Raw genomic sequence first — 115,343 nt, 5'->3', positions numbered from 1 at the left:
TCGTCAAGAAGCTGTATCAGAGCAGGCAAAAAAAGCGGACTTAACCATTGTTGTCGGTGATCCGAAAAGCAATAACTCCAACAGACTGGCGCAAGTGTCAGAAGAAATCGCCGGAACAAAAGCCTACCGAATCGGAGACATCAGTGAACTGAAGCTCGAATGGCTGAAAGACGTCAATACCGTCGCCATTACCGCAGGCGCATCAACACCGACACCGATTACAAAGGAAGTCATCCGCTTTTTAGAGCAGTTTGACCACAACGATGAATCGACATGGCAGCTTGAACACAGTGTGCCGCTTAAAAAAATCCTTCCGAAAGTAAAAATAAAAAACTGAGGCCCGGGGCCTCAGTTTTTTTATAAGAAGGTAAATGGGTTTGTATCTGTTTCGGAAGCGAAAATGCGCACGTCATAGTTTTTCTCTCCGGCCATTGCCGTAAGCTTCTCAGCCGTGCCTTTTCTCATGATCTTTTCAGCATAATGCCCAGGGTCCACAACGTTTAATCCCATCATCATCGCATCATGCGCTACATGGAAATAAAGATCGCCCGTCACGTAAACATCTGCACCCTTCCGCTTTGCCTGATAAATATATTTATTTCCGTCACCGCCAAGAACCGCGACTTTTTTCACCTTGCTGTTTCGCTCTCCGACCATCCGGACTCCGTTAACGTCAAACTTTTCTTTCACAAACAGAGCAAACTCTTCAAGCGTCATGTCTTGCTGAAGTTTTCCGATGCGGCCGAGCCCTTTTTCAAGCGGAGACTGCTCCACCGGATAAATATCATATGCCACTTCTTCATACGGATGGCTTTTTTTCAGCGCTTTTACGACGGTTTTCTCCATACTTGCCGGAAAAACGGTCTCAAGTCTCACTTCATGGACGAGCTCCAGTTCTCCCGTCTGCCCGATAAACGGTTCTGCCCCGTCCAGCGGCTTAAAGCTGCCGATTCCCTCAGAGGAGAACGCGCAATGGCTGTAATTGCCGATATGTCCCGCTCCGGCGTTGCCGAGTGCGGTTCTTACAGCTTCTTCATAGTCTTTCGGAACATATACGGCAAGCTTTTTCAGCGGGTCCGAATATGTCGGGACGAGCACTTCTGTGTCTGTCAGACCGAGAGCTTCGGCAAGCAGGTCATTAACACCGCCGTCCGCTACATCAAGATTCGTATGAGCCGCATATACGGCAATATCATGCTTTATACATTTCTCAATCAGTCTTCCGCCAGGCTGATCAGTGGTGATCTGTTTAAGCGGCCGAAAAATCGGCGGATGGTGGGCGATAATTAAGTCAACTTTTTTCTCAATGGCTTCATCTACCGTTTGTTCCAGAACATCCAGTGTCACCATGACATTTTTCACCGGCTTATTCAATGTACCGATCTGCAGGCCGATTTTGTCTCCTTCCACCGCAAAAGCCTTCGGTGAAAATTGTTCAAACAGCTGGATGATTTCCTGTCCGTTCACATGTTTAGGCATGTCCGATTACCTCCTTCAGCAGAGAGATCCGCTCTTTCAATTCAGCTAATTTTTCATGATTTTCATGCTTTGCGCTGCGGCTGATCTGTTCATAAATTTGTTCAGTATGCTTAAGTTCCTGGCTCCATTTCCGAAGAAACACTTCATTCCTCTCTTTTAATAAAAACGGACCCGCAAGCATTCCGGCAGCCATCGGCACGTCCCGATAAGGCGCATCACGGTCGCCAGTTTCCGCAACGAGGATTTCATAACACTTTCCGTCTTCTTCGAGAATCACTTCATCAAGCAGTTCATAGCCTTCCTGATACAGCCACTCTCTTATATGAACGGCATGAATATTCGGCTGCAGAATCAGCCGTTCACGCCCCGTCAATTTCGTTTTCCCCGATTCCAAAATATGAGCGATCAGTGCTCCGCCCATGCCGGCGATTGTAATGGCGCCGGCTTCTCCTTTTTCAAGGACGCTCAGCCCGTCACCTTTCCTTACGGAGATAAGAGTGCTTAAGTCCAGTTTTTCCACCTGCTGTTTGGCGGATAGATACGGCCCGTCTGTAATTTCACCGGCGATTGCCCGGCTTGCCAAATGATTCAAAACGGCATAGCAAGGAAGATACGCGTGGTCCGACCCGATATCAGCAACCAGGGCACCCGGAGGGATATATTCCGCCACAGACTGCAATCTTTTAGATAACTTCATTTCATTCACAATATCACAACTTTTCTCAGGTTCTTTTTCCTTTACTATCATATAAAAAAACCGCCCGGAATCCAAGCGGCGGATAGAGTTTTTCATATGTCTTTTATATAGGGACCGGTAAAGCTTTATTTAATGTCAGAAACCCATTTTGCCATGTCATCCAGCTTTTCGGCCGGCACAAGGCCCGCGGGCATCCCGTTGCCGCCTTTTTCAATTTTTGTTTTAATCTCAGCGACATCTTTTCTTTTGCCGACGCCTTTTAAGTTCGGCCCTGACACACCTTCATAGTTTTCCCCGTGACAGGTGATGCAGTTCGCTTTATAAATCTCTTCAGGTGAAGCGTTTGCAGTTTCCTTCTCGGCATTTTTGCTTTCACCGCCGCTTGCGATCTGATGCGCATCTCCGTTGCCTTTTACAGCTAAAAAGAAAGTCAGCCCTATTCCCAGCACTGCAATGAGCAAAAAAGGAATCAGCGGATTCCACTTCATATCTCCATCCCCCTTTTTCATTCTCCCCCTATGTAAACACTTCTAATTCTAACTTATTTTTACAAAAAGTAAATGGTCTTGCTCAGCAATTTCATTGATTTCACAATTTATACAAAAAGCAAAAATAACTGTTTTGTTTATCACAAAATTATCTTTATTCTATTGTATAATGAATTGTATACGCTTACAATAAAGAATATAAATAAACTTATCTCATTTTCCCCCTTTCAGGACATGCCGCATTTTTTCCGAACTCATTTGCAAAACATATGCTTATCCAGTAAAATAAAGGTATATTATCCATATATCTTATACATAAAAAAGAACGGATCAAAAAGACCCGTTCCATTCTATTCGAGAAAATCCTTCAGACGTTTGCTTCTGCTCGGATGTCTCAATTTGCGAAGCGCTTTTGCTTCAATTTGGCGAATACGCTCTCTCGTTACTCCAAACACTTTGCCGACTTCTTCCAAAGTTCTTGTGCGTCCGTCATCCAGACCGAAACGGAGACGCAGCACGTTTTCTTCACGATCTGTCAACGTATCCAGCACATCTTCCAGCTGTTCTTTTAAAAGCTCATATGCCGCATGATCCGACGGAGATGTCGCTTCCTGGTCTTCGATGAAGTCACCGAGATGTGAGTCGTCTTCTTCACCGATCGGCGTTTCTAAAGAAACAGGCTCTTGAGCAATTTTTAATATTTCACGGACTTTTTCAGGCGTAAGATCCATGTCTTCAGCAATCTCTTCCGGTGTCGGCTCTCTGCCAAGATCCTGAAGAAGCTGACGCTGCACCCGGATTAATTTGTTGATGGTTTCCACCATGTGAACCGGGATACGGATTGTTCTCGCCTGGTCAGCGATGGCGCGTGTAATCGCCTGTCTGATCCACCAAGTCGCATACGTACTGAATTTATATCCTTTACGGTAGTCAAACTTCTCGACGGCTTTCATGAGACCCATATTTCCTTCTTGGATCAAGTCTAAGAAAAGCATGCCGCGGCCGACATACCGTTTAGCAATGCTGACAACTAAACGAAGGTTTGCTTCAGCCAGTCTGCGTTTAGATTCCTCGTCACCCTCTTCAATTTTTTGAGCGTAGGTGATTTCTTCTTTAGCAGAAAGAAGATTTACCCGTCCGATTTCCTTAAGGTACATGCGGACTGGATCATTGATCTTTACGCCAGGCGGTACGCTGAGGTCATTAAGGTCAAATTCTTCTTCGGCTTTGGCAAGCTGTTGAATATTAGGATCTTCCGTTTCTTCATTTTCACTAATTAATTCAACACCTTGTTCTCCTAAAAATTCATAATACTCATCCATTTGGTCTGATTCAATTTCAAAGCTGGACATGCGTTCAGCAATTTCTTCATATGTTAAAACGCCACGTTTTTTTCCAGTTTCAGTAAGCTGTTCTTTTACCTGGTCTAATGTAAGTTCTGTTTCTGTTTCGTGGGTTTGTTTATCAGCCATTATGGATCCCTCCTTCCAAAGCTTGCAACGAATTCTAAAAGCGGTATGTTTCTTATCCGACCCGGAAGCCTTCTCTCTTTTTCAGCATGCAGGGCTGCGGATAATAAATGACAATTCATGATGAGGTTAAGCGATCTATTTGCTCCTCCGCAAGGAATCATTGCCAATCAGAACGCAAGCCTCTTTTTGGTGTTACTTTAATGATCGGTTCAATGCAACAATTTCTTGAGCCAGAGACGCAGCTTTCACGAAGTCTTTCTGCCTCTCCGCATCCGCTCTTTCTGCTTCTTTTTCCTTTATCATTGACCATTTTCGGTGATCCAACACTTTTTTTACGTAATCGGATAACTCGGCCTCTGAGAGCTCCTCGTTTACTTGGAGCATCCCTATATCTGAAAGCAGCTGGCTGATTTCCTCATCCTGCATTCTCGCCATAAGATGCTGCGGCGTCATGTCAGCACCCTCTTCATAAACAGCGTACAGGTATGCTGCCAGCGCACGATGTCCGTCAATGTTAAATTCAAAGCCGACACGCTCAATCACTTTCTTTATGACGTTTCGGTCTCTCAGCATATGAGCGAGCAGAAGTCTTTCCGCGTTCTCATAGGCGGGACGGAGACGGCGCCGTTTCGCTTTTGTCGTCACCCGGGCCCGTCTTGTCTGCGGTTCAGCGTTTTTGTCGCCGGGGGCGTTTTGTCTGGCGTAGATGGAAAGCTGTTCCGTCAAAGATTCTACCGAAAGAGAAAATTCCGAGGCGAGCTGCTTCACATACATTTCCTGCTCAAGCGACCCGGAAAGAGCGCTGATTTCTTTCAGCACTTCTTTCATGTAAGCGAGCCGGTCTCCTTCGTCAGATAAGTTTTTCCCTTTGCGGAAATATTGCATTTTAAAAGCCATGACCGTAACGCTTGCATCAATGATATCGGTCCGGAATTTTTCTCCGCCCCGGGTTCTGATATAATCATCAGGATCAAGCCCGTCAGGCAGCATGCTTACTCTTACCTTACAATCGGCTTTCTGGAGCAGGCCGGCCGCTTTCAGCGTAGCTTCGTACCCGGCTTTATCCGAATCGTAACAGAGAATGACCTCCTGAACATTTCTCCTGAGGATTTTCACATGTTCTTCGGTGAGCGACGTCCCCATTGTGGCGATACTTTCTTTTACGCCTGAGCTGACGGCGGATATGACGTCAGCGAAGCCTTCAAACAGAACGGCTCTCTCCTCTTTCCTGATCGGCAGGCGCGCCTTATGAAAGTTATACAGCAGCTTAGATTTATGAAACAGCGGCGTTTCCGGGCTGTTCATATATTTCGGCTGCTGGCTTCCGAGCGCCCTTCCTGAAAAAGCCGCCACGGCTCCGTGGTGATCATGAATGGGAAACATAATTCTGTTTCTGAAACGGTCAAAATACCCGCTGCCGTCTTCCCTTCTGATCAGCAGACCCGCTTTTTCCATCAGTTCTTCCTCAAAACCGCGCTTTTTCAAGAATTTCGTCATGAAATCCCAGGAATCCAGCGCGTAGCCGATTTCAAACTCATCTATGAGCTCTTTCGTAAAACCCCTTGATAAAAGGTAATCTAACGCTTCCTGGCCTTCCTTTGTATTTATTAGCAAATGATGGTAAAATTTCTTCAGAAGCTCGTGGGCTTCCGCCATCTTCTGCTCTCCGGAAGATTCCGGCCTGGATGCAGAGTGAATCGTTATATCATCAGGGAAATCAATCTGATATTTATCCGCAAGGTGAGAAACAGCTTCCGTAAATGAATAGCCTTCCATCTGCCGTAAGAAAGAGAAAACGTTCCCGCCCGCACCGCATCCGAAGCAATGAAAGATCTGCTTATCGCTGGAGACGGAAAACGAGGGCGTGTTTTCCCCGTGAAACGGACAGAGCCCAAAGTAGTTGCGGCCTTGCTTTTTCAATTGGACATAATCACCTATGACTTCAACAATGTCTGCTGACTGCTGCACCTGATTAACTACTTCATCTGGTATGCGGTTTCCCATCTTATAACACTCCGTCGTACATTATTCGATGTTTTGATTTGAAATCCCTTCATCATTCGACAGGATTTTTTTAAGCAGGGTAACAAATCGATTCCGATCTTCTTTATTTAATTTTTTAGGTCCTTTGGAATGAATGCCGCTTCTTCTCATTTTGCCTGACATATGACGGCTCATCAGAGCGAAGTCAATCGTGTCTTCAGTATAAGAACGGCCCCTTTCCGATAAGACGGCAATATTTCTGTTCAGCAAAAGAGAGGCTAAACCGATATCCTGCGTGACTACGACGTCTCCCGATCTCACATGGTTTGCGATATATAAATCCGCCGCTTCTTTATGAGGATCAACGTATACCCAGTTCTCGTCTTTGCTTCTGGAAAGCTGGTAGTGTTCAAATGATGCGACGAAAATAACCCGAACGCTGAATTGCGATGCAATGAGCATTATTTCCTCTTTTACGGGGCATGCGTCTGCATCGACAAAAATCGTCTTTTCTTTTTCATTTAGAAGACTAATTCTCCATCCCTCCATCAATCTCCTGCATAAAAACAAGCGAAATCGCATATGCTCCATGACTGCGGATCTATTTTGAGCTTTGTCGAAAAATTTCCGGGAGTTATTCTTGACATCTTACCCATAATAGTTTATTCGTATCACACGAAGCTTAAACCTAAAAATAAACATTTTATCACAATTTTTTATTATAATACAAACTTCGCGAAGATGCCATCCTTTTTGTTTATTCCCTATTTGCATACCCAAAAACCCAGGATAAAGCGTCCTGAGTTATCGGCCCTTTGTTTTGAGATGATGAATGATGTTCGCTGTTTCCTCGACCGCTTTATTCGAAACGTCAACGACTTGGCAGCCGATCCGGTCCACGATTTTCTCAAAATACTCCAGCTCTTCTTTAATTCTGTTGATATTGGCGTAAATGGCTTTGTCATTTAAGCCGAGAGATTTTAACCGTTCTTTTCGTATATGGTTCAGTTTATCAGGGCTGATTTTTAAGCCGATGCATTTTTTCGGATCAACGCTGAACAGTTCTTCCGGCGGATCGACCTCAGGAACGATCGGCACATTGGCCACTTTCAGACGCTTATGGGCAAGATATTGTGATAATGGGGTTTTAGACGTTCTGGATACTCCGAGCAGGATGATATCGGCTTTTAAAATGCCTCTTGGATCTCTGCCATCGTCATATTTGACGGCAAACTCGATCGCCTCGACCTTTTTGAAATAATCTTCATCAAGCTGGCGGACGCGGCCCGGTTCATATTTGGCGGTCAGACCGTAAGCCGATTCCATTGTATCGATGAGCGGACCGATAATATCGTAATACAGCACATTCGCTTTTTCCGCTTGTTCAACCAGGTATTTGCGTATTTCAGGAACAACGAGCGTAAAACAAATAATGCCGCCGTCCGCTTTGGCGAGAGACACGACTTCATTAATGGTGCCGATATCTTCCACATAAGGTATTCTTCTGATATGCGTATCATCGGCTGAGCCGTTAAACTGGCTGAGCGAGGCTTTTACAACGAGTTCGGCGGTTTCTCCGACTGAGTCTGATACTACATAAATGATGCGATTGTCCATGTTATCCCCCCGTTAGTTTTCAAGCTTATATGATTTCATTTTCTGATAAACTGACAAGTATCTTAGTCATATTCGTTTTGGTAAACCGGCCGATGACCTCAAAGCCTTTATCCGTATCTTTAATAACGGGCAGGGCATCGATCTGTTTTTCAATTAAATACTTGGCGATGTCCATCACATAATCGTCACGCCGGCAGACGGCGATATTCGGCATTCTTGTCATGATAATATGAACCGGTATTGAGGCAAGTTCCTGCTGGCCGATGCTCGCCCGCAGCAAATCTTTGCGTGACAGCACACCGACTAAGACAGCATCACGATCTACGACAAATAACGTGCCGACATCTTCTAAAAACATGGTGCAGATGGCATCGTATACCGAGACATTTTCATTGATGACAACAGGGATCGATTGAAAATCTTTCACTTGCAGCTTTTTCAGTTTATCCGCAAGCAGCTGATTTCCCGTTTTCCCCGTATAAAAATAACCGACCCGCGGACGGGCCTCTAAGAAGCCTGACATGGTGAGTATGGCCAAGTCCGGCCGCAGCGTGGCCCTCGTTAAATTGAGCTGTTCTGCGATATGCTCGCCGGTAATCGGGCCGTTTTCCTTTACAATCTGTAAAATTTGTTCTTGCCGTTTATTTAATTCGATCGTACTCACCACCTTTATGGAAGGGTTTCTTTATCTATGTTTTCATTCTGTGATGTTTATGTAAAAGGGGAAAAGACGATTGCCGATCACACAGCAACCGTCTTTTTCTTTATTTTACAATAAGATGATTCATATTAGCAAAAGACTTGATCACATCTGCAAGAGCGGTCATTTGCGCTAAACGGTTGGTTTTTAATGCTTCATCGTCCGCATTTACCATCGTGTGATTAAAGTAGTCTTCAATCGGCTCCTTTAATCCGCTGAGCACATCAAGCGCCTGTTCATAGTTTTTGGAGGCAAAGCTTTCCGCGACACTGTCTTTTGTTTTTTGATAAGCGTCAAACAGCTTTTTCTCCTGTTCATTTTCAAACAGATCCGGCTTGATATCCCGGCTCTCGCCTTTTTTGCTGATAGAGATAACCCGGCCGAGTGATTCAGCCGTTTCTTTAAAGCCGGGTGTGCCGAGGTGCTTCTCAAGCACTCTTGCCTTATGAACGGCTGCATACGGCTCAAGCTCTGTGCTGTCCAGAACGGCTTCAATAACGTCATGACGGATGTCTTCAGCGTTTAAGACGTATTTCAGACGCTGTGTAAAGAAATCGAGGAGCTCATTTTCTTTTTCCGTTTCTGTCAATGACAGAAGCTCTTTAAACGAAATGCCCCAATTGCGGTCGATCAGAATGGAAACGATGCCGCTTGCCTGACGGCGCAATCCGTACGGATCCTGGGAACCTGTCGGAATTACGTCAATGCTGAAGAAGGAAGCAATCGTATCCAGTTTATCAGCTAACGCCACGACCGCGCCGGTAAAGGTTGAAGGCACTTCTCCCCCGGCCGCTCTCGGCATATAGTGCTCATTGACAGCGGCAGCGACGGCATCATCTTCACCGAGCATGCGCGCATATTTTTCTCCCATTACGCCTTGAAGCTCAGGGAACTCATAGATCATATGTGTAACCAGGTCAAATTTAGAAATCTCTGCGGCGCGCTTCACAAGTTTTTGCGTCTGTTCATCCGCTTTCAGGCGGACGGCAAGTTTGCCCGCAATGGCGGCCACTCTTCTTACTTTATCTCCAAGGGAGCCGAGCTCTTCATGGAAAACGATATTTTCCAGTTTCTTCACGTTTTCATCAATGTTCAGCTTTTGGTCTTCTTTGTAGAAGAACGCAGCATCTGAAAGCCTTGCTCTCAGCACTTTCTCGTTTCCGCGGGCAACATTTTCAATTGCATGGCTGTTCCCGTTTCTTACCGTAATAAAATGAGGCAGCAGATTCCCGTTTTCATCTTTTACCGGGAAGTAGCGCTGATGCTCTTTCATTGTTGTCACGAGCACTTCTTCAGGGATAGAAAGAAACTCGGATTCAAAAGATCCGTAAAGCGCCGTCGGGTATTCCACCAGATGGTTGACTTCGTTCAGCAGGTCCTCATCGATCGGAATGTTCCATTTCTTCTCAGCCGCAAGCGCATCCAGCTGGCTTTGGATCATTTGTTTGCGTTCTTTCGGGTCAGCAATGACGCTTTGTTCTTTCAGCAGCTTTTCGTATGATGACGGCGCATCAACAGATACTTCTTGGCCGAGAAAGCGGTGTCCCTGCGTGTTCCGGCCCGTCTCGACATTTGTGATTTCAAACGGAATGACGTCTTTTCCAAAGAGGGCGGCAATCCATTTGATCGGACGGATATAGCGCAAATCCTGCGTGCCCCAGCGCATGTTTTTCGGAAAATGCATTCCGGCAATCAAATTTTCCAGCTGCGGTAAAAGTGTCTTCGTCTCTTGTCCCGCCTGGAATTTTTGAACGAAGACATATTCCGTGCCGTTTACATCTTTTATATACAGGTCATCCACTCCGGCGCCTTGGCCTTTTGAAAATCCGATAGCGGCTTTTGTCCAGTTTCCGTCAGCATCCAGAGCGATTTTTTTCGCAGGGCCTTTTGCTTCTTCCTGAATATCAGCCTGTTTTTCTGCTACGTCTTTTATATATACTGCCAGACGTCTCGGTGTATTAAAAAGTTTCACTTCGCCATGGGCGATATTTTTTTCAGCCAGCCAGCCGGTCAGCTTTTCACCGAGCTGCACCATGCTGTCATGTAAAAACCGCGCCGGCATTTCCTCGAGTCCGATCTCTAAAAGCAAGTCTTGTTTACTCATGGGAAGAGCCCTCCTCTTTAAGCATTGGGAACCCTAATTTTTCCCGTTCTTCATAATACGTTTTTGCCACTTTTCTCGCTAAGTTGCGGACACGGCCGATATAACCCGTCCGCTCCGTCACCGAGATCGCGCCTTTTGCATCGAGCAGATTAAATGTGTGAGAGCATTTCAGCACATAATCATAGGCCGGATGCACGAGCCCGTTATCCATTTGTCTGATCGCTTCTTTTTCATAGGTGCTGAACAAATGGAAAAGCATATCCACGTCAGATGTTTCAAAAGTATAAACGGAATGCTCATATTCAGCCATCATAAATAAATCTTTCACAGTAAATCCTGACGTCCATTCAAGATCAAAGACGTTTTCTTTATCCTGAATATATGACGCGAGACGTTCAATACCATATGTGATCTCAACGGATACCGGTTTACATTCAATTCCGCCCACCTGCTGGAAGTATGTAAACTGTGTAATTTCCATCCCGTCAAGCCATACTTCCCAGCCGAGACCTGCACAGCCTAAAGACGGGTTTTCCCAGTTGTCTTCTACGAAACGGATATCATGTTCAAGCGGGTCAATGCCGAGCGCACGCAATGAATCAAGGTAAAGCTCTTGAATGTTATCAGGCGACGGCTTGATAATGACTTGGAATTGGTGATGCTGATAGAGCCTGTTCGGGTTTTCACCGTACCGTCCGTCCGCAGGCCGTCTGGACGGCTCAACGTAAGCCACTCTCCACGGTTCCGGCCCGATGCTTCGTAAAAATGTATACGGGCTCATTGTGCCTGCGCCTTTCTCCACATCATACGACTGCATGAGCACACAGCCTTCATTCGACCAGTGCTTCTGCAAGGTTAAAATCATATCTTGAATGTTCATTTCAAGCACCTCCACTTTCTCCATTCTTTTACAAGTGCGGCGGCAACCAAAAAACTCCCGTCTCTATGCTTGCCGGCCGCAAACATAGGGACGAGAGTTCTCCCGCGGTTCCACCCTAGTTGCTGAGGATGTGAATCACTCAGCCTCTTTTTAAAGGGTTGCTCGAGAATGCCTTTCGTTGCGCGCTCATCCTTAGCTTACACTGCCCTAAGGTCGCTTGTATGAGTTGGACGCAAGTACTTCTTTCTGTCACTGCAACATATTTTATAATAAATGATCATATAAAAAGATGGGCAGAATGTCAACTTTTGTTTTCATCCAAAAGGTTCTTCATGCTTTCCATCTGATCTAAAAACCGTTTTGACTTTAAATAAAGTCCTGAATATTCCTCGTAATACAGATCAATGACCCGTTTAATTTCGTTTTTGGTTTCCTGTTTTAACGAGACGCTGCCGAGCCTTCCGATATCAAAGTAATAAAAAAGCCTTAGCAGCCTTGCCGTTTGCGGCGAAATCGGAACTCTGTACGGATCCTTTTCAAAGCAGCGGTGGCAGATAAACCCGTTATCTCTTATCGAAAAATGAAACGTCCCTTCCCCGCTTTTGCAGTGGACACAATGATTCAGCTCCGGATACAGCCCCATGACGCCGAGCATTTTCATCTGCACGATGAAGGTGATCACGTCCGGGTCAGTCCCGTCATTCAGCCTCTTAAAGGATTCGAGAATCAATTCGAATAAATAGGGGTTCGGTTTCTTCTCTTCCGTTCCTTTGTCAGTGAGTTCAGCGATAAAAGCGGCATACGCCGTCAAAAATAAATCTTCTCTGATCGTTCTCATGCTGAGAATCATTTCACCCTGCTGGAGCGTGCCGAGTCCGGATGTTCTTTGCATTAAAAATGACCCGTACAAAAACGGCTGGCTGACTGCTGACAGCCGGCTGGCTGACTTCCTGGCGCCCCTTGCCATGACGCCGATTTTGCCGTGTTCCCTCGTCAGCAATGTCACGATTTTATTCGTCTCCCCGTAGTCATTCGTACGGAGCACGATTCCTTCACATTTAGTCAGCATTTCCGCACCTTCCAACAACGGGAGGGGCCAAGAGGTTTACAAAATTGGAAAATCAATTCGGGCTAGCTCATCTTCCGGTTCTTCGGGTCTTTCCAGGTTCTCTTTTTCCAGTTCTTTAAAAAGAAGGTACGTATCAACACTTCCTGTTTGAGAAAATACGTTCCAGGTAAAATTCAACACAAAAAACCCACCTTTCATCATTAAACTAGCTTTGCAATCCAAATTCTTACCCTTATCTTGACCTGATGTCCTCCTTTTCATGTTAAACAAATTTTGCTAACGAATCCCTGCTTCTGTGAGGTAATCTCACACCTCAGGCATGCGCCTTAGATGAATTAATATTCATCCTCTTTGAAGCCGAAATCACGCAGCTGAGACATTTTATTCCGCCAGTCCTTCTGCACCTTCACCCATAATTCCAGGTAAACGCGTGAGCCCAAAAGAGCTTCAATATCAGCCCGCGCTCTTTTGCCGACTTCTTTCAGAAGCGCTCCTTTTTTGCCGATGACGATGCCTTTTTGAGAATCCCGCTCGACCACAATCGTGGCGGCGACATGGACAGAGCCGTTTTCCTGCCCTTTAATGGACTCGATAGCGACAGCGATGCTGTGCGGCACTTCTTCCCTTGTCAGATGGAGCACCTTTTCCCTGATCAGTTCAGAAATAATGAACCGCTCGGGATGGTCAGTCACCTGATCGCTCGGATAGAACTGAGGCCCTTCCGGTAAATACGCTTCAATCTGCGCGAGAAGGGTTTCGACGTTGTTCCCTTCCAAAGCTGAGATCGGCACGATTTCCTTAAACGGATAGCGCGTACGGTACTCATCAATTAAAAGAAGCAGCTGGTCGGGGTGGATCTTATCAATTTTGTTTACGATCAGAAAGACCGGCGTGGACGTCTGTCCGAGCTTTTCAATGATAAACTCGTCGCCTTTTCCGTACCCTTCTTCGGCGTTAATCATAAATAACACCAAGTCAACTTCTTTCAGCGTATTCTGGGCCACTTTCATCATAAAGTCGCCAAGCTTGTGCTTTGGTTTGTGAATGCCCGGTGTATCAATAAAAATGGTCTGCGACGTGCCGGTTGTCAGCACCCCTTGGACTTTATTTCTTGTCGTCTGGGGTTTGTCGCTCATGATGGCGATCTTTTGACCGATGACCCTGTTTAAAAAGGTAGACTTCCCTACATTCGGCCTTCCGATGATAGATACAAATCCTGATTTAAAGCTTTCGTTCGTCATGTAAATCCTCCGATGAAAATGCGCCCGGCAATAATTCTTCCGCAGTCATTTCTTTTATTTGTCCTTGTAAGTTGGTCAGAATAACAAGCATATCCTTTGAGCACAGCTCGGAAATTACTTGTCTGCAGGCTCCGCACGGCGAAACCGGTCCCGGAGTATCCGCAGCCACGGCGAGCATCGCAAATTCCGTATCCCCCTCGGAAACAGCTTTGAATATCGCCGTGCGTTCAGCACAGTTGCACATGCTGTATGCCGCATTTTCAATGTTGCAGCCTCTGTACACTTTTCCGTCTTTGGTAAGAAGAGCGGCTCCCACTCTGAAATTTGAATACGGCACATACGCTGTGTCCCGCGCTTTTAATGCTTCTGCAATCAATTCTTGTCTGTTCATGTGTACTTAATTCCTCTCTTACCTTTATCCTGTATGATACCGCTGTCACTTTTATTTTACATAATTATGATTGGTTTTTCACGCCCATTTTTGGCAATGTAAAATAATTGTAAGAATCTTCTGCTAACATATCTTCGGCAAGAAGATGAGTAAACCAATGATACACGATATCACGGCAAAGACGCAAACGGCTCCGGCGGCCGCGTCCTTTGCCGCTTTTGCGAGCGGGTGATACTGATCGGTAACTAAATCCACAACATGCTCTATCGCCGTATTTAAAAGCTCCAAAGCAAGCATCCCTCCGATCAGCACCAAAACAACGGCCCATTCGGCTGTGCTCAGCCCGGTGAGAAAACCGCAAACGATAACGGCGCAGGCCGCGGTAATATGAAATTGAAAATTCCGCTCTGACCGCGCCGTTTTCCAGATTCCCCTCCATGCATGGACAAAGCTCTTCAGGAACCTGCTCCACTCGTTTTTATGATCTCGTGAGTCCATACTCATCCAGCAAATCCTTTTGCTTTGAAAACATTTCTTCCTCTTCTTCTTTTGTCATGTGATCATAGCCAAGCAAATGCAAAAAGCCGTGCACGGCCAGAAAACCGAGCTCTCTCATAAACGAATGGCCGTACTCTTCCGCCTGCTCTTCCGTTCTGTCTGCGCTGATGATAATATCTCCTAAAACAGGCGGCATGTCGGCGCCTACGATTTCAACCTCGTCTTCGCCTTCTTCTTCAAGCGCAAACGAAATGACGTCAGTCGGAGTGTCTTTTCCCCGGTAGTCTCTGTTGATTTCTCTGATTTCTTCATTTGTCACAATCGTGACCGATACTTCAGCCTGATCCTGAACGCCTTCTTTTTCCGCCGCGAATTGGAGCAGCTTCTCCACTTCTTGGAGCGCATCAGCTGAGACGCTGTTCGTTTCATCAACAATATCTATGAGTAAACCCATTTATTTCACCTTCTTCGTAGCCTCCGGATATTCAATCCGGGAGTGGAAAATTCCTTTTAAAGTCGCACATAGTGTTTTTGCGATCGTATCCAGTTCTCGGAACGTGAGATCACATTCTGAGAATTGTCCGTCCTGAAGCTTATCGGATATAATTCCCCGCACCAGTTTTTCGATCCGCTCGGGATTGGGATTATGCATGGAACGGACGGCGGCTTCAACGCTGTCGGCCACTGAGATAATAGCCGCTTCTTTCGATTGCGGCTTCGGCCCCGGGTAGCGGAACTCTTTCTCTGTAATCTGGTCGCCCTTTTCTTTCGCTTTATAATAAAAGAATTTCAAAAGGGACGTTCCGTGATGCTGCTCCGCGATATCCACAAGCTCTTTCGGAAACTTATAGCTTCTGAGCATATTCGCACCGTCTGTCGTATGTGCGATAATGATATTTTTGCTGAGCTGCGGAGACAGCTTGTCATGCGGATTATCCATATTCATCTGATTTTCAATAAAATATTGCGGACGTTTCGTTTTGCCGAGATCGTGATAATACGCTCCGACCCGTGCTAAAAGACCGTTTGCCCCTACGGCTTCACAAGCCGCTTCCGACAGATTTGCCACCATGACGCTGTGATGATATGTACCGGGTGTTTCCGTTAAAATCTTTCGAAGCAGGGGATGATTCGGATTAGACAGTTCAATCAGCCTCATCGTTGAAAGAATGCCGAATCCCGTCTCAAAAAACGGCATCAGACCGATAATCAGAACGGATGAAGCAAGTCCCGAGACGGCCCCCATCAGCATCAGCGTTCCGATTTCAACCGGTGACAGCGCCGTATTTTGTATTAATAAAAGCGACAGCACGATAATCATATTAATAAATGAGACGAACAGTCCCGCCTGCAATATTTTTGATCTCGCATTATGTTTTCCCAGAAACAGAATGCCTGAAATGCTGCTGATTAAATAGTAAATGCCGATGACGTAATTAAATGTTCCCGTCACACCCTGATTAAACATCATACTGCCGCAGATCGCCAGAATGATGCTTCCTAAAATGGCGAGCCTTTCATTGAGCAGCAGCCTGATTAAAATCGCGCCGGCGGCGATCGGCACAAGATAGCCGATATTGGTGTATTCAATCTTCTGAAAGAGACTGACGACTTCCATAATGACGAGAATAAGCGTTGTAATGATAGAAAACAGCAAAAGAGATTTATTTTTCAGCTTAAGCTCCTGCTGCTGTTTCTCAAAATAGTAGACAAGCGTGGCAATAAACAGCCCGATCATCAGAAGGAGACCGCTGATCGGTTTTAACAGGTTGGAATTATTCAAAAGCCCCGTCAGTTCGAGCTTCCTGTATACTTCCCGGTCGATCAGATCATTCTCTTCCACGAGAACCTGTCCTTGTTTGATCTGTACCGGCTGGACGCTGTCTGACGCTTCCTGGCGTTTTTCATCCGTCGCTTTCGGATCAAATACATAATTCGGGATGACTGCGTATTTTCCGATTTCAGTCGCAGCCGCTAAATATTTTGACGGCACAGAAGCGCTTTTCAGCTCTTTTGCGACCTTATCCTTCGCTTCGGCAAGCTTTTCAGAAGGAATTTCACTGCTCATCACCGTATTCACCGCGGTAATGACGGAATCCCTCACAAATGAGAAATCTTCATTGTTTGCATGGAGAAGCGATTTAATGGCATCTTCCGAGACGGATTCATTGACATCCTGTGTCAGCTTGTTTTTCACCGATTTTACCAGTGATTTTTCCGAAGGTGACTTTTTATCTTTTTCCGCATCTTTTTTCACTTCGCCGATGCTGTCAAAAATGGAAGTGATCAGGTCAAGCCGGTTGTCGGTATAGCCTTTTTTCAGAGTGTATTGATCTTCCACCGCATCTTCGGCCGCCTGCTTTTTCGATTCCGTCGCCTGCTGATCTTCCACTGTGGCGGGCGCGTAAATCGTCTTATCACTGACTGAAAACAAATCCAAATTAAGTGATTCAGGTTTTACATGAATAAAGAGCAAACCAAACATGATCGCTGAAAGCAGCAGGTACAGCAGCACATGGGCTGAGCGGGCATGTCTGAAACTGCGGAACCGTTCCCGGGCGCTTTTGCCCTTTCCCTTCTTTTTCAAAACAAGAACCTCCTCCCTGAAACATCAGGAACACATCATATAAAAATGACCCGATAACGGGAGATCGGGTCATTTTTGCATTACTTTTGCTTATCATAAGCTTCAATAATTTTTGCAACAAGCGGATGCCTGACCACATCTGTCTGGTCAAGTTCAATCACGGAGATGCCGTTTACGTCCTTCAGCATGTCCTTCGCTACTGCAAGTCCCGATGTGACGCCTTTCGGCAGGTCAATTTGGCTTACGTCGCCCGTAATGATCATTTTAGAGCCAAAACCCAATCTCGTCAAAAACATTTTCATTTGAGCGGGAGTGGTATTCTGGGCTTCATCAAGAATCACATACGCGTCGTCAAGCGTCCGCCCTCTCATATAGGCAAGCGGGGCGATTTCGATAACCCCTCTTTCCATAAGACGCTCAGTATGATCGCTTCCGAGCACATCATGGAGCGCGTCATACAGCGGGCGCAGATAAGGATCTACTTTTTCCTTTAAATCTCCGGGCAGAAAGCCGAGGCTCTCGCCGGCTTCCACAGCGGGTCTTGTTAAAATGATTTTTTTAATGTGGCCGTTTTTTAAAGCGTGCACCGCTTTTACGACCGCCAAATAAGTTTTGCCGGTTCCCGCCGGCCCGATGCCGAACACCATGTCGTTTTTCTTCATCGCCGCCACATATTCTCTTTGGCCGATGGTTTTGACACGGATCGGTTTGCCTTTTGCCGTTTTCGTTATTTCCTCTTCATACATGCTTTCAAAATAGTCCAGTTCATCTTTTTTTGCCATTTTCACGGCATACAGCACATCACGTTCCGAAATCTCGATCCCCTTGCGAATTAAAGTAAGGAGCGAGCCCAATAATCTGTCAGCGATCTCAAATGTTTCATCATTCCCGGAAACGTAAATGGTTTCACCGCGTGTGATGAGGCTAATGCCCAGATCCTTCTCCATTAAATGTAAAAAAGCATCTTGGCTGCCGAACAAAGAAAGTGCTTCGTCCGGGCTTTTCAGTTTGTGATTAATCGCAAGTAAATGTTCTGCCATTCTTTAGTCTCCCTGAACAATAGGTGTGGTTTGAACGATATCTTCTATAACTTGGTAGAGAATAATCAACTTTACTTTACCATTCTCAACGGATTGGTGCAAAACTTTTTCACTTTCCACCTCTCCGCTGCCGTTTAATCGCTTTTCTACATCTTGTCTTCCCATTTTGATACCGGCCTGAACCGCTTCGCCTTTCGTATAAGTCCGCACGGATGTTTCACTTTCTCTTGTCTGTTCTTGAACGTAAGAAACCGGAAGCTTCATCCCCAGAAATTGAAACCGATGCTTTTCTTCCTCTGTTTTCGGATGTTTCAGCGGCTTCTCATTAAATTCAAAGCCCCAAAAAGGCACGCCCCATGATCCGAAAGACAGCTTGTGCTTCGTCCTTACTTTACCCGTATATAGCGTAAATGATGTTTCAAGAGGCACGGTTACTTCTGACTTGTACCATGTTTCTCCGTAAATTTCCGCTTTTGAGGCGACTTTCCGGTCTTCATTTCCGATCAGTCCTGAGACGAGGAGCTGTCCTTTGTCAACATGATCGTTCACAAAAGCCATCGGCTGCCCCTTTTGCACGAACATCCTTTTGATGACCGCCTTCTTTTTGGCAACGATATGGCGGGGGCTCACGTACTTTTCTTTTGTCGGTTCGTTTTTTTCGACCACTTTCATATGAAGGGCTGTCCCGTTCAATTCCACACCGACCCACGTAATATTATCGATACCGTTTGTTAATGATTTTTGAATTTTCTCCGGCGTCATCATTAAAAATTGCAAACGGCCTTTTTTCACACCGATTTCTTCAAGGTGCTTTACCATCTGATGCTCGGTTTCGGGCTTGGCCCCTTTAATATCAATTTCCCAAATCATGTTGGACAAAAGAAACAATATAACAAAAAATATCACAAATCCCGCAGTGAAGCCCAGGTTTAATTTTGATTTGAGAAGCAGAAAGGGAAGACCCTTTCTTTTTGTAAAGCTTGCTTTGCATTCATGTTTTCTGATGACTCTTCTGAAAGCATGTACATCCTGAAGCTGAATCATCAGCAGGACACAGTCTTGCTTTTTTTTCACCGCAAAGATGGCGATTCCGTTTCTCGTGCATTCATTCAGCAGCCGTTCAATCCCTTTTCCTTTGACTTCTACTTGGACTTTACCCGAAAAAAATGACAGCCATTTGTTTTTCACATTATTTCCCCCCGGCTTTATGAATCGACATATCGTACGTGATCTATCGTGCCTTCCAAAAGAATTTCCTCAGGAAGGATTGCCTTAATGACCAAGTTTTTTCCTGATATGATACATTGCCCCTGCTTGAGCATCAGCCTGACTTCTTCTTCGCTGAACAGCAGGAGGCCTCTGTGATTCTCTATGTAGATATGAAGTCTGCCGACCATCGTAATACGAGGCAGATCCATCATAACGTCCGGGGGAATTTCCAATGCTCTTGTCAGCCATGCCTTTACACGATTCTTTCTTTGCCCCATAAAAAAAGAACCCCCTTTCATCTCATATGTATGATTTGAAAAGGGGTTCTAACACTTTATTTTTTACCGATGTTCCGCATGGTCCGGTGCGGTTTTTTTGCACGGGGCGGACCCAAAACCTCACTGAATATAATGCCTTGGACCGCAGTTTCTTTATTTATTTTGAGGGCTGATTTCTTCAGAGACGCGTTTCGTGCGCGTGCGGATGTCAGCTTATGTTCAATCCCGTTAAACATCTGCTCCGTCTCCGCTAGGCGCTTTTCAGCTTCCCTTCTTTTTTGCTCAAAAGGGTTCTCTTTTGAAACGGCAGGCAATTCTTCCGCTTCCGGCTTATGCTCTTTCTGCGGCTGTTTTTGATCCTGCTTTTTTGCCTGATTTCCGGGACGTGTACCCGGCGGACGTTTTTCATCCTTGTTTTTCTTGCCGAATATTGCCGATATAATGCCGATGACGGCGGCAATGACGAGCGGATTTGTCAGAATCTCGTGCATATAGCGGCTCCCTCCTTAATAGAGAGGTTATTGTTGGTCTTCATCTTGCTGGTCATTCGTCAGCTTGCCGATAGAATCCCTCATGTCCGTATCCGCGTCGATATTTTTTATGTTCATATAGTCCATGACGCCGATGTTTCCTTCACGCAACGCTTCTGCCATCGCAAGCGGCACTTCGGCTTCTGCTTCCACGACTTTTGCACGCATTTCTTCTACGCGAGCGCGCATTTCCTGCTCTTGGGCGACCGCCATGGCGCGGCGCTCTTCGGCTTTGGCCTGCGCAATGTTTTTGTCTGCTTCTGCCTGATCCGTCTGAAGAATCGCTCCGATGTTTTTGCCGATATCAACGTCGGCAATGTCAATCGAAAGAATTTCAAATGCGGTGCCTGAATCCAGCCCTTTGCCAAGTACGGTCTGCGAAATCATATCAGGATTTTCAAGCACTTTTTTATGATTGTGTGAAGAACCGATTGTCGAGACAATCCCTTCTCCGACACGGGCGACAACCGTCTCTTCTCCCGCTCCTCCGACAAGGCGCTCGATATTGGCTCTTACCGTGATTCTGGCTTTTGCCTTTACTTCAATTCCGTCCATGGCGACACCCGCGATAAACGGTGTTTCAATGACCTTCGGATTGACGCTCATCTGTACGGCTTCCAATACGTCACGCCCGGCCAGGTCAATGGCTGCGCAGCGTTCAAATGTCAGCTCAATATTGGCGCGCTGTGCCGCAATCAGGGCATTGACCACCCTGTCGACATTACCTCCGGCCAGATAATGGCTTTCGAGCTGATTTGTTGTTGCGGATAGGCCGGCTTTGTGCGCTTTAATTAACGGATTGACAACGCGGCTTGGTATGACGCGCCGCAGCCTCATCCCGACCAAAGTAAAAATGCTGATTCTGACTCCTGCCGCAAGCGCCGAAATCCATAGCATCACCGGTACAAAGGTGAAGAATATGGCTAACACAATAATGGCAGCAGCAACTAATGCTAAAATCGCCAAACTTGACAGTTCCATCTAATTCCTCCTCAAGGTTGTCATCTATATTTCTCTCACGACAATGCGTGAGCCTTCCGCTTTCACTACTTTCACCTGTCTGTCTTTTTCAGTGAATGATCCTTCCGAGACGACATCCAGACGTTCATCATCAATAATGACGGTGCCTGACGGTCTGAGGGCTGTAGCGGTAATGCCGACTTTTCCCAACAGCTCCGTCCGGTTCTGATTTGAAACATAACCGCTCTCCGTGCTTGTTGAATCAGTTAATATTAATTTTTTAAAGAATTTCATTCGTTTCCCCAACACCCTTGTTAATATGATAAAGGCTGTAATAGATACAGCAAAGGCGATCAAGAGAGAAACCGCCATTACGGTAAAGCTGCCCGCAGCGAGAAAGAGGCTCGCGATGACGCCTGCAATACCGATAAGACCGATTATGCCTCCGGGCAGAAATATCTCTAAAAGGATAAAAACCAAGCCCGCGCAAAATAAGAATACGCTGTCATAGCCGGCAAATCCGGCAGCGATATGCCCGGTGAAAAACAGCAGCATGGCCGTCAGTCCGACGGCACCCGGTATTCCGAGGCCCGGCGAGAACAATTCAATGGTCAAACCAAGCAAAGCAAGCGTTAATAAGACGGGGACAACAAACGGATTTGTCAGCCATCTGCCCAGTTTGCCGACGAAACCTTCTTCTGCATGGTGAACATCCGCTTTGTCAAAACCGAGCTTTGTATATAAAGCATCAAGGTCTGAAACCGTGCCCTCCGAATATCCGACTTCCTTGGCTTTTTCAGCTGTCAGTGTCAGCAGTTTTCCCTTTGGGGCGCCCGCTTCCTTTGCATTGATGGCGGGATCTGCCATGGCCAGGGCGTATTTCGGATTTCGGTTGTTTTTAACCGCTGCGTCCTCCATTTCTGCATGCCACAGTGATTGAGCCTTTTTGTCCGCCGCGTTCCCTTTTCCGTCGATGATGGCTGCGGCACCCATTTTTCCGCCCGGCGCTATATAGATTTCATCTGCCTGAAGCGCTATATACGCTCCGGCAGAAAGCGCCCGTTTATTAACGTAAGCGGTAACAGGCACATCCGCGCGGCCGATGATATCCGCAATATCCAAGGCTGATTGTACCGCGCCTCCCGGTGTATTGATGTCAAGAATAATGTGTGACGCGCCGGACTCCTTCGCTTCTTTGAAAGAACGCGATAAAAACGAGGCGAGCCCCTGTTCGACATTTTTCTCAACCGGGATGACATAAACCGATGGATGATCAGCTTTCGCGTTCAATTGAACCCCTAATAAAGATAATACAAATAAGCCCAATAGAGCAACAGCAATTCCGGTTTTTTTTCGGAACAAGGCAAATATACCCTCCTTCCCGTTTCGTTCTTCTTTATATACGTAACAAATGTACTTTAGTTTCATTTTTTTATGTATAAAAAAAGACATCTCTCTAGGAAAGATGTCTTTTTTCTTGTCAATTAAGATAATTGACTGCTGACAAGTCTGTTAATTACGCTGCCGTCAGCTTTACCTTTTACTTTAGGCATAATAGCACTCATCACTTTGCCCATGTCCGCTTTGGAGCTCGCACCGACTTCAGCGATGGTTTCATTTACGATTGTCTGCAGCTCTTCTTCAGAAAGCTGCTTCGGTAAATAAACTTCTAAAATGTCCAGCTCTTTTTGAACTTTATCTACTAAATCTAAACGATTAGCGTTTGAAAATTCATGGAGGGAGTCTTTACGTTGCTTAAGTTCACGAGATAGGACAGTAAGTTCCTCATCCTCGGTCAAACTGTCTTTCTTAAGCTTAATTGCTTCGTTTTGAAGTGAAGCTTTCACCATTCGAACGACAGTCAGTTTGTCTTTCTCACGGCTTTTCATATACAGCTTCATATCTTGGTTAAGTCGCTCAAGAAGACTCATAAATCCACCCTCTTTTAGAATTTGCGTTTTCTAGCAGCTTCTGACTTTTTCTTGCGCTTTACGCTAGGTTTTTCATAAAATTCGCGCTTTCTTGCTTCTTGCAAAGTACCTGTCTTTGATACACTGCGTTTGAAGCGACGAAGAGCATCTTCAAGCGATTCGTTTTTTCTAACGACCGTTTTTGACATTCTCTTTCCCTCCCTCCGAATACACCAATCGACTACCTTTAAAAAGATACATATATAAACATGTACTTTGACATTATAATATAAGCCATCAGTCAGGTCAACTAAGCGAGCTCACTTTTCCGTCATGAATAAGGCTGCTTGTCTATATAATGATGGAAAGGGGTGTTTCATTTGATGATACTGATTCTCTTTACCGCTCTTATCCTGATTTTTTTACTCGGAATGAGCCTGCTCAGACAGGGGCTGATCGCATTAACTTATGCAAAAATTGAGAAGAGCCTGCTCTTATTTACCGACCACCCTTTGAAAGCTTTTCTCATAAGCATCGTATTCACTGGTTTTCTTCAGAGCAGCTCAGCCTTCATGGTCATTGTCATCGGCTTTGTCAGCGCAGGCGCTTTATCTTTTAAACGGACCATTCCGATGATTCTCGGCACGAATGTCGGCTCCACGTTTACGACGGAGTTTTTAGCCATAAAAATGGATGTGCTCATTTGGGTGCTTTTTATCGGAGGCCTTGTGTTTATCCTCATCCGTAAATATCCGTTCAGACAGATCGGCATAAGCTTCCTCGGTCTCGGCATCATCTTTTTTTGCATCACATGCTTCAGCCGGCTCGCCGTTCCGCTGACAGAAATGAAGGCGGGGGCGGAGGTTTTGCGACATGTGAATGATTCGAGCTGGTCCGCTCTTTTTATCGGTATGATATTGACGGCAATCATTCATTCAAGCTCCGTCTGCATCGGCATTTTGATGAGTTTTATGAACGAAGGGGTGATCGGCATTGAACAAGCGGTCAGCGTCGTTCTGGGATCTAATATCGGGACATGCGTCACGGCCGTCATGGCTGCTGTTTCAGGCGGTTATGCCGCCAGACAGACCGCCGGTGCTCACGTTGTGTTTAATATTCTCGGCGTGCTGCTCGTATTTCCCTTCCTGTCCGCATCAGCAGGTTTTACGGAGCGCCTGTCTGATGATCCCGCGCAGATGATTGCGCATTTCAGCCTGTTATTTAACGTAGTCACCGCCTTATTGTTTCTGCCGTTCACACATTTGTTTTACCGGCTGATTGACAGGCTGATTCCTCCGAAACCGTAAAAAAACCGATGCGGGAAGGCACCGGTTTTTTTATCTGTTATGAAGACATGCGCATGTTCCGGGTCATTTCATCCTCAACGACGCGGACGAATTGTCCTTCGTTATACGGATAGCCCGCTTTTTGAATTTTGACTTTGACAAGTTTGCCGATTACATCTTCCGTGCCTTTGAAGACGACTTTCATGTAATTGTCCGTATAGCCGACGAACATGCCGTCTTCATCAGACTCTTTAAACGCCTCTTCCGGAATGATTTCCAGAACCTCTCCTTCATAATCGGAGGCGTATTCTTTTGCAAGCTGGTCAGACAGCGCGATCAGCTTATGCACCCGTTCGTTTTTCACGTTCTCGTCAACCTGGTCTTCCATTCTGGCCGCAGGTGTTCCGGTGCGTTTGCTGTAAGGGAATACGTGAAGCTCTGAAAACTTATGTTCTTTAATGAACCGGTATGTTTCCATAAATTCTTCTTCCGTTTCTCCCGGGAAACCGACGATGACATCAGATGTGACGGCCAGGCCCGGCAGCGCTTCTTTCAGCTTATTTAAACGGTCCGCGAAAAATTCCATCGTATATTTGCGTCTCATCCGTTTCAGAACGGTGTTTGATCCTGACTGAATCGGAATATGAAGGTGGCGGACGATTTTATCAGACGCATCCAGCACTTCAATCACTTCATCAGTGATTTGGCTTGCTTCAATAGATGAAATTCTGATCCGCTTCAGTCCTTCTACACGTGTATCAAGCTCGCGGAGAAGCTTGGCGAAATTATAATCTTTCATATCTTCGCCGTAGCCGCCCGTATGAATCCCCGTCAGGACGATTTCTTTATAGCCGGCATCCACCAGCTGCTGCGCCTGTTTAATGACTTCTTCCGGATCGCGGGAACGAAGCAGGCCGCGCGCCCAAGGGATAATGCAGAACGTACAGAAGTTGTTGCAGCCCTCTTGGATTTTTAACGACGCTCTTGTGCGGTCAGTAAAAGCGGGAACATCCAGCTCTTCAAACACGCGTGCTTTCATAATATTGCCGACGCCGTTGATCGGCTGGCGCTCTTCCCTGTACTGCTCAATGTAACCGAGCATTTTTTCACGATCCTGCGTGCCGACGACGATGTCAACACCCGGGATGGCCATAATTTCTGCCGGAGAGGTTTGCGCATAGCACCCTGTTACGCAGATGACGCCGTCAGGATTTTGGCGGATCGCCCGTCTGATGACTTGACGGCTTTTTTTATCTCCCGTGTTTGTTACCGTACATGTATTAATGACATATACATCTGCTGTCTGTTCGAATTCTTTTCGTTCATAACCCGCATCTTTAAACAGCTGCCAGATTGCTTCTGTTTCATAATGGTTGACCTTGCAGCCAAGGGTATGAAAAGCAACAGTTGCCATTACTGATCACCTCTTAATAACTCTGTATGATAGGAAACTGCGCTTAACGCGTAAAGAGGCGCAGTTTCAGTCCGTAAAATTCTCGGTCCGAGGCCGCATAAGACGGCGCCTTTTTCTGAAAGCTGATGAACTTCAGACTCAGTCAGACCGCCTTCAGGGCCGAATACGATTAAAAGAGACGAACCTTGCGGAAGGCTTTTGAGCTCCGCGGCGAAAGCGCCCGTTTCTCCCTGCTTTGATGACTCCTCGTATGCAACGACACATTTATCGACATTCTCCGCCATTTCAAGCAGCTGCCGGAACGTATAAACGGTTTTCACTTCGGGAATTTCATTGCGGTACGATTGCTCCGCCGCTTCCTTCGCGATTTTCGCCCATCTCTCCCGTTTTTTCTTTGCCTTTTTGTCGTCAAGCTTAACGACGGATCTGGCGCCTTGAAAAGGGATGAACATACTTGCCCCCAGCTCGGTCCCTTTTTGGATAATCCATTCAAGCTTATCGCCTTTCGGGAGGCCGCTTGCGATCCTGATCTTCAAAGGCAGTTCACGGTTTTCACCCGTCCACTCAGCAATGCTGCATGATATATGATCTTTAGAAACCTCTTTAAGCAGGCATAACGCTTCATGGCCGTCTTTCGAACAGCAGATAATCCGGTCTCCCGCACTCATTCTCATGACGTTCGCTATATGGTGGACGTCTTCCCCCGTGATTTGAAAATCAGGAGTTTCGTCCATCTCCTGCTTCGTGAGCTCGATAAAATATCGTTGCATACGCTGTGACACCTACTAACTGTTATTTTTTCGCGATGATGCTGACCCAATCTTCCATAGACAGAATTTCTATGATGGTAAAGCCGGCTTTTTCCAACGCTTCTTTTACTTCCTGTTTTTTCTGGCCGATAATGCCTGAAGTAATAAAATGGCCTCCGTCTTTGAGCAGGTCGTACGCCTGTGATGTAAAGCGGAGAATCACTTCCGCCAAAATATTTGCGACAATGACATCATGTTCGCCCGTGATGCCGTCTAACAAATTGTTCTGCTTCACTTCGGCCGTATCACTCACTTTGTTCAATTTCACATTCAGACGCGCGCTTTCAACAGCGACCGGATCAAGGTCATACGCATGAACCGATTCGGCCTCAAGCATGGCGGCCGCGATGCTTAAAATTCCTGAACCGGTGCCGACATCAATGATACGGTCGCCTTTTTGAACGATACGCTCAAGCGCCTGAATGCACAGAACTGTTGTCGGATGCGTTCCCGTACCGAATGCCATACCCGGGTCCATTTCGATAATCAGTTCATCTGTATGAACAGGTGTATACGTTTCCCATGTGGGAACGATCGTGAACTTTTCAGAAATTTTCACAGGATGATAATACTTTTTCCAAGCGGTCGCCCATTCTTCTTCATTGACTTCAGAAATGGTGATTTTGTTTCTGCCCAAATCAATGTCGTACAAAAGCAGATTGTTAATCGTCTCTTTAATGCCGTCCACCGTTTCGCCGAGGAAACTGTTGATCGGCAGATACGCTTTGACAATGACACCCTCATCGGGGTAATCATTGGGGTCGAGCTGGTAGATTTCCCCGTAAACATTCTCACGCTCTTTCATTAAATCAAGCGGATCTTCGATGACAACCCCGCTCGCACCAGCTTCATGCAAAATATTTGAGATGGGTTCGACCGCTTCATGTGTTGTGTGAATGCTGATTTCGGACCATTTCAAAACTACCAACTCCTATCCAATCATTACTCGCCTTTAAATGCGCGTTTTACTTTGTCAAAGAAACTCATTTCTTGTTCATCCGGCAGGTTTCCGCTGACTTCAGCGAATTCGCGGATGATGTCTTTTTGTTTATCTGTCAGATTCGTCGGTGTGACGACGCGGACGACAATGTGCTGGTCGCCTTGTCCGTAGCCCCGGACGTTCTGAACGCCTTTGCCTCTTAATCTGAATTTCGTGCCGGTTTGTGTGCCGGCAGGTATTTTCAATTTCACTTTTCCGTGAAGCGTCGGCACTTCCACTTCGTCTCCGAGTGCCGCTTGGGCAAACGTTAACGGCATTTCGCAATAAATATCGTCTCCGTCGCGCTCAAAGAACTCGTGGGCGCGCACATGGAATACGACAAACAGATCTCCCGCCGGCCCTCCGTTTACGCCCGGTTCACCTTGGCCCGGAACGCGCAGCTGCTGTCCGTCGTCCACACCGGCAGGAATCGTGACATTGATTTTTTTCCGTTTTTTCACTTTGCCCGTGCCGCCGCAGTCAGAACACTTGTTTTTGATGATTTTTCCTGTTCCTTCACAGTGGTGGCAGACTCTTCGGTTAACCACTTTGCCAAACGGCGTGTTCTGTTCGACGTTCAGCTGGCCTGAACCTCCGCAGTGCGAGCACGTATCCGGCTTTGTTCCCGGCTTCGCGCCAGACCCTTTACATGTTTCGCAATTCTCTTCGCGCGGAATTTCAATGATCGTTTCTTTTCCGAAAGCCGCGTCTTCAAATGACAGGGTCATTGTATACTGCAGATCCGCGCCTTGCCGCGGCGCATTCGGGTCACGGCGTCTCGTGCCGCCTCCGAAGATGCTTGAGAAGATGTCATCGAAACCGAAGCCGCCGAAATCTCCGCCGCCTCCGAAACCGCCGCCGAATCCCTGGTTAGGGTCTGTATGGCCGAATTGGTCATATTGAGCGCGTTTTTGGTCGTCTGAGAGCGCTTCGTACGCTTCTTTTACCTCTTTGAATTTTTCATCTGCTCCGGATTCTTTATTGATATCAGGATGATATTTTTTTGAAAGCTTCCGATAGGCTTTTTTGATTTCATCCTTTGAAGCGCTCTTACTTACCCCAAGCACTTCATAGTAATCACGCTTACTCATCTCGCTTCACTCTCCCGAATTTCTCACATAAATTAGATTGTATCATTTTGAATTATGTTTTTTCAATTCCTTTTATCCCGGGCAAGAAAAAAAGTCAAAGCCAAGAGATGCCTGACTTTGACTTTCTGTCTGTTGAATCAGAATATGCTGTGTGTTCTTCCGCCTATAGCCACGCGGGAAAGAACTTATTTTTTCGTTTCGTCGTCTTTTACTTCTTCGTATTCCGCATCGACAACGTTGTCGTCCGCTTTTTTGCCTTCAGCGTTTGCTCCGCCTTCAGCCTGCTGCGCTTTTGCAGCTTCTTCATAAAGCTTCATAGAAAGCTCTTGAACGATTGTTTGAAGCTCATCTTTTTTCGCTTTGATGTCTTCAATTTCGTTTTTCTCGATAGCGGCTTTCAGCGCGTCTTTCGCGTCGTTTGCTTTTTTCACTTGCTCTTCGTCCACTTTGCCTTCCAGATCTTTTAATGTTTTTTCCGTTTGGAACACAAGCTGGTCAGCTTCGTTGCGGACTTCGATTTCTTCTTTTCTCTTCGCATCAGCGTCAGCGTTTTCTTCCGCTTCTTTTACCATGCGTTCGATCTCATCATCAGAAAGACCTGAAGAAGATTTGATAGTAATGTTTTGTTCTTTTCCTGTGCCTAAGTCTTTCGCTCTTACGTTTACGATACCGTTTTTGTCAATATCGAAAGAAACTTCGATTTGCGGTACGCCGCGCGGTGCCGGCGGGATATCAGTAAGCTGGAAGCGGCCGAGCGTTTTGTTGTCGGCAGACATCGGGCGCTCACCTTGAAGCACGTGAATGTCAACAGCCGTTTGGTTGTCGGCAGCGGTTGAGAATACTTGAGACTTGCTCGTCGGAATTGTCGTGTTGCGGTCGATCAGTTTCGTGAACACGCCGCCCATTGTTTCAATACCGAGAGAAAGCGGTGTAACGTCAAGAAGAACAACGTCTTTTACGTCTCCCGTGATGACGCCGCCTTGAATCGCTGCACCCAGCGCTACAACTTCATCAGGGTTTACGCCTTTATGCGCTTCTTTACCCGTTTCTTTTTTGATTGCTTCCTGTACGGCAGGAATACGTGTTGATCCGCCGACAAGGATAACTTTGTCGATTTCGCTTGCAGAAAGATCCGCATCTTGAAGAGCCTGACGGACAGGAGCCATTGTGCGCTCAACAAGGTGAGCGGAAAGCTCTTCGAATTTAGCGCGGGTCAGGGTCAGCTCAAGGTGAAGCGGACCTGCTTCTCCCGCCGTGATAAACGGTAAAGAAATTTGTGTGGATGATACGCCGGAAAGATCTTTTTTCGCTTTCTCAGCCGCATCTTTCAAACGCTGAAGCGCCATTTTGTCTTTTGAAAGATCAATGCCGTTTTCTTTTTTGAATTCTGCTACGAGATGATCGATGATGACTTGGTCAAAGTCGTCCCCGCCAAGACGGTTGTCACCGGCAGTTGAACGGACTTCAAACACGCCGTCGCCAAGTTCAAGAACAGATACGTCAAACGTACCGCCGCCAAGGTCGTAAACAAGAATTGTTTGGTCTTCGTCCGTTTTATCAAGTCCGTATGCAAGCGCTGCTGCAGTCGGCTCGTTGATAATACGCTCTACTTCAAGACCGGCGATTTTACCGGCATCTTTTGTCGCTTGGCGCTCTGCATCGTTGAAGTATGCAGGAACCGTGATAACGGCTTTTGAAACTGTTTCGCCGAGGTAGCTTTCAGCATATGCTTTCAGATGCTGAAGGATAATAGCTGACACTTCTTGAGGCGTGTAGTCTTTTCCTTCGATTTCCACTTTATAGTCAGTACCCATATGGCGTTTAACAGACATGATTGTGTTAGGATTTGTGATTGATTGGCGTTTCGCCACTTCCCCTACTTGGCGCTCGCCGTTTTTAAATGCAACGACTGACGGAGTCGTACGGTTTCCTTCAGCGTTGGCGATGACTGTAGGCTCTCCGCCTTCAAGCACTGCCACACATGAGTTTGTCGTACCCAAGTCAATTCCGATTACTTTACTCACTTTGAATTACCTCCTGCTATGTAGTTATTGATTCACTTTTACCATTGAAGGACGGATGACGCGATCCTTCAGTTTGTAGCCTTTTTGCAGTTCTTCGATAACAATATTGCTGCCGAAGTTTTCATCTTCCACCTGCATGACGGCTTGGTGAAGGTTCGGATCAAATTCCTGACCGACAGCTTCGATGGCTTCAACGCCTTCTTTTTCAAGTGCGTCCATCAGCTGGCGGCGGACCATTTCCATACCTTGCAGCAAGCTTTTTGTCTGCTCGCTTTCAGCTTCTACCTGTAACGCCCGTTCAAAGTTGTCGAGAGCCGGAAGGATTTCCGTTACGACGTTTTGAGAACGGTATTTCTGAGCAGCTTCCATTTCAAGGCGGCTGCGTCGTTTATAGTTTTCAAAGTCTGCTTGAACACGCAAAAGTTTGTTTTCTTTTTCATCAAGCAAACCCTGCAATTCATCAATTTGGTGCTGAAGGGCTTCTTCCTGACCTGCCGTTTCTTCATGCTGCTCTTGTGAAGCGGCTTGTTCTGCCTGTTCTGTCACTTCTTCTTGTTCTGCTGCTTCAACCTGTTCTGCGGTTTGTTTTTCTTCTGACATTGTGTTCACCTCCCTCAAATGCTGTAAAAAGATGACTGAAAATGATTGCCAAAATTCCCTTATTCATCATACAAACTTGTGAATGCTTTTGACAAGTCCGAAGTCACGTGCTGCAGCAGGCTGACGACTCTTGAATAATTCATGCGCGTCGGCCCGATAATGGCGATTGATCCGATCTGTTTCGTATCAACTGTATAGGTGGCCGTGATTAAACTGCAGTTTTCCATTTCTTCGTAGTCATTTTCTTTGCCGATTTTGATTGAAATCCCGGCTTTTGATGACTGAAACAGCTTCAGAACATCCTGCTCTTTTTCAATTAAAGATAAGAGCGAGCGGACCCTTTCAATATCATGGAACTCCGGCTGATTCAGCATGTTGATCTTTCCGCCGAAAAATAATTTCTCAACGTGGGCCGCCGGATGGAATGTGGAGCGGAGCGATTCAAGTATGCTGTCATAGTTGGCGATATGCTGCCTTAAATATGTGACAACCTCTTTGAAAATGCGCTCATTCAGTTCGTCCATCGGCACGCCCGCTAATCGATCGTTTAATATATTGACCAGTTTTTCAATATCGGCCAGATCCACTTTAGCCGGGAAATTGATAGTGCGGTTTTCGACATGCCCCGTGTTCGTGACGAGGATGGCGACCGCCTTATCCGGCTGGATCGGAACGATTTGAATCTGTTTAAGATAGTTCTCGCTCAGCGTCGGCCCGAGGACAATCGATGTGTAGTTTGTCAGATCGGACAAGATTTGCGCTGATTTTTGGACTGTTTTTTCCAGCTCGAAGATTTTTTCTTTAAATATCGAGTGAATTAAATCCAGATCGGTTTTTGTCAGCTTGACGGGTGACAGCAAATGATCGACATAATACCTGTACCCTTTTTCCGACGGAATCCGTCCTGAGGATGAATGGGTTTTTTCAATAAAGCCCAATTCCTCCAAGTCAGCCATCTCGTTTCTGATCGTTGCAGAGCTGAATGTAATCTCGTCTTTTTTTGAAAGAGTTCTTGATCCTACAGGCTGCGCTGATTGTATAAAATCATTAATAATCACTTGCAGGATCAACAGCTGACGATTTGTTAACATCATCATCACCCCTGTTAGCACTCAAGGTCAGCGAGTGCTAATTCTATATCAAAAGTAACAAACCAAAAGAAAAATGTCAATTATAACTCACCCAAAAAAGCGCCAAAAACCTCATTTCCTAATAATTTGCCCTCATGCGTTAATGCAACCGATTCTTCCGTGTCACAGATCAGGCCTTTTTCGGTTAAATCTTTGAGAACATCGGGAAACAGTTCGTCGACCGAGCGTCCGAATTTATCGAGAAAAGCTTGCTTTTGTACGCCGGACATTTTTCTGAGACCGAGGAACATTTCTTCTTCAATCTGCTCCTCACGTGTCACCTCGTGCGTGTCACGGTAAGGCAGCCCCTTTTCTTCGATGAGCTGCATGTAATGTTTCACAGGCCCGGCGTTGACGGTGCGCGTACCGCTGATATATCCGTGAGCGCCAGCGCCAAAACCGAAATACTCTTCATTGCTCCAATACGTCAGATTATGCTGCGATTCGTATCCGGGCTTTGCAAAGTTACTGATCTCGTATTGACGGATGCCCGCTTCACTCATCTGCCTCATGACCGTTTCATACATCTCGGCCTCTTGTTCTTGCGCCGGGAGATGCAGGCGGCCTTTTTGCATTAAATTATAAAACACCGTTTTCGGCTCTACGATCAGCGAGTAAACGGAATAGTGCTCCGCATCAAGAGACAAAGCCGTTTTGACGGAATTGTCAAGATCGGCCAGCGTCTGACCCGGCAGGCCGAACATCAAATCGAGACTGATGTTGTCGAAGCCGAGAGCCCTCGCACGTTCAAAGGAAGTGAATACGTCCTTTTGTTTATGCACTCTGCCGATTTTTTGTAAAAGCTCATCTTCAAAGGTTTGAACACCGAAGCTCAGCCGGTTGACACCGGCATTTTTCATGATTTTTAATTTTTCCGGGGACAAATCATCCGGATTCGCTTCCGCGGCAAATTCTATGAGTCCGTCAGAAGGCTTCAGCACGCGGTGAATGGAATCCATCAATTTTTCCAGCTGGACGGGTGAGAGCGATGTCGGCGTGCCTCCCCCGATAAAAATCGTACGGAGATCAGAGCGTCCCGTCCGTTCTATTGTATTTATCATTTCCTTTTCGAGTGAGTTTAAGTACTCATCGACAGGCTGGCTCTGAATAAAATATTTATTGAAATCGCAATAGTGGCAGATATGCTCACAAAACGGGATATGAATATAAGCTGATTTCATTTTGAAACACCTTCTTCTTTACAGAAAGAAGCCGCAGTGCGGGACTGCGGCGGCTTCCGTTATTTTTTCGGGCTGTCATCCATTTTAAGAACGGCCATAAACGCTTCCTGCGGCACTTCTACTGAGCCGACCTGCTTCATCCGGCGTTTTCCTTCTTTTTGTTTTTCAAGAAGCTTCCGTTTCCGCGAGATGTCTCCTCCGTAACATTTTGCAAGGACGTTTTTCCGCATGGCCTTAATGGTCGAGCGGGCCACGATTTTCTGTCCGATCGCTGCTTGAATCGGTACTTCAAAGTGCTGGCGCGGAATAAGCTCTTTCAGTTTTTCCACAATTACTTTTCCGCGTTCGTACGCGTAATCGCGATGCACGATAAATGAAAGGGCGTCGATTTTTTCTCCGTTCAGCATAATGTCCATCTTGACAAGTTTAGACGGTTTGTAGCCGATCAGTTCGTAATCAAAGGACGCGTAGCCTTTTGTGCTTGATTTCAGCTGATCAAAAAACTCATAGACGATTTCCGCTAATGGCATGTCATAGACAATGCTGACACGATTTGCGTCTAAATATTGCATGTCGATAAAATTGCCGCGTTTTCCTTGGCAAAGCTCCATCACCGCACCGACATAATCGTTCGGCACCATCATTGTCGCTTTTACATACGGCTCCTCGATTCTTTCGATCTTTTGCGGGTCAGGCATGTTGGACGGGTTGTCGACAACAACCTTTTCGCCGTCTGTCATATACACATCATAGATAACACTCGGTGCCGTTGTGATCAGGTCGATTTTAAACTCACGCTCAATCCGCTCCTGAATGATTTCCATGTGAAGCATACCTAAAAATCCGCAGCGGAAACCGAATCCGAGCGCTTGGGATGTCTCTGCTTCATATTGAAGCGATGAGTCATTCAGTTCAAGCTTCTCAAGAGCTTCCCTTAAATCGTTGTATTTGGCCGTATCGATCGGATACAAACCGCAATACACCATCGGGTTCAGCTTGCGATATCCAGGCAATGCTTCGGCAGCCTGATTGGCCGCGCTTGTTATCGTGTCACCGACGCGTGTGTCACCGACATTTTTGATCGCAGCAGTTAAAAAGCCGACATCGCCGACGGTCAGTTCATCTGTCGGAGTTGCTTTCGGCGTGAACACACCGACTTCTGTCACTTCAAACTCTTTTCCGGTTGCCATCATTTTAATTTTCTGGCCCGGTTTGACCGTTCCTTCTACGACTCTGATATACGCGACGACTCCTCGGTACGCGTCATAAAGCGAGTCAAAGATGAGCGCTTTCAGCGGAGCTTCCGGATCTCCCGCAGGAGCCGGCACTTTTTCTACGATCTGCTCTAAAATGTCTTCGATGCCGATGCCCGCTTTCGCTGAAGCGAGGACAGCGTCTGAAGCGTCAAGGCCGATAACGTCCTCAACCTCTTGACGCACACGTTCTGGCTCTGCGCTCGGAAGATCGATTTTATTAATGACAGGAAGAATCTCAAGATCATTATCAAGCGCCAGATAGACGTTCGCCAATGTCTGCGCTTCTATTCCCTGAGCCGCATCAACAACGAGAATCGCGCCTTCGCAGGCAGCCAGGCTTCGCGATACTTCATATGTAAAGTCGACGTGTCCGGGCGTGTCGATGAGATGGAATATATATTCTTCTCCGTCTTTTGCTTTGTATTTCAGCTGAACGGAATTTAATTTGATGGTAATTCCCCGTTCGCGTTCAAGGTCCATTGAATCAAGCAATTGTTCTTTCATTTCCCGCTGGGTGATCGCCGATGTTTTTTCTAAAATCCGATCCGCCAAGGTCGATTTGCCGTGGTCTATGTGGGCGATGATGGAGAAATTCCGGATTCTTGACTGCCTCTCTAAACGCTTTTCTTTATCTGTCACAATCTATCACTCCTACTATTAAACGCAAAATACACTAGCTTAGATTATATCAATAGGATTGTAAACATTCAATTAAAACAAGAAAGAGAAAAGCTTCCTTTAAGGAATCATCCGCTTTTCTCTTCATCAATGCTAACGGTTCAGTTTCGAAACCCACTCATACATCGCCTGCGCCGAGTCCGTCACGGTATTTGAAAGGGTTTCTCCGGCTTTTGAAAACAGGTTGAAGGTTTCCGCCTGTTCCAGCTGTTTTTGTTTTTCTTCCAGATCTTTCGCCGTAACGGTTTGTCCCAAAATGGAAGCTTCTTTTTCCTGTCCTTCTCCGCCGCCGAGCGTGAATGCTCCTTTTAAGGAGGGATCTTTGTATCCTTTCATATCAAGCATTCCGCTGTTTGCCTGCTGCATACCGAACAAAACGCCGAAAAACATGACAATGGCGATCAGCAGGCATTTGCCGGTAAAACGGATCATTTGAATCACCTGATTTCTATTGTTTTTTCTTCTCTCCTGATTGCGAGCTGACCTTTTCTGCATCCCAGTACAGTTCGCTGAACACATCGGCCACGGCATCTGATGCGCGCCTCAGTTCTTCAAGATTGTTATCCACGCCCCCGAATTCCAGCAGAAGCGACCGGTCGTTTAAATCTTGGTTGTATACTCCATTATCTCCCGGAGAGCCTTTTGATAAAACACCGACGCTTAAGCCGGGGTATTTTTTCTCCATCAGCTTATGAAGTTCACTTGCGAGTTTATAGTTTTCTTCAAAATTAGCGCTTTTTTTGCCGACGACGATGGCGACTCTGGCATAGCTTTTTCCTTTAATATCGGCTGTCGTATTTTTCTTGCGGCGGGAATCCCGGTGAATGTCTATGGTATATTGCAGGTTTTTATTTTTGGCGAGCGCGCTTTTTACGACCGGCCTTGATTCGTCGTAGCTTCGCGCATAATTTAAGCCGTCTTTGTTCAGGCGGGCCTGAATGTCGGTTTTATCTACGGTCGCTCCTACACCTTGCGCTTCAAGCGCTTTTCCGAACATATCTCCGACAAGCGTGACATTGGCCTTCGAATGGCGGGCGTTATCCGGATTTGTTTCCCCCTTTAACAGAGGAAGATAGGATTCGGTATTATGAGTGTGGTAAATAAAGACGACTTTTTTGCTGCCTGTTGAATGTTTCGGCGGCGCCGTTTCCTCTTTTTTCGTTTTGTTTTCGATTTCTGCCAGATTCACTTCTTTTTCTTTTTCCATCACCTTTGACGGCGGCGGAGATTCAGCCGGCATATTCGTATAATCCGTCCCCTGCCCCGCCAGAAGGATCTCCGTATCGTATTGGGCAAATCCCGGCAGCTCACGTCCCAAGAAACTCCGCGGGTCTTCCATATTAATGCTTGTCGCCAGTTTTAAGGAAAGCCGGGACAGCTGAAAAGAGTCTTTTTCAGGAAGCTCTGAGGCGAAATAATGATTTTCCATGCCGAGGAGGTGTGCAAACGCGTCACCCGGAAGTTCTCCGGCAATTCCGTGAAGAGAATCCGAAGAAAGCCTCAGTTCAGGGCGAAGCGATGTGAGCACACCCGATAATACGAAAATAACGATAAGGCTTGTCATAAACAAAAACATGCCCTTGAGCGCATTTCCACCGTTTACTGCAACGACAATTTGACGGTTTCTGCGTTTTTTTCTCATGATTTGAATCCCTCCAGCGCTTGTCTAGTAATTACTCTATGAACAAGCTAGAGGAGGTAGAACCATTTTAATGATTATAAGAACCTTTGTTATCTTGTGACACTTTTTCATGAAGGGCGGTGTTTAACCCGTTTGCAAGCACATTCGCCATATCATCAATAAAGGTGTCAATCTCCTTCGGCGTGACCATCAGATTATGGCCGAGCGGAGAAAGTACTTCGTGAATCAGCTGGCGTTTTTCGTTTTCGTCCAGCGTGCCGACAATACCGAGAAAGGATTGGCGTTCTTTTTCTCCGGGAAGGTCTTCGTCTGTCAGCACCTTCTTTTTGCCGAAGTTCATTCCGGCGGGCACCAGAGATCTTGACGGGCTGTCATCTTTCATCTCTCTGCCGAAATGTTTTAAAATATAATCCACCGTATCGCTTGCGATCGTAACCGCATCAACGACAGTCGGTACCCCGATTGCGATGACGGGGATGCCGAGCGTCTCCTTGCTTAATTCTTTTCTCTTATTGCCGACGCCTGATCCCGGGTGAATGCCCGTATCAGAAAATTGGATGGTCGTGTTCACCCTTTCAACGGCTCTTGCCGCAAGAGCGTCTACCGCGATCACAAAATCCGGCTTTGATTCTTTGATCACACCTTGAATAATATCGCTCGTTTCAATTCCCGTTAAACCCATCACACCGGGAGCAAGCGCGCTGACCGGCCTGTACCCTTCCTGTACATTTTCCGGCTGAAGCCTGAACAAATGCCTTGTCACAAGAAGGTTTTCGGTCACGAGAGGGCCGAGCGCATCCGGCGTCACATTCCAGTTGCCCAGACCGACGATCAAACAGCTTGCATCCTTTGGAATCTTTAATGCCGACAGATAGGCGGAAAATTCCTCGGCAAACACTTCCGTTACTTTTTCCTGCATCTCAGAGTCGTGTTCCCGAACCCCTTGAGCCTCGATCGTGACATAGCGCCCCTGCTTTTTCCCCGATAGCTCGGCGCCTTCTTTGGTAATATCGACGGTTCTGACTTTAATGCCGCCCTTGTCGCGTTCTTTTTCAATAAACCCGTTTATTTCTTTTTTCTGACCGGCTTGTCCGTCTTTTACCGCCTGTTTCGTTTCTACCGCTAAATCCGTCCGTATCAGAAATTGATTGACATCCAGTTCGTTGTTTTTCACAGGGAAGACCTCCTTCAATCATCGTGGTACATAGTGTGGCCATTTACAAAACGAATCATGCGAATTTACCCATCAACGAAAAATACTTTACATTTATATTGCAATCTAAAGTTCTGTTTGATAGAATACAATTTGTTCTATTGTGAAGAAGATTTAACCTTAAGACACTGTGCTACAGGTTGTATCTTAGGAGGTGAAACACATGCCAAACATTAAATCAGCGATTAAACGTACAAAAACAAACAACGAACGCCGCGCTCATAACGCGACAATCAAATCTGCTATGCGTACTGCAATCAAACAAGTTGAAGCTTCTGTTGCTAATAACGAAGCGGATAAAGCGAAAACTGCTCTTTCTGAAGCAGCGAAACGCATTGATAAAGCAGTGAAAACAGGTCTTGTACACAAAAATGCCGCAGCTCGATACAAATCTAGACTTGCGAAACAAGTGAACGGACTTTCTGCATAATACAAAAACGATCCCTTTAACGGGGATCGTTTTTTTCATTCAGTCCGGAGAAGCTCAAGGAGAAAGAGCTCCAGCAAGAGCTGCTTGTCCTTTTTCCCCGTTTTCATTTCATAATCCATCACTGCGAGTCTTTCTATAATACGCCGCAGCTCTTCTTCAGAAAAAAGCCTCGCCTGATCCATCGCCAGCTTTACCCGGAAGGGGTGCACCTTTAAGTTGGAAGCGATTTGCTTTTGGCCGTATCCTTGTCCTGCAAAATACTTCGTCTGCATAATCAGACGGAATTGGTTGGCGATCAGCGCCATAATTTTGATCGGTTCTTCGTTTTGTTTTAAAAGATCATAAAATATTTGAAGACTTTCCGTCCGTTTTCGGTTCACGATTTTGTTGATCAGCTCAAAAATATTCTGCTCCAAACTTCTTGCGACGAGCTCCCGGACATCTTCAAGTGTGATCTCATGTCTGTCACCGGTGTAGGCGGAGAGTTTTTGTATTTCCTGATATATGGAAGACAGATGGCCGTTTGCAAGCAGAACCAAATGCTCGGCAGCTTCTGTATCGATCATTTTATTTTCGGATTTCGCCAGATTAATCGTAAAATCAGTCGTCTCCTTTGCATTCAGCTCCTTAGCTTCAATCATAAGGGCTTTTTGCTTCAGCGCTTTCGTCAGCTTTTTCCGTTCGTCCAGCTTCTCATACGGAGCCACAATCACAAAGACCGTGTAAGGTGCAGGCTCCTTCAGATAAGTCTCCAGAGCGGCTGTATTATGCTCTATTTTTTCTTTCTTTTTTTCCCCTGTTAAAAAAGACGGATTTTTTACGATGACCAGCCGCTTCTCTCCCATAAACGGAAACGTTTCCGCATCGGTTACGGCCTGGTCAAGCGGATCTTCTTCAAGATCAAAAACAGACAGGTTAAAATCCTTTGTCTCCTCATCAACGACAGCTTGTCTGATCCGGCTGACAGTTTCTTGGAGCAGATACGTTTCTTTTCCGTATAAACAATAAACGGAGCGGACATCCCCTTTTTTCAGGGCTTTCCAAACATCAAATACCATGATCGTATGACTTCCTCTCTTTCTTGATCCCCTTCTATCCTAAATTGAGTTCGGCAAATAGTAAAGAGGAAGCTTTAAGGACAGCTTCCTCATTTATAATAAACGCCTGATTCACAAGCTCCCGGGTCTGCTTGTAAAAAGGCGATAATCACAAGAACAGAAAACGTTACCATCACTTCTAGATTTTTCAAAACAATTCCAGTATACTTAGGGAAGTCAGGAGGGATGAAATTGAATGATTTTGAAAAAAACGTTCAAAGCAAACGAAATGATGCTGTTGACTCAGCTGTCGGTTTTGTCGTGTCCTTCGGATTTTTCGCCTTTTTGTTCGTGATGGCAACAGCCATCCATCTTATCGGCTCTTAGCCGCATTCCGGGCTGCTGTCAATCGGCAGTCTTTTTTACTTCTTGCGCCCTGATTTCTTCTATATCATATGGAGGGAAGACGGAAAACGTTCCGGCGCCTTTTTTAAATCTGTATTGAATCGTTCCGCTGATATCGGTGCGAAGCACATTGACAGAGTACGCCTTCAAACGATCCAGCACTTCTTCATGCGGATGATGGTATCGATTCTCTTTTCCTGCTGAAATCAGCGCCGCTTCCGGCTGAAGCTGTTTCAAAAAGGCTTCACTCGTTGAGCTTTTGCTGCCGTGATGACCCGCCTTCAATATATCAGCCTTCAGATTCGGATACGTTTTCAGCACTTCCGTTTCGCCGTCCGATTCTAAATCTCCCGTCAAAAGCCAGCTCACTCCGCTTAAAACCGTCCAAAGCACCAGTGACGAATCATTTTTACTCCTTCCGTCAGACGACTCCGGAGACAGCACCTGAAACTGAAGATCACCGGCTGTAATGGTGTCGCCCCGCTTTGCTTCGGCAACGGGAATGTTGTTTTCTTTCGCCATATTTAATATGTTCTGATCCTTCGGTTCTTTTACGAATCCCACGGGGACAATTAACCGTTTGACTCTATGATTTTTGATTAACACTCCGGCTTCTCCGATGTGATCTTGATCCGCATGGGTTAAAATCAGCGCATCCAGCTTTTTCACCCCTTTTCCGTTTAAAAACGGAATCAAAACCTTCTCGCCGATAGAATACGGGTGGCGTTTTTCTTTCCATGATTCTCCGGGATAAGCAATCACTCCCCCTGTATCAACCATTACGGTCCCTTTGCGGTGCGGCGCGCTTATAAACAGTGAGTCTCCCTGCCCGATATCAAGCATATCCGCTTCTCCCCATGGACTGAAATACGGACGGCATATTAAATAAGCCAAAACCGCGCAGAAAAAAAGAACCGATTTCCTGAGTTTTAAAAAACCTCCCTTTTCCAAAGCCGCAAAAAGAGTAAAAACGGAAACCGCAAGCAGAAGAAGGGAAAGAAAGTCAGGCTTTGACACAATCATAGTAAATAAATCAACGGATGCCGCATATGTAATGAAATCATGCACAGGCTTCATCACAAGGTCGAACATATCAAACAAACATTCTCCCATCTGCCTTGAAAGTAAAAGAAGAAGGAAACCGATGACAGAAACCGGAATGACAAATACCGTATAAAATGGCACCATCACCATATTCATCGGAAAACTGACAAGTGAAATTTGCTGAAAATGATAGAGAAGAAACGGAAGTGAGCTGAGCTCCGCAATGAATGAAGCCATCGCAAGCCCGGCAAGTCTGCTTTTCCCCGCTTTCTTTAAAATGGAGGATGACAGAATTAAAGAGGCGCTTACCGCAAAGGAAAGCTGGAAGCCCGCCTGCCAAAGGAAGTAAGGATTAAACAGCAGGAGCAGCAGATAAGACAGGGACAATGCAGCGGAGGAATGAATGCCGCGTTTAACAAGAGTTCCGGCGATATAAAATCCCAGCATGAGGGATGCGCGCAATACGGATGGGGCGGCACCGCTCAGCAGCGTATACACCGGCAAAAACAACAGCAGCAAAATTCCCGCTTTTTCTCTTGTCAGCCCGATTCTGATCAGAGCATAAAATAATCCCGCCGTAATAAGACCGACATGCATTCCGGAAATCGCCATTAAATGAACGACTCCCAAATTTTGATATGCACTCAGTATATCGTCCTCTATAGAAAATCTTTCACCTAAGGTCAGCGCTTCAACAATTCCGGCGGAAGATTCAGGCACGTGATTCCGAATGATCGAAATCAAATTTTTTCTGATGTTCAGCAGTTTAAACAGCGGCTGTTTGGATTTTTCACACTGCTGAATGGAAGTCACGGAAAATAACCAGTGAATCTGCTGAGAGTAAAGATATTCCTTATAATCAAAACCTCCGGGAACCGTCGCATGTGCAGGCTGCTCCAGAGAACCTGTAAACGTGCAGCGCATCCCCGGTTCAAGCTGTTCAATGAGTCTCTTTTCCTCAAGAGACCGGATTTTGTACGAAGCCGTCCATTTTTCCTTGTCATGTGTACGGATAACGGCTGACATTTTCGCTCCGTCAACCTTCGGAATGTTAGTGATGACGGCCTGTTCAGTATAACTGCCGGCCTGATACCGCGTTACATTCGCAGCGTCACAAACCGTATAAAGAAAGAAATAAAGACAAAAAGAAACGAGGCAGACAATAACCGGAGCATGCTGCTTTGTTTTTACAATAATAAAGAGAAGATACAGAAGAAAAAGGAGCAGAACCCAGAAGACATGAGCGGCGGCAATTCCCGCAGTTGCAGAAACCGCCGCCAGAGGCAGAAGAAGGTATTTATATTTCATTTATACGTAACTGGTAAACAGCTCATTGGCCTGTTCATGAATTTTTTTCAGTTCATCTGCCTTAACCCCCGCATCAGATAATTGCTGAATCAGACCTGCTACAAAAGACAATTTTTCGCGGTTTTTCAGATCGATGATCATTTCATCAAGTTCGACCTGCTCCACCTTGACTCCGGCTTGGCTGAACAGCTCTTTTGCATAAGGCTGTGTTTTGTAATCTTCGGCATAATAAACCGTTTTGATACCTGCCTGAATAATTGATTTACAGCATTGAATACAAGGATAATGCGTCACATAAATTTCGGCGCCCTCCGTCGGAACACCGAACTTAGAACATTGCAGAATCGCATTCATCTCTGCATGTATGGTCCGCTGGCAATGATTATCTATTAAAAGGCATCCTTCATCAGCGCAATGGACGCCTCCGGCAATTGAGCCGTTGTATCCGCCGGCGATCATCCGCTTGTCTCTGACTACGGTTGCCCCGACTGACAGTCTCGGACATGTGCTTCTCAGCGCCAGCAAATGGCTTTGCGCCATAAAATATTGATTCCATGAGATTCGTTCCACAAGTGTTCCCTCCAAAAAGTCTTGTTGCTTTTCTAAGTTTACATAGATTTAAGCAAAACCGTCAATTCACTTTACCGTAATGGAAGTTTTTATCCGCTCAAATGACTTTTCTCCAAAGCCTGATACATTCATCAAATCTTCAGCAGTCTGAAACCGTCCGTTTTCTTCTCGGTAGGCGATAATCGCTTCCGCTTTTTTCTGCCCCACCCCGGAAACCGCCTGAAGTTCGTCCAGAGATGCCGTATTGATATTGACAGCTGCATTCTCCTTTTCACCCGCTGTTGTTTTCGGGCGATTCTCCTCTTCGCCTTCACTCGGAATATAAACAATCGTCCCGTCCTGCAGCTGCTCTGCTAAATTAACATTCAATTCATCCGCCTTTTTCTTCAGGCCGCCGGCTTTTTCAATGGCTTGCGTCACTCTGTCTCCCGCTTCCATTTCATACACGCCGGGATTTCGGACCGCGCCTTTCACATCAATCATAATCTTATCGTCTGCGGTGTCTTTTTTGTCCGCGACGGATGCTGAGGCTGTTTGGCCGAGCACGGACTGCTGTTTGACCGGCTCTTCCTTTTCAGAACGAAACAGCCAAATACAGATAAAAACCGCTCCTGCAGCAAGACAAGCGCCCAGAATTTTCAGGTTCCGCCGCAGCCGCTCCGTCATCATCGCTTTCGTCATATTGCATTGCCTCCCCGCATAAGGTTTAGAGGATTAAGAGAAAAAGGAGGGGAATTCATTGAAAATAGGCTTTATCGGCACCGGAAACATGGGAACGATCCTGATTGAATCGTTTATCGAATCAAACGCTGCCGATCCCTCACATATCACCATCACAAACAGAACAATCGAAAAAGCATTAAAACTAAAAGAACGTTTCAGCGGCATCCATGTCACCGAGGATCAGGAAAAGCTCGTACAGGAAAATGAAATAATATTCATTTGTGTAAAACCGCTGGATATATATCCTTTGCTGAAGAAACTCACACCGCATTTACGGAAAGATCACATTTTAATCTCCATTACCAGTCCCGTTCAGACGGATCAGATTGAACATACGGTTCCGTGTCAGACGGTCCGCGTCATTCCGAGCATTACGAACCGCGCCTTGGCCGGCGTCTCGCTTGTTACGTTCGGCAAAAGCTGCAGCGAGTCTGCAAAAGCGGATATTCAAACGCTGTTCACTCATATCTCAAAACCTGTAGAAATCAGCAGCGGCATTACAAGAGCGGCGTCAGACATTGTCAGCTGCGGGCCCGCTTTTATGAGTTATCTCGTTCAGCGCTTTATTGACGCGGCAGTGGAAGAAACGGACATCACCAAAGAAGAAGCAGTAATTATGTCGACGGAAATGCTTGTCGGTCTCGGAAAGCTTCTTGAAACAGGGCGTTACACGCTTCCCGCCTTGCAGGAAAAAGTATGCGTAAAAGGCGGCGTCACCGGGGAAGGGCTGAAGGCTCTCGAAAGCGGTGTTCAGGATATGTTCAACCGTGTCTTTCAGCGTACACATGACAAATACGATGAAGATATATCGTTAGTGAAGAAGCAATTTCACGTGTAACTGAGTATGCCATAAAGTGCTTTATCGCGCCAATCGCAAAAAATGCATTTTAAAAACCATCGTTCCGTTTAAACGATGGTTTTTGGTTTGCCTGCCGTGAAGAAAAGACGTTCAGACTCTGTTGAAGGAGGCCGGTCTGTAAAATCAGCCGTCACCTTCTTCAGTTCAAATCCGGTCTCTGCAAGCATTTGTTCATATTCTTCAATGTAAAATGTTTTTTGCTCATGCGTCTCGTCGTAGCGGTCATAAGATTGTCCGTTCCATACGAAAAAGGACATATCATGGATGACAGAAAGCTCTTCATCGCCGGCAAAGCTTTGCCAGATATAGCTGATCTGCTCATCCTGATCCGCATGGGTGCTGTCCGGAAAAAGCTCCGTCATTTTAAATGGGGAATGGACGTCAAACAGAAGCAGGCCGCCCTCCTTCAAAACTTGAAAAACACTTTTGAAGGTGCTTAAGACATCATTTTTCGTTTTTAAGTAATTTAGGGAATCACAGCAGATGACTACAGCATCAAACTGTTCTTCAAAACCGGAAAGCTTTCTCATATCCTGCTGGAGAAAAAGAATCGGCTTTCCCGTTTTTTTCTGCTGGGCACAGCTCAGCATATCTTCACTCAAATCAATCCCCGTGACTTCGCAGCCTTTTTCAGCAAGCCTGATGGATATTTCTCCGGTTCCGCAGGCAAGATCAAGCACCCTTCCCTTTTCCGGAAGAGACGCTTCGATCCAGCCCGCCCATTCATCATACGGCGCATGTGACATTAACTCGTCATATACGCCGGCGAAGCCTTGGTAAATCATGAGTTCAAGCCGAGCTCAAGCTCTGCGAGCGGCGCGTCGCCCCATAGCTTTTCAAGATTGTAGTAGCTTCTTTCATCTTTATGGAAAACGTGGACAATGACGTCGCCGAGATCAACTAAAATCCAGCGGGCCTCATCAAACCCTTCCATCTTTTTGACATCAATGCCGTTTTCTTCTGCCTGATCTTTAATTTCACGCGCAATTGCCTGAACCTGCTTATCAGAATTCCCGTGGCAGATTAAAAAGTAATCCGCTATAAGTGAGATTCCTTCCATGTCCAGCGCTAAAATATCTTCTGCACGTTTATCGTCGCATGCTTTTGCCGCGATTTTTAATACGGAAGCTTGATTCATTCTTCAAATTCCTCCTGTCAATTTTGAGACACCAGCCAGTTATAGGTTGCAAACGTCTCCGGAAAGACCGGCTGGTTTTTTTTCATCAGAAATATCATTGTATTTTTCATTGCTTGTATGAGCGCTTCGTTCAGATCCGTTTCCGCCAGACGGCGCACCTCTTCCACTCCGGGAAAATGGCGGCCGGGTTCAATGTAATCCGCAACGTAAATGACTTTGTCTAAAAGGGTCATTCCGGGACGCCCTGACGTGTGATAGCGGATTGCATCCAAGATCTCAGGATCAGTGATCCCCGCTTCTTTCTCAGCCAGATACGCTCCCACAGGGGCATGCCACAGTTCGGCATTGTAATCCAAGAGCTCAGCCGGCATTTTTTCCCGCACGATGATCTGCTTCATTTCTTCTTTCGGCCGGAATTTCGCATAATCATGAAAAATAGCAGCCATTTCCGCTTTTTTCGGATCTGCTCCGAACCGGCCTGCGAGAATAACCGCCGTATCTGTCACGCCGATTGTGTGGATGTAGCGATGCTCGGTCAGCTGTTCTTTGACGCAGGCAAGTGCTTCCTCACGATTCATATAAATCATTCTCCTCTATATACTGCCTCACTTTATCCGGCATTAAGTATTGCGTCGGCTTTTTTGCTTTGAGACGTTCTCTCAGCATCGTTGACGAAACGTCAAATTCCGGAACGTCGGCAAAAAGCAGCGGGTACGGGGTCTCAATATGATACCCCGGGCGCCGCACTCCGATAAATTGAATGAGCGTGAGCAGTTCGTCCAGTTTGTACCATTTCGGCAGATATTCAATCATATCCGCCCCGATAATAAAGAAAAGCTTGTCGTTCGGGTGCCGCTCCTTCAGTAAACGGACGGTATCATAGGTATAAGAAGGGCCTTTCCGGTCCATTTCCGCAAGCTCAAGCTTAAAGCCGGAATTCGAGCTGATGGCAAGCTTCAGCATCTCCACCCGGTGCCGGCTGTCTGTAAAGTCTTCATTCTGCTTATGCGGAGGGATTTTATTGGGCATAAACCAAATTTCATCGAGCTCCGCCTGATGAAGGACTTCATTAGCCATCAGAAGATGTCCGTTGTGCGGTGGGTCAAATGTGCCCCCGAATATTCCGATTTTCTTCATGTCAACCACCTTACGGAAGCTCGATTTGTTTATTTTCCTTTGATTCCTTATACAGTACGATCGTATTTCCGATCGTCTGCACCAATTGTGAGCGGCTGCCTTTCACAAGGGCTTCTGCGACATCATTTTTATCGTCTTCGCAGTTTTGAAGCACGCTGACTTTAATCAGCTCTCTTGCTTCTAAAGCCTCGGCAATCTGTTTCACCATGTTTTCGTTGACTCCGCCTTTTCCCACTTGAAAAATAGGCGTTAAGTGATGCGCTTTTGAACGCAAAAACCGTTTTTGTTTTCCTGTTAACATTGTGTTCCTCCTAGTTTTCCTTCAACAATCGCTCTCATTAAGCCGCTGTCAGGCTCTTGTTCCGTCCACAGCTTGAAAGACAGTGCGGCCTGTTCCACAAACATGCCGACACCGTCAAGGGTTGTTAAACCTCTTTTTTCAGCTTCTTTTAAGAACGCCGTTTGAATCGGGTTGTATACAATATCACAAACGATGGCGCCCGTTTTGGCCCGTTCCAATGAGAGCGGCACGGCATCCGTTTTCGGATACATGCCGACAGATGTTGTATGAATAATGACGTCATATTGTTCAAGCTGATTTTCAGCTTCTTTTAAAGTAAGGGCGCGTTTCTGCTGAAAAGAGGGAGCAGCCGCAATCAGACTTTCTGCTTTTTCCGGCGTGCGGTTGCAAACGTCAAATTGTTTCGGCTCTCTGCGGACGATCGTTGTAAAAATCGCTCTTGCCGCTCCTCCCGCCCCAATCATGAGGATGGAGAGCTCTGATATCGGTTTGTCCAATACTTTGACTAAGGATTTATAAAACCCATCTCCGTCAGTATTATACCCGATGAGCCTGTCTCCCTCTCTTTTGACGGTATTTACGGCCCCGAGTACTTTCGCGCTTTCATGTATTTCATCCAGATGCTCCATGATCGCGACTTTATGCGGGACTGTGACGTTCACTCCGCAGATGCCAAGCGCCTTAATTCCGTTAACGGCGTCCTTGAGATGATGAGGTTCCACCTGAAACGCAAAATACTGCCCGTTGATGTTCTTATCTTGCAAAGCCGCGTTATGAATATCGGGTGACATTGAATGCCCGATCGGATTTCCGATTACTCCGTACAATTGTTTCATGCTCCCTCTCCCCTTCTCTCTATATTAATGAACGGCGGACAAATACGTGTACGCCTTTCGGAGCGTATGCCGTTATTTTTTTATCTGCTTGCTGCACCGTGACCCAGCCGAGACCGGAAAAAACGATATCCGTCTTTCCTTCTTTAATCGTAAACGTGTGGGGCGTAAGCTCCGGAAATTCATCCAAATGATCTTTTCCGGGCGGGGTAAGCAGTTCTCCCGCATGCTTTTCGTATAAGGCATCAGCATTTTCAAGCTTTGTTCTGTGAATCATCAATTCATTCGGCATATAGCAGACAAACGCCGTTTTATCGCCTGATACATAGTCAAACCGGGCAAGCCCGCCGAAATAAAGCGTTTGTTTTTCATTCAGCTGAAAAGTGCGCGGCTTCAGTTCTTTTTTCGGTGTCAGCACCTTTAAGTCACGCTTGTCCACGTAATGCGCCATCTGGTGATGGTTAATGATTCCCGGCGTATCATAAAGCGCAGATCCGTCATCGAGCGGGATTTCAATCGCGTCAAGCGTCGTGCCCGGAAATTGAGAGGTGGTGATAATATTCTCTTCCCCTGAAACCTCTTTAATAATCCGGTTGATAAATGTGGATTTGCCGACATTGGTACAGCCCACCACATACACATCGCGGCCTTCGCGGTAATGTTCAATGGCGTCAATGACTTCCTTCATCCCTTGTCCGCGGGAAGCGCTGATTAAAAAGACATCAAGGGGTTTTAAGCCGTATTCTTTCGCTTCGCGTTTCATCCATTGAACGAGGCGTTCCCGTTTTACGGATTTTGGCAGGATATCGGCCTTATTACCGACAAGAATAATCGGATTACCGCCGACAAAGCGGTTCAGCCCGTTTATCCAGCTTCCGTTAAAATCAAAAATATCAACGACTTTGACAATAAGAGAGTCAGTATCGCCGATTGTGTGCAAGATATTTAAAAAGTCATCATCCGTTAATGAAACATCTTGAATTTCATTGTAATTTTTCAGTCTGAAACAGCGCTGGCAGATGACATTCTCTTTCGTGAGCGATGCCTTTGGCGCGTATCCGAGACCTTGTTTATCCTCGGTCTGGATCGCTACTCCGCAGCCGATGCAAACAACCTTTTCCATTTCTAATCCTCCCACTGAATATGGCCTTTACGTTTCAAAGAACTCAATATTCTCCGTTCAATCCGGCGGTTAAAGCGCGTCATGACTCCGTCAGAGGAAGCGACAGGCACGACGAGGATCGTATGATACCCGTTTCTGTTTCCGCCGAGAACATCAGTAAGCAGCTGATCGCCGATGACCACACAGTCTTCTTTTTTCAGATCCATGCTGCTGACGGCTCTTTTAAAGGCGCGCCCCATCGGTTTTCTTGCCTTATAAATAAACGGTATGCCAAGCGGCTCCGAGAATAATTTCACTCTTCGTTCATTATTATTGGAGACGATCGTGACTTTAATGCCGTGCTCCTTCATTTCTTCAAACCACTCGATTAATCGAGGTGTCGCACTCGGTCTGTCCCACTCCACAAGCGTGTTGTCAAGGTCTGTAATAATCCCTTTCACATTGCGTTCTTTGAGCTTTTCCGGTGTGATATGAAATATATTTTTCACAAATTCGTCAGGTAAAAAAAACTTTTTTAACAAAACCCGCACCCTTCCTTTTCTTTCTATCATCTATATGTCGAAACCTGTCAGATTTAAAAACAAAGTCGGACTCAGTAAAAAAATTTCGACAAAAATTGGGTTTCTTCACCAGTTGTGGATAAAATTACACACATTATCCACTCTTATTACATCCGGATTTATCCAGATTATAAACAAGATACTAACAAGTTATCCACTTACGAGTGTGGATAACAGAACGATTGTTCTTATTTGTATTTCATGGTAGATTAAAGATAACCTCACCATGATTGAAACGCAACCTTCCATCATATGCTTGCGTCTGATGATTGATTACAATTGTAAGGAGGTGCCACTCCCATTAATTGGGTCCCCGGCATGAGAAAGCTTTCTGATGAATTACTAATAGAATCTTATTTCAAAGCCACTGAAATGAATTTGAGCCGTGAATTTATCGAGTTAATTGAAAACGAAATCAAAAGAAGATCGCTCGGACACATTATTTCCGTTTCCTCTTAAACAGAAAAAAATTTCCGGGCGAATTTCCTTTTTTTACTCAGATGACTGATATTATATCACTTCGGTTATGCGCATTACTACCACTTTCAACAAAAAACACCCCTAAAATAGAGGTGTTTAAGAGGACGGCTGCTATATATTGAACCAATACAGACCGCCCAGGACGAGAATGACGACGAGCAGCACAACAAAAAATGCGTACCAGTACCCCGCATTCACCCGAGGAGGCGGGCATACAGGATATTGCAGAGGGAAACCGCGGTTCATAGCAATCGCCTCCAAAAAGATGTTTTTTCTACAGCCTATGAAGCAGAAGCAAAACGGTTTAGGCAGCTGACGGCGTCAGCGTTCCAAAACCCGCCCATTTTTTATGCCTTCAATTAAGATTCTGGCGCCTTTTGGCGTCATATGATTTCCGGAGGGATCTATCAGTCCGGATTGGATCAGCGCCCGGTCTGTATCTTTGCCGCCGTCCGCGCGTATAAAGTGTTTCCAGTTATCCACCAGCGGCACTTTCAACTCAGCTGCAACCTGCCTCGTAACGCCGTTATAGGAATTATGCCATTTTCTCGCGCCGCCTTTTTCTTTAAAGGCTGAGGCTTTATATCTCGAATAGTAATAGAGATGATGCGTTCCGTTTCCTTCTATAACCGGGATGCACGTCATTAAAATCGGCTTTATGCCGTGATTTCTGCTTTCGTTTATGAAATAAGTCAGGTTTTCTTTAAACCGTTTCTTTGATACCCGCGGCTGATCGCCCGTCAAAATGCCCGCATCATTTGTTCCGAACATGATAAATAAATATTGGGGCTTACGGTTCAGCACGTCGCTTTGAAAGCGCAGGCGCGCATCCTCAGTCGTCTGGCCGCCTATTCCCGCATTTATAACCGTAAGACGGCCGCGTTCCGCTGTTTTTAACATGTTTACCCACTGCTGCGCCTTCGGATAATCACGATAATCCCAGTTGGAACCGCGCGTATTGCTGTCGCCGAACGCGACAACACTTTTCTCTTTGCCCGCGGCGCATCCTGATAACAGACAGATTATCGTAATAAAAAGAACAGCAAACTTCATTTTCTCTCCCCCCAAACCTTACCTCCTATGGTACACATCTCTTTGGCGGCTTTCAACGCGGCGCTCTCTTTACTGGATATGAAAAGGGCCGGAATCCTGTCCGATCAAATCCGAAACCTTAACAAACGTGTAGCCCTGCTTTTTCAGCTTGGGAATGATTTCTTTCAAAGCCTCAACCGTCTGGCGCCGGTTTCCTCCGCCGTCATGCAGAAGAACGATATCTCCATCTCTGGCATGTGAAACAACGTGCCTGACGATTTTCCCTTTCCCGGGCCTTTTCCAGTCTCTCGGGTCTTGGTTCCATGACCACATGATGATATGATAGCCCTCTTTTAAGATGCTTTTGAAAGCCGTATGATTCAGCGACCCTCCCGGCGGGCGGAATAACTTGTCCCCTGCCGGCTGCAGCGATGTGATATGATGCGCGGAGCTGTGAAGCTCTTGTAAAATGTCTTTGCGTTTCAGACGGTGAAAATAAACATGGTTCATCGTATGGTTGCCGATTTCATGCCCTTCTTCAACGATGCGTTTTGCCGTTATGGGGTATTTGTCTATACGGCTCCCGACACAAAAAAAGGTTGCTTTCACATTGTGCTGTTTCAGCACGTCTAACACTGCCTCCGTATAGACAGGATGGGGGCCGTCATCGAAGGTTAAAGATAGTTTCTTTTTTTCAGACCTTATATCCCAGTACACGTTTCCCGTCTTCTCCATGTCACTTCTTTTTAAAGATTTCGCATCGGCGGACACGGCAGTGAGACTCGTGAGGACGCATATCATGATGATCAGATGAAAGCATCTCAACGTTTACACCTCCAGTAAACACTACTGTTAACGTGTCCCCTTTTATAAAAAATCATTCTCTGCATCAAATGATGCACATCACCCGCTTCCCGCTTGTTTTTGTCCAAATCCGGGTGCAGCCGTTTCTCATCAAACGGCAAATGCTGATAAACAAATGAGCTTATCGGACAGCTTATTTTAATAGAAGGAGATAGATTTGTGCTGTATACTAATTGAAAAGAGGTGAACGTGCAGATGATAAAAAAGGGATTCAGTCTTGCCGTCATCATTGCTGTCGTGATGATCGGCTTTATGCAAAAAGACGTCTGGCTCAGCATGATTCGCGCGGGCGGCATGTACGCCGTGCTTATGAGTATCCTTCTGGTCGCAGCTGACGTATTTTTTCCGATCGTTCCATTCGCCATTATCGCGGCCTTAAACGGAGCGGTTTTCGGGATTGTAAACGGGGTGTGGATTACATTGTCAGGCGCAATGCTCGGAACAATGGCATTGTTTTTTCTCGTCCGGTACGGATTCAGAGACTGGGCCAGAAAAAAGCTGCTGGCTTACCCGGCCGCGGCCCAATATGAAGATTCATTTCATCAGCACGCGTTTACGGCGGTGCTTTTCGGACGGCTGATTCCGATTATACCGTCGCTTGCCATGAATACCGTCTGCGGGCTGAGTCATATCCGATGGCCGATCTTTTTTTCTGCGTCGGTGCTCGGCAAAATTCCGAACATTGTGATCGTGACAGTCGCAGGCGCTTCATTTACAAGCAACAAACTGCTGTCTTTCGGGATTTACGGAATGTATATGCTCGTCTTAATGGCGGTCATTTATAAGAAGTTTCCCGGCCTTTTAAAAACAACGAAAAAATGAAGCGCGTACCGCCCCCTATTCCGGCGGTACGGCTCCTCTCATTCTGAGAACTTTTCCGTTACATTCTGAACCGATCACTCCATGTTTTTCTTTCTGTAAAATGACAGAGCCGCTTTATTGCCCCCGAAACTCTCAGGTGATATTCCGAAACACCCTTCGCTCTGAAAAGCTGACGAAAAACGAATCCTCACGAAATGAAACGGCCGTCTCTTTATGTTTGTTTACATTGATCCGCTTGAAATACATCAGGAGTCCTCCTTTTTGCGGCCGCAAATAAGAACGAGCATAAAACGGCTGCCAACGCCAGCATAACAGCAGCGCCTGCGATGACGATGCCGCGGACGGACGAACTGACAGAAGCCGCTCCGAAAACCGCCGTTACCACTATAATGAAGACAGCTTCGACTAATGAATAAAAGCTCCCCACTCTCCCCATGATGTCCACCGGAACATTCTTTTGATAAAACGTCAGAAAGCCTGTATTGGCAAACGCCAGAAAAAAAGCGAGAAGGAAAAATCCGAAAGCAGCCGTCCAAAAAACGTCAGAAAACGCATAAATCATATATCCGGCCGCTGTGAATAAAGAGCCCATTCCCATCAATAAAGAAGCCGGCATTTTTTTATTAAAGAACACATTGACAAGCGCCCCCGCAATAATGCCTGCCCCTGAGACACTGACGAGAAAACCGTAATCGGCATCAGTCAGCTGAAGAACCTCTTTTGCAAAAGCGGCTTCAAGCGAATCAAGCGCGGATGGCATAACGGTCATGACCAGACTGAATAAAAAATAAATGATCATGACGTTTCGCGCCGTTCGGCTGAAGCGATAGACGAGCTTCCAATCTTCTTTGTACACTGCCAAAGAAAGCTTCTGTCTGGGAGAATGTACGTGAGGCTCATTTTCAAGGTTCGGCAGCATCATCGTGATGAACCCGGACAGCACTAAAGCCGCCGCATTCACCCAAATCGCAAAAATCGGCGTGCCGGCGATAAAAAGCAGCCCGGCCGCAGCCGGACCGAGGAGAAAAGCCCCTGATTCCGACAAAGCCCTTAGTGAATTGAATCGTTTTCTCCTTTCAGCCGGGATAAGCATCGTCACATACGCCATGGAACACGGACGAAACATCGCATTGGCCATTTGAATCAAAAATACAATACAATAAACGGAAAATAAAGACCGTGCAGTAAACATCAGCGGCAGAACGGCAATGAATGCAGCCCGGATGAAATCAAGCGACATCATCATATTCCGTTTGTTGCACCGGTCGATGATGCTGCCCGCCCACCCATTTGTCATCAAAACAGCCGCAGGCCTGATTAAATAAAGGATGGAAACCGCAAAAGCAGACCCCGTTTCTTTTAAGACAATAAGATTAAGAGACAAAAAATAAATCCATTCACCAATATTTGCTATCCCGATTCCGGTTAACAGAAACATCGGGTACCGCCAAGACTTCAGGTTTTTCATCTTATCCCTCCCTTAGAAATAAAAAACGCCCTCAAGACAATAAAGTCTTGAGGACGGGAAACAGCCCGCTATGCCACCTCAATTCGGTTTGGTGCCGGCCATGCCGGGTACAAAGCTTACTCGGTAACAGGAGTATCCGCCGCATCATCCTCGTGTTGCATGATTCCGATGCGAAGCTAAGAGGTTTGTTTCAACACATCCATTCATACTCCTTCACAGCTCCCGGAGCTCTCTGTCATGAATGATATCTGTCTACTCGTCTCTTCAGCGCTTTTCGGTTATATTGTTTTTACCCTTACTTTTTTTAACAATATACAGGCTCAATCAGCAAAAATCAAGAGGCTGTGAGAAATAAAACCCGATTTTGATTAATTTCCCTGTACAGACACAAACAGCCCTACCGACACATACAGTTACATATAGGCGATTGCCTACATAACTTTGTGGAGGTGAGGACGGTGACAGGTGTTTTTGCAGCGCTCGGGTTTATTGTGAAAGAACTTGTGTTTTTAGTATCATACGTGAAAAATAATGCCTTTCCACAACCGCTCTCAAATAATGAGGAGAAAAAATACTTAGACCTTATGGCTGAAGGAGATGAACACGCCCGCAACATGCTGATCGAACATAATCTCCGTTTAGTCGCCCATATTGTGAAAAAATTCGAAAACACGGGAGAGGACGCAGAAGATCTGATCTCCATCGGTACAATCGGGCTGATCAAAGGAATTGAAAGCTATTCAGCCGGAAAAGGCACGAAGCTTGCCACATATGCCGCACGATGTATTGAAAATGAGATTTTAATGCATCTGCGCGCATTGAAAAAAACGAAAAAAGACGTCTCCCTTCATGATCCGATCGGCCAGGATAAAGAAGGGAATGAAATAAGCCTGATCGATGTCCTCAAGTCGGAAAGCGAAGATGTGATCGACACTATTCAGCTCAACATGGAACTTGAAAAGGTCAAAAAATATATCGACATTTTAGACGACCGCGAAAAAGAAGTCATCGTCGGCCGCTTCGGGCTTGATCTAAAAAAAGAAAAAACGCAGCGCGAAATCGCAAAGGAGCTCGGCATTTCAAGGAGTTATGTGTCGCGGATTGAAAAACGCGCATTGATGAAGATGTTTCATGAGTTTTACCGGGCGGAGAAGGAGAAGCGGAAGAAGTCGAAGGGAAAGTGAGCGAAAAGCCGGATCTGACATCCCGGCTTTTTCTGCATTTTAGGACATCGCTCTTCAAGTATAACTTCAGGATTTAAAAATAAAACATAACAAATGAATAGAATTGGTACAATCGTTAACCTTTTTAATAATTTTTTATTGATATTTAACCCCTTCAACATAGCCCTCCCTTTTTAACAATCCATTTCATTTGGGCTACACCTCCATCATTGAATGTATTTCCTATGAAAAATGATTTTGAACCTCGTAGTAACCCTTACATGACAGGGTTTTTGTTGTTTTTTCATGTTTATCAAGACCTAAAGCAAAAGAACTTGCTAATTCTCAAATACATCCACCAAATGTTCAATGTTAGTTTGTTCTTCATACATACTAATAATAAAAATAAAACCTAGTTGAAACTTTACAAGACAAGCTGAATTGACTATAGTCTAATTAGACTAAAATATTGATGTAAAGAAGTGAAAAATTAGATGATAAAGTCTTTTTTAATGTTGGGGCAGTCGAATATGGCGGGCCGTGGATTTTTGAATGAAGTAGACCCTATCTATAATGAAAAAATAAAAATGCTGCGCAATGGACAGTGGCAGATGATGACAGAGCCGATTAATTACGACCGTCCGGTTTCCGGCGTTGGCCTGGCGGCATCTTTTGCAGATGCATGGTCGAAAGCTCATCCCGATGAAGAAATTGGCTTGATCCCCTGTGCGGAAGGCGGCAGTTCATTGAATGACTGGCATCCGGAAGGCATCCTTTTTCAGCATGCTTTGTCCGAAGCCCGCTTCGCCCTCCAGTCCAGTCAAATTTGTGGAATCCTTTGGCACCAAGGTGAGAGTGACAGTTATCGTTCGCTGCATGAAACTTATTACGAGAAATTAACTCTTATCATCGAAACGCTAAGAAACGAGTTGAAACTTGATGAGGTACCGTTGATTATTGGAGGGCTTGGTGACTTTCTTGGGAAGACCGGTTTTGGACAGCACGCGACTGAATTTCGACAGGTTAATGAACAATTGCTGCGTTTTGCTAATGAACAACAGAATTGTTATTTTGTTACTGCGGCAGGTCTGACTGCGAATCCTGATGGCATTCATTTAGACGCAGCTTCACAACGCAAATTCGGTTACCGCTATTTCGAGGCTTTTTCGAAAAAGCACCATATCCTGAAACCCATTTCGGGAGAGGAGCAATCACTGAAAGTGAATGGTGGCTATTCTAAAACAGAACAGATTTACCTTCATAGTATGGATTTGGCTTCGGGTAAAATCACGCACGCGGAATTTGAGGCGCGGATGGCGAAGGTGATGAAACCATGATTCCCTTACTTATCCTTGGCTTGCTCATCCAAAACCCCGGAGCTCACGGCTATGAACTTCTGGCTTTAATGGAAAAACGTCATTACAAATACATTGTTAACTTCACGAAAGGTTCATTTTATTACAATCTGCAGCAACTTGAAGAAAAGTGTTTGATTGAACAGATTCAGCAGAAACCCTCAACCAGCGGGCGTGAAATCCGTAACTTTAAAGTCACAGATTCGGGAAAGGCAGAATTCGAAAAATTAATGATCAAATACGGCACCAAATCGGAATATGTGAACCTGCAATTTTATGGGGCGTTACTCTTTGCCGATGAATTCGACAAAAATAAATTACTGGATCTGATCCAATCACAAATCGATCAGACTAGAACTCGAATCGAGCTCCTTGATGAATACCTGTCCATCACTCAAGAAATTCCCAGCACAATCAATTACTTTCGCCGTATGAATGAAAATTCCCGTTCACATCACTTGGTTAATTTAGAGTGGTTCGAAAAATTGAAAGCAGAAATAGAGTGAACTATTGCATAATAAAAAAATGCAATGTTACATATATCAGAATATTAGTTACCTACATATAAAACCTGTGTCGCAGATATCTAGTAACACCATTGATACAGGTTTTATACTCCTTCTTTAATTAAACCAGTATAGGGTTGTCAACACTTGCCCCCAACAAGAGCAAGTGAATCTGCTGCGTGTTCTTCTTTTTCAATCAGTATGAATAACCGCTTTTTTACACCTATTTAGTATTCAATTAAGTCAACTGATTTTTCTCCTTCGTCCGCTAAACTGCTGCTTTCGTCGAATAAGTAAAAGTGATCTCCCTTAAAGAGGAATCACTTCCTCTTTCTTTTCAATAGAGAAAGTTTTGTTAAAGGTAATTGATAAAACAATGATAACTTCTTTCATCTTATGAAACCCAAGCAGTTATTAGGTGGTTTTCTTTATCTGTACAAATACAGGTGAATCACTTAATTTATTACATATAAGTTATCCTGCAAAACTGTGCACGAAATGTCGGGTAGATACATTTCGCTCCTGTTATTCTTTTGTTAAAGGAGGTCAAATAAATGGATTCGCTTAAAAGGATGAACAGCGCATTAACGTATATCGAAGAAAACCTCACGAACGATATTGATTTCAAAGAAGCAGCAAGGCTTGCTTTCTGCTCTGAATATCATTTTAAAAGGATGTTTTCCTTCCTTACAGGTATTTCATTATCGGAATATATTCGCCGCAGACGTCTTACTCTTGCAGCTTTTGAACTTAAAGACAGCCGCGTAAAGGTGATTGATCTTGCAATAAAATACGGTTATCACTCACCAGATTCTTTTGCACGAGCATTTCAAAATCTGCATGGCATAAGACCATCAGAAGCTAGACATAATGGCCATTCACTTAAAGCTTATCCGCGAATGACCTTCCAGTTATCAATCAAAGGAGGAAATGAAATGAACTATCGCATTGAAGAAAAAGAGGCATTTCGCATCGTCGGCATTAAAAAAAGAGTCCCTATTTTGTTTAAAGGCGTGAATCCTGACATTGCATCGATGTGGGAAAGTTTAGATGAAGCAGCAATCAATCAACTAAAAGAGCTTTCTAATGTAGCGCCTGTAGGACTTATTAGTGCATCCACGAACTTTTCTGAAGGCCGGACAGAGGAAAACGGAGAGCTTGATCACTATATTGGCGCAGCCACAACGAAACATTGCCCAAATCACCTATCACAGCTTGAAGTCCCTGCCTCAACGTGGGCTGTATTCGAAGCAGCCGGATCATTTCCGGATGCACTGCAGGAAGTATGGGGGCGGATTTATTCCGAATGGTTTCCATCGTCACATTATGAACAAATTGAAGGCCCAGAAATCCTGTGGAACGAGCATAAAGATGTAACATCGCCATCTTTTAAAAGTGAAATTTGGATACCCATTTCAAAAAAATAATATATCTTACAATGAAATTAGAGGAATTGAAGGTTTTAAGGGAGGGGCCTCATCCCTTCCTCTTTTTGCACCGACTCGAAGACTTTAATGAACATCGACTATAAAGTCTGAGTTCTTTTCCATAATTCCGCATGTTTTTTTACGATATTTATAAATTCAGCCATCGCTAAGGAAAGCCATCTTTTTTTATGATAAGCCATCTGCGTTAAAATACGTGTTTCATTCAAAATCAATCCACTTAATTTGTTTTCTTTCAACTCTTTTTGTACAGTGATCAACGGTAATAACGAAATTCCTAATCCGCACATCACACACTGCTTAATTGCCTCAACACTCCAGAATTCAAAGGTATTCTCCGAAACCGGTCCTTGGTGTTTCATATACTCTTCAAAGTAAGTACGGTAGCTGCACCCATGTTCTGTATATAAAATCACTTCATCAGATGAAAAATAAAAATCATCAAATGGAGTATTTTGCAGCCTATGCTTTTTAGGGAATATCAATATCATTGGTTCAGTTATCAATTTTTCTATATATAAATCAGCTTCCTCTTGTTCGTGCTCCAAAAGAAACGCTAAATCCACCTTCCCATTTCGGAGATCATTTTTTAATTCCCAGCATGTCGATGATTTTAATGTTATTTTCACTTTAGGAAAGAGCTTTTTGAATTCGTGAATAATCGGAGGTAAACGGTAAACCGTTAAAGATTCCGGAGCACCAATAACGAGAGTCCCCATCGGTTCATCGTTTGATTGTATTTGTTTTACTTTTTCAGATATCCTGATCATTTCGTTTGCATAAGGAAACAAAAGTTCCCCCGCTTCAGTTAACAGCATTTTCTTCCCAAAACGATTAAATAACGGTTTTCCTATTTCTTGCTCAATATCTTTAATATGTGAAGTTATAGTCGATTGGGCATAACCCAAATATTCAGCTGCCTTTGTAAATCCTCCCTTTTCCACAATTGTTATAAATGTTTTTAAGTGCCGTATTTCCATCATGTCTCCCCCCCTTTGAACATCACTAATTCCGATGGAACAGTTCATATATATCTATTTTACCGATGAAAGGAAACAAATTACAATTAGAATATGATCATAAAACACGTTTAGGAAAGGATGGAATGGAAAGTGAGAGAAAGAAAACTCGGCCCCGTACTTTTAAGCGGATTAATTGTTGGTCCTATTTTAGGATCGGGAATTATATTGCTTCCACCAATCATTTATGGTAAGACTGGAGATTATGCCATACTAGCATGGTTTATAATGATGATCATTAGTTTTCTATTTGCTTCATTGTTTGGAAAATTGAGTGTTTTATTTCCGAATGAATCTGGTGTTGCGCATACAGTCGAACTTGCATTTGGACAACATATAAAACAATTAACTTCTGTATTTTTTATTATTGCGGGCAGTGTGGGGCCAGTTGCCGTTCTCATGACAGCCAGTCAATACCTAAAGGCTTTGTTCAAAAGTAATGGTTGGCCGCTAGAGACATATGGAATCATTCTGATGATGATTTGTTTATTCGTTCTATTATTGAATATCTCTTCTGTAGGAAAAGTGTCATTTATGTTCTCCACAGTTGCCACAGCAGTATTGTTAAGTGGCGGAATTAGTTCAATTCCCTTTATGAGGGATAAAGCTTTTATTAAAACACCATTTCATCTTGATGATTTTGGTTATAGTATTCTATTACTTTTTTGGGCTCTAGTAGGTTGGGAAATTATAGGTAATTATAGTTTGGATGTCAAAAACAGAAAAAGAACGATTCCCCAAGCAATAGTAATAAGCTCGGTGGTCATCACAACGGTTTGTATCGTTGTAGCTGCTTCTTATCAATGGATTGATTTACATCACACACACTCATTAACGATTATTTTAACTCCATTGCTTGGAACGTTTGCTTCACCGACAATGGCTTTCATCACAACAATATTATGTATGAGCACATATTTATTGGTTACTGGCGGAGTATCACGTCTAATAGCCTCAGAGAATAAAAAAACAACCTTGATTTCTTTCCGCTCCAAAACAAACATACCAATTGGAGCCCTAGGCTTATTAACAATAATTCATACAATCGTTTTTATTCTTTTATTTATAAACTTCATTAATGTTGAACAAATTGTCGGCATAGCAAATGCTTTCTTTATTAGTAATGCGATTTGCGGTATTTTGTCTGCATATAAACTGCTACCTGGTAAGTTTTCAAAGAGTTTATCATTAATGCTTATTATCAGCTTTTTGATTATCCTTTCTTTCTCATCCATATGGATTTTATTAATGATTGCCCTTATAACTGCTTTTTATTTGATCCGACACTTTATTTGGATGCGTCAATTAGCAAAATCCGCTACGAATTCTCAAGACAAATTACGATTTTAAGAAGTCATGAAATTTCTCACCCATGCTTGGATGTATAAACAAGAACGGGAGATTTTACAGTTCGTATAGGACATAGTTATTTCTTTTACAATGATTACTTACGGACACCTTCCGCTCATTTACATCATTTTATATTCATTTTGACCAGAAAAAGGGCACTGTTTTCAGTCTGTCCAAGTAAAAAAGGAAGGGTTCTTCCCTTCCTTTAGCCCCAACTTGATCCCCTGCCATTTTGAAACCAACATTTGAAGCACTGTCTGCATCAACAAAGTGAGTAAAAGGTAAGATGCTACTTGATCCATACTGTCTGTCAATGAAATTCGACTAATCATTATTTATTAAGAATTTTAATCTCTTCCTTGTAAAATAAAGAAGCAATCTCATTTCCAGACAGTTCATGTCATGTCCTTGGGACAAGTACCGATATCAATTTTTTTATTCTGTTCCAGCTCTCATTCACAATTAGGGACATTTTAGTGGCGTATCGGTATAAAGTGAACTAATTTATTAATGTTCAACAACAGAATTTCGTCTATTGACAATAAAGAATGCACAAATCATTGCAAGAATGGCCATCGCCCACCAGAACGTTGAGATCGCCTGATCATGATCGATGATAATCAAACGAATGACAGCCGTGATGCCAATATAAATAAAGTAGCGAAGCGGGAAATGAAAGTCTGATTTGAAGTATTTGATAATCAAAGCAATGAACTCAAAGTACATGAAGAATATAAGCAGTTCCCCAAGCATCTCATAATAGCTGTCCACTTTGTTGAACAGTGACTTGTATACGAATTGCACGATGTACCATGTCTCGCTGATCAGAAGTCCGCTTAAGGCTATCGTCAGGAAGAACAGACAGACATTGAGAAGCGCTTGTAACAGGTAAGGCGCCTTTTTAAAATTGTTGGAAAATCTCATCTTGTTGTCTCCTATTACAATATTTTCGTCGTTTTGATTCGCAGCCTACATCTTTCTGTTCCAAAATCGCAGCACGATGCAGTACTTGGAATTCTTTTGTATACTGTGAAACTGCCCCTGCATGCGGGACATCATTCGCGCAATGCTTCTTTCACCGAGTCCGTTGCTGTCCGGTGTTACATCCGCAAGTTTAATCGTATTGCTAACATGAATCTCAAATATTTCTTGATCCGATATAAACGTGATGCTGATTTCTTCTTCCGGATCTGCGTATTTAAATAAGTTTGACAACACATTATCAAATACACGCCCAAGCTCCTCCAAATTCACGTTAATATAGGTTTCCGGCAGCTCGCCTGAAATATGGACCCGGAAATGCTCCTGATGAAGGATAGCAATCTGATCTGATATTAGATCGTAGATCACTTCTTTCACTGCAACGGTCTCCAGATCGGCCTCATATTCCTTGTCCAGCAGGAAATACGCAAACAGATTGTCAGACAAGCTTTTTAATTGCAGTGCTTTACCATAAGCATTGGCTACATACCGATCTTTGTTGGAACCCGCTTCGCCTCCCTCTTTTTTGGCAAACTCCAGATTCATGATCAGCGACGTCAGCGGTGTGCGCATATCGTGCGACATTTCGGTAACCAGGCTGCGGCTCTCAGCTTGCAATTCCTCGATAGCTTTAAGTTTATCCAGGAAAGCTTTCCGCAGATCCTCAATGCTCTTTGCAATCATCGCTAATTCATCATGCCCTTTTATCGTCATCTCGTAGTCCAGCTGGCCCCCTTCAAGAATATGAATCTCTTGGTGAAGCGTTTTAAGGTAGCGAAGACTTTGGCGAATGCCCAAGAGAACAATGATTAAAAAGATGAGGGTTGCACCGAGCAAATCCAAAGTAAAGGCCAGATCATAATATCGGGAAGAGTAGAAACCGTCGATAATGACTCGTCCTTCACCATCGCTGAACTTGACCGGATGTGAATGATTTTGAGCATACTGAGTCAGCTTTTCCTTTCCATAATCCGATTCAGAATAAACGGAATCATATTGCAGCTCCTGATCCTTGAATATGGTGAGGTTAATATAATTTTCTTTTTTGACCCACTCGCCAAACGCTTTTCTATCCGATGTAGACAACTCATTTTCTGAAACGTACTGACTGAATTTTTGAATGTATCTCGCTGACTCCTTGTGGTAATACTCATCCGAACTCAGGTATCCCTCGATCAGATCATCTGTGATCTTTTGCAACGTCAGAAAGATCACACCGCTCACAATCGCAGCAACCATGATCAGCAAAGCCAGTTTTTTGGTTAGCGTAAATTTACGATGCGCCAAATCGATATCCTCTTCCCCATTCAGTTTTTATATAAACCGGACGTGCCGGATCATCCTCAATTTTGGAGCGCAGCTTCCGAATATGCACCATCACCGTATTGTTGGAACAGTAAAAGTAAGGCTGTCCCCACACACTCTCATATATATTTTGAGCAGAAAATATTTTGTTGCGTTTGCTCATCAGCAGTTTCAGGATACGATATTCCAGATCTGACAGCTTGATTTGCTGCTCCTCTTTCCAAACCTCATTAAATTCTTCGCTCACTCTCAGTTTGCCCCCGATAAGAAATGTTTCTTCCTGTTCCTTCTTTTCCTGATAGATTGTATATCTGCGTAATTGAGCAATCACTCTGGCGTGAAGTTCCTCTTCCGAGAAGGGTTTAGTCATATAATCATCGCCGCCGGCGAGTAATCCCTCAGTTTTATCGAGTGTACTCGATCTGGCCGTCAGAAACAGAATCGGGACGTTAGAGGTTTCCCTGATGTGCTGACAGGTTTCGATTCCCGAAATGCCTGGCATCATAATATCCAAAATAACCAAATCAAGCGAATCATTCACAAGTTGCAATGCTCGTTTTCCATCCTTGGCTCTTAGCACCTCGTAGCCTGCTCGCATAAGGGACTCCTCCAAAAGATCACCAATATCATGGTCATCCTCTACGACTAATATTCGATGGGTCATGCCTCTTTCACCTCATGATTCTTGATGTTATTTCTGTCACCTTACTATATATCATTCATAAGTAACGTACGTTATAAGATACTACGGAAATCTTAACAGTTTATGAAAGCTGATGTCCGCCACAATTTTGTCACATTTTCTAAAAAAATGATGAACCTTCATAAATTGTTAAGATTCTGTCTTTATATTTATCCATTGTAAGGCTCAAGTTTTTCAGATCCGCACTGCACATTGCAATGGTAAATGGGAAAGGAGTATTGATATGATTGTACAAAAAGAAGGACGCGGGCAACCAGTGAGTCTGCGGGAACGGGTTCATTTTCTGGACATCGTACGTGGATTTGCCTTGCTTGGCATTATTATTGTCAACTATTTTCTGATCGTAGATTCAGTAAAGGGATTCGAAATGGCCTCCGATGACGTCCTGCACAATCTGGTTTCCTGGTTTGCCGAAGGGAAATTCGTTACATTATTCTCCTTCTTGTTCGGAGTTGGGTTTATGATCTTTATGGATCGAGCCGCGCAGAAGGTAGATAGTCCCAACAAGCTGTTTGCCCGTAGGTTATCTATCCTGTTGGGATTTGGCATTTTGCACATCACATTTGTTTGGGTCGGTGACATATTGACCTTTTACGCCGTAAGCGGCTTCCTGTTACTCGCCTTCTATAAACGCACGGCCAAAACGGTGCTTAGATGGATTATCGCACTTATCGTGTTTCAATTCCTGACCCCTGTTTTCACAATGTTGTACAATGTCATCAATACTGCAGGGTCAAAAAACCCGAATTTTTCAGAGTTTACTTTGTTTAGCCACACAACCCTTACTTACATGGAATCCATCAGCACTCGGTGGACAGATATGGTCACGATGGCGGCTGGCTCTTTCTCTATGATCTATTCCATGTTTCTCATGTTTCTGCTGGGCGTGTACTTTGTTAAGATGGAATTTTTCAAAGACATGGAAGCGAAAAAGTTCATATGGAAGCGTATCTGGATCATTAGCACAATCGCTTTTCTAATAACACAAAGCAGTATATTACTAGACATGTTTAATCTTTCTGAGAATATGCTGTGGAAGGACATTTCCTCTGTCTTGGGTCAAAATGGCGGCTTAACCGGAAGTATGTTTTATATGAGCACTTTTGCAATGCTGTTTCTGTACGTTCCTCAGCTGCGAAGCCCTATGATGATATTCACCAAAGTCGGACGGATGTCATTGACCTGTTATCTGCTTCACTCTATCATTGGAACAGTTCTGTTCCTCCGGTACGGATTCGGGCTTGCGGATCATATTCAATCCGCCGGCACGTTCATGTTCAGTCTGGCCGTGTACTTCGTGCTTATGAGCTTTAGTACATTGTGGTTGAAACGATTTAAGTACGGTCCGATGGAATTGATATGGCGCAAGCTGACGTACGGCAAAGTAAACGGGAGTCCCAAAGCGACTCCGCTGCATTCGGAAAAATCTATTCAGAAATAACCCCCTTGCACAGATTGCATGACTTCAAATTAGTTGTTGAGAAGCGGGCATTAAACGGACAGATTTGATATATATACTAGTTATTTTTATATCATTTAGGCTTCTTTGGGCTAATAAATTCACCAGAGTTTACTCAATGTGCATTGCTCATGACCGAATCTAAATTGAATCTTTTACGCATGTTCATAGTCAAAGGCGCCACATTCGACTATTTTTGCAACTTTTCGCAGGAAAAGTTTGAGAATGATGGCAAATCCCGCGTACCACACTTAATACGGCAGTGAACAATAGTAAATAAGGGTTACATGCAGCTTGTTTTCTAAGGAAACAAAGAAAAAGACATCATACAAAAAGACAGGAGAAAGCTTTTGAAGTATTTTAACGCCAAATTTACCGCGGAAGAAAAAGCGGCAGAACAGCTAGAATATTTTACCGAACGACTGAATTCGATATTTCAGCAAATGAAGGAGTGAGCAATCATGAAAACAAAAAAGGAACCAAAAGTTATTCTGGAACCAGCAAAGGAATCTGATCTGCCAGAATTCCAAAAAAAATTACAAGAAGCCTTTGCGATCGCCGTGATTGAAACGTTCGGTGATTGCGAAGGCGGACCGATTCCATCGGACAATGATGTTCAAGAGTCTTTCGACGCTCCCGGAGCAGTCGTATATCATATTCTTCGGGATGGTAAGAAGGTCGGTGGTGCAGTAGTACGTATCAACAACGAAACACATCATAATTCGCTAGATTTATTCTATGTATCTCCAGAATATCACAGCCAGGGGATTGGTCTTTCTGCTTGGAAAGCCATAGAAGCACAGTATCCGGATACTGTGCTTTGGGAAACCGTGACACCTTATTTTGAAAAGCGAAATATCAACTTCTATGTGAATAAGTGCGGATTCCATATCGTAGAGTTCTACAATGAACATCACTCTGATCCGCATATGCATCGCAATGGACGCGAAGATGACAAGCCCCTGCCGGATGATGATGACTTTTTCAGATTTGTAAAGATTATGAAAAAGAAGGACTAAACAATCGAACACTGCGATATGCGGCAGAAAGTTGCCGGTAACTTTTTAAAGATAATTGTTTGGATCGAAAAAATTCTAAAAATATATTTATGTCAATAATTATTTTCACAAACATAAGTATACTTCTATTATTGTAAATGTCCCATGTTTACAGAGTTAATTAATAAACGATACGAGGGATAAACGGATAAAGCCTTCCCCTTCTTTTTGAGGAGAAAGTATTAAAAGGCGGAAAGCCCTTCTCGTTATGAGGGGGCTTTAATTCGGTCTGAAAATGAAATGGAGAATAAAAATAAACAAAGAAATAATTAATTAGGTGATGAACGATTTAAACGAATTTTAGAGAAATACTCCAACGGAGAACTTAACGAGGAACAAATCACTTCTCTATTGTAGGATGCTGCCGAAAATAAATCACTTCACAACAGAGAAACTGAAAGCGGTATAAAAAAAACAGCTCCGTTAAAATGGCCGGAACCGTCTTTGACTTTTGGATTTTGCAGTTATCTCCATCGTTAGTTTAATTAGAATTCAGATAATCCAAGACACGATCAACTCTTTCATTGACTGAGTAATCTCCTTCAATTTTTAACAATGGACAAGATAAATCTGCCATCCAATGTTCGTGTAAAGCTTTGCTTCTAACTTCCATTCCGGCATTATCATATAAAGAAGCCCACTCTAAAAATGTTTTTGATTGTTCATATTTACTGCCGCCGTCTAACACTTCGTTTCCATAACGGTGAAATTCCCTATGCCTTAATCTCTCAAGCCGTATATCCTGCGGAATCCATAAGAAGATGACAAGGTCAAAATAACTTTTTAGATCATCGCCCCAGCCGCACACTGCGCCAGAAAGAATCCATTTCTCATTTATTGTCAAGTCTTTTTCAAGCAACTTTCTTCTTTCAGGAATTTCTCTTTTCTTAGTGAATTTATCTGTCCAATAGTAATCATCAGTATCAAGATGCGTATGAGGCAAATGCTTTGATAATGCAACACCCAATGTTGAAGTTCCGACTCCGGAGGCTCCCAGTATGTGAATATTTTTTTTCATAGTTCCCTCTCCTTATAAAGCAACGAAACTCCCTGTCCGCTGCACAAGGTTCTTACTATTATTTTAATATAAATCCCCAAAAACCTTTACTTTGCCAGGGGAATCCAGATGCGTGTTAAAACCATACTGCTTACGAACATCATGGTCATTTTCAAACAGAATGATTAACTTTCTCTCCGGCCTATTTTAATATCCTCATACACTTTCTCAAAAGTCTCGATTGGCAGTGAAAACTTGGTTGTTTTCTCGTTACGATAATTGATCACGATCTCAATTTGATTATTATTTTGTTCAAACTCAATAAGTGCATTCTCCCATTTATCTCTGATTGAAATGATACAATTTCCATTTTTCTTTTCCTTTTTCTTATAAATGTAATTCACTTTAACTCCCCTTTCATTGATCGACAAAAGGTTTCGGAATAAGGAAGCTCCTCAAAAAAAGGATCAAAACTTTTATCAAGTTTGATCCTTTTCCCTTTTTAGTCATTTCTTTGCGAACGTTTATAGACATTCATGGTTACCAGCCAGCTCATAACAACGATTCCTGCAAAAAGAATGAGCATATTACTGTACAAATAAGCGGAATGATCAGCGTTAACAGGCAGCAGCCTTTGATTCAGCAAGCGGACCGATAATAAACCGCCTGCAATCGAAATACCCGTTCCCTCTGATAAAAAGCTTGTAAAATTAAGCAGACTCATTCCGGCGCCTGCTTCCTTTTGTTTCAAACTGCCAGACACAATTGTAGATATAACCGTTTTTGTGAAGGAGAGCCCCCCAAAAACAAAAACGATGATAACGGTCATGAGCCATGGTGTCGCATCTATAAAAAAGGCAGCGATTAAAAAGCTGGAAGACATCAATGCAATCCCAATGGTCAGCACATATAAAGAACCTTTCCGATCAACAAGCCATCCTCCAATGTAACCGAAGATGATGACGCTCATCGTCCCGGGGAACATAACCCCGCTTCCAATTGCCGCAGTACTTAAATGGTGAACATCTTTCATCATATAAGGAACCATAGACACAAATCCTGCAGCAGTGCCGAATATCAGGCCTCCGCAAAGGGCGCCCATCATAAACAAGACATTTTTCCCCAGTGCAGGGTCAACAAAGGGATCTTGAGTTTTCCTAATATGTTTCACAAATATCAGGAAAGCCAGAATACTGATGATCAGAAAAGATAGTCTATATGACGTTGTAAACAGCAGAAAAAATACGATGCCTGCAGACATTAATATAATCCCCGCGATATCAAAGCGCCCGCTGATTCTTTCTTCCTTTTCCAGCAGTTTCATCAGGAATGGAACGGTGATAACTGTTGCTGTCGGAATAAGCAGCAAATATGACCAGTGAATATAATGAGCGATCATTCCGCCAATAGCTGGTCCGGCGCCTTCCCCCATTGCCACCAGCGACCCGATCAGACCAAATGCTTTACCCCTGTTTTCTTTCAGAATATAGCGTACTACTGCAACCATCACAAGAGCCGGGAATGCGGCTGCACCAGCCCCTTGAATAAATCGGGCCAGAATGAGTACAGGAAAGAAAGAGTGTCCGACAAATCCAATGATCGACCCGAAGCCATTTACCATAATTCCAAATAGAAGCAGCTTTTTAATGCCCAGCTGATCTGATAACTTCCCATACAGAGCAGTTCCGATGGAAAAGGTTAACATAAAGGCCGTGTTCACCCAGTTTGCACTCGCTGGCAGTTTATGAAAATCGTTGGCGATATCAGGTAATGAGACGTTCAAAACCATTTCATTTAATACGCTGAAAAATGACAGAACACAAAGCCAAATGAACACTTGGTTGTGCCGTAAAGCTGACTGTGAATAAGACGTATTCACAACTTTCCCTCCATTAATGAGGGCAGACGCAGTTTATAGGGCCGTTGATACGCTTCCCTCTTTTAATTGGACCCTGTTCATTTTTTTGCACTTCATACATAACTCCCCCTGCATTGATTGATATACCTTATTATAAATCCTCAAGCCGATGTTTTGAATACTTTGCGACACACACCCGCTAAATGACGAAACATCAAATACTGTTATATTTAAAATTTACAGTACCAAAAAACCGCAATTTCATTTGCTGTTGAAAAATTAGAATAAAGCATTGTATCGACCGCTCCTATGACAAAGTTATTTTTGGCATAAAAATGACAAGCTGAAACATTAATATCTTGTGTTTCAAGCATAAGACCGCATAAATGATTCTCCTTTGCCCACTCAACCGCTTTATGTAATAAAGCCGTCCCGACACCATTTTTCCTATAATCTTTTGCAACGGCAATGTCTTCAATCAGTGCGTATCCATTCCAATTAGAACGAAGCTTACTCCGGCCGACACAGTCGTTCTCTGCGTAATAAAAAAAGACAGCTTTATCCTCTTCTTCAATATAACTGACATCAATGTCTTCATCGTCATATTTTTTGACATAAGGTTCAGCAAATTTCTCCTCTGTATATGTCCAAACATTGTCCTCAAATGAAGGGATGATTCTCCCTGGAACAACGAAAGGTTCGTTTGGTTTATTGAAGTCTTTCATATTGAATCGCGTCATTTTCGTTATCATCATAATCACCTTTCTGCATTTATTGACCTTACTTTATGTCTTTTGAACTGTTGTTTCGTCTGCATGTCATGGATACCGGTTTAATAACTCTAAGACTAAAACAAAAAAGATACCAACATCGATTGGTATCATCTATTCATTCGAGCCCTTACAACAATATCCTATTTCGGAGCTTCCAAACCGAATGTTGTCCATTCCTCTTTTGCCGGTCCGTAAATACCCGGAACAGGTAAACCTGCTTGTCTCATAAGGACAGTCATTTGTCCTCGATGATGGTTTTGATGTTGAATTAAAAATAGCAAAAGTGAACCATTTGGCAATTGCTGACCAATAAAGTTGACACATTCTTGAAGTGTATCGTCAGTCCATTGCGTTTTTAACGCCTGTACAAATGCATTACTGGCTTGATGATAACTCTCAGCAATAAACCGCGCCGATGCAGGAACAGGATAATCTTCAGCCGGAGCGTGGAACGTTAAATCTGTGTTCGAGGTAATGATGTGAATGGCCGCGACAGTATGCCATGCAATACGGCCTAAAGTCCAATGTTGTGAAGTGATTTCTTGTTTAAGTGATTCATCAGTCAGATGATTCAGCAGTTTCTGTGTCGCATCGGCTTCGAACTCCCAAGATTTCAAAAAATGGTCTAAGGTTTGAAACATAAAAATCCTCCTTATCCTTTTTTGTTTTTCTATGTATCTACAGTTCAATTATAGTGCTCCGCTTAGTTAAAAAAGAACAAAACGATAGACAGACATTTTTAACAGAAAGCCCGATCTGACAACAACAGACAAAATATAAGAACATAACGGATAACTCTATACTTCTTTTTCTTCAATCGACAAAAAAGGATAGCTGTTCAAACAGGATTCTTCTGTCTAATATTTTCGCTTTGCAAAAGTCCATATCGTCTTAGTGATTGAACCGGAGATAAAACAGCTCCCCGTCATCATAGCTACCCAAATGAAAAATGTCGGCTCGGCACCTATTACAATAAACATGAATATCAAGGACAAAATGAATACAATAACAACCATCATCCATACTTTTTTAAAGATGAAATACCCTAATATCCCTAACAGAAAAGAAGCTGCCGGAAGAAAAATGAGAATGATATACGCGGGACTCAACAGCGGGCTAATACAAACACCTCCCAATTTCAAAACGAGGCAGTTCCTGCTTTTTGTCTGATATGAAGTGATTTTTTTCATCTTGATATTACACCGTTTTATTCACTTTTAACATATTTCGGGGAAATCAGGAGGGAATTAAAGTCTGAGGATAGCCCGCTTTTTCTTTCCCTAGTAATCCTGCCGCATTGATTTTAGCCCATCATTGTTTTTGCAGCGCTAATATTCTCATAATCGTGTGCATGACGCTGCTTTCCTCATTTGATTTGATGACAAAGTGCGCTGCATCTTTTATTTCGTCAATGGCATTCTTAACCGCAAAGCTGTAGGATGCCGCTTCCATCAATTCTTTGTCATTGCGGCCGTCTCCGAACGCCATTGTTTCATCAGCCGAAACCCCTAATAATCGCTGCAGTTCTTGTACTGTTGTTCCTTTATGTATTCCGATATTTGATATGTCCATCCAGGTATCCTCTGATGCTACGATATATAATTGGTGAAAAAATTCATGCAGCTTTTCTCTCGTTTCCGGACAGTTGGCGTCGGGGTCATGAACCGTAATCTTGATAAAATCGTCCTTTATCTCAGTAAAATCAGTTATTTTCGTTACATGTGCATAAGAGGCATTTACATATTTCATCTCACTTTCAGACAGATTTTCTTTTACGATCGCGCCATTTTTTGTGCATGCGATAATGCTATGCCCGCAGCTGATTTTTTCTAAAGCGCCTATAATTGACAGTCCCGCTTCATTGCTGATCAAAGATTCATATACGAATGTGCCGTTCTTTTTTATACGTGTGGCACTGTCTCCTAAAATCCAAAAATCTTTCGCGTCTTCTCCGAATAAAGCTTCGACCCTTTCACACTGCTTCCCGGTGCAGAGGGCGAAAGCGACATGCTGTTCCTCCATTACTCGTTTTGTCTTTTCAAATAACGTTCTGTCAAAATCGCCTTGATTATTTAAAAATGTGCCGTCTAAATCCGTAATCACTAATTTAATCATCGTTCAGCACCTCCGCAGTTAAAATGTCTTTTTCAGACAAAGGGTTTTTCACATTTGAGGATGGAATCAATCGCATTTAAGACCCCTTCTTCATTGTTTGATTGCGTGATATGCGCGGCAGCCTGTTTAATGCTTTCCTGCGCACTATCCATGGCGATCCCGTATTTCACGGCGGACACCATCTCCAGATCATTGCCGCTGTCTCCGAAGGCCGCGCATTCTTCATCATTTATCCCCCATTGTTTCTGGAGAAGCTTAATCCCGCTTGCTTTATGAAGCCCCGGTATGATCAGATCTATGTCACCGTGCCCGCTTGATACAGGCGTGACGAAAGACCCGATGGTGTTTTTCAAATGGCTCAGAAGTACGGAACAATGTTCGGCGGGAAAGCTGATGGAAAATTTAAAAATGTGATCATCGATGTTTTCAAAATGCGGCACCCTTTTTAACACATAATAATACTTACTGGCATGCAGATATTCATCTTCACTGGCATTTTCATGAATATACGCGCTTTTTTTTCCGCAGACAATGACGTTTTTCACCTCATACTGCTCTAAAGCACGGATTACTGCTTTTATAGTGTCTTCAGACATGTTACCCGCGAATAATTCTTCTCCGGCATTCACGACGAAAGCGCCATTCTCGGCAACGAAAGCGATTTCACTTTTGATTTCCGGAAAGAAGGATGTAAGCTGCGCATATTGGTTTCCGCTTGCTACGGCAAATTTAATTCCTCGCGCTTTTAATTCACGATACTGATTCATAAAACGCTCTTTGTTATATGCCATTTCATCATTCAAAAACGTTCCGTCCATATCAACCGCTATCAGTTTGATACTCATATTGTCCTCCTTTTTTCGGCCGCTTTTGTCAGAGACCCTTGAAGAGATCATGCATAAAGCGTATGAACGAATTATATCCACAGGTGTTCCGTGCCGTAAATCATTGGATGACGTCTTGTTTTGAATGACACAAAAAGTGATTTGTCACATCAATATAACACTATGTTTCTTTTAAAAATGATATGTTACGATTAGATGTACATTCACCATTCTCATAAAAAGGAGAATCCCCCTGCATGTTCACACACGAAATGATTGCTTCATTTAATGAGCTTGAAACTTCTTTATACAACTACATCTCCCAAAACAGCGAGAAAGTCGTCTATATGCGAATCCGTGAATTGGCAAATGAAACCCATGTATCGACGGCTTCTATTTTACGTTTCTGCAAAAAAATAAACTGTGAAGGGTTTTCGGAGTTTAAGGTGAAGCTGAAAATGTATACGGAGGCAAATAAAAAAACGATTTTAAAGAGTCCTCATCATTCCGTTGCCGAATTTTTTGAAAGAACAGTAAGCGGAGGCATGGAAGAAAAGCTGAAGGAAGCAGCAGCCCTTGCGGCCGATGCAGAAAGCGTCATTTTTATCGGAGTGGGAAGTTCAGGAATCCTCGCCGAATACGGAGCCAGATATTTTTCGTGCTTAGGGAAACTTTCAATGTATATTAAAGATCCTTACTTTCCGGCCCATTCCCATTTCCGTCATAACAGCATCACGATCGCATTATCGGTTTCAGGTGAAGGAGATTCTACGGTGACTCATCTGAATCAGCTGAAACAAGAAGGCAGCCGGGTCATCAGTATTACAAATCATAAACATTCAACCATTGCCAAAATGTCCGATGTGAATATTTCATATTACGTGACGGAAGAATGGGTTGAAAATGCGAATGTCACCACCCAAATCCCCGCTATGTACATACTTGAATCGATGGCTCGGGAGATATACAAATTGAGAGAATAAGTTCAGGAACGAAAACACTGATACACTGGAAATTTCGTCCTTTTTGTAAAAATAATGAAAAACCCTTCTCTGATGCTAGAGAAGGGTTTTGAGGATCACAGATGAGACACAATACAATTTGCATGGCCGGCCAGTTTATATTCTCCCAAACCGGAAGGCAGGAGAATATGATCTCCTTTTCTAAAGGGATATTCATGCCCGCCTGCAATCATTATTCCGTCTCCTTCGATCACGCTGACAAGAAGGAAGGGCTGATGCTGGAATAGATTTGCTTCACCTTTTACATCCCACTTTTCGACTGAAAAATAAGGACATTCTATTAAAACAGCCGCAAGCAGATCATCTGTTTGTTTATAGTGAACGGTCGGCCGTTCACGGACAGATGGAACGTCTATCACTTCTATACTTTTTTCCAAATGGAGCTCGCGCATCCTGCCGTCCGCATCTTTTCTTCCGTAGTCATACAATCTGTAAGTCGTATCTGAATTTTGCTGCGTCTCTAAAATAAGTGTGCTCTTTCCAATCGCGTGAACAGTGCCGCTTGGAACAAAGAAGAAATCTCCCGGCTTTACCTTAACTCTGTTCAGGAGCCCGTCCCATTCTCCGCGCTCAATCATGGATATCAGTTCTTCTTTTGTAGTTGCGTTGTGGCCGAAAATGATCTCCGCCTCTTTTGCACAATCAATGATATACCAGCATTCGGTTTTTCCAAGTTCCCCGTTTTCATGCATTTTGGCAAAGTCATCATTCGGATGCACCTGAACGGACAGGTCTTGGTCCGCATCCAAAATTTTTGTAAGAAGAGGAAAACGGTCTCCTTCAAGGTTTCCGAATAAATCTCTGTGATGCTCCCACAATTCACCGAGCGTACATCCTTTATACATGCCGTTTCGAACTGTGCTCTGTCCATTTTGATGAGCGGCGAAGGCCCAGCACTCCCCTGTCCGCTCGGACGGAATATTATAGTGAAAATCACGCAGGGCGGCGCCTCCCCAAATTCTTTCTTTGAAAACCGGATTGAAAAATATCGGTTCAGTAGACATGATCATCCCCCGCTTTATTCGATTTCTTCCAGAAGCTCATACGCCTCTTCTTTTGTCTGAACGGAGAGCAGCCTTTCCCGATAGCTGTCATCCATCAGTTTTCGGGATAACATCTGCAATATTTTCAGATGCTGATTTCCGCCGCTTTCCTTCGGTACGGCAATCATAAAAATCAGTTTTGCATCAGAACCATCAAGGCTGTTCCAGTCAACACCCGAACGTCTTATTCCGAATGCGACACCCGGCGTTTTGACGGCTTCAGACTTTCCGTGCGGAATGGCGATATTCATACCTATCGCCGTGGTTCCCTGCTGTTCCCGGCTCAAAATGGCCTGCTTAAATCCGCTGTCAGACAGCAGCATACCTTGACGGGACATTTTCTCGATCATTTCATCGATAATGTCATCCCTCGTTTCGCCGGATAAATGCGGTTCAATCAAGTCCGTACTGATAATGTCAGTCAGTTTTTTGATTTCGGTCATCCCGGCTTTTCGGCTGTCAGCCTGAGATGGTTCCTTTGTTTCTTTTGCCGCTGCAGCTTCATTTGGTGCAGCAGACGGCAGCACCTCGCCGGGCGCGGGGGATTTCGCCATATCTTTCTTCAGTACATTAACCAACAGAGCGGTGACAAGAGAGCCTGCTGTTACAGCGATAAAAAACATCAGTACATGATCTACTGCTCCAAGTACAGCAACGATGGGGCCGCCGTGTGCCACTCTGTCCCCCACATGGCCGATCATTGCTATCACCGAGCCGGTCATAGAACCCGCCATAATACTCGGGATCACTCGAAGGGGGTCTTGGGCCGCAAATGGAATGGCTCCTTCCGTGATACCGAAAAGGCCCATCGTAAATGATGCTTTTCCCATTTCTCTTTCTGCGGCGGCGAATTTTCTTTTTCCTAAAAACGTCGCAATCCCAAGCCCTATCGGCGGTATACAAATGGAAACGGCAATCGGGCCCATAATTTCATAATTTCCTTCTCCGATCATTGCCGATCCGAAAAGAAAGGCCACCTTGTTTACGGGTCCTCCCATATCAAAGGAGATCATCGCTCCTAAAATCAATGCCAGGAGAATTGAGCTCGAACCTTTCATTCCCGCAAGCCAAACCGTTAATGATGCGAAAATATGAGCGACGGGGGCGCCGATCAGAAATACAAACGCCAAACCGACGATCAGTGAGGCAAACACCGGAATAATAATGATCGGCATAATCGGCTGTATTGCTTTAGGAACTTTACATTTTTTGATTCCAAGCGCCGCATATCCCGCCAAAAATCCCGCAATGATTCCTCCAAGAAATCCTGCGCCGCTTGCACTGTCGTAAAAGCTGCCGGATGCCGCAATATATCCGCCGATCATTCCGGGGACAAGACCCGGCTTATCAGCGATGCTGAACGCGATGTACCCGGCTAAAATCGGGATCATGAATGAAAAAGAAGCACTGCCGATCTGTTCAATCGTTTTCCAAAAAGACTCGTCCGGAATGACTAAGCCCTTTGGTGTTTTTTCTCCTCCAAGCGTCAATGCAACCGCTATCAATAATCCGCCGACGACAATGAAAGGAACCATAAAAGAAACGCCGTTCATTAAATGACGGTAAATCGGGTTTTGTTTTTTGCCCTGCTGACTTGCGGATTCAGCTTTTGAAGCAGATTGATAGACCGGCACTTCACCGCTAAGCGCTTTTTGAATTAATTCTTCCGGTTTGCGGATGCCTTCCTGAACCCCGACGGCCAGCAGCTTTTTTCCCGCGAATCGGTCTTTGTTCACCGAACGGTCCGCCGCGATAATGATTGCGTCCGCTTCCCGGATTTCCTCTTCGGTCAGCCTATTTTCCACCCCGATTCCGCCCTGGGTTTCCACTTTGATCTCAACGCCTAATCTGCCGGCTGCTTTTTGTAAATTTTCAGCAGCCATATACGTATGGGCAATGCCGTTCGGACATGATGTAATCGCTAACAGTTTCATATAAATCCTCCTTTGCAGTCTGAATTTCAAGATCTTGTCTCAACTTTATACTGAAATCAGCCTGTGATAAGCGCGTTTTTTTACCATAAGTTCCGGAAATAACGGCATTTTTCCCTATAAACAGAAAAAAAGCAGGGAGCCATTCCCTGCTTTTAATAGTTTAAATACGATAAAAACGTCATTACATTTTTTTCTTCCGTCAGTTTTTGAATAAATGCCGGCTGCTCACTAAGATAGGAAAGCTCACTGAATAATTGCTTTACCTTGTTTTGATCTTTGTGTTTGACGGCAAGCATAAAAACGAGCGACACCTTTTCCGTCCCCCACTCAATCGGCTCTTTTAAGGTGGCGATTGCAATGGCTGATTGTTTGATATATTTAGAGTTCGCGTGAGGGATAGCAATACCCGCCCCGATATTTGTCGCCGACATTTTTTCTCTCATTACTGCATGAATGCCATACTCTTTTTCTACATAGCCTTTTTCATACAAAGCCTGCGCCAGCTTTTCAATGACCTGATAACGGTGCTCTGTCTCTTGCTGTAAAAAAACGAGAAACGGAGTCGTGTCGTTCAGCATTTTAAACGTTTTTTGCTCCCGGCGATGTGATGTATCAAGCTGTTGCATAAATGCGCTGAGCTTCTTTTCATCAGCAGACTCCAAAAGCGGTGATACGACAATATGAGGGATCGTTACATTTCCAAGCCCTATCGTAGAAATGACGAAATCTATATCTTTATGCTTTTTGATATACTCTTTCAGCTCCGCTTTTGCGATACAGTCTTTTACCGTAATGTGATGAAATTTGCGTTCAATTTTAGTCCGCAGCAATTGCGACATGCCAATGCCCATATGGCAGACGATGATCGTCCTTTTAGGGTTATGACTGCTTCGGCGCAGCCGTTCGATCGCTGCCTGAAAATGCAGCGTCAAATAGGCTGCCTCTTCTTCAGGAATACAGAGATCAAATGTTTGATTGATGTCTTCTAAAACGTCAATGATAAGATGAAACAAATAAGGGTACATTTTTTTGATGTCGTGAAGCATGGGGTTTGAAACAGAGAGATCATAGCTCAGCCGCTTCAACACCGGATCGAGATGAATGTTCAATCCGTTGATCAGTTCCTGGTCTTTATGAAAATCCAGCATTTGCAGTTCTGAAACACAGTTGATCAAATGCCTGACGACTTTGGAAAGCTCAGAATCTTCAAGATCAAGCTTCTTTTCTTGCTGCGATGGATAGCGGACTTTCCCGCCTATTATATGTAAAGTTAAATAGACGGCTTCTTCCTCAGGAAACCGGATGGCAAATACCGGCTCAAGCCGTTTTAAACAAGCCAGTGTCCATTCATATTCTTTCTTCTTTTTTACCGCCTCCAGCTGTCTTGCAGAAATGGCGACCGGCTGTTTCATTTTGATACGGCGGATCGTCAGCAATGTATGCAGCAGCAAACTTTCAAATGTTTCATCCGTAAAATAGATAGAATGGTTTTTTTGTAATAACTTGATTTCTTTTCTCACAAAGTCCGCTTCATGACTTAAAAACTTACTTTTTATAAATTGGCTTGTAAATTCCGCATTATCAATCAAATCTGAAATTCGCGCCAATGCTTTTCTTTTGTTTTTTTCGTCCCCTTCAATCTTTAAGCCGAGCCGCTGTTTAGATACCAGCGTGAGATCAAATCGCTTCAGCCACTCTTCAACCGCACTTACATCCTTTTTAATGGAAGCTCTGTTTACAAAATGCTGTGCGGCAATTTCTTTTGCGGAAACGGGCTTTGAATTCATTAATAAATCATAAGCGATGTGAAGTATTCTTTCTTCATCGGTCTTGTGCCTGCATGTAAAGTGCTCATTATAAATTTGCCGGCTTAACCGTGACCTTTCCTGTTCAGATATATGTAAATAGATGCCTAATCCCGGTTTGCGGATCAGCTGAGCTTGAGCATGTTCATTCAGGAAATCTTCAATCGTTTTCAAATCATTCCTGATCGTTTTTTCAGAACAGCGGACCCTGTCTGCGAAATCTTGCACAACTAAGTAGTCATCAGGTTCAGATAACAACAGATACAAAATCTTTTTCTGCCTTGAATTCATGTATTTCATCTGTTTTTCTATCCTTCCTGTCCATTTCTGCTGAAGCAATTGTGATAGGTTAAATATACTGCACATACGAAACCGTTTTCATTTTATAGTGAAACAAAAGAGTAAAAAGTTTTGTTTTTTACCGCAGGTTCCGGAAAAATCATGTTTTATACAGAGCTATTCACATGACAATAAAACACCAACCGTTTTTAAACGATTGGTGTCGGCAGCGAAAACCTGCTGTTACAGCCAAAATGTTTCGCCAAGCGCTAATGCTTTCAGGTTTTCAGGAGGTAATGCAAGCCGGTCCCACTCGCCGTGCAGTCTGCTTAATGCTTCCGGGCCTGTATCATCAGCAAGCCGGAATGCCCCGTAATGCATGGGAATGAAGCTGTCAGCCTTCAGCTCCAAAAACGCTTTCACGGCGTCTTCCGGATTGATATGTGACACTTGCATAAACCATTCCGGTTCGTATGCTCCGATCGGCATCAGAGCCGCCTTAATACGAAACCTCTCTCCGATTTCTTTAAAGCCTTCAAAATAGCCTGTATCTCCTGCAAAATAAATGGACTCGCCGTTTTCGCTTTCTATGACCCAGCCTCCCCAATGAGAGGTATCGGTATCCCAAAGCGTTCTCCGTGTCCAGTGCTGGGCCGGAACAAATGATATATTCACCCCCCGCATCTCAAAACGATCCCACCAATTCATTTCATGGACCTTTTTGCGGCCTTTTTTGTTGAACAGCTTTTTCAGTCCCGCAGGCACGTAAAAATCCGGGTTTCCTCTCAGTTTTTTTATACTCGGAAAATCAAGATGGTCATAATGCCCATGTGAAATGAGCACGGCATCAATGTCGGGCAGTTCGCTCAATTCATATCCCGGCTCTGTCAGCCGTTTTTGAAAACCCATCCGCCGCGCCCATACAGGGTCGGTCATTATGTTAAGCCCCTGTATTTGGATCAGAAATGAAGAATGGCCGATCCATGTTATGGCGGTTTCCGTCCGATTGACGGCAACATCACGGACATCCCTAGTGACCGCTTTCGGAATGTTCTCGCTTAAGTCTTTACTTTTCTCTCTTCGTTCTTTCATCCATTTCAACATGTCCCTGAATCCATGTTCATTCTTCACGCCATTCAAGTTTTCATATCTTTTTTTCATTATCATTCTCCCTTGACACGTGTATTCCATTAGATTCATCGGACATTTATACAATGTCTGTAAATACCGCCCCGCTTGCTTCGGCTAAATCTTGAGGCGCTGCTTTCAGCTGCATTCCGATTTTCCCCGCACTGACGATCATAAACTCCAGTGTTTCAGCGGATCTATCAATAAAAGTCGGAAACCTTTTTTTCATGCCGATCGGAGAGCAGCCGCCGCGCATATAGCCGGTCACTCCTAAAAGGTCCTTCATGGCAATCATTTCTATTTTCTTCTCACCTGCCGCCTTCGCAGCCTTTTTCAGATTCAGTTCTTTTGCAACGGGAACGGCAAAGACGTAATAACGATCAGTTCCTGCAGATGCCACTAAGGTTTTATAAACATATTCGGCAGCGTATCCGATTTTTTGTGAAACGGAAAGACCGTCTGCGGGCTGTCCCCCTTCTGTTTTGTAACCTAATAGCTCATAGGGAATGTTTTGTTGCTCAATGATACGGACAGCATTTGTTTTCACTGTTTTTTTCGCCATGGTTTTCCTCCGTTTTCTGTATTTCTATCTGCTTTATTTTCAACTTCGATTTTAATAAAATGACCGCTCAGTTGCGTGCTTTGTAATACTCAAGTGCAAACTGTTTAAAACGCTCAGCAGCGGGAGAGAGAGCATGGTTTTTCAGCTGGGCTAACGCTATGGTGCGTTCGCATTGGTAATCTGCAACCGGAAGAAAAACGACCGGAAAGTATGAATGCTCCGCGGTTTTCGGCAGCACTGCAGCCCCCAGACCCGCGGCGGTCAGCCCTAATATGGTTGACACTTCCTCTCCTTCAAATGCGAGATGCGGGTGTATATTCAAATCCCGGCACATCAGATCAAACATATACCTCAGTCCGTATCCCGGTTTAAATCCGACAAAATCCTCGTCCTGCATCTCTTTCATTTGAATGCTTTTATTTCCTGCAAGCGGGTGGTTCTCAGGTAGCACCGCATAAAGAGGTTCTTTCTCCAGCACTGTCCATTGTAAAAGCTCGCTGGGAAGCGGCGGGGAGCTGAGACAGATATCCGCATCTCCCGTTTCCACCATTTTGCGAAGCGTTTCATTTGCGCCTTGATAAAGCCGGAAGGTCACGTTTGGGTATAGCTTTTTAAATTCGGCAATCAGCTGAGGCATTAAACGCAGCCCGAGCGTATGAAGAAAAGATACAGATATTTCGCCGTGTTCCAGGCTCATATTCTTTTTCACTTGTTCAACGCCTTCATTTAAAGCTCGTCTCGCTTGTTTTGCTTTTATTAAGAACTGCTCTCCGTGCCTTGTCAGCCGGACTGCTTTTGTCTCTCTGTAAAATAACGGCGCGCCTAATTCTTCTTCGAGCCTGATAATCGATCGGCTTAATGCCGGCTGAGAAATCATTCTTTCTTTTGCCGCATTTGTGAAATGCTGATGAGTTGCCGCCGCAATGAAGTTGTCAATTTGATGAAGCTCCATTTTCTCCTTCTCCCCTTTCTTCATAACCTTCACGCATTAATTCTATAGTTATTATAAATTAGACACATTGAAATGAAAAGCGTACGATACATATATAACCAACAGTGAGAAAAGAGGGACATTCATGACGTTTATTCAGCCTCATACAAAGGCTTACAGAAAGGCCAGCTTGGCTCTGTTTATCAGCGGCTTTGTGACCTTCGCCACGCTTTACACGACACAGCCGCTTATGCCTTTGTTTTCGGAAGAGTTTCATATTTCCGCTGCGGCTGCCAGTTTAACTTTATCCATCTCAACAGCCGTTTTGGCATTTTCATTATTGGCCGCCGCTTCGTTGTCTGACGGATTCGGCAGAAAAAAATTAATGGTGCTGTCGTTAACAGCTACATCTGTTTTAGGTCTATTAACAGCGTTCAGTCCGGCTTTTCCGGCGCTTTTGGCGATGAGGGCGCTGCTCGGTATTTTCCTGGCAGGCGTTCCGGCTGTCGCTATGACATATGTAGGCGAGGAGTTTGATCCGCAGGGCCTCGGGAAAATGATGGGCTTGTATATCAGCGGCACAAGCATCGGGGGAATGAGCGGCAGGCTGTTAACGGGGCTTCTGACCGATGTATTCGGCTGGCGGCCGGCGCTTGCCATCATCGGCATTCTTTCTATTGTATTAAGCTATTTGTTTTGGCGTTTTCTTCCGGCTCCGCGCCATTCATCTCAGCGGCATGCGGGCGTAAAAGCGGCATGTAAGGAATACGGAGCGGTTCTGCACCGCAAACGGCTGCTTTTGTTAATATCTCTGGGATTTATATTAATGGGGAGTTTTGTGACATTATATAATTATATCGGCTTTCATTTAATGGCGGCTCCTTATCATTTGTCGCAGACTGTGATCGGTTTTATTTTTATTGTCTATCTCGCGGGAACGTTCAGCTCTGTCTATATGGGGAAAAAAGCAGATCTTTTCGGAAGCGCAAAAATGATTAAGATTGCGATTTTTGTTATGCTTGCCGGCGCAGCGGTGACACTTTTGCCCCAGCTTGCGCTTAAAATCGCGGGGATTGCCGTCTTTACCTTCGGCTTTTTCGGCGCGCATTCGATCGCAAGCGCCTGGGTCGGCCGCGCAGCCGGTGATCAGCGCGCGCAAGCCTCTTCATTATATCTGCTTGCATACTATATCGGTTCAAGCGTGGCAGGGTCTTGCGGCGGTTTCTTTTGGACGCATTTTCATTGGATCGGTATCATTTCATTTATTTCGGTTTTGCTATTAGTGTCTTATCCGGTTTTATTTCTGGCGGAATTCAGAAAAAAGGGACATAGCCGCCTGCATGTAAATCAATAAAAACATTAAAGATTTGTGTCTTTTGTCCGATACTAAAGTTAAGGCCGGCACGATACTCCCTATAACTATTCCTTTTGATTCAGTAGATTTCAAATATCGTGCCGGCTTTCTTCAATTAAAAAACATTCTTCAGTTGTCTCACTCTTCTGTTACATACCTGCCCAAACATCTTTCGCATATCTTCCTTCCGCCTGCAGCTGTTCAAGCCAATTCAAGGAAACTTTTGAATCAGTGTTATGCACCTTTTCATACGCCTGAAGCAGTACATTTTCTACGGCCGGAGCCATTTTGCTTCCGTCGCCGCATATATAGAGATGGCCGCCTTGGTCAAGGAGAGCAATAATTTGTGCAGCCTCGCGAAGCAGGACATCCTGTACGTAAACTTTACAGTCCTGATCTAATCTGGAATACGCCCGATGCACGGTGACAAGGCCGTTTTTCTCCGCATCGTCGAATTCATCTTTGTACAGATCGTCTTCTTCAGGATGCCGGCAGCCGAAGTATAAATGAGCTTCGCCCAGGCTGTTACCGGACATTTTTTCGGCAGCCCGCGCCTGGATAAATCCCCTGAACGGCGCAATTCCTGTGCCTGCTCCGACCATAATGAGAGGCGTTTTCGGATTTTCAGGCAATGCGAAACCCGACTGCGGCGAGCGGATGAAACAGACGGCAGGATCGCCATTCTGTAATCCGGCTAAATAGTTCGAAGCCACGCCCCGGTATTCCCCACGGCCGCTCCATGCCGGAGCCGTCACAACGCCGACCGTGATACTGAGCTCCCCGCTGGCTGCCTTCGGTGAGCTTGAGATTGAATAATAGCGCGCCTTTAAGGATGGCAGAAGTTCTAAAAAGCGCTCAAACGGCAGTTCACATGCAGGATAATCTTCCAACAGGTCCAGCATGGTCATTCGTTTTTTCAGCACGTTTTCTTTATATGCCGCATCATCAGAATAAAGATGCTCCAATTCTTTTTGGTGCGGCGGGCACACGGTATGTGCGGCAAGTTCGCGAAGCTGGGCTCTCGTTGCCGGCTCCTGCAGCTCTACATAGGACGCCAAAAGCTCCGGCGCATTAACCGGCCGGTCCATCGGCAGATGAGGCAGCTGCCGGCCCTTGATCTTAAAGTGCTGGTTCGGATCAAGACCGAATCGGCGAATGACACGGCTGATCAGTTCCCCGCTGTTTTGCGGAAGCACCCCGAGATGATCTCCTTCCTGATACGTTTCTGTTTCGGGGAGACGCAGCTCAATATGCCGGACTGAGCGCTTGCTGCTTTCGGTATGAAGCTCTTTGTTCGTGATGACCTCCGCCTCAAATGCTTTGTACGTTTTGGCAATCGGCGTCTCGGCTGCTTCACTCACGTATTCGATTGATAACTGTGATTTGTTTGTCTGTTTTGGAGCGGCCTCTATATGAAAAGCCTTCATGATGTCCTTCCAGAATGAGTCTTCCCAGGCTTCCTGACTGTACTCAAAATCATCGGCATTGTCGCCCTCCCCGATAGAGGTCAGCCGTTTTGCCCCTTTTTCTTCAAGCACTTTGTCTATCAGGCGGGGGATCCTCTGGTAAGTGGCGGCCCAGTTGCGGTCTCCGCAGCCGAAGACGGCGTAAGAAACACCCTTTAATTCCTGATCTTCAAGGGTTTCCATCCATTTCACAAAACCCGCCGCATTATCAGGCGGCGCCCCGTTATAAGAAGCCGTAACAATAACGACCGCGCCTTTTACAGGCAGTTTCCCGGCATAATCATCGAGCGGTCCGGTTTCAGTTGAAAATCCTTTGCTTCTTCCGATATCAGCCAGCTCTTCCGCGATTCCTTCCGCAGTTCCTAAATTTGATCCGTAAAGAATGAGAAGCGGCGTTCCGTGGGACGGGATTTCTTTCATTTCTTCTTTGTGACCGCTGCCTTCAGCTTTATGGTTTTGTGCGGACTGCTGATTGGACACGTCCTTGTTTTTCACACGGATTTTAAAATCACCGGGCTTAATGGTTAGAGCTTCTTTAATCGTAAGCTCATAATCAGTATGATCAATCAGTTCAAAGTGTTTCAGGACAAGGCCGAGCACCATTGTCGCTTCCTGCAGGGCAAACTGCATCCCGATGCATGCGCGCTGTCCGTTTCCGAACGGCTTATACGCATCTGCCGGAATGGCCGCGGGATCACTGAACCTTTCCGGGCGGAATGACTCGGCATCTTCTCCCCACGCACTTTTATCCCGGTGCAGCTGCGGAGTCAGAATCGTCACCGGCTGTCCCTTCGCAATCGGATATTTCCCGCCGAGAACCGTATCTTCCTTCGCGTACAGAGAAAATGCCGGGGCAGTCGGATACAGCCGCAAAGTCTCGTTTAGCACCATGCGGATATATGTCAGCTGCTGAATCTGCTTATATTCAGGTGTCTCTCCCGTCAGCACCCGCTCGGCTTCCTGAACGGCTTTTTTCAATTTATCTTTATTTTTCAGCAGGCAATATATCGCAAAAGAAAGCAACCCGCTTGTGGTTTCATGCCCCGCGATCAAAAAGGTAATGATTTGATAACGGATATTTTCATCATCCAGCCTTTCCCCCGTTACAGGGTCTTTCGCTTCAAGCATCAATGCTAAAAGGTCAGACAGATTTTCATCCGGATTTTCCCTCCGCTCAGCGATGATCCGGTCTACAAGCGAATTCATCTCTTCAATATCCTGCTGGAACTGATGTCTCGTTTTGATCATCAGCTTGTCCTGCAGGCTGTGTCTTTGCGCTTGGCGCATGGCCTCCTGCAGCGCACGAAGCATACTTGTGATAAAAGAATGCTGTGTGTCGCGGTAAAAGCTGTTAAAGCGGTAATGAAATCCGCACAGGCCGATTGTATCCAGCGTCAGGCGCGTCATATCTTCGGCGACGTCAATTTCTTCATTCGGATTTAATCTGCTCCACTTCTGCACGAGCTGCATGGCAATATCCAGCATCATTGAATGATAGCCTTTCATCGCCTTCTGGCTGAAGCTCGGCAATAAAATCCGATGCGCTTTCTGCCAGTTCTTTTCGTGAGTCCAGCTCGTAAATAGTCCGTCACCGCCAAATTCACGGACTTTCAGCAGAGCTTTGCTGAGATTTTTGTCAAATCGCTTTTCATCACAGACTTCTGCGGCGAGCTCGCGGCCTGATACGAAGACCCCGACAGAGCTCGGAAATTCAAAACGAAAGATCGGGCCGTATTCTTCGGCAATTTTCCAAAGCGATTGTGACAGTTTTTCTTTTTCCAAGTGAGGGAGATTTTTGAGAGGCCCGTATGTTTTCGGCTGCGGTATAGCGCTTAGCTGTTTCATATCGATCTTCCTTCCTTCGGCGTATAATTAATGAGTTCTGATGGCATCCCAAGAACATTGTTCCAATTCTTTCAGAAACGGTTTTGTTATTTCGACGCTTCCCGTCCGGACAAGCTGATAGAGTTTGAGATATGCCCCGAGCAGCAGCGCCATCAGCACATTGGACGGCAGATTGCGGAGCACACCTTCAGACTTGCCGCGCTGAAAAAAGACGTCAAGCATCTGTGTTATTTCATCAAGAAGCTTACGGCTCGTTTCATTCAGAAAGTAGGCGTCCTTATTCGTTTCAAGAAAAAACAATGCATACTCACTTTCCTTCGTAAAATCAATCAGACAATAAAACAGATGATGAAACCCTTCTCTTACAGATATCCCCTGAAAGTCCGTTTTGACTTTTTTCATAAAACGCTGCGCACTTTCCTGATACAGTACGTTCACAAGTGTCTCTTTACTGTCAAAGTAACGGTAAATTGTGCCGGTTCCGACATCGGCCTGAGCGGCAATCATCGGAATCGTCGTTGCGTCAAATCCTCTATCTGTAAACAAAGTAAGCGACGCTTTCATAATGAGTTCAACCTTGTTTGAAGCTGTCATTTCATCCCCCTTTCTAAATGCGGAATGAATATTCATTCCGTTTGTTCAAAATATTTAAAATGTACGGTCATCTGATTACCATTGTATAAGAAAAAAACTTTTTTTAATATAAAATATATGTGAAATAACCAAAAATAAGGAAATATGCCCAATTTCACAAAAAGAGCTGCAGTGACTTAAGCAGCTCTTTTTATTTCCCAAGAAATATTCTATTTAATGGCAGTAATAAAATGGAATGAATCTCTGCTGACAACTGAAATATCTCTGAAATGCTGATCATAGAGCACCTCAATCACATCCTTCTCACTCATCCGCGAAGGTTTCAAAACCATATAGAAACACCCGTCAATTTGAAGAACGCGATACACTTCTTTACATGCTGTCCGGTAATCGCTGACTGTTTCAGCAGTATGTAACGAGAAGACTTTATGAAAACTGCGGTCGCGGAACGGTATGCTTTCCGGCCTTCCCTGCTGAATGTTTCCGAGCCCGGCTTTTATAACCGAACGGTTTGCGCGCTGTGTTTTCCGTATTTTACGTTTCGATGTTTCTATGCTTTTAAGACTGCCCTTTTCAAGCTGTCCGATGATTTGTTTAAACATTGAGCCGTTTCCGGTCCCGATTTCCAAAATGCGGTCGTATTCCTGTATGTCCATCAAGATTTGCTGAATGACTGACTCTGCCGGTTCTGATGCAGCAAAGTATTTCGCGCGCATTCGTTTTAATGCTGAAGATGTATGTTGCAACATTGTATAACACCCGCTTTTCCATTCCTGTGATTTATTATTCAGAAATAATATTACCTCGTATTAGTATGAGGTACTAACTAGACGCACTTCTCTTCATGAACGTTTCGATTTATTTGAAATTTATATTTGTTTTCATAAAAAAAGACGGAAAACGTAGGTTTTCCGCCTGCTCTAGTACCAATAATACGGTGCTATATATCTTGTCTGCCGGGAAAGCGCCGCCATTCTCTGCCGGCGGTACGGGTTGCCGTAGCCGTGTTTAAATGAATGGGGCATTGACGCATACCCGTGCCCGATGGATGGAATTCTGTTCTGACCGCCCTGCATGCTATCACCCGCTAACCAATTTTTCTTTCTTTACCATGGTATGCAGGCCGTCTGCGACGTGACAGCAGCATCCTCGCTAAACCTGGTCCTTCTCCATTGTGTAATGATTCAGCAGTTCAATTCTGAACATGATGATCTCCTCCTTCTCCTCCGTTTTGGCCCTTCGTGTCCGTTAGTTCATATAAAAATGTTTCAGCTGGCGTTCTTTCGCTTCATTATAAAACTCTTCGACCTGCTGTTCTCGTTCATACTCTTCCGCACTTTTAAAACGCTTTGAAATGGTCAGTGTTAAAAAGAAAAGATTAATGGTCATTATCGCTCACCCCCTTTCAATATCCGCACAAGCGAAAATAACCCGCAGCAAAGTTCATATGCGCTGCGGGCAGACTAAATCCGCAGACAAAAGAAGACGATGCTTCTTTCCCTGCGGGGAGCTGCGAATGTCCTGATACTCCGAAATTAACGTGCTTGACGGGCAGAGGTTAAGGAAGGACACGAACTCTTCCACAGGCTGAATCGGTTCAATTGTAGATTTTGATTGCCGTTTAACGTCGTCATGTGATTCAACCTCCCTTTGCTTTTTTCTTACTTTGTAAGTATATCCATCAACTTCCATTTTGTAAACATTTTTTTCAAGATTTGGACGGAAAATGTGCTGGCATTCCGCTTCAATTGTCCGTGTTTTCCGGCATCTTTCTTACCTCAGGAAACTCTTTTCATCCCTTGCTTTTTCTGATCTTTTTTTGAATATGCAATAAAATAAATAAGGCCGACAAACACTGCCCCGCCGATGACATTCCCGATAAAGGCCGGAATGAGATTGCCAATCAGATCACCCCACGAAAAAGAACCTGCAAAAATCGCAGCCGGGATGATAAACATATTGGCTACAACGTGCTGAAAACCAATTGCGACAAACGCCATAATCGGAAACCATATACCCGCGATTTTTCCGGCTCCGTCTTCTGCGCCGAAAGAAAGCCAGACGGCCAAACAGACAAGCCAGTTACAGCCGATCGCCGAAACAATAACTTTTCCAAACGGCATATCCAATTTGCCTTGTGCGACCGCAATCGTTTTTTCCAAGTAAGGTCCTGTTTCGGTTAATCCGACAACATGTCCGAAAAAGTAAGCGACAAACAGTGCGCCGACAAGATTCATCAACGTCACGATCACCCAATTTTTCACTAATGCACCGGCGGATATTCTTCTGGAAAACAGCGCCATGGATACCGACATCATATTTCCCGTAATCAGCTCCGCGCCGGCAAGAACGACGAGCACCAATCCGATGGGAAACACGGACGCCCCGATTAAACTCGACAGGCTTCCCCATTCTTTCGGAAGGTCGCCGATGACACGGATATCAAGCAAATAACCGAGTGCGATAAACGCTCCTCCCAAAAATCCTAATACAATCAGTGCTGAAAGCGGTGAATGCACCTTTTTTACCCCTGATTCGACCGCAAGCTCCGCTATTTCGTCCGGTTTACGAAAAGCCATAATAACCCCTCCATTTAACAATTCAGCCCGCAGTTTCCAAAGACGCCTAACAAAAAAGGCAGCATTCAACTAACCCGTCTGAAAAAACGAGGGTTTGAATGCTGCCTAACTTGTATGCATACCCATACACCAATATCAAGCAGAATGAAAATATGCGGTATAGAATATGTACAGATCATGCACACATTCCATAAAAAATCGTCCTTAGGCCACTGCCGGCAGTTCATATCATATCAAATGTGACAATTTCGTGTCAATTGAATATTGTCAGCTTTTGATTTCTTCTTTATGCTCTTCAATTGAGCGGTCAAAGACAAACACCGATACAGCAATATTTTCCTCTATTTTTATATCTGAAAACAGATGCACCAGCTTTGCTCCGATGAGCTCTTCCATTCCGTCAGGCGTTTGTTTTGAATACAGTTCCTGAATTAAGCTGGTCCGCGCCGCATGAACCATTTCTCTTCCTTCAGGCGTGCGTGCGATAAACTGCTCACTTGCGCTTAGATTGCCGTAAAGTGTAGATACCGCCATGTTATCCACAAAAACGGTGTGAATTCGTTCAGGCCCCTTTCCAAATAATTCTTTGCGCAATTTCCGGATAATATCGTTAAATTCATGAATTTTTTTAGACATATTGTCCCCTCCGATTTTAGCCTATGAAAGACATTCCCGGTTCCCCTTTGTGACATTTCACCTGGTTAAAGTTTTCCTTTCGTATTGTATTATAATAAATATCACCTTATAATAAAAGCAGTGAAGATGGATTTGTAATAGGAAACGTGTTACGAGTCTATCGTTTTATACAAATAGGATTGGTCTGTTAGTAAGACTTGCTAGTGAACTATTCCGCCATGCGTATTTATACCGTTCTCCGGACAGGAGGGCGGTATCTATGTGCATGGCTTTTTTTCGAGTTTAAAAGATGGAGGGGAATTGGAAGTGACAGACGTTCAGTCTATCCGTGTCAAAATTGACGGCACGGAGTATGAAGCACCAGAGGGGTCTAAGATTTTAGATATTTTAAACCAAAACGGAATTGAGATTCCGCAAATATGCCATGTACCGGAAGTGGATCCGATTCAAACATGTGACACCTGTATTGTTGAAGTAAACGGGAAATTGCAGCGCTCTTGTTCCACGGCTGCAGAAAACGGGATGTCCATCTCGCTTACGTCGGGAAGGGTAAAAGAGGCTCAGACAGAGGCCATGGATCGCCTGCTCGAGAATCACCTGCTTTACTGTACGGTATGCGATAACAACAACGGCAACTGCACACTGCATAATACAGCGGAAATGATGGGAATTGAGCATCAGAAATATCCATATACGCCGAAAGATGATTCAAAGTGCGCGGTTGATATGTCTCACCCGTTTTACCGCTATGATCCGAACCAATGCATCGCCTGCGGCCAATGTGTGGAAGTGTGTCAAAACCTTCAGGTGAATGAGACTCTTTCAATTGATTGGGAGCGCGACCGCCCGCGGGTCATTTGGGATGAAGGCGTCGCCATTAATGAATCATCCTGCGTCAGCTGCGGCCAGTGTGTCACTGTCTGTCCTTGTAACGCACTGATGGAAAAATCAATGCTCGGCCAAGCCGGATTTATGACAGGTATAAAAGAAGATGTCATGGAACCGATGATTGATTTAGTAAAAAATGTTGAACCCGACTATACAAGCATCTTCGCCGTGTCAGAAGTGGAAGCGGCTATGCGCGATAAACGGACGAAAAAAACAAAAACAGTCTGCACGTTCTGCGGCGTCGGATGCTCTTTTGAAGTATGGACAAAAGGCCGTGACATCCTTAAAATTCAGCCTGTTTCCGATGCTCCGGTTAACGCGATTTCCACTTGTGTGAAAGGGAAATTCGGCTGGGACTTCGTGAATTCGGAAGAACGGATTACAAAACCGCTCATCCGGAAAAACGGCGCATTTGTTGAATCGTCATGGGAAGAAGCCCTTGACCTTGTCGCTTCAAGACTCGGTTCGATCAAGGCCGAACACGGAAATGGTTCTGTCGGTTTTATTTCTTCTTCTAAAATTACGAATGAAGACAACTACGTCATTCAAAAATTGGCACGCCAAGTATTTGAAACCAACAACGTGGATAACTGTTCACGCTACTGCCAGTCACCGGCAACGGACGGCTTATTCCGCACCGTCGGTATGGGCGGAGACGCCGGCACAATTAAAGATATCGCAAAAGCGGGCCTCGTGCTCATCGTCGGCGCCAATCCGGCGGAAGGACATCCGGTTCTGGCCACACGCGTGAAGCGCGCCCATAAGCTGCACGGCCAAAAACTGATTGTTGCCGATCTGCGCAGAAATGAAATGGCTGAACGGTCCGACCTCTTTATCAGCCCGAAACAAGGGACTGACCAGGTCTGGCTCATGGCAGTAACGAAATATATGATTGACCAAGGCTGGCACGATCAGGCGTTTATTGATGAAAATGTCAACTACTTTGATGATTATAAAGAAACGCTGGAAAAATACACATTGGAATATGCGGAGCGCATCACCGGACTTTCTCAGGATACGATCATCCGCATTGCCGAAATGATTCGTGATGCAGACGGCACTTGTGTTCTTTGGGGCATGGGCGTAACCCAGAATACAGGCGGCTCTGATACATCAGCGGCGATTTCCAACCTGCTGCTTGCCACAGGAAACTACCGCCGTCCGGGCGCCGGAGCCTATCCGCTGCGGGGACATAACAACGTTCAAGGCGCTTGCGATATGGGAACTCTTCCAGGCTGGCTTCCGGGATATCAGCATATTACAGATGATGCGGCACGCGCTAAATTCGAAAAAGCTTACGGTGTTGAAATTGACGGCAAGCCGGGTCTTGATAATATCGAAATGCTCCATGCGATTGAAGAAGGAAACATGAAAGCCATGTATCTCGTCGGTGAAGATATGGCGCTCGTCGATTCAAACGCCAACCATGTTCATGACATTTTATCCAGCCTTGATTTCTTTGTTGTACAGGATATTTTCCTTTCAAGAACGGCGCAATACGCGGATGTCATCCTGCCTGCGGTTCCATCTCTTGAAAAAGACGGAACATTTACAAACACAGAGCGTCGTGTGCAAAGATTGTATCAGGCGCTTCCGACACTCGGCGATGCAAAACCCGACTGGTGGATTATTCAGGAAGTCGCCAATCGTTTAGGCGCTGATTGGAATTACACGCATCCTAGCGACATTTTCTCAGAAATGGCGAGCCTTTCTCCGCTGTTCGGAAAAGCAAGCTACGACGTTCTTAGCGGCTGGAACAGCTTCCTGTGGGGAAGCTTTACGGGAGAAAGCACTCCGCTTCTTTATGAAGACGGCTTTAACTTCCCGGACAAAAAAGCCCGCTTTGCGCTGAGCGATTGGGTGGAGCCTGCTGTATTCCCTGAAGAATATGACCTGCATATTAACAACGGACGGATGCTTGAACATTTCCACGAAGGAAACATGACAAACAAGTCAAAAGGCATTCAGTCTAAAGTTCCGGATGTATTTGTTGAAGTATCGCCGGAGCTCGCGGCTGAACGCGGAATTTGCGACGGAACAATGATCCGGCTCGTCTCTCCTTTTGGGGCGGTTAAATTGAACGCGCTTGTGACAGACCGCGTCCGCGCAAATGAGCTTTATCTGCCGATGAACTCTACAGATAAAGATTCTGCGATTAATTTCCTGACCGGGCCTGCGTATGATTCACGGACACATACACCTGCCTATAAGCAGACAAAAGTCCGCATGGAAGTGCTCGGTTCCTGTGATACTCCGCCGCTTCCGAAAACGAATCCGCGGAACAAAAAACGTCATCCGCAAAACGGTGTGGAAGCTCAGCGAAAATGGAACCGTCCGGGCTATGTGCACTTAACTGATTAAGGAAAGGAGGAAACATTATGGCAAGCCCAATTACTGAAATTCAAAAAGAAACGAAAACAGAGGAACAGCTGAAAGCTGAAAAACTGGAAGAGCTGAAGACGCTTCTCGCAGAAAATGAAGAAGCCGTCGCGAAAACGATGTCCATCATGGCAGAGCTGAATAGCTTGGGCATTTTTGATGCCGCCGGCTATATGCTCCAGGCAAAAGAGGAGATTGCCAAAATCGCACTCGGACAGATTTCCCGGGAACCTGTCACCAATCTCCTGAATACGATGATGGCCGCGGGAGGCGCGCTGTCAAAAGCTGATCCCGAATTTATGGGCAGACTTTTAGAAAGCGCCATGGCCGGGACGGATCAGGCGCAAAGATTTTTAAAAGAGGACAGGAAAGTCAGTATGTTTGAACTGATGAAAGCCGTCGGTGATCCTGATATTAACCGCGCGCTCGGCTTCGGGCTGCAGTTTTTAAAAGGAATGGGAAAAGAATTACGCGAAACCCCGTCTGAATAAGAAACGAAAAAACCATTGTCAAAAGACAATGGCTTTTTTTATTCATCGGCCTCTTCCAGCCTCTTTTTATAAATAAGTGAACGATCAACGCAGAAATAAGCGCCCGCTAAAAATACACAATCCGTTACAAACATCAGCATTTTCTGGCCCGCAGTCAGCCCTTGTCCGGGAAGAACCGCGCCGATATAAATGAAGGTGCTGACTGCAAGCAGAATAAATGCGTAATGCTTAAAATCTTCTATTAATGATTTCAGTCTTTTCTTCTCCATATAAGGTCACCTGCCAGTTTTATAGTCTACCAACATTATAATACAAGCTGACAGCCGACAGAGAATGTAAATCTATCCATTCTTTATAAAAGTGAATCAAGCGCCTGTTTCACATCCGCCGTTAAATCCTCAGTATCCTCAATACCGACTGAGATCCGCACGAGCCCGTCGGTAATGCCAAGCGCAAGCCGGCGGTCGCGCGGGATCGAAGCGTGCGTCATTCTGGACGGCACGGAGATTAAGCTTTCAACCGCTCCTAAACTTTCCGCGATCGTAAACAGGTTCAATTTTTCTAAAAACGCGTCGACGCGTTCGCTGCTGCCGACATCAAAGGAAATCATTCCGCCGAAACCGGAGCTTTGCGCTTTTGTCAGCTCATGGCCCGGATGTTTCGCTGATCCCGGATAGTAGAGCGTCTGAACGGCATCATGCGCTTCAAGCAGCCCGGCGATTTTTCCGGCGCTGTGATTGATGGCATCCATTCTGAGCCCCAGCGTTTTAATCCCTCTCATCAAAAGCCATGAATCCTGCGGTCCTAAAACGCCGCCCGTTGAGTTTTGCACGTAATGAAGCTTTTCGCCCAGTTCTTTATCAGCCGTGACGACTAAGCCGCCGACGACATCGCTGTGGCCGCCGAGATATTTCGTCGCGCTGTGAAGCACGAGATCCGCGCCGAAGCTGAGCGGCTGCTGGAAATACGGCGTGTAAAACGTATTATCGACGATAAGCAATACGCCCGCTTCTTTTGCGATGTCAGACATCAGTTTGAGGTCAGTCACTTTCAATAGCGGATTTGTCGGTGTTTCGATATAAATGGCTTTCGTATTCGGGCGAATGGCCTTTTTGACTTTTTCTTCATTGCTCGTATCAACAAAGTCCGCTTCAATGCCGAAGCGGTTCAGCACACCTGTCATCACCCGGTAAGTGCCGCCGTATACATCATCCGTCAAAATAACATGATCGCCGCTGTCAAACAGCATCATGACGGCAGTAATCGCAGCCATGCCTGAGCCGAACGCATATCCCGCCGCGCCGCCTTCAAGCTCCGCAATTAAGCTTTCAAGCGCCGTCCGCGTCGGATTGGCCGTTCTTGAATATTCATAACCCGTGTGCTCGCCCGCTTTCGGCTGCCGGTACGTGCTTACTTGATAAATCGGTACGGAAACCGCTCCTGTTTTTTCATCTCCCGTAATTCCTCCGTGCACCATCAGCGTTTTTTTCTTCATCTTACTGACCTCCTTGAAAAATGTTTTTGCTTATATATCGATCGCTGCCATCAGGGAAAATGGTGACGATATTTGATCCGGCGGGCGCTTTTTTCGCTTCTTCAAGCGCTGTATAAAGAGCCGCCCCTGAAGAGCTTCCGATTAAGAGGCCTTCTTTCTCGGCCGCTTCTCTGACAAGCGAAAACGCCGTATCGTCTTCCACCGTGTAAATGGCGTCAAAATGGTTCTCGTCCATATAATCCGGGATAAACTCCATGCCGATGCCTTCCGTTTTATGGGCATGCGGCTCTCCTCCGTTCAGGATCGAGCCTTCCGGTTCAACGATCACCGTTTTGACGGCAGGATTTTTCTCTTTTAAATAAGCTGCTGTACCGGCAAAGGTGCCGCCGGAACCTGCTCCTGCGACAAAAGCGTGGATATCCCCGCCGAGCGCGTTCCATATTTCGGGTCCGATTGTTTTGTAGTAAGTCAATGGATTTACTCGGTTTTTAAATTGCAGAACGGCATAAGAATTATTAATCTCTCTCTCCAGTTCAAGCGCTTTTCGGATGGCTCCCTGCATGCCTTCTTCTCTCGGCGTATGCACGATGTCCGCTCCGAGAGCTTTCATAATTTGCTGCTTTTCTCTGCTGAAATGCTCCGGGACGCAAAAAACGGCGCGAAGCTGATGCTTTCTGGCGCACAGAGCGAGTCCGATCCCGGTGTTTCCGGCAGTCGCCTCAATGATAACGCCGCCCGGTTTCACCTTTCCCGTGCGAAGCGCATCTTCAATGAGCATCCCGCCCAGCCTGTCTTTAATGCTTCCGCCCGGATTCATCATCTCAAGCTTAGCATAAACCGCTGTTCCCTCCGGTATATCAAAATGCTTGAGACGGAGCAGCGGTGTATTTCCGATCAGTTCTGTAATATCTGTTATCACGTTCAATATGTGTCCTCCTCCTGGAAAAGCGGAGGAGAACGAGAATCCCCCGCTTATTGAATTCGTTTGATGACATTCAGGACAAGCTTAGTTGAATGAACGGCAGCCTGTTCTAAAAATTTATCAAATGAAACGTCAGATTCTTTTCCGGCAATATCAGATAAAGCTCTGATGACAACAAAAGGCGTTTTGAACTGGTAGCACACCTGTGCGACAGCCGCAGCTTCCATTTCAACCGCGTACAAATCCGCAAATTTGGCGCGTACGTCTTCAACCCGCTTCGGATCATTCATAAAAGAATCTCCCGTAGCGATTGTGCCTTTGGCGACTTGAATGCCGTTCAGTTCAGAAACCGCTTCCTCAGTAATGCTGATCAGCTTTTCATCAGCTTTGTATGCTGCCGGAAGACCCGGCACCTGTCCGTATTCATAGTCAAACGCCGTCACATCCACGTCATGATGGCGGACATCTGTTGAGATGACGACGTCGCCTACATTCAATGTATGATGAAAACCGCCCGCTGAGCCTGTGTTAATCACATAATCAGGTTTGAAACGGTCAAGCAGAAGCGTCGTGCTGATCGCCGCGTTGACTTTCCCGATACCCGATTTCAGCAAGATGACTTCGACGCCTTCATAGCTGCCAGTTGTAAACTCACAGTGAGCGATCATCTCTTGTTTTGCGTCTTTCAGTTTGCTTCTTAAAATCGTAACTTCCTCTTCCATTGCTCCGATGACTGCCAGTTTCATTTATACACAATCCCTTCGATTTACCGTTTAATCGCCTCCATTATCCAGACAAAGTCATTTTGCTGCGTAAACCGCGCGGCAAATCCCTCTTCTGAAAAGATGTTTTTCATTGTCCCGAGTGTCGGATAATGTTCCGTCTTTAAATCGTCCGCTAATTGATGATAGCCGTTTCGGATTGCTTTTTTAATGGTTTCATCATAAGCTTCATGATCTTTAAAGACTGTATCGGCAAACACTATTTTATCATGCTTCTGAAGGATTGCGCCATACTGCTTTACAGCCGTTCGCTTTTCTTCATCGGTTAAATGATGAAAGGCGTACGAGCTGACGATGGTATCTATTTGAAAAGGCGGAGCGGGAAACTCCAGAAAATCTCCGTCACTGAACACGGCTTTGTCAGAAAGCTTGTCAGCCGCCAGTTTTCTCATTGACGGAGACGGTTCTACACCAAACACCTTTTTGTTCGCGGCGGCTAATTTCGCCGTTAAATTCCCCGTTCCCGGTCCGAACTCTAAAACGTTTGAACCTGAAAGTGCGACGATGCTGTCAAGAATGTTGTCATATCCTTTAAAAACAGCGGCATATTGTTTGTCAGCCCCGTGCACTGTGGCGTCATAAGTCGCTGCCCAATCTTCAAATAAAGGAATAAATTCACGGCCCATATTTTTCACTCTCCATATTTTATAATTCCTATGAGTATAGTATGGATTAATCATGGAACAGTTACTATCCTATCACAAAAAAGAATGGAAGGGTACTAAAATACTTTGGGATTATTGCGCAATTACGGCAGAAAGGCTTATACTTTCATTGACTCAGAAGAAAAATCAGGAGGATCTGTACTGATGAATTTTCAATTGGATTTAATCAAAGATAAAGTAGAGTTTTTCGAAGCGGCATCTTTGCAGGAGCTTGAAAAGAAAATAAACGTTCAGATTGAAAACAACCAGGCGATTATGCTTCGCGTCCGTTCCGTATCCCATCAGGTGACGGCCGTTGACGGCAGAATCCTTTACAGTGCGTCGGTGCATTTTTCAGCTGACGTATGACAGAAAAAAGCAGCTGATTACTCAGCTGCTTTTTTGCGGTTATTTTAAGGTTTCTACTTTTGTCGGCTTCCAGCCTTTTTTGTCTTTCCAAGTGATGGTGACCTGATACTTTTTGCCGTTCGTTTTGTCTAAAACTTTACCCTTCGCATCTTGCGGGCTTCCATTGTTTCCGAGCCACAGCACTGTCATGTGATCTTTTGACACGCCGGTTGCGTAAGAGATGGCGTCAAGCATTTCGGCCCAGTCTTCAGAGCTTGAGTCATACGTCGCCGCATGTTCTCCCGTCTGCTTTGTGCCGACCGCTTTCCATTTTGGGTTAACAATTGTTTTCTCGACATCGCTTGATGAGCCGCCCTCTGTTATTTTTGCGCCTTTAAAAGGATCGCTTGAATCAGAGTCTTTTTTGCTGCTGTCATCACTTTTCGATGAATCATCGTCTTTTTTGCTGTCAGAGTCTGAAGATGAATCAGATGTGTCCTTATCCTGTTTATCTTTTTTGTCATCGTCTGATGCCGTATCTTTTTTGCTGTCTTTTATGTCTTCATCCGATGTCTGCTTCGTCTTGCCTGATGCAGGTGTTTCCTGCTTCTGGCTCGTGTCCGCTTTTTCGCTCACGTCGCCCGACGGACTGTTGATGAAGAGGCTGACGGCAACGACGACAATAAGAATAGATACGATAGCAATTAAAATGTTAAGCACCATATTTGCTTTTCTGCGCTTATCACGGTTTTCAAAACGAGATTGTTTATTGCTCAATCATTCTGCACTCCTTTATCCCTCTTGCTCAGCATATATTTTAACATGGGCTGAGCGGTTGTTCTATGTCTGATTTATTTCATTTTCATGTACCTTTTTAACAATATCATAAAACACTGTATTTGTCAGAGCCTTATCCCCCGGCGTGTCCATGTGCAGCACCACGAGAGCGTATTTCGGCTTGTCCGCGGGAAAGTATCCCGCAAACCATTTGTGGTAAAGCGTCTGTTTTTCTTTTGTGAACATTCCCGTCTGGGCCGTTCCCGATTTGCCTGCTATCTCATACGGCAGGTCCTGAAACCTTCGGCCGGTTCCTTTCGGTGAGGTGACGACTTCTCTGAGAATTTTTTGAAGCTGCTGCGCCGTATATTTGTCGATGTTTTCCCCTTTTAACTGCTGATCTTTGAATGACGCCATCGTCGTTTTGTTTTTGTATTCAATTTTGTCCGCGATTTTGACTTGTTTTTTTTCACCGCCGCGCGCGATCGCCGCCATCATATTGGCGACTTCAAGAGGGGTGACTTTCACGTTTTTTTGCCCGATCGCCGTCTGTGCGACGGCTTTTTTTACGGTTTTGTCTTTGTCATCTCCCCAAATGACCCCGCTTTTTTCATTATACAGCTGCCTGAATCGGTCTTCCCGGTACAGCTTGCCTTCCCAGCCCGCCCGCTGGGTGAGACCGAGTTTTTCCGCCATGTTTTCAATAACGGAATCATCTTTTTTGATCAATTTTTCCGCAAGGCTTGTAAACGTATAATTGCAGCTTTGGGCAAAGCTTTCTCCAAAACTGAGCGTGCCTTTGTCATCCCCCGGCTCTCCGTACAGGTTGAGATTGCAGTTAAAGGATGTGCCCGGCTTCACTTCGTTTTGTTCTATTGCGGCTGCGGCGATCACCGTTTTAAATACTGATCCCGGATAAATCGGCGTCAGCATGTAATTTTGCAATGTCTGCTGCTTTGACATGTCGGCGTCAGGCTTAGATACCATTCCGAGCACACTGCTTTTTTCAATGTCTAAAAGGACGGCTCCCCCCTTTTTTAACCCGCGGTCTTTCAATACATCTTCCATTGCTTTTTGAATATTGCGGTCGATGGAGGTTTTGACTTGCAGCGGATAAAACGCGTTTGCTTCAGCCGTATATTTGACGTCCATTCCGAATAAAGGGTTTCCCCTTCCGTCGACATGATACAAAAGTTTTGTGTCCTGATCCGCCAGTAAAAACTCATCAAACGTCCGCTCCATCCCGCTTGTCCCGATTTTTGCCGTGATCGGCAGTTCCTTCCTGCCGGGGTATTTCTTTTTCAAAAGCTCAGGGTCCTGGTTTGTCGCGCCCAACAGATGAGCGGCTATGTTTGTTTCTTTGCTGTCTTTCATATATACGCCGTAAATGCCGGGATATTTCAAAGAATTGATATTTGACACGGATTGTTTCGTCAAATGTTTTATTTTTCTGCTGTTCAGGATCACCGGTTTTTTTGCTTCCGTGAGCAGCTGCCTGAGCTCCCTCTGTTTCATTCCGAGAATGTCTGATACCCGGTCAACCGGCCAATCCTGCGTCACGAGAAAGGGAAACAGTATGACGGCAGGCTGCTTTTTTCCGGTCAGTTCTTTGCCGTTCCGATCAAGAAAAGAGCCGCGTCCGTCTGAAATAAGGACTTCTTCCGTCCGCTGCTTGACGCTTTCCTGAATCAGATTAATATTGGATTTTGAAAAAGATTCTGTAAAAAACAGCTGAATTTCAGCCAGCCTCGCAAGGAGAAAGAAAAACACGAGCAGAAAACAAATCACGGCCGTTTTCAGCCTTTTTGATACGATCATAAAAAAACACCTCATCCACATTTTGGACGAGGTGTTTCATTGTTAAACGGATCTTATGAAATTTTCACAATTTTCACGAGCATTTCTCCGCCCGGCGTCTGAACTGTCACTTCTTCGTCCACTTTTCTGCCGAGCAGGCTTTTGGCGATTGGCGAGTCGTTTGAAATTTTTCCTTCAAACGGATCAGCTTCAGCGCTTCCGACAATCGTGTAAGATTCTTCTTCACCGTCCGGCAATTCGATAAATGATACGGTTTTTCCCAAACCGACTACATTTGAACCGCCGTCGTCCTCGATGATTTTCGCATTCCGGATCATGTTTTCAAGCGTCGTGATGCGCCCTTCCACAAATGCCTGTTCTTCTTTTGCAGAATCATACTCAGAGTTCTCTGACAGATCTCCGAAGCTTCTTGCGATTTTAATGCGTTCTACTACTTCTTTACGTTTAACCGTTTTCAATTGCTCTAATTCTTGTTCAAGTTTTTGTTTTCCTTCGTGAGTCATCGGAAAAACTTTTTCTTGTGCCATGTTCCTTCACTCCTTGGTGGTTGTCCCTCAACAATAACGTGTGATTATGTATGAGAGCATAAACGAAAAAATCAAGAATGAGAACACAGGGCAGTCCTCGTTCTTCTCTCCCATATAGGTACTGTTTATCTTAAACTGAATGTGTGTTTTCTGCAAATGTTTCGGTTTATAAACAGGGAAAGAAGGGAACTGTCTCATTCCCTTCCAGCCTATACATAATATGGTCTGAGTTATTTATGTCTATGCTATGGTATTACAAAATTGCATTTTGTTCAAGGATCGTTTGAATCTTCGTGACCATCAGATCGATTGCGACGTGGTTTTGCCCGCCTTCCGGAATAATGATGTCCGCGTAGCGTTTCGTCGGTTCAACAAACTGATTGTGCATCGGTCTGACGACGGACACATACTGCTCAATGACAGAATCGATTGAACGGCCTCTTTCGTTAATATCTCTCATAATCCGTCTGATGATACGGAGATCCGCGTCCGTGTCAACATAAAGTTTCATATCCATGAGGTCGCGAAGCCTTTTATCTTCGAGAACGAGAATGCCTTCCAGAATTATGACATCCTTCGGCTCAACCGGAATGGTTTCCTCAGAACGCGTATGCAGTTTATAATCATAAATCGGCTTTTCTATCGGCCGGTAATTCAAAAGCTCTTGAATATGCTCTATTAAATAGTCATTATCAAATGCGAGCGGGTGATCATAGTTTGTGTTCAGCCTTTCTTCAAACGGAAGATGGCTTTGGTCTTTATAATAAAGGTCTTGCTGGATCATTAAAATCGAGTGTCCTTTAAACTGTTCATAGATGGAACGGGTGACGCTTGTTTTTCCTGATCCGGAACCTCCTGCGATGCCTATAACTACAGGACTCTTACCCATTGGTGATTACTTCCCCTTTCTCATCATGTTGCTCGGATAAATCTTTTTGTCTACTTTAAATGTAACGATTTGCAGGGGATGGCGGGCAGCATCAAGCTCGTTTCCGTCTTCGTCCCAAATAGTGCCGATTGTGAATGTGAAATTGTCGATTTCAGGACCGAAAAATTCCACTTCGTCACCTTGTTTAAAGAAATTGCGCTGCTGGAGCGTCACCATTTGAGTGTCCTCGTTATACGCGAGCACGAGACCGGCAAAATCAAATGTTGTTTTCTTTCCGTGTTCACCGAACATCTGCTCTTCATACCCAGGCGTGCCTTCAAAGAAAGCAGGCGCGGTATCCCGGTTTGCACATTTGTCCAGCTCATCCAGCCATTCTTTTTGAATGACAAAGTTTTCAGGATCAGCGCAGTATGCGTCGATGACTTTGCGATACACGCTGACAACCGTCGCAACGTAATGAATTGATTTCATCCGGCCTTCAATTTTCAGGCTGTCGATGCCCATCTCGATCATTTGCGGAATGGATTCAATCAATTTTAAATCTTTCGGGCTCATCGCAAACGGAGCGTCTTCTTCATCATAGAGTGCGACCGCGTTTGCACCGTCTGTCTGATACAGGTCATAATCCCAGCGGCAGGACTGACAGCAGCCGCCGCGGTTGGAATCCCGGGCCGTCATGTGATTGCTCAGCACGCATCGGCCTGAATAAGCGATACACATGGCGCCGTGGATAAAGGTTTCAATTTCAATATCCACCTTTTCCTTCATTTCTTTAATTTCCAGTCCGCTCGTTTCACGGGCAAGCACCACGCGGTCAAGCCCTTCTTCTTTCCAGAACTGCACCGCTTTCCAGTTGGAAAGGGACTGCTGTGTGCTGAGGTGAATTTCTACATCCGGGGCCACTCTCCGGCATGTTTCAATAATCAGCGGATCAGCGACGATAATTCCGGCAACTTTTGCGTCACCCAACGCTTTTAAGTATTCTTCCAGACCGTCCATATTTTCATTATGGGCGAAAATGTTTGTTGTCACATATATTTTTGCCCCGTATTTTTTGGCAAATTCTACGCCCTCTGCGATTTCTTCTATTGAGAAGTTATCCGCATTTGAGCGGAGTCCGTATTCCTGTCCTCCGATAAAAACCGCGTCCGCTCCGTAATGAACGGCAATTTTTAATTTTTCAAGGTTTCCTGCCGGAGCAAGGAGTTCAGGTTTTTTCGTAATGACGCGTTTTCCGTTTACGACTTTGGAAATGGTTTGATTTACGGCTGTCATCCGTTGCACCCTCCTTTTTAATAGACCGTTTCTTTAAAGAAGAATCCTGTGTCGATGCTTCTGTTCACAGGCTGAATGCTTTCAATCCGCTCTATCCAGCTCTCTTTTTTCTCTTCGTATGTCTCTCGGCTTTCGAAGCACAAATCGATTGCTTCTCTGTACATGCGGGTCACTTCAGTTAAGTATTCAGGAGACTTCAAAACTCCGTCGATTTTGAAAGAATCGATGCCGGCATCCATCAGGTCCTCTAATTCATCAATCATGCACACATCGTTCGGGCTCATGATGTGCGTGCCGTTTTCATCTTCAAAAATCGGGTATTTATTGCCCCGTTCCTTGTCATGCAGAAACATTCCCGCTTCTTTTTTCTTCTGTTCGATGTCCATGACTTTACCCTGGTATTCGAAGTAATGGCCCACTAAAGAACGCTTCGATTGGAACATGCACGTCATGCCGTGGATTTGAATTTCAATTTCGACTTCGGCGTTTTCTTTTATGTCAATGATGCTGTCCATATTTAATTCCTTAGCCAGCACTGCCCGCCGTGCGCCTTTGCGTCCCCAGTAATTGCAGGAATAGTAGTTGGTTCCCGTTGTTTCCGTGCTCCAGTGCAGTTTAAGCTCGGGAGCCGCTTCACGCGCCGCCATTAAAACGGCCGGATCACCGAAAACAGCCGCATCAACGCCGGCCTCCTGCAAAAAGGCAAGATAGCCGTTCAGCTCGTCCACTTTTTCGTTGTGAAAAATAGCATTCACGGCGGCGTACACTTTCGCGCCTTCCTGATGAGCTGTCTTTACGGCTTCTTTTATATCTTCTCTTGAAAATTCACCGGCCAGTCTCAGGCCGTATCTCTGTTCTCCGACTAACAGGGCCGTTGCGCCCGCTTGAATGAGCGGAAGAATATCCTGTACAGAAGTCGGAGTCACCAAAAGTTCAGGTTTTTTCATGATCCTTCACCTCTTCTTTTTACTGATGGCGATGCCGTCTCCGACCGGCAGTATGACCGTTTGATAGTCAGGCCGGTTCATCAGCCATTGGTTATATTGATCAATTTTTTCAACAAGCTTCCGTCTTCTTTTCGGCTCAATGTCCGAGTGATTTTGTGCCACCAGTCCTTTAAACAGAACATTGTCCGTAAAAATGACTCCATCCGGCGCAAGCATCGGTTCATAGAGCTCAAAAAAGTTCGTGTACTGGCCTTTGGCCGCGTCGATAAAAATGGCATCATAAGGAGCCGTGACACGGACAGACTCAGAAAGTTCCAGCGCATCCCCGTGCATTACGTGAATCCGGTTTTCCATTTCAAAGTCTTTTATATTGTTCACAGCTTCTTCATAGCGTTTGTCGTCCCGTTCAATCGTGTAAATATTCGCATCCGGAAGCTCAAGCGCCATCCGTATGGCGGAATATCCGATTGCCGCGCCGATTTCCAAAATGTTTTTCGCCTGTTGAATCGACAGCATTTGAAGCAGCACTTCAATGCCCGCTTCTTCCATAATCGGAACATGGTGCTCTTTTGCATAGGCTTCAAGCTTTTTCACTTTATCAGGCCGAGGCTTCAGCATCGCGTTTATATACTCGTTTATTTGTTCATACCGATCATTCACGGCAAACAGCCTCCGTTCTAAAAAGGAGTGCCCCTGACGAATCCGCGGGGACACTCTCTTAAGACACTTCTTTATCCATAAGTAAACAACCCGATATATTTTATCATAAAACCTTTCAGAATGGAATAAAAGGAGAGCTTTTGCCCTCCTTTTATTCGCTGTCTTTTTTGGAAATATACTTTTCCTTCGCTTTATTATGGTCTTTTAATGTTTTGGTGAAAACAACCTCGCCGTTTGATTTTGCAAGGAAATAGAGATAATCCGTTTTGTCAGGGCGGAGAGCCGCTTCCCATGATGAATCACCGGCATTTGCAATCGGTCCCGGCGGCAGCCCCTTATGTTTATACGTATTAAACGGAGAATCAATTTTCAGGTCTTTGTAGTAGACCCGGCTTTTATGCTTACCGGCCGCATATAATACCGTCGGGTCAGTCTGCAGCGGCATTTTTTCTTCGAGCCTGTTGTAAAAAACGCTGGCGATTTTGTGACGGTCGGCTTTGGCGGTGGCTTCTTCTTCAATAAGTGATGCCATTGTCAGCGCGTTATGGACGGAAAGTTTCTTTTTTTCCAGTTCAGATTTATACGTTTCGATACGGGTGTTTGTTTCCTGAACCATTGCCGTCAAAATCGTGTCAAGCGATGCATCCGGATCATTAAACGGATATGTGGCCGGATACAGATAGCCTTCGAGCGGATGCTTGAGCTTCTTGTTTGAAAGCGCGTCCGTTATCGTATCAGGAAACTGTTTTTTCAGTTTGCCGATGAATGTTTTGTCATCCAGTTTCGCCATGATCTCTTCTTTTGAATATGATGTTTCTTTTGCGATCGCATCCGCAATCTGCGTAAGCTGTTTTCCTTCAGGAACGGAGATCTGAAAGGCATATCCCGTTGATCCCGCGGTCAGTTTTTTGATAATCGCATCCGCATCCATTCCTTTATTCAGGTGGTAAAATCCCGCCTGAAACCCGGAAGCGCCTTTATACTTTACATACAGCTGAAATGCTTTTTTGCTTTTGATGACATGCTGATCCTCAAGAATTTCAGCGATTGCCGAAACGGAAGAACCGCTCGGAATATTAATATTGACTGCCGTTTTGCTGCCTTTGTCAACCGGGGACAGCAGAGATTTTCCATAGAAAAAAGCAACGCCAATGATGATAAGCAGAGCGATCACGGAGGACAGTATTATCGTCGTTTTTTTGTTTTTACGCGGAAATGAATTTTTAGTCTGATTGATATTCATACAAGTATTTTCCTCCCAACAGCTCTTATACTACATGATTCATGTGCATTCGGCAATTTATTACAAAAAAAAAGCCGAAGCGCATATGCGCTCCGGCTTTTTCCGTTCATTTTATTCTTCGTCTTCTTCCGCTAAAAACGTGTTCAGCGTTTCTTCGATCATTTCCCACTCTTCATCGGTTTCAATCGGCATCAGTTCGCCGTCTTCACCGTTTTCGTTCGGTTCGAAGCTTGAAGCGTGAATTTCGATTTCATCATCGTCTTGAGCATCAATCGGATAATAAAGTACGTAAGATTTGTTGAATGTGTCGTTTTCAAATGTGAACAGCACTTCGCAAAGCTGTTCGTTGCCTTGATCATCGACAATTGTAATGTGTTTTTCGCCGTGTTCCATTTCTTTCACCTCTTAGTTTAAACTGTCCAGATATCCTTGAAGGATCATGACAGCCGCCATTTTATCAATGACTTTTTTTCGTTTTTGCCTGCTGACGTCAGCCGCGATCAGCATTTTTTCAGCCGCCATCGTCGTCAGACGCTCGTCCCACAGCACAACAGGGACATTGTACGCTGTTTCAAGCAGTTTCGCAAATGTTTGGCTGGCTTCGCCTCTCGGACCGATCGTCCCGTTCATGTTTTTCGGAAAACCGAGCACGATCTTCTCTACATTATAGTCTTTCATCAGCTCGGATAAACGGTCCAGACCGTAATCTCCTTCAGCCTCGTTTATTTTTATCGTCTCAATGCCTTGAGCGGTCCAGCCCATTTCATCGCTTAAAGCTACGCCGAGTGTTTTCGTTCCAAGATCAAGTCCCAATATTCTCATGAATGTATTTACGCCTCTTTATGCTGTTCTAGATAGGATTTTACCAATTCCTCGATTAATTCGTCACGTTCCAGTTTGCGAATTAAGTTCCGGGCGTCGCGATGCCTAGGAATGTATGCAGGATCTCCAGACAGCAAGTATCCGACAATCTGGTTGATAGGATTGTACCCCTTTTCCTGAAGCGCATCATATACCGTAATCAGCACTTCTTCGACGTTTGTTTCAGCAGAATCATCGGAGAAATTAAATTTCATCGTTTTATCAAACGAGCTCACCGTTTTGCACCTCTTTCCCAAATTCGCAGGCAAAGTTCAGCCTGAGGTCCTCATCTTATCATCATTCTACACTAGTTGAAAGGATTATAAAACGGATTTTATCCAATCTTCCGCAGATGCGAGCGCCTCTTCCAATTTTTCAGGCTGCTTTCCGCCGGCCTGCGCCATGTCCGGACGGCCTCCGCCTCCGCCTCCGCAGACTTCAGCCGCTTGTTTGACCATTTTGCCGGCGTGAAGGCCTTTTTCGATCAGGTCTTTCGTCACGCCTGCTGAAAGGTTGACTTTCCCGTTTTGCACGGCGCCGAGAATGATGACCGCAGAACCGAGCTTCGCTTTCAGATCATCCACCATAGTGCGAAGGTGGTTCATGTCTTTCGCATTTACTTTTTCAGCCAGCACTTTTACGCCGCCGATGTCTTTTACTTTAGACAGAATGGCTCCGGCTTCCACATTGCCGAGTTTGCTGAGCAATGATTCATTTTCTCTTTGCGCTTCCTTCAGCTCCGCTTGAAGAGACTGAATTCGCTTCGGTACGTCTTTTACGTTTGATTTCAGCTCGTCCGCAGCGTGCTGCAGAAGGCTGAGCTGGCTGTTCATTTCCTGATAAGCGCCTTTTCCTGTTACGGCTTCGATTCTTCGCGTACCTGCGCCGATCCCTGATTCGGATACGATTTTAAACAGACCGATTTCAGCCGTATTCGTGACATGGCATCCGCCGCAAAGCTCAAGGCTGTAATCTCCGACTTGTACGACGCGGACGATATCGCCGTATTTCTCGCCGAACAGGGCCATCGCGCCCATTTCTTTTGCTTCATTGATCGGTTTCAAATCAATCGCTACCGGAATACTCTCCCAGATTTTTTCGTTGACGATTCCTTCAATGCGTTCAAGTTCTTCTTTCGTCACTTGACCGAAATGAGAGAAGTCAAAACGCAGACGGTTTTCGGTAACGAGTGAACCCGCTTGGTTGACATGTGTGCCGAGAACGTCTTTCAGCGCCTGGTGCAGAAGGTGGGTAGCCGTATGGTTTTTCACCACGCCGCTTCTCATTTGATCTTCCACTTCAGCCGTCACGCTTGCGCCTTTTTGAATCGTGCCGCTATCCACCGTGCCTTCGTGTACATGCTGACCGTTCGGAGCTTTTTTCACGTCTTTAATGGTTACGACAGCCTGCTCGCTTCTCAGCACTCCTCTGTCACCGATCTGTCCGCCGCTTTCAGCATAGAAAGGCGTTTTGTCAAGAAGGATTTGGACGGTATCCCCTTCATGCGCCTCGCTGATTAATTGCCCGTCGTGAAGAAGCTCGATCACCTTCGCTTCAGCTTTTACGGCACTGTAGCCGACAAATGTGCTTTCTGCGGTAATGTCGCGCAATGCGCCGCCCTGAACCTGCATGCTTCCTACATCTTGGCGCGCATTTCTCGCCCGTTCACGCTGTTTTTCCATTTCGGCTTCAAAGCCTCTATGGTCAACTTTCATTTGCTCATCTTCCGCGTATTCCTCCGTTAATTCAACCGGGAATCCGTACGTATCGTACAGTTTGAATACGTCTTTTCCGGAGATGATGCCGCTGCCTTTTTCCTTCTCTTTCTTTATCACGTCGGATAAAATGGCCAGACCTTCGTTTAATGTTTCATGGAAGCGCTCTTCCTCCGTTTTGATGACTTTGGCGATAAACTCTTGCTTTTCTTTCACCTCCGGATAGAAAGCGTCCATAATTCCTGCAACAGTCGGTACCAGCTCGTACATAAACGGACGGCTGATACCGATGGTTTTCGCGTATCGCACAGCCCGGCGCAAGAGGCGTCTCAGTACATACCCGCGCCCTTCATTTGACGGCAGAGCTCCGTCGCTTACCGCAAATGCGACCGTTCTGATATGATCGGCAATCACTTTAAAAGCCGTATCCTTCGCTGCGTCCTTTCCGTAAACATCTCCGGAAATGCGCTCTGTCGCTTCAATAATCGGCATAAACAAATCAGTGTCAAAGTTTGTCGGGACGTCCTGAATCACGGAGACCATCCGTTCAAGCCCCATGCCCGTATCAATGTTTTTCTTCGGAAGCGGTGTGTACGTGCCGTCCGGGTTGTGGTTGAACTCTGAGAATACCAGGTTCCACACTTCAAGATAGCGGTCATTTTCGCCGCCCGGATACAATTCAGAATCTGACGGGTCATTGCCGTATTTCTCGCCGCGGTCATAGAAAATTTCCGTATTCGGTCCGCTCGGGCCCTCGCCGATATCCCAGAAGTTCCCTTCCAGACGGATGATTCTTTCTTCCGGAACGCCGATTTTTTCCGCCCATAGCGTATAAGCTTCTTCATCCTCAGGGTGAACCGTTACAGACAGCAGCTCCGGATCAAAGCCGATCCACTTTTCGCTCGTTAAAAACTCCCATGCCCACGTGATGGCTTCTTCTTTAAAATAATCACCGATGGAAAAGTTTCCGAGCATCTCAAAGAACGTGTGGTGGCGCGCCGTTTTCCCCACATTTTCAATATCATTTGTGCGGATTGATTTTTGCGCGTTTACAATTCTCGGATTCTCCGGCACAACGCGGCCGTCAAAGTATTTTTTCAGCGTCGCAACGCCGCTGTTGATCCACAGTAAAGACGGATCTTCATGCGGAACCAATGAGGCGCTCGGTTCAACGGCATGGCCTTTTTCTTTAAAGAAATCTAAAAACATTTGACGCACTTCAGCAGAAGTTAAGTGTTTCATCTATATTCCTCCTTATCACTACCCGAAATTCTCTTTTGCGACAGCAAAAAAGCTCTCTCCCTATGCAAACCATGCGTTCACACAGGGACGAGAGCTGTCTCGCGGTACCACCCTGATTACAGGCCGAAAAAGGCCTGTCACCTTTCATCCCGTAACGCAGGATTGCGGCAGCCTTTAACTGCACTCAGGATTAGCTTCGGCCGATCTTCTGCTGAAGCTCCTTTCAGCGTATCGGAGCTTCTCTCTTAAACAGGGCTTCGGCGTACTCATATCCGTCACTCGAGATTCGTATGTATTCTACTCGAAATTATAGACAAGCAGAACCCGAATGTCAATGTTCCGTCCTGATCCGCAAAAAGTGAATGGCCGTCACTTTTAAAACAGCTGCCGCCGGAACAGCAAGAATCATGCCGGGAATGCCCGCGAGTTCTCCTCCGGCAAGGAGCGCCAGCATGATCACGATGGGGTGCATTCTGAGACTGCGCCCGACAATAAGCGGGCTCAAAATGTTTCCTTCTATAAATTGCAGAATAAAAATCGTGACGATTACGATGATCACAGCTTTAGCAGAAATCGCCAGCGAAAGGAGCAGCGCCGGTACAGCGCCGATAAACGGACCGAAATACGGGATGACATTCGTAATCCCGATGGCAAGGCCCAAAATCAGCGGGTAAGGAAGCCCGAACAGCCAAAATGAAACGCCGGCTATTAACCCGAGCAAAAAACAAACGAGAAGCTGACCGCGGATGTAATCACCGAGAGAGTCGTCCACATCCCGCAGAAATTCACTCCCCCTTTTTCTCCAGGACTTCGGCGTCAAATACCAGACTGTCTTTTTCATGACGTCTATATCCTTCACCATATAGAACACGAGAAAAGGAATCGTCGCCGCGATCAGGATATAATCAAGCACGAAACGGATGCTTCTGATCGTGCTTTCAATCGTGCCGGCAAGAAACGTTTCTGTCTGCTGAATCATTTTGTCCATCCGATGGTGCATGCCGTCAGGCCAATGATCCGTGTGATTATGCAGATGCGTCAGCATGCTGTTGTAGTTTTTGGCAAGACCGGGAATGCTCTCAGACAGATCCTGCAGCTGTTCAATTAAAACAGGAACCCCTTTATAAACCCCCCAGCCGATTCCGCCGAAAAACAGGCAATAAATCAGAAGCAGGCTTAAAGTTCTAGGCATCCCTTTTCTATGAAGCCATTCAGTAATCGGAAGTAAAAGATAAGCAATAAATACTGCGATGAATATAGGAATAAAGAGAGATTTTATAACAAGCCAAATGGGAGACCATAACATATCGAGCATGCAAAAGACATACACTGTTAACAAAACGAGCAGACATACAGCCGTCCACATTAAGAGCTGCAGCGGTTTTTGAAGCATGACGTTTCACCTCTTGCTTTATCTTTTGACAGAAAGCCGGAATTATTCCCGTTTCATAAACTCCGCCTTATGACGCAGACCTCTTGACGGAAATAATTATCAGAAATTACGAAATAATCTAAATAATATTCATAAAAATCTGTATAACCATCGTAATGTGTTAAAGGATTTCAAAAACTGTCCAGTCAATATGACTCTTGTTTTTTTAAGGAGGATGGCCATGATTTCATTTCAGGATGTAAATAAGCACTACGGACATTTCCACGTGCTGAAAAACATTAATCTGCACATTAAAAAAGGGGAAGTCGTCGTTATCATCGGACCTTCAGGATCGGGAAAAAGTACGCTTCTCCGCTGCATTAATCAGCTGGAAACAGTTGATGGAGGCGCCTTAACGGTAAACGGCGTCTCCATCCATGACAAGAAAACGGATATAAATAAAGTCCGCCGCAATATCGGCATGGTGTTTCAGCATTTTCATCTGTACCCGCACAAAACCGTTCTGCAAAACATCATGCTCGCACCGATCAAAGTGCTTAAGCAATCAAAAGAAGAAGCAAAAAAAACGGCCTTATACTATTTGAAAAAAGTCGGTATACCGGAAAAAGCGGACGCTTATCCTTCACAGCTTTCCGGCGGCCAGCAGCAGCGTGTCGCCATCGCCAGGGGGCTTGCGATGAAGCCCGAAATTATGCTGTTTGACGAACCTACATCCGCGCTTGATCCGGAAATGATCGGGGAAGTGCTGGATGTCATGAAAACACTCGCAAAAGAAGGCATGACCATGGCAGTCGTCACACATGAAATGGGATTCGCAAAAGAAGTGGCGGACCGCATCGTGTTTATCGACGGCGGAGCCATCTTAGAAGAAGCTGCACCGGCTGAATTTTACGAAAGCCCCCGTGAAGAGAGGGCGCGTTTATTCTTAAGCCGTATTTTAAATCACTGAAAAGAAACGGAGGAGCGCTTATGTCACGCGTAACAAAATGGTTGTCATTCGGATTGATATCACTGCTGGCCGTCTTTATGCTGGCAGCCTGCGGAGGGAAAGAAACGTCCGGGGATTCAAAAGGAACGGGAAAAGACACGTTAGCCTCTATTAAAGACAGAGACAAAATCATCTTCGGCGTCAAAACCGACACGAGGTTATTCGGGCTGAAAAACCCAAGCTCCGGTGATATTGAAGGCTTCGATATTGATATCTCAAAACAGCTCGCAAAAGATATTCTGGGGGATGAGAAGAAAGCGGAATTTAAAGAAGTGACGTCAAAAACGAGAATTCCAATGCTGCAAAACGGCGATATCGACGCCATCACCGCCACGATGACGATAACGGATGAGCGGAAAAAAGAAGTTGATTTCTCAGATGTTTATTTTGAAGCAGGGCAATCCCTGCTCGTCAAAAAAGGAAGCAGCATCAAAAGCACCGAAGACTTGGGAAAAGGCTCAAAAGTATTGGCGGTAAAAGGCTCTACTTCCTCACAAAACATCAGAGAAAAAGCGCCTGACGCCTCAGTGCTGGAATTTGAAAATTACGCCGAAGCGTTCACCGCGCTAAAAGCGGGACAGGGAGATGCGCTCACAACCGATAATGCGATTTTATACGGCATGGCGGATGAAAATAAACAATATCAGCTGACAGGCGAAACCTTCACCGATGAACCTTACGGAATCGCCGTCAAAAAAGGCCAATCCGGACTTATCAAGGAAATCAACGCCTCTTTGAAAAAAATGAAAGCCGACGGCAGGTACGAAAAAATCTATAAAAAATGGATTAAAGAAGAACCGGCAAAATAGAAAGGACCGCGGGATGAGCAGGCATGCTCATCCCCGTTTTATAAGGAGTGACATAGATGAACTTTTCAATTTTAACGGAAAACTTCGATATGTATATGGACGGTTTCCTGCACACATTGCTTGCGAGCTTCATCGCGCTGGCAGGCAGCTTTGCGCTGGGCGTTCTGATCGCAGTCATGAGAATCACGGCTTTCAAACCCCTTCAATGGATCGGCACTGCGTATGTGGAATTTATCCGCAACATCCCGCTTCTCCTCATCACATTCGTTTTTTATTTCGGACTTCCGAACGCCGGGCTGAGACTGGACGGCTTTCAGGCGGGAACGATTGCGCTGACGATTTACACGTCGGCCTTTATCGCAGAAGCTATCAGAGCCGGAATTCTGACTGTCTCCAAAGGGCAGATGGAAGCGGCCAGATCGTCAGGCTTCACCTACAGTCAGGCGATGAGATACGTCATTCTTCCTCAGGCCGTAAAAATCGTGATTCCCCCGCTCGGAAACCAATTTCTCAACCTTGTCAAAAACTCATCAATACTCGGAGTGGTGGCGGGACTCGATTTGATGTATCAGGCGGATCTCGTTTCCTCAAGTACTCTTGTCGTGTTTGATGTGTATATTTTCGTCGCGCTTTTTTATTTGATAGTAACGATCCCGCTCAGCATCGGGGTTCACTATTTGGAAAGACGTCTCGGAAAGAGTTATTAGAGAAGGAGAGTGAAAAACATGGATTTTAGCGGCGCCTATACACCTGACCATCTGCTGTTTTTATGGGACGGCTTTTTGGTCACACTTTATGTTGCGCTGATCTCCATTGTCCTGAGTTTTATTTTCGGGCTTGCCGCCGGCACTTTGCGCTATGCGAAAATTCCTATCGTCTCGGGCATTATAGCGGCCATTGTGGAAACCATCCGCAACCTGCCGCTGTTATTAATCATTTTCTTTACGTTTTTTGCCCTTCCGGAAATCGGGATCAAACTGGAAATTACCGCGGCCGCCATCACGGCGCTGACGATTTTTGAATCGGCTATGCTGTCAGAAATCATCAGAAGCGGTTTGCAATCCGTTGACAAAGGACAGATTGAAGCGGCGCGTTCTTCAGGACTGACGTACACGCAGAGTCTTTTTCTCGTCGTCATGCCGCAGGCGCTCAGGCGTATGGTTCCTCCGATTGTGAGCCAGTTTATTTCTTTATTAAAGGATACGTCACTTGCGGTCGTCATCGCTCTGCCCGAACTGATTCATAACGCGCAGATTTTAAACGGACAAAGCGCTGACGGAGGGTATTTTTTCCCGATCTTTCTGCTGGCGGCCCTGATGTATTTCGCGGTCAATTACAGCCTGTCTCTCGCAGCCAGACGGCTGGAAGCGAGACAAACGTAAAAAGGATACTTCCGGAGAAGTATCCTTTTTTCTGCTTAAAACATTTTCATGACTCGTCTTCTCATCCGTTTCATACCTTTTTTATTCAGCATATCGGACTGAGAAGCCATACGATACATAACGGCTCCAGCTCCTAAAGCCAACAGAGAGGTCATTGTTCTGCCCATCGCGCGTATCTCCTTTCAACTTTAAAAATTGATACTGCGTTC

General features: G+C 45.0%; 120 protein-coding genes, 4 pseudogenes and 1 other annotated feature (2 of these 125 cut by a window edge). Of the genes and pseudogenes, 24 read left to right on the top strand and 100 right to left on the bottom strand.

The features are described 5' to 3' along the window. Positions 1-337 carry the end of a 4-hydroxy-3-methylbut-2-enyl diphosphate reductase gene (locus AR442_RS06450; protein ID WP_053284928.1) on the top strand. 608 nt of this gene lie to the left of the window's left edge, so only the last 337 of its 945 coding nucleotides appear in the window; its start codon lies beyond the left edge, outside the window; it ends in the stop codon at positions 335-337. A gap of 20 nt (positions 338-357) precedes the next feature. Here the strand turns inward: AR442_RS06450 and AR442_RS06445 are convergent, their stop codons facing one another. The 25 genes and pseudogenes from AR442_RS06445 to rpsU all read right to left on the bottom strand — a co-directional run bounded on the left by AR442_RS06445 (position 358) and on the right by rpsU (position 23,342). Next, the gene (locus tag AR442_RS06445; protein WP_015240228.1) at positions 358-1,479 is read right to left on the bottom strand and encodes a Nif3-like dinuclear metal center hexameric protein; all 1,122 of its coding nucleotides are present in this window, start codon (positions 1,477-1,479) and stop codon (positions 358-360) included. After that, positions 1,472-2,176, bottom strand: coding sequence for a tRNA (adenine(22)-N(1))-methyltransferase (locus tag AR442_RS06440; protein ID WP_038460841.1), 705 nt, complete (start codon positions 2,174-2,176; stop codon positions 1,472-1,474). Before AR442_RS06440 ends, AR442_RS06445 begins: the two co-directional genes overlap by 8 nt. Positions 2,177-2,301: 125 nt before the next feature. Continuing rightward, positions 2,302-2,664: a cytochrome c550 gene (gene cccA / locus AR442_RS06435; RefSeq protein ID WP_003152999.1), complete on the bottom strand. Its 363-nt coding sequence runs from the start codon at positions 2,662-2,664 to the stop codon at positions 2,302-2,304. A 350-nt stretch (positions 2,665-3,014) separates the two neighbouring features. After that, entirely contained in the window at positions 3,015-4,136 is a 1,122-nt protein-coding gene (gene rpoD / locus AR442_RS06430; protein WP_003152998.1) for an RNA polymerase sigma factor RpoD, read from the bottom strand. Positions 4,137-4,328: 192 nt separating this feature from the next. Beyond that, the gene (dnaG, locus tag AR442_RS06425; RefSeq protein ID WP_007408290.1) at positions 4,329-6,140 is read right to left on the bottom strand and encodes a DNA primase; all 1,812 of its coding nucleotides are present in this window, start codon (positions 6,138-6,140) and stop codon (positions 4,329-4,331) included. Between the two features lie 21 nt (positions 6,141-6,161). Then, complete coding sequence (locus tag AR442_RS06420; RefSeq protein ID WP_014418404.1) at positions 6,162-6,668, bottom strand: YaiI/YqxD family protein; 507 nt, start codon at positions 6,666-6,668, stop codon at positions 6,162-6,164. A gap of 255 nt (positions 6,669-6,923) precedes the next feature. Next, positions 6,924-7,736 carry a pyruvate, water dikinase regulatory protein gene (locus AR442_RS06415; protein ID WP_053284929.1) on the bottom strand — a complete coding sequence of 271 codons (813 nt, stop codon included), beginning with the start codon at positions 7,734-7,736 and terminating at the stop codon, positions 6,924-6,926. Positions 7,737-7,761: 25 nt separating this feature from the next. Then, entirely contained in the window at positions 7,762-8,400 is a 639-nt protein-coding gene (gene ccpN / locus AR442_RS06410) for a transcriptional regulator CcpN (RefSeq protein WP_003152989.1), read from the bottom strand. 100 nt (positions 8,401-8,500) lie between these two features. Then, a complete protein-coding gene (glyS, locus tag AR442_RS06405) occupies positions 8,501-10,540 on the bottom strand; it encodes a glycine--tRNA ligase subunit beta (RefSeq protein WP_029973407.1) in 2,040 nt (679 codons plus the stop codon). Next, complete coding sequence (gene glyQ / locus AR442_RS06400; RefSeq protein ID WP_003152984.1) at positions 10,533-11,420, bottom strand: glycine--tRNA ligase subunit alpha; 888 nt, start codon at positions 11,418-11,420, stop codon at positions 10,533-10,535. The genes glyS and glyQ overlap by 8 nt, the downstream gene beginning before the upstream one ends. 301 nt (positions 11,421-11,721) lie before the next feature. Then, positions 11,722-12,489, bottom strand: a complete 768-nt coding sequence (gene recO, locus AR442_RS06395) for a DNA repair protein RecO (protein ID WP_007408287.1) — start codon at positions 12,487-12,489, stop codon at positions 11,722-11,724. Positions 12,490-12,525: 36 nt separating this feature from the next. Beyond that, on the bottom strand, positions 12,526-12,669 hold the full coding sequence (locus AR442_RS19860) for a YqzL family protein (protein ID WP_007408286.1): 144 nt from the start codon (positions 12,667-12,669) through the stop codon (positions 12,526-12,528). A gap of 155 nt (positions 12,670-12,824) precedes the next feature. Beyond that, the gene (gene era / locus AR442_RS06390; RefSeq protein WP_007408285.1) at positions 12,825-13,730 is read right to left on the bottom strand and encodes a GTPase Era; all 906 of its coding nucleotides are present in this window, start codon (positions 13,728-13,730) and stop codon (positions 12,825-12,827) included. Next, positions 13,711-14,121, bottom strand: a complete 411-nt coding sequence (locus tag AR442_RS06385) for a cytidine deaminase (RefSeq protein ID WP_003152976.1) — start codon at positions 14,119-14,121, stop codon at positions 13,711-13,713. Before AR442_RS06385 ends, era begins: the two co-directional genes overlap by 20 nt. Positions 14,122-14,244: 123 nt before the next feature. Beyond that, a complete protein-coding gene (locus AR442_RS06380) occupies positions 14,245-14,619 on the bottom strand; it encodes a diacylglycerol kinase family protein (protein WP_003152974.1) in 375 nt (124 codons plus the stop codon). Beyond that, positions 14,600-15,073: an rRNA maturation RNase YbeY gene (ybeY, locus tag AR442_RS06375; protein ID WP_053284930.1), complete on the bottom strand. Its 474-nt coding sequence runs from the start codon at positions 15,071-15,073 to the stop codon at positions 14,600-14,602. Before ybeY ends, AR442_RS06380 begins: the two co-directional genes overlap by 20 nt. Then, positions 15,074-17,206: an HD family phosphohydrolase gene (locus AR442_RS06370; RefSeq protein ID WP_053284931.1), complete on the bottom strand. Its 2,133-nt coding sequence runs from the start codon at positions 17,204-17,206 to the stop codon at positions 15,074-15,076. Between the two features lie 80 nt (positions 17,207-17,286). Further along, positions 17,287-18,246 (bottom strand): PhoH family protein, encoded by a 960-nt coding sequence (locus AR442_RS06365; RefSeq protein ID WP_007408283.1) that lies wholly within the window; start codon positions 18,244-18,246, stop codon positions 17,287-17,289. Further along, positions 18,210-19,434 (bottom strand): annotated as a pseudogene (yqfD, locus tag AR442_RS06360) (sporulation protein YqfD). The gene AR442_RS06365 and the pseudogene yqfD overlap by 37 nt, the downstream one beginning before the upstream one ends. A gap of 17 nt (positions 19,435-19,451) precedes the next feature. Next, positions 19,452-19,733 carry a sporulation protein YqfC gene (yqfC, locus tag AR442_RS06355; protein ID WP_003152966.1) on the bottom strand — a complete coding sequence of 94 codons (282 nt, stop codon included), beginning with the start codon at positions 19,731-19,733 and terminating at the stop codon, positions 19,452-19,454. Positions 19,734-19,789: 56 nt separating this feature from the next. After that, positions 19,790-20,224, bottom strand: a complete 435-nt coding sequence (locus AR442_RS06350; RefSeq protein ID WP_053284933.1) for a hypothetical protein — start codon at positions 20,222-20,224, stop codon at positions 19,790-19,792. 27 nt (positions 20,225-20,251) lie between these two features. Then, the gene (gene floA, locus AR442_RS06345; protein WP_014418409.1) at positions 20,252-21,244 is read right to left on the bottom strand and encodes a flotillin-like protein FloA; all 993 of its coding nucleotides are present in this window, start codon (positions 21,242-21,244) and stop codon (positions 20,252-20,254) included. 24 nt (positions 21,245-21,268) lie between these two features. Further along, complete coding sequence (locus tag AR442_RS06340) at positions 21,269-22,585, bottom strand: NfeD family protein (RefSeq protein WP_014418410.1); 1,317 nt, start codon at positions 22,583-22,585, stop codon at positions 21,269-21,271. 122 nt (positions 22,586-22,707) lie between these two features. Continuing rightward, a complete protein-coding gene (locus AR442_RS06335) occupies positions 22,708-23,154 on the bottom strand; it encodes a GatB/YqeY domain-containing protein (protein ID WP_007408278.1) in 447 nt (148 codons plus the stop codon). A 14-nt stretch (positions 23,155-23,168) separates the two neighbouring features. Then, complete coding sequence (gene rpsU, locus AR442_RS06330; protein WP_003152957.1) at positions 23,169-23,342, bottom strand: 30S ribosomal protein S21; 174 nt, start codon at positions 23,340-23,342, stop codon at positions 23,169-23,171. A gap of 171 nt (positions 23,343-23,513) precedes the next feature. Between rpsU and AR442_RS06325 the strand changes: the two genes are divergently transcribed. After that, complete coding sequence (locus AR442_RS06325) at positions 23,514-24,440, top strand: Na/Pi symporter (protein WP_032863561.1); 927 nt, start codon at positions 23,514-23,516, stop codon at positions 24,438-24,440. Positions 24,441-24,477: 37 nt separating this feature from the next. Here the strand turns inward: AR442_RS06325 and mtaB are convergent, their stop codons facing one another. The 12 genes from mtaB to gpr all read right to left on the bottom strand — a co-directional run bounded on the left by mtaB (position 24,478) and on the right by gpr (position 38,397). Then, entirely contained in the window at positions 24,478-25,833 is a 1,356-nt protein-coding gene (gene mtaB / locus AR442_RS06320; protein ID WP_014305444.1) for a tRNA (N(6)-L-threonylcarbamoyladenosine(37)-C(2))-methylthiotransferase MtaB, read from the bottom strand. Continuing rightward, on the bottom strand, positions 25,833-26,603 hold the full coding sequence (locus tag AR442_RS06315) for a 16S rRNA (uracil(1498)-N(3))-methyltransferase (protein ID WP_014418412.1): 771 nt from the start codon (positions 26,601-26,603) through the stop codon (positions 25,833-25,835). Before AR442_RS06315 ends, mtaB begins: the two co-directional genes overlap by 1 nt. Before the next feature lie 22 nt (positions 26,604-26,625). Beyond that, the gene (prmA, locus tag AR442_RS06310; RefSeq protein ID WP_014418413.1) at positions 26,626-27,561 is read right to left on the bottom strand and encodes a 50S ribosomal protein L11 methyltransferase; all 936 of its coding nucleotides are present in this window, start codon (positions 27,559-27,561) and stop codon (positions 26,626-26,628) included. Between the two features lie 23 nt (positions 27,562-27,584). After that, positions 27,585-28,712 carry a molecular chaperone DnaJ gene (dnaJ, locus tag AR442_RS06305; RefSeq protein WP_003152895.1) on the bottom strand — a complete coding sequence of 376 codons (1,128 nt, stop codon included), beginning with the start codon at positions 28,710-28,712 and terminating at the stop codon, positions 27,585-27,587. A gap of 185 nt (positions 28,713-28,897) precedes the next feature. Next, the gene (dnaK, locus tag AR442_RS06300; RefSeq protein WP_007408273.1) at positions 28,898-30,736 is read right to left on the bottom strand and encodes a molecular chaperone DnaK; all 1,839 of its coding nucleotides are present in this window, start codon (positions 30,734-30,736) and stop codon (positions 28,898-28,900) included. Between the two features lie 24 nt (positions 30,737-30,760). Next, a complete protein-coding gene (grpE, locus tag AR442_RS06295) occupies positions 30,761-31,336 on the bottom strand; it encodes a nucleotide exchange factor GrpE (RefSeq protein ID WP_003152892.1) in 576 nt (191 codons plus the stop codon). A 59-nt stretch (positions 31,337-31,395) separates the two neighbouring features. Continuing rightward, on the bottom strand, positions 31,396-32,427 hold the full coding sequence (hrcA, locus tag AR442_RS06290) for a heat-inducible transcriptional repressor HrcA (RefSeq protein WP_003152889.1): 1,032 nt from the start codon (positions 32,425-32,427) through the stop codon (positions 31,396-31,398). An 80-nt stretch (positions 32,428-32,507) separates the two neighbouring features. After that, the gene (hemW, locus tag AR442_RS06285) at positions 32,508-33,647 is read right to left on the bottom strand and encodes a radical SAM family heme chaperone HemW (RefSeq protein ID WP_053284934.1); all 1,140 of its coding nucleotides are present in this window, start codon (positions 33,645-33,647) and stop codon (positions 32,508-32,510) included. A gap of 59 nt (positions 33,648-33,706) precedes the next feature. Then, entirely contained in the window at positions 33,707-35,542 is a 1,836-nt protein-coding gene (lepA, locus tag AR442_RS06280) for a translation elongation factor 4 (RefSeq protein WP_014418416.1), read from the bottom strand. Between the two features lie 132 nt (positions 35,543-35,674). Beyond that, a complete protein-coding gene (locus tag AR442_RS06275; RefSeq protein ID WP_007408270.1) occupies positions 35,675-36,013 on the bottom strand; it encodes a YqxA family protein in 339 nt (112 codons plus the stop codon). Between the two features lie 16 nt (positions 36,014-36,029). Next, complete coding sequence (gene spoIIP / locus AR442_RS06270) at positions 36,030-37,223, bottom strand: stage II sporulation protein P (RefSeq protein WP_007612673.1); 1,194 nt, start codon at positions 37,221-37,223, stop codon at positions 36,030-36,032. Positions 37,224-37,290: 67 nt separating this feature from the next. Next, positions 37,291-38,397, bottom strand: a complete 1,107-nt coding sequence (gene gpr, locus AR442_RS06265) for a GPR endopeptidase (protein ID WP_014418417.1) — start codon at positions 38,395-38,397, stop codon at positions 37,291-37,293. Positions 38,398-38,599: 202 nt separating this feature from the next. Here gpr and rpsT point away from each other — a divergent pair, with 202 nt between their 5' ends. Beyond that, complete coding sequence (gene rpsT, locus AR442_RS06260) at positions 38,600-38,866, top strand: 30S ribosomal protein S20 (RefSeq protein WP_003152876.1); 267 nt, start codon at positions 38,600-38,602, stop codon at positions 38,864-38,866. 16 nt (positions 38,867-38,882) lie between these two features. Here the strand turns inward: rpsT and holA are convergent. Together holA and AR442_RS20450 are read right to left on the bottom strand one after the other, a co-directional pair. Further along, positions 38,883-39,924, bottom strand: a pseudogene (holA, locus tag AR442_RS06255) (DNA polymerase III subunit delta). 39 nt (positions 39,925-39,963) lie between these two features. Beyond that, positions 39,964-40,115: pseudogene (locus AR442_RS20450) on the bottom strand (hypothetical protein). Positions 40,116-40,155: 40 nt separating this feature from the next. On the opposite strand from AR442_RS20450, the gene AR442_RS19855 reads away from it, so the two are divergent. Next, the gene (locus tag AR442_RS19855; protein ID WP_003152870.1) at positions 40,156-40,290 is read left to right on the top strand and encodes a YqzM family protein; all 135 of its coding nucleotides are present in this window, start codon (positions 40,156-40,158) and stop codon (positions 40,288-40,290) included. Positions 40,291-40,308: 18 nt separating this feature from the next. On the opposite strand, the gene AR442_RS06250 is transcribed toward AR442_RS19855, so the two are convergent. The 3 genes from AR442_RS06250 to AR442_RS06240 form a co-directional block, all read right to left on the bottom strand. Next, positions 40,309-42,660: a DNA internalization-related competence protein ComEC/Rec2 gene (locus AR442_RS06250; RefSeq protein ID WP_014418418.1), complete on the bottom strand. Its 2,352-nt coding sequence runs from the start codon at positions 42,658-42,660 to the stop codon at positions 40,309-40,311. Next, positions 42,661-43,230, bottom strand: a complete 570-nt coding sequence (locus AR442_RS06245) for a ComE operon protein 2 (RefSeq protein WP_003152868.1) — start codon at positions 43,228-43,230, stop codon at positions 42,661-42,663. Positions 43,231-43,296: 66 nt separating this feature from the next. Then, on the bottom strand, positions 43,297-43,911 hold the full coding sequence (locus AR442_RS06240) for a helix-hairpin-helix domain-containing protein (protein ID WP_014418419.1): 615 nt from the start codon (positions 43,909-43,911) through the stop codon (positions 43,297-43,299). A 58-nt stretch (positions 43,912-43,969) separates the two neighbouring features. On the opposite strand from AR442_RS06240, the gene comER reads away from it, so the two are divergent. Further along, positions 43,970-44,791, top strand: a complete 822-nt coding sequence (gene comER, locus AR442_RS06235; protein WP_014418420.1) for a late competence protein ComER — start codon at positions 43,970-43,972, stop codon at positions 44,789-44,791. A gap of 68 nt (positions 44,792-44,859) precedes the next feature. Here the strand turns inward: comER and AR442_RS06230 are convergent, their stop codons facing one another. From AR442_RS06230 to AR442_RS06195, 8 genes are read right to left on the bottom strand one after another with little or no spacing between them, the layout of a single operon-like run. Continuing rightward, on the bottom strand, positions 44,860-45,597 hold the full coding sequence (locus tag AR442_RS06230; protein WP_014418421.1) for a class I SAM-dependent DNA methyltransferase: 738 nt from the start codon (positions 45,595-45,597) through the stop codon (positions 44,860-44,862). Continuing rightward, entirely contained in the window at positions 45,594-45,950 is a 357-nt protein-coding gene (gene rsfS / locus AR442_RS06225; protein WP_007408260.1) for a ribosome silencing factor, read from the bottom strand. The genes AR442_RS06230 and rsfS overlap by 4 nt, the downstream gene beginning before the upstream one ends. Before the next feature lie 17 nt (positions 45,951-45,967). Continuing rightward, positions 45,968-46,528 (bottom strand): bis(5'-nucleosyl)-tetraphosphatase (symmetrical) YqeK, encoded by a 561-nt coding sequence (gene yqeK, locus AR442_RS06220; protein ID WP_014418422.1) that lies wholly within the window; start codon positions 46,526-46,528, stop codon positions 45,968-45,970. Next, positions 46,518-47,087: a nicotinate-nucleotide adenylyltransferase gene (locus AR442_RS06215; protein ID WP_007408258.1), complete on the bottom strand. Its 570-nt coding sequence runs from the start codon at positions 47,085-47,087 to the stop codon at positions 46,518-46,520. The genes yqeK and AR442_RS06215 overlap by 11 nt, the downstream gene beginning before the upstream one ends. A gap of 10 nt (positions 47,088-47,097) precedes the next feature. Beyond that, a complete protein-coding gene (gene yhbY, locus AR442_RS06210) occupies positions 47,098-47,388 on the bottom strand; it encodes a ribosome assembly RNA-binding protein YhbY (RefSeq protein ID WP_003152858.1) in 291 nt (96 codons plus the stop codon). Beyond that, entirely contained in the window at positions 47,382-48,224 is an 843-nt protein-coding gene (gene aroE, locus AR442_RS06205; protein WP_003152856.1) for a shikimate dehydrogenase, read from the bottom strand. The genes yhbY and aroE overlap by 7 nt, the downstream gene beginning before the upstream one ends. 19 nt (positions 48,225-48,243) lie before the next feature. Beyond that, the gene (gene yqeH, locus AR442_RS06200; protein WP_014418423.1) at positions 48,244-49,344 is read right to left on the bottom strand and encodes a ribosome biogenesis GTPase YqeH; all 1,101 of its coding nucleotides are present in this window, start codon (positions 49,342-49,344) and stop codon (positions 48,244-48,246) included. 2 nt (positions 49,345-49,346) lie between these two features. Beyond that, complete coding sequence (locus AR442_RS06195) at positions 49,347-49,865, bottom strand: YqeG family HAD IIIA-type phosphatase (protein WP_007408254.1); 519 nt, start codon at positions 49,863-49,865, stop codon at positions 49,347-49,349. A gap of 357 nt (positions 49,866-50,222) precedes the next feature. Here AR442_RS06195 and sda point away from each other — a divergent pair, with 357 nt between their 5' ends. Further along, positions 50,223-50,363 (top strand): sporulation histidine kinase inhibitor Sda, encoded by a 141-nt coding sequence (sda, locus tag AR442_RS06190; protein WP_014418425.1) that lies wholly within the window; start codon positions 50,223-50,225, stop codon positions 50,361-50,363. A gap of 132 nt (positions 50,364-50,495) precedes the next feature. On the opposite strand, the gene AR442_RS20980 is transcribed toward sda, so the two are convergent. The 3 genes from AR442_RS20980 to AR442_RS06180 all read right to left on the bottom strand — a co-directional run bounded on the left by AR442_RS20980 (position 50,496) and on the right by AR442_RS06180 (position 52,241). Then, positions 50,496-50,630: a hypothetical protein gene (locus AR442_RS20980; RefSeq protein ID WP_014721534.1), complete on the bottom strand. Its 135-nt coding sequence runs from the start codon at positions 50,628-50,630 to the stop codon at positions 50,496-50,498. Positions 50,631-50,705: 75 nt separating this feature from the next. After that, on the bottom strand, positions 50,706-51,437 hold the full coding sequence (locus tag AR442_RS06185) for an SGNH/GDSL hydrolase family protein (RefSeq protein WP_014418426.1): 732 nt from the start codon (positions 51,435-51,437) through the stop codon (positions 50,706-50,708). 69 nt (positions 51,438-51,506) lie between these two features. After that, positions 51,507-52,241 carry a polysaccharide deacetylase family protein gene (locus AR442_RS06180; RefSeq protein ID WP_022552931.1) on the bottom strand — a complete coding sequence of 245 codons (735 nt, stop codon included), beginning with the start codon at positions 52,239-52,241 and terminating at the stop codon, positions 51,507-51,509. A 234-nt stretch (positions 52,242-52,475) separates the two neighbouring features. Between AR442_RS06180 and AR442_RS06175 the strand changes: the two genes are divergently transcribed. Then, complete coding sequence (locus tag AR442_RS06175; RefSeq protein WP_014418428.1) at positions 52,476-53,102, top strand: TVP38/TMEM64 family protein; 627 nt, start codon at positions 52,476-52,478, stop codon at positions 53,100-53,102. 211 nt (positions 53,103-53,313) lie between these two features. Here the strand turns inward: AR442_RS06175 and AR442_RS06170 are convergent, their stop codons facing one another. Beyond that, complete coding sequence (locus tag AR442_RS06170) at positions 53,314-54,570, bottom strand: MFS transporter (protein WP_014418429.1); 1,257 nt, start codon at positions 54,568-54,570, stop codon at positions 53,314-53,316. A 458-nt stretch (positions 54,571-55,028) separates the two neighbouring features. Between AR442_RS06170 and sigK the strand changes: the two genes are divergently transcribed. The 4 genes from sigK (at position 55,029) to AR442_RS06150 (ending at position 59,021) form a co-directional block, all read left to right on the top strand. After that, complete coding sequence (sigK, locus tag AR442_RS06165; protein WP_014418430.1) at positions 55,029-55,754, top strand: RNA polymerase sporulation sigma factor SigK; 726 nt, start codon at positions 55,029-55,031, stop codon at positions 55,752-55,754. Between the two features lie 473 nt (positions 55,755-56,227). After that, entirely contained in the window at positions 56,228-57,070 is an 843-nt protein-coding gene (locus tag AR442_RS06160) for a sialate O-acetylesterase (RefSeq protein ID WP_014418431.1), read from the top strand. Next, positions 57,067-57,594 carry a PadR family transcriptional regulator gene (locus AR442_RS06155; protein WP_014418432.1) on the top strand — a complete coding sequence of 176 codons (528 nt, stop codon included), beginning with the start codon at positions 57,067-57,069 and terminating at the stop codon, positions 57,592-57,594. Before AR442_RS06160 ends, AR442_RS06155 begins: the two co-directional genes overlap by 4 nt. Before the next feature lie 554 nt (positions 57,595-58,148). Beyond that, the gene (locus tag AR442_RS06150) at positions 58,149-59,021 is read left to right on the top strand and encodes an AraC family transcriptional regulator (protein WP_014418433.1); all 873 of its coding nucleotides are present in this window, start codon (positions 58,149-58,151) and stop codon (positions 59,019-59,021) included. Between the two features lie 98 nt (positions 59,022-59,119). On the opposite strand, the gene AR442_RS06145 is transcribed toward AR442_RS06150, so the two are convergent. Beyond that, a complete protein-coding gene (locus tag AR442_RS06145; RefSeq protein ID WP_032863558.1) occupies positions 59,120-60,019 on the bottom strand; it encodes a LysR family transcriptional regulator in 900 nt (299 codons plus the stop codon). Between the two features lie 132 nt (positions 60,020-60,151). Between AR442_RS06145 and AR442_RS06140 the strand changes: the two genes are divergently transcribed. Next, positions 60,152-61,408 (top strand): APC family permease, encoded by a 1,257-nt coding sequence (locus tag AR442_RS06140; RefSeq protein ID WP_040221781.1) that lies wholly within the window; start codon positions 60,152-60,154, stop codon positions 61,406-61,408. A gap of 507 nt (positions 61,409-61,915) precedes the next feature. On the opposite strand, the gene psiE is transcribed toward AR442_RS06140, so the two are convergent. Genes psiE through yrkP form a run of 3 tightly spaced genes read right to left on the bottom strand, consistent with a single transcriptional unit; the run spans position 61,916 to position 64,358 of the window. After that, a complete protein-coding gene (gene psiE, locus AR442_RS06135) occupies positions 61,916-62,332 on the bottom strand; it encodes a phosphate-starvation-inducible protein PsiE (protein ID WP_014418436.1) in 417 nt (138 codons plus the stop codon). A gap of 45 nt (positions 62,333-62,377) precedes the next feature. Next, the gene (yrkQ, locus tag AR442_RS06130) at positions 62,378-63,676 is read right to left on the bottom strand and encodes a two-component system sensor histidine kinase YrkQ (protein WP_014418437.1); all 1,299 of its coding nucleotides are present in this window, start codon (positions 63,674-63,676) and stop codon (positions 62,378-62,380) included. Continuing rightward, positions 63,663-64,358, bottom strand: coding sequence for a two-component response regulator YrkP (yrkP, locus tag AR442_RS06125; RefSeq protein ID WP_014418438.1), 696 nt, complete (start codon positions 64,356-64,358; stop codon positions 63,663-63,665). Before yrkP ends, yrkQ begins: the two co-directional genes overlap by 14 nt. A 262-nt stretch (positions 64,359-64,620) precedes the next feature. On the opposite strand from yrkP, the gene AR442_RS06120 reads away from it, so the two are divergent. From AR442_RS06120 to AR442_RS06115, 3 genes and pseudogenes are all read left to right on the top strand, one after another. Then, entirely contained in the window at positions 64,621-65,838 is a 1,218-nt protein-coding gene (locus AR442_RS06120; RefSeq protein WP_014418439.1) for a DUF418 domain-containing protein, read from the top strand. Next, positions 65,757-66,001 (top strand): annotated as a pseudogene (locus tag AR442_RS20445) (hypothetical protein). Before AR442_RS06120 ends, AR442_RS20445 begins: the two are co-directional and overlap by 82 nt. Before the next feature lie 316 nt (positions 66,002-66,317). Continuing rightward, on the top strand, positions 66,318-66,875 hold the full coding sequence (locus AR442_RS06115) for a GNAT family N-acetyltransferase (RefSeq protein ID WP_014418440.1): 558 nt from the start codon (positions 66,318-66,320) through the stop codon (positions 66,873-66,875). A 520-nt stretch (positions 66,876-67,395) separates the two neighbouring features. Here the strand turns inward: AR442_RS06115 and AR442_RS06110 are convergent. The 9 genes from AR442_RS06110 to AR442_RS06075 form a co-directional block, all read right to left on the bottom strand. After that, the gene (locus AR442_RS06110; RefSeq protein ID WP_029973393.1) at positions 67,396-67,932 is read right to left on the bottom strand and encodes an ATP-binding protein; all 537 of its coding nucleotides are present in this window, start codon (positions 67,930-67,932) and stop codon (positions 67,396-67,398) included. Between the two features lie 164 nt (positions 67,933-68,096). Then, a complete protein-coding gene (locus AR442_RS21035; RefSeq protein ID WP_014721544.1) occupies positions 68,097-68,315 on the bottom strand; it encodes a hypothetical protein in 219 nt (72 codons plus the stop codon). A gap of 98 nt (positions 68,316-68,413) precedes the next feature. Further along, entirely contained in the window at positions 68,414-69,790 is a 1,377-nt protein-coding gene (gene tet, locus AR442_RS06100) for a Tet(L)/Tet(K)/Tet(45) family tetracycline efflux MFS transporter (RefSeq protein WP_014418443.1), read from the bottom strand. Between the two features lie 33 nt (positions 69,791-69,823). After that, entirely contained in the window at positions 69,824-69,886 is a 63-nt protein-coding gene (locus AR442_RS21075) for a tetracycline resistance efflux system leader peptide (RefSeq protein ID WP_368073677.1), read from the bottom strand. Positions 69,887-69,999: 113 nt separating this feature from the next. Continuing rightward, positions 70,000-70,521 (bottom strand): streptothricin N-acetyltransferase SatA, encoded by a 522-nt coding sequence (satA, locus tag AR442_RS06095; RefSeq protein ID WP_014418444.1) that lies wholly within the window; start codon positions 70,519-70,521, stop codon positions 70,000-70,002. A gap of 161 nt (positions 70,522-70,682) precedes the next feature. Beyond that, complete coding sequence (locus AR442_RS06090) at positions 70,683-71,183, bottom strand: DinB family protein (protein ID WP_014418445.1); 501 nt, start codon at positions 71,181-71,183, stop codon at positions 70,683-70,685. 216 nt (positions 71,184-71,399) lie between these two features. Continuing rightward, entirely contained in the window at positions 71,400-71,732 is a 333-nt protein-coding gene (locus tag AR442_RS06085) for a DUF2651 family protein (protein ID WP_014418446.1), read from the bottom strand. A gap of 121 nt (positions 71,733-71,853) precedes the next feature. After that, positions 71,854-72,657 carry an HAD-IIB family hydrolase gene (locus AR442_RS06080; protein WP_014418447.1) on the bottom strand — a complete coding sequence of 268 codons (804 nt, stop codon included), beginning with the start codon at positions 72,655-72,657 and terminating at the stop codon, positions 71,854-71,856. A gap of 32 nt (positions 72,658-72,689) precedes the next feature. Beyond that, complete coding sequence (locus AR442_RS06075; RefSeq protein ID WP_014418448.1) at positions 72,690-73,502, bottom strand: Cof-type HAD-IIB family hydrolase; 813 nt, start codon at positions 73,500-73,502, stop codon at positions 72,690-72,692. 236 nt (positions 73,503-73,738) lie between these two features. Here AR442_RS06075 and AR442_RS06070 point away from each other — a divergent pair, with 236 nt between their 5' ends. Next, a complete protein-coding gene (locus AR442_RS06070; protein WP_007612737.1) occupies positions 73,739-74,464 on the top strand; it encodes a MurR/RpiR family transcriptional regulator in 726 nt (241 codons plus the stop codon). Between the two features lie 95 nt (positions 74,465-74,559). Here the strand turns inward: AR442_RS06070 and manA are convergent, their stop codons facing one another. The 6 genes from manA to AR442_RS06040 form a co-directional block, all read right to left on the bottom strand. Continuing rightward, positions 74,560-75,507 (bottom strand): mannose-6-phosphate isomerase, class I, encoded by a 948-nt coding sequence (gene manA / locus AR442_RS06065; protein WP_014418449.1) that lies wholly within the window; start codon positions 75,505-75,507, stop codon positions 74,560-74,562. Between the two features lie 14 nt (positions 75,508-75,521). Next, on the bottom strand, positions 75,522-77,480 hold the full coding sequence (locus tag AR442_RS06060) for a fructose-specific PTS transporter subunit EIIC (protein WP_014418450.1): 1,959 nt from the start codon (positions 77,478-77,480) through the stop codon (positions 75,522-75,524). Between the two features lie 152 nt (positions 77,481-77,632). Further along, entirely contained in the window at positions 77,633-79,585 is a 1,953-nt protein-coding gene (manR, locus tag AR442_RS06055; RefSeq protein WP_053284935.1) for a mannose transport/utilization transcriptional regulator ManR, read from the bottom strand. A 222-nt stretch (positions 79,586-79,807) separates the two neighbouring features. Continuing rightward, the gene (locus AR442_RS06050) at positions 79,808-80,725 is read right to left on the bottom strand and encodes an MBL fold metallo-hydrolase (RefSeq protein ID WP_014418452.1); all 918 of its coding nucleotides are present in this window, start codon (positions 80,723-80,725) and stop codon (positions 79,808-79,810) included. Positions 80,726-80,771: 46 nt separating this feature from the next. After that, positions 80,772-81,254 carry a Cys-tRNA(Pro) deacylase gene (gene ybaK, locus AR442_RS06045; RefSeq protein ID WP_014418453.1) on the bottom strand — a complete coding sequence of 161 codons (483 nt, stop codon included), beginning with the start codon at positions 81,252-81,254 and terminating at the stop codon, positions 80,772-80,774. 67 nt (positions 81,255-81,321) lie between these two features. Beyond that, positions 81,322-82,206 (bottom strand): LysR family transcriptional regulator, encoded by an 885-nt coding sequence (locus AR442_RS06040; protein WP_007408231.1) that lies wholly within the window; start codon positions 82,204-82,206, stop codon positions 81,322-81,324. A gap of 124 nt (positions 82,207-82,330) precedes the next feature. On the opposite strand from AR442_RS06040, the gene AR442_RS06035 reads away from it, so the two are divergent. Further along, positions 82,331-83,539: an MFS transporter gene (locus AR442_RS06035; RefSeq protein ID WP_014418454.1), complete on the top strand. Its 1,209-nt coding sequence runs from the start codon at positions 82,331-82,333 to the stop codon at positions 83,537-83,539. Between the two features lie 149 nt (positions 83,540-83,688). On the opposite strand, the gene AR442_RS06030 is transcribed toward AR442_RS06035, so the two are convergent. The 7 genes from AR442_RS06030 to AR442_RS06010 form a co-directional block, all read right to left on the bottom strand. After that, positions 83,689-86,850, bottom strand: coding sequence for a bifunctional cytochrome P450/NADPH--P450 reductase (locus AR442_RS06030; RefSeq protein WP_014418455.1), 3,162 nt, complete (start codon positions 86,848-86,850; stop codon positions 83,689-83,691). A gap of 27 nt (positions 86,851-86,877) precedes the next feature. Continuing rightward, positions 86,878-87,444, bottom strand: a complete 567-nt coding sequence (locus tag AR442_RS06025) for a TetR/AcrR family transcriptional regulator (RefSeq protein ID WP_014418456.1) — start codon at positions 87,442-87,444, stop codon at positions 86,878-86,880. 209 nt (positions 87,445-87,653) lie between these two features. Then, on the bottom strand, positions 87,654-88,193 hold the full coding sequence (locus tag AR442_RS06020) for a class I SAM-dependent methyltransferase (RefSeq protein WP_007408228.1): 540 nt from the start codon (positions 88,191-88,193) through the stop codon (positions 87,654-87,656). A gap of 171 nt (positions 88,194-88,364) precedes the next feature. Next, positions 88,365-88,520: a hypothetical protein gene (locus AR442_RS20615; RefSeq protein WP_007408227.1), complete on the bottom strand. Its 156-nt coding sequence runs from the start codon at positions 88,518-88,520 to the stop codon at positions 88,365-88,367. A 172-nt stretch (positions 88,521-88,692) separates the two neighbouring features. Then, the gene (locus AR442_RS19835; protein WP_003152787.1) at positions 88,693-88,833 is read right to left on the bottom strand and encodes a YrzI family small protein; all 141 of its coding nucleotides are present in this window, start codon (positions 88,831-88,833) and stop codon (positions 88,693-88,695) included. A 389-nt stretch (positions 88,834-89,222) separates the two neighbouring features. Continuing rightward, a complete protein-coding gene (locus tag AR442_RS06015) occupies positions 89,223-90,023 on the bottom strand; it encodes a formate/nitrite transporter family protein (RefSeq protein ID WP_007408225.1) in 801 nt (266 codons plus the stop codon). A 267-nt stretch (positions 90,024-90,290) separates the two neighbouring features. Beyond that, entirely contained in the window at positions 90,291-90,659 is a 369-nt protein-coding gene (locus AR442_RS06010; protein ID WP_007408224.1) for a Na-translocating system protein MpsC family protein, read from the bottom strand. A gap of 306 nt (positions 90,660-90,965) precedes the next feature. On the opposite strand from AR442_RS06010, the gene fdhF reads away from it, so the two are divergent. Then, positions 90,966-93,908, top strand: a complete 2,943-nt coding sequence (gene fdhF, locus AR442_RS06005) for a formate dehydrogenase subunit alpha (protein ID WP_087920802.1) — start codon at positions 90,966-90,968, stop codon at positions 93,906-93,908. A gap of 17 nt (positions 93,909-93,925) precedes the next feature. Beyond that, positions 93,926-94,417 (top strand): helical membrane plugin domain-containing protein, encoded by a 492-nt coding sequence (locus AR442_RS06000; protein ID WP_007612765.1) that lies wholly within the window; start codon positions 93,926-93,928, stop codon positions 94,415-94,417. 38 nt (positions 94,418-94,455) lie between these two features. Here the strand turns inward: AR442_RS06000 and AR442_RS05995 are convergent, their stop codons facing one another. From AR442_RS05995 to AR442_RS05975, 5 genes are all read right to left on the bottom strand, one after another. Beyond that, a complete protein-coding gene (locus tag AR442_RS05995; protein WP_012118061.1) occupies positions 94,456-94,686 on the bottom strand; it encodes a YrhC family protein in 231 nt (76 codons plus the stop codon). Between the two features lie 83 nt (positions 94,687-94,769). Beyond that, positions 94,770-95,912 (bottom strand): bifunctional cystathionine gamma-lyase/homocysteine desulfhydrase, encoded by a 1,143-nt coding sequence (locus tag AR442_RS05990; protein WP_021494369.1) that lies wholly within the window; start codon positions 95,910-95,912, stop codon positions 94,770-94,772. 1 nt (position 95,913) lies between these two features. Next, positions 95,914-96,837 carry an O-acetylserine dependent cystathionine beta-synthase gene (locus AR442_RS05985; protein ID WP_014418459.1) on the bottom strand — a complete coding sequence of 308 codons (924 nt, stop codon included), beginning with the start codon at positions 96,835-96,837 and terminating at the stop codon, positions 95,914-95,916. Between the two features lie 47 nt (positions 96,838-96,884). Beyond that, the gene (mtnN, locus tag AR442_RS05980; RefSeq protein ID WP_014418460.1) at positions 96,885-97,580 is read right to left on the bottom strand and encodes a 5'-methylthioadenosine/S-adenosylhomocysteine nucleosidase; all 696 of its coding nucleotides are present in this window, start codon (positions 97,578-97,580) and stop codon (positions 96,885-96,887) included. A 20-nt stretch (positions 97,581-97,600) separates the two neighbouring features. Continuing rightward, entirely contained in the window at positions 97,601-98,242 is a 642-nt protein-coding gene (locus AR442_RS05975) for a class I SAM-dependent methyltransferase (protein ID WP_014418461.1), read from the bottom strand. Positions 98,243-98,425: 183 nt separating this feature from the next. Here AR442_RS05975 and AR442_RS05970 point away from each other — a divergent pair, with 183 nt between their 5' ends. Next, positions 98,426-98,629: a YrzA family protein gene (locus AR442_RS05970; RefSeq protein ID WP_003152771.1), complete on the top strand. Its 204-nt coding sequence runs from the start codon at positions 98,426-98,428 to the stop codon at positions 98,627-98,629. Positions 98,630-98,668: 39 nt separating this feature from the next. Here the strand turns inward: AR442_RS05970 and AR442_RS05965 are convergent, their stop codons facing one another. From AR442_RS05965 to AR442_RS05905, 13 genes are all read right to left on the bottom strand, one after another. Beyond that, complete coding sequence (locus tag AR442_RS05965) at positions 98,669-99,385, bottom strand: YrrS family protein (protein WP_014418462.1); 717 nt, start codon at positions 99,383-99,385, stop codon at positions 98,669-98,671. Between the two features lie 63 nt (positions 99,386-99,448). After that, complete coding sequence (locus AR442_RS05960; RefSeq protein WP_014418463.1) at positions 99,449-101,203, bottom strand: peptidoglycan D,D-transpeptidase FtsI family protein; 1,755 nt, start codon at positions 101,201-101,203, stop codon at positions 99,449-99,451. Between the two features lie 53 nt (positions 101,204-101,256). Beyond that, positions 101,257-101,730 (bottom strand): transcription elongation factor GreA, encoded by a 474-nt coding sequence (greA, locus tag AR442_RS05955; protein WP_003152766.1) that lies wholly within the window; start codon positions 101,728-101,730, stop codon positions 101,257-101,259. A 253-nt stretch (positions 101,731-101,983) separates the two neighbouring features. Beyond that, positions 101,984-102,619 carry a uridine kinase gene (udk, locus tag AR442_RS05950; RefSeq protein WP_003152763.1) on the bottom strand — a complete coding sequence of 212 codons (636 nt, stop codon included), beginning with the start codon at positions 102,617-102,619 and terminating at the stop codon, positions 101,984-101,986. A gap of 6 nt (positions 102,620-102,625) precedes the next feature. Next, on the bottom strand, positions 102,626-103,894 hold the full coding sequence (locus AR442_RS05945) for a peptidase U32 family protein (RefSeq protein ID WP_017418217.1): 1,269 nt from the start codon (positions 103,892-103,894) through the stop codon (positions 102,626-102,628). A 17-nt stretch (positions 103,895-103,911) separates the two neighbouring features. Beyond that, positions 103,912-104,841 carry a peptidase U32 family protein gene (locus AR442_RS05940; protein ID WP_007408214.1) on the bottom strand — a complete coding sequence of 310 codons (930 nt, stop codon included), beginning with the start codon at positions 104,839-104,841 and terminating at the stop codon, positions 103,912-103,914. A 6-nt stretch (positions 104,842-104,847) separates the two neighbouring features. Beyond that, complete coding sequence (locus AR442_RS05935) at positions 104,848-105,501, bottom strand: O-methyltransferase (RefSeq protein ID WP_014418515.1); 654 nt, start codon at positions 105,499-105,501, stop codon at positions 104,848-104,850. Between the two features lie 151 nt (positions 105,502-105,652). Continuing rightward, complete coding sequence (gene mltG / locus AR442_RS05930) at positions 105,653-106,744, bottom strand: endolytic transglycosylase MltG (protein WP_014418516.1); 1,092 nt, start codon at positions 106,742-106,744, stop codon at positions 105,653-105,655. 111 nt (positions 106,745-106,855) lie between these two features. After that, positions 106,856-107,137 carry a DUF1292 domain-containing protein gene (locus AR442_RS05925; protein ID WP_003152751.1) on the bottom strand — a complete coding sequence of 94 codons (282 nt, stop codon included), beginning with the start codon at positions 107,135-107,137 and terminating at the stop codon, positions 106,856-106,858. A gap of 12 nt (positions 107,138-107,149) precedes the next feature. After that, on the bottom strand, positions 107,150-107,566 hold the full coding sequence (gene ruvX / locus AR442_RS05920; protein ID WP_003152750.1) for a Holliday junction resolvase RuvX: 417 nt from the start codon (positions 107,564-107,566) through the stop codon (positions 107,150-107,152). Between the two features lie 8 nt (positions 107,567-107,574). Further along, on the bottom strand, positions 107,575-107,841 hold the full coding sequence (locus tag AR442_RS05915; RefSeq protein ID WP_003152749.1) for an IreB family regulatory phosphoprotein: 267 nt from the start codon (positions 107,839-107,841) through the stop codon (positions 107,575-107,577). Positions 107,842-107,925: 84 nt separating this feature from the next. Further along, positions 107,926-110,562, bottom strand: coding sequence for an alanine--tRNA ligase (alaS, locus tag AR442_RS05910; protein ID WP_014418517.1), 2,637 nt, complete (start codon positions 110,560-110,562; stop codon positions 107,926-107,928). Between the two features lie 80 nt (positions 110,563-110,642). After that, positions 110,643-110,850, bottom strand: a binding site (T-box leader). A gap of 43 nt (positions 110,851-110,893) precedes the next feature. Then, positions 110,894-111,955 (bottom strand): AI-2E family transporter, encoded by a 1,062-nt coding sequence (locus tag AR442_RS05905; protein WP_014418518.1) that lies wholly within the window; start codon positions 111,953-111,955, stop codon positions 110,894-110,896. 220 nt (positions 111,956-112,175) lie between these two features. Between AR442_RS05905 and AR442_RS05900 the strand changes: the two genes are divergently transcribed. The 4 genes from AR442_RS05900 to AR442_RS05885 are packed head-to-tail and all read left to right on the top strand — an operon-like array spanning position 112,176 to position 115,134. Beyond that, a complete protein-coding gene (locus tag AR442_RS05900) occupies positions 112,176-112,904 on the top strand; it encodes an amino acid ABC transporter ATP-binding protein (protein WP_014418519.1) in 729 nt (242 codons plus the stop codon). Between the two features lie 20 nt (positions 112,905-112,924). Beyond that, positions 112,925-113,752, top strand: a complete 828-nt coding sequence (locus AR442_RS05895) for a transporter substrate-binding domain-containing protein (protein ID WP_007408208.1) — start codon at positions 112,925-112,927, stop codon at positions 113,750-113,752. Positions 113,753-113,808: 56 nt separating this feature from the next. Continuing rightward, positions 113,809-114,459, top strand: a complete 651-nt coding sequence (locus tag AR442_RS05890; RefSeq protein ID WP_014418520.1) for an amino acid ABC transporter permease — start codon at positions 113,809-113,811, stop codon at positions 114,457-114,459. A gap of 18 nt (positions 114,460-114,477) precedes the next feature. Further along, positions 114,478-115,134, top strand: coding sequence for an amino acid ABC transporter permease (locus AR442_RS05885; RefSeq protein WP_014418521.1), 657 nt, complete (start codon positions 114,478-114,480; stop codon positions 115,132-115,134). Between the two features lie 35 nt (positions 115,135-115,169). Here AR442_RS05885 and AR442_RS19825 read toward each other — a convergent pair whose 3' ends face one another. Both AR442_RS19825 and AR442_RS05880 read right to left on the bottom strand, forming a co-directional pair. After that, positions 115,170-115,301, bottom strand: a complete 132-nt coding sequence (locus AR442_RS19825) for a YrzQ family protein (protein WP_003152741.1) — start codon at positions 115,299-115,301, stop codon at positions 115,170-115,172. A gap of 21 nt (positions 115,302-115,322) precedes the next feature. Next, on the bottom strand, positions 115,323-115,343 hold the end of the coding sequence (locus tag AR442_RS05880) for a hypothetical protein (RefSeq protein WP_003152738.1). The gene runs 171 nt beyond the window's last position; 21 of the gene's 192 nt are visible here — the last part of the coding sequence; its start codon lies beyond the right edge, outside the window; its stop codon occupies positions 115,323-115,325.

It is taken from the genome of Bacillus velezensis, assembly GCF_001461825.1.
GTDB classification, from domain to species: domain Bacteria; phylum Bacillota; class Bacilli; order Bacillales; family Bacillaceae; genus Bacillus; species Bacillus velezensis.
The sequence above is the reverse complement of the archived record's forward strand: the minus strand, read 5'-3'. Positions and strand labels throughout refer to the sequence as shown.

Coding starts and splice junctions, on each gene's coding strand:
- AR442_RS06445 (WP_015240228.1), bottom strand. CDS start 1,479: ATGCCTAAACATGTGAACGGACAGGAAATCATCCAGCTGTTTGAACAA.
- AR442_RS06440 (WP_038460841.1), bottom strand. CDS start 2,176: ATGAAGTTATCTAAAAGATTGCAGTCTGTGGCGGAATATATCCCTCCG.
- cccA (WP_003152999.1), bottom strand. CDS start 2,664: ATGAAGTGGAATCCGCTGATTCCTTTTTTGCTCATTGCAGTGCTGGGA.
- rpoD (WP_003152998.1), bottom strand. CDS start 4,136: ATGGCTGATAAACAAACCCACGAAACAGAAACAGAACTTACATTAGAC.
- dnaG (WP_007408290.1), bottom strand. CDS start 6,140: ATGGGAAACCGCATACCAGATGAAGTAGTTAATCAGGTGCAGCAGTCA.
- AR442_RS06420 (WP_014418404.1), bottom strand. CDS start 6,668: ATGGAGGGATGGAGAATTAGTCTTCTAAATGAAAAAGAAAAGACGATT.
- AR442_RS06415 (WP_053284929.1), bottom strand. CDS start 7,736: ATGGACAATCGCATCATTTATGTAGTATCAGACTCAGTCGGAGAAACC.
- glyS (WP_029973407.1), bottom strand. CDS start 10,540: ATGAGTAAACAAGACTTGCTTTTAGAGATCGGACTCGAGGAAATGCCG.
- glyQ (WP_003152984.1), bottom strand. CDS start 11,420: ATGAACATTCAAGATATGATTTTAACCTTGCAGAAGCACTGGTCGAAT.
- recO (WP_007408287.1), bottom strand. CDS start 12,489: ATGCTGACTAAATGTGAAGGAATCGTGCTCCGTACGAATGACTACGGG.
- era (WP_007408285.1), bottom strand. CDS start 13,730: ATGACGAACGAAAGCTTTAAATCAGGATTTGTATCTATCATCGGAAGG.
- AR442_RS06385 (WP_003152976.1), bottom strand. CDS start 14,121: ATGAACAGACAAGAATTGATTGCAGAAGCATTAAAAGCGCGGGACACA.
- AR442_RS06380 (WP_003152974.1), bottom strand. CDS start 14,619: ATGGACTCACGAGATCATAAAAACGAGTGGAGCAGGTTCCTGAAGAGC.
- ybeY (WP_053284930.1), bottom strand. CDS start 15,073: ATGGGTTTACTCATAGATATTGTTGATGAAACGAACAGCGTCTCAGCT.
- AR442_RS06365 (WP_007408283.1), bottom strand. CDS start 18,246: ATGGCAGAACATTTACTTGCGATTAATCACAAACTGAAAAGCCCGGAC.
- yqfC (WP_003152966.1), bottom strand. CDS start 19,733: ATGGGGCAAAGAAAGAATCGTGTAAAGGCATGGCTGACAAGAGCATTG.
- AR442_RS06350 (WP_053284933.1), bottom strand. CDS start 20,224: ATGCACGAGATTCTGACAAATCCGCTCGTCATTGCCGCCGTCATCGGC.
- floA (WP_014418409.1), bottom strand. CDS start 21,244: ATGGAACTGTCAAGTTTGGCGATTTTAGCATTAGTTGCTGCTGCCATT.
- AR442_RS06335 (WP_007408278.1), bottom strand. CDS start 23,154: ATGAGTCTTCTTGAGCGACTTAACCAAGATATGAAGCTGTATATGAAA.
- rpsU (WP_003152957.1), bottom strand. CDS start 23,342: ATGTCAAAAACGGTCGTTAGAAAAAACGAATCGCTTGAAGATGCTCTT.
- mtaB (WP_014305444.1), bottom strand. CDS start 25,833: ATGGCAACTGTTGCTTTTCATACCCTTGGCTGCAAGGTCAACCATTAT.
- AR442_RS06315 (WP_014418412.1), bottom strand. CDS start 26,603: ATGCAACGATATTTTATCGAGCTCACGAAGCAGGAGATGGACGAAACT.
- dnaJ (WP_003152895.1), bottom strand. CDS start 28,712: ATGAGTAAGCGTGATTACTATGAAGTGCTTGGGGTAAGTAAGAGCGCT.
- grpE (WP_003152892.1), bottom strand. CDS start 31,336: ATGTCAGAAGAAAAACAAACCGCAGAACAGGTTGAAGCAGCAGAACAA.
- hrcA (WP_003152889.1), bottom strand. CDS start 32,427: ATGTTAACAAATCGTCAGCTGTTGATCCTGCAAGTGATTATTAATGAT.
- hemW (WP_053284934.1), bottom strand. CDS start 33,647: ATGAAATCAGCTTATATTCATATCCCGTTTTGTGAGCATATCTGCCAC.
- AR442_RS06275 (WP_007408270.1), bottom strand. CDS start 36,013: ATGATCCGTTTTACCGGCAAATGCCTGCTGATCGCCATTGTCATGTTT.
- spoIIP (WP_007612673.1), bottom strand. CDS start 37,223: ATGAGAAAAAAACGCAGAAACCGTCAAATTGTCGTTGCAGTAAACGGT.
- rpsT (WP_003152876.1), top strand. CDS start 38,600: ATGCCAAACATTAAATCAGCGATTAAACGTACAAAAACAAACAACGAA.
- AR442_RS06250 (WP_014418418.1), bottom strand. CDS start 42,660: ATGAAATATAAATACCTTCTTCTGCCTCTGGCGGCGGTTTCTGCAACT.
- AR442_RS06240 (WP_014418419.1), bottom strand. CDS start 43,911: ATGACGAAAGCGATGATGACGGAGCGGCTGCGGCGGAACCTGAAAATT.
- AR442_RS06230 (WP_014418421.1), bottom strand. CDS start 45,597: ATGATTTACCAAGGCTTCGCCGGCGTATATGACGAGTTAATGTCACAT.
- rsfS (WP_007408260.1), bottom strand. CDS start 45,950: ATGAATCAAGCTTCCGTATTAAAAATCGCGGCAAAAGCATGCGACGAT.
- yqeK (WP_014418422.1), bottom strand. CDS start 46,528: ATGAATCGTGAGGAAGCACTTGCCTGCGTCAAAGAACAGCTGACCGAG.
- AR442_RS06215 (WP_007408258.1), bottom strand. CDS start 47,087: ATGAAGAAAATCGGAATATTCGGGGGCACATTTGACCCACCGCACAAC.
- yhbY (WP_003152858.1), bottom strand. CDS start 47,388: ATGTTAACAGGAAAACAAAAACGGTTTTTGCGTTCAAAAGCGCATCAC.
- aroE (WP_003152856.1), bottom strand. CDS start 48,224: ATGAAACAATTGTACGGAGTAATCGGAAATCCGATCGGGCATTCAATG.
- yqeH (WP_014418423.1), bottom strand. CDS start 49,344: ATGGAAAAGGTTGTTTGCATCGGCTGCGGAGTAGCGATCCAGACCGAG.
- sda (WP_014418425.1), top strand. CDS start 50,223: ATGAGAAAGCTTTCTGATGAATTACTAATAGAATCTTATTTCAAAGCC.
- AR442_RS20980 (WP_014721534.1), bottom strand. CDS start 50,630: ATGAACCGCGGTTTCCCTCTGCAATATCCTGTATGCCCGCCTCCTCGG.
- AR442_RS06185 (WP_014418426.1), bottom strand. CDS start 51,437: ATGAAGTTTGCTGTTCTTTTTATTACGATAATCTGTCTGTTATCAGGA.
- AR442_RS06175 (WP_014418428.1), top strand. CDS start 52,476: ATGATAAAAAAGGGATTCAGTCTTGCCGTCATCATTGCTGTCGTGATG.
- AR442_RS06170 (WP_014418429.1), bottom strand. CDS start 54,570: ATGAAAAACCTGAAGTCTTGGCGGTACCCGATGTTTCTGTTAACCGGA.
- AR442_RS06160 (WP_014418431.1), top strand. CDS start 56,228: ATGATAAAGTCTTTTTTAATGTTGGGGCAGTCGAATATGGCGGGCCGT.
- AR442_RS06155 (WP_014418432.1), top strand. CDS start 57,067: ATGATTCCCTTACTTATCCTTGGCTTGCTCATCCAAAACCCCGGAGCT.
- AR442_RS06150 (WP_014418433.1), top strand. CDS start 58,149: ATGGATTCGCTTAAAAGGATGAACAGCGCATTAACGTATATCGAAGAA.
- AR442_RS06145 (WP_032863558.1), bottom strand. CDS start 60,019: ATGGAAATACGGCACTTAAAAACATTTATAACAATTGTGGAAAAGGGA.
- psiE (WP_014418436.1), bottom strand. CDS start 62,332: ATGAGATTTTCCAACAATTTTAAAAAGGCGCCTTACCTGTTACAAGCG.
- yrkP (WP_014418438.1), bottom strand. CDS start 64,358: ATGACCCATCGAATATTAGTCGTAGAGGATGACCATGATATTGGTGAT.
- AR442_RS06120 (WP_014418439.1), top strand. CDS start 64,621: ATGATTGTACAAAAAGAAGGACGCGGGCAACCAGTGAGTCTGCGGGAA.
- AR442_RS06115 (WP_014418440.1), top strand. CDS start 66,318: ATGAAAACAAAAAAGGAACCAAAAGTTATTCTGGAACCAGCAAAGGAA.
- AR442_RS06110 (WP_029973393.1), bottom strand. CDS start 67,932: ATGAAAAAAAATATTCACATACTGGGAGCCTCCGGAGTCGGAACTTCA.
- satA (WP_014418444.1), bottom strand. CDS start 70,521: ATGATAACGAAAATGACGCGATTCAATATGAAAGACTTCAATAAACCA.
- AR442_RS06090 (WP_014418445.1), bottom strand. CDS start 71,183: ATGTTTCAAACCTTAGACCATTTTTTGAAATCTTGGGAGTTCGAAGCC.
- AR442_RS06085 (WP_014418446.1), bottom strand. CDS start 71,732: ATGAAAAAAATCACTTCATATCAGACAAAAAGCAGGAACTGCCTCGTT.
- AR442_RS06080 (WP_014418447.1), bottom strand. CDS start 72,657: ATGATTAAATTAGTGATTACGGATTTAGACGGCACATTTTTAAATAAT.
- AR442_RS06075 (WP_014418448.1), bottom strand. CDS start 73,502: ATGAGTATCAAACTGATAGCGGTTGATATGGACGGAACGTTTTTGAAT.
- AR442_RS06070 (WP_007612737.1), top strand. CDS start 73,739: ATGTTCACACACGAAATGATTGCTTCATTTAATGAGCTTGAAACTTCT.
- manA (WP_014418449.1), bottom strand. CDS start 75,507: ATGTCTACTGAACCGATATTTTTCAATCCGGTTTTCAAAGAAAGAATT.
- AR442_RS06060 (WP_014418450.1), bottom strand. CDS start 77,480: ATGAAACTGTTAGCGATTACATCATGTCCGAACGGCATTGCCCATACG.
- manR (WP_053284935.1), bottom strand. CDS start 79,585: ATGAAATACATGAATTCAAGGCAGAAAAAGATTTTGTATCTGTTGTTA.
- AR442_RS06050 (WP_014418452.1), bottom strand. CDS start 80,725: ATGAAAAAAAGATATGAAAACTTGAATGGCGTGAAGAATGAACATGGA.
- ybaK (WP_014418453.1), bottom strand. CDS start 81,254: ATGGCGAAAAAAACAGTGAAAACAAATGCTGTCCGTATCATTGAGCAA.
- AR442_RS06040 (WP_007408231.1), bottom strand. CDS start 82,206: ATGGAGCTTCATCAAATTGACAACTTCATTGCGGCGGCAACTCATCAG.
- AR442_RS06035 (WP_014418454.1), top strand. CDS start 82,331: ATGACGTTTATTCAGCCTCATACAAAGGCTTACAGAAAGGCCAGCTTG.
- AR442_RS06030 (WP_014418455.1), bottom strand. CDS start 86,850: ATGAAACAGCTAAGCGCTATACCGCAGCCGAAAACATACGGGCCTCTC.
- AR442_RS06025 (WP_014418456.1), bottom strand. CDS start 87,444: ATGACAGCTTCAAACAAGGTTGAACTCATTATGAAAGCGTCGCTTACT.
- AR442_RS06020 (WP_007408228.1), bottom strand. CDS start 88,193: ATGTTGCAACATACATCTTCAGCATTAAAACGAATGCGCGCGAAATAC.
- AR442_RS20615 (WP_007408227.1), bottom strand. CDS start 88,520: ATGCAGGGCGGTCAGAACAGAATTCCATCCATCGGGCACGGGTATGCG.
- AR442_RS19835 (WP_003152787.1), bottom strand. CDS start 88,833: ATGACCATTAATCTTTTCTTTTTAACACTGACCATTTCAAAGCGTTTT.
- AR442_RS06015 (WP_007408225.1), bottom strand. CDS start 90,023: ATGGCTTTTCGTAAACCGGACGAAATAGCGGAGCTTGCGGTCGAATCA.
- AR442_RS06010 (WP_007408224.1), bottom strand. CDS start 90,659: ATGTCTAAAAAAATTCATGAATTTAACGATATTATCCGGAAATTGCGC.
- AR442_RS06000 (WP_007612765.1), top strand. CDS start 93,926: ATGGCAAGCCCAATTACTGAAATTCAAAAAGAAACGAAAACAGAGGAA.
- AR442_RS05995 (WP_012118061.1), bottom strand. CDS start 94,686: ATGGAGAAGAAAAGACTGAAATCATTAATAGAAGATTTTAAGCATTAC.
- AR442_RS05990 (WP_021494369.1), bottom strand. CDS start 95,912: ATGAAGAAAAAAACGCTGATGGTGCACGGAGGAATTACGGGAGATGAA.
- mtnN (WP_014418460.1), bottom strand. CDS start 97,580: ATGAAACTGGCAGTCATCGGAGCAATGGAAGAGGAAGTTACGATTTTA.
- AR442_RS05975 (WP_014418461.1), bottom strand. CDS start 98,242: ATGGGCCGTGAATTTATTCCTTTATTTGAAGATTGGGCAGCGACTTAT.
- AR442_RS05970 (WP_003152771.1), top strand. CDS start 98,426: ATGAATTTTCAATTGGATTTAATCAAAGATAAAGTAGAGTTTTTCGAA.
- AR442_RS05960 (WP_014418463.1), bottom strand. CDS start 101,203: ATGATCGTATCAAAAAGGCTGAAAACGGCCGTGATTTGTTTTCTGCTC.
- greA (WP_003152766.1), bottom strand. CDS start 101,730: ATGGCACAAGAAAAAGTTTTTCCGATGACTCACGAAGGAAAACAAAAA.
- udk (WP_003152763.1), bottom strand. CDS start 102,619: ATGGGTAAGAGTCCTGTAGTTATAGGCATCGCAGGAGGTTCCGGATCA.
- AR442_RS05945 (WP_017418217.1), bottom strand. CDS start 103,894: ATGACAGCCGTAAATCAAACCATTTCCAAAGTCGTAAACGGAAAACGC.
- AR442_RS05940 (WP_007408214.1), bottom strand. CDS start 104,841: ATGAAAAAACCTGAACTTTTGGTGACTCCGACTTCTGTACAGGATATT.
- mltG (WP_014418516.1), bottom strand. CDS start 106,744: ATGAATATCAATCAGACTAAAAATTCATTTCCGCGTAAAAACAAAAAA.
- AR442_RS05925 (WP_003152751.1), bottom strand. CDS start 107,137: ATGGAACACGGCGAAAAACACATTACAATTGTCGATGATCAAGGCAAC.
- ruvX (WP_003152750.1), bottom strand. CDS start 107,566: ATGAGAATATTGGGACTTGATCTTGGAACGAAAACACTCGGCGTAGCT.
- alaS (WP_014418517.1), bottom strand. CDS start 110,562: ATGAAACACTTAACTTCTGCTGAAGTGCGTCAAATGTTTTTAGATTTC.
- AR442_RS05905 (WP_014418518.1), bottom strand. CDS start 111,955: ATGCTTCAAAAACCGCTGCAGCTCTTAATGTGGACGGCTGTATGTCTG.
- AR442_RS05900 (WP_014418519.1), top strand. CDS start 112,176: ATGATTTCATTTCAGGATGTAAATAAGCACTACGGACATTTCCACGTG.
- AR442_RS05895 (WP_007408208.1), top strand. CDS start 112,925: ATGTCACGCGTAACAAAATGGTTGTCATTCGGATTGATATCACTGCTG.
- AR442_RS05890 (WP_014418520.1), top strand. CDS start 113,809: ATGAACTTTTCAATTTTAACGGAAAACTTCGATATGTATATGGACGGT.
- AR442_RS05885 (WP_014418521.1), top strand. CDS start 114,478: ATGGATTTTAGCGGCGCCTATACACCTGACCATCTGCTGTTTTTATGG.
- AR442_RS19825 (WP_003152741.1), bottom strand. CDS start 115,301: ATGGGCAGAACAATGACCTCTCTGTTGGCTTTAGGAGCTGGAGCCGTT.